The sequence below is a fragment of the Ignavibacteriota bacterium genome (assembly GCA_013285405.1).
Lineage (GTDB): Bacteria > Bacteroidota > Ignavibacteria > Ignavibacteriales > Ignavibacteriaceae > IGN2.
The window spans coordinates 2962400-3077742 of record CP053446.1; the positions used below are offsets into that span (position 1 = coordinate 2962400).

A 115343-nucleotide genomic window follows, 5' to 3' on the forward strand; every position below is an offset into this window, starting at 1 on the left:
GATTTACTTTTTGTGAGGGCTGCACAGTGAATTGTTATTTTGAACCTTCTTTTGCTATCCCGACTAATCTTTATTCGATTTCAAGTTTAACCTCAAAGTTTAAATACAGCTACAATAAACTTATCAAACAAAAAATAAAAAAGTTGTCAAAGTCCGGCTCGGATAGAAAAATTATCTCTAAATCAGAAAGTAATTAATGCGATTTTTACTTGCTACGTTTCTGCTGCTTCTTGTAAAAATTAATTCTTTTGCACAAACTGCAACAGAATGGTTTCCTGCCGATTTAAACATTCAGCCTTTTACTGCACATTTTCTCGAACCGAAGACCGGTTTCCAATATCTTTTTAATCTTGAAAAAGTAAGAATTGATATCGGGACATCACACGATATTATTCGTTTGATAAAAGAAGGCGAGTCATTTTCTGTTGGTGCTGATTTTTTCACTTACACTCGTGCACGCTCAGAAAATAATTTTAAATTCCCTGTTGAAACAGTTGATTATCTTTTTGGAGTAAATGGAAGTTATAAAAAAAAGATTGATGAAAATGAGTGGGGACTCAGGTTACGTTTCAGTCACATCAGCGCTCATCTTGTGGACGGATATTATGATCTCGAAAATGAACTCTGGAGGAATGGGAGAGAACCATTTGTTTACAGCAGAGAATTTTTTGAACTGATTGGTTATTACAAAATTTCTGATATCCGGATTTATGCAGGTGGCACATACAATATTCATATTGTTCCTGATGAAATAAAAAAAGAAATTTTTCAATTCGGGTTTGATTACTATCCTGATATTCTTTCAACTTCAGCATTTACTCCATTTGTCGCCTATGATTTTAAGTTAACCGGAATAGATGAATATTCAGGAAACAATATTATTTCCACTGGATTAAAATTTGGTAAACCCGAGTCAAGAGGATTCAGTATCTTAGCATCCTATTTCTCCGGCAAAAGTGTTCACGGAGAATTTTATGATATCAATGAAAATTATACAACAATTGGAATCAATCTGGATATTTAAATATGGCTGAACCTTTCGGAGAGAATTATTATTCTACATTCTCAACACCTCCGGTTAAGAAATTGAAAGAACGGATTCCACTGCACGTTGGTTTATTTATTATCACATTCATTACCACTACAGTTGCGGGTGTTCAATGGATAAGCGCTTCCGGTGGTCCTTGTGAATTGAAAGAGCTGTTGAGTGGACTACCATATTCAATTTCAATTCTATTGATAATAACATTTCACGAATTTGGGCATTACTTTGCTGCGATGTATCACAAAGTAAAAGCGACGCTTCCATTTTATATTCCTTTTCCTCCAATTCCTTATTTGATAAACTTTGGGACGATGGGTGCAGTGATCAGGACAAAGACGCGCATCCATTCAAAGAAAGCTATGTTTGATATTGGCATTGCAGGACCATTCGCAGGTTTCATTGTTACAATTGTTATTCTCATTTACGGATTCCTGAATATTCCCGGAATAGATTATTTGCTGCACATTCATCCTGATTATTTTGAACCAACATACGGAAAGGAAGGCTTTGCATTAGTATTTGGCGATTCAATTCTTTTCTCTTCTCTGAAAGAAATATTTGTTAAGCCTGGTCAATTCTTTCCACCAATGAGCGAGATTTATCGCTACCCCTACTTATGTGCTGGTTGGTTCGGACTGTTCATTACTTCGATGAATATGATACCTGTTGGGCAGCTTGATGGCGGACATATATCCTTTGCAATGTTTGGAGATAAAAATCATTATAAAATTTCTGTCGCTGCTTCTCTTTTGATGTTTGCATTTGGAGCAGTTGGTTTTGCTGATGCATTTTTGGAATTAAATTTAGGAATTGGCTGGTCGGGTTGGGTTTTCTGGTCATTGATTCTGTACTTCATCATAAAGCTAAAACACCCACCGGTACCGGATGTTACGAAACTCGATTTGGGCAGAATGTTTCTTGGGTATCTTTCATTTTTTATTTTCCTGATTTCTTTTTCTCCGATGCCTATTATGCTTACATTACCTCAATAAATTTCAAAATATCTTAATTTTTACCTTGTGATAGTACTTGCTTCAAAATATTATTCTGCTATGAGGAAAATATATTTCTTACTTATTCCACTTCTCATGTGGGGATGTGAAAAAACCTATGATGGTCTGATCGATTCGAAAACAGATAATTATCAAGTGAGTTCTATTGCAGGAATAAAAGATACTGTTGACTTAAAAAATCCCCCTGATTCATTACTCAACCTTAGGTTGTTATTCACGCAATCAAGTCAGGTATTCAAAGCTTACTTTGATATTTATTCATCGGATAATTCGCGCCTGAATACAGAGCCAGTTGAAATGGACGAAATCCTGGAAAACGTTTTTGAAAATCAGTTTATCCTCAAACGTGAATATCCAATTGGAAATTATACTATCAGATTTTCTGCTGAAGGTTTCGATGGTAAATTAAAGCAGGTTGCACTTACTACATTTTATTTTTTGAATGGGCAGGATAATCTTCCGCCTGTAATTTCAAATTCAGTTATTGAACCTGATACTGTTATAGTTAATGATACGACAGTGATATTTACATCTATTGAAGCAATGGACCCAAATGGTAAGAGTGATTTGCTCGAAGTATATTTTAAGGTTTACAAACCTGATGGATCCACAAATAATTTTAAGTGGTTATTACTTGATGATGGAAGTTGTTGTCCGCTTCCACCGTTCAATCAGGTCAGTGGTGATGTTACGGCAAATGATGGTATTTATTCAAGAAAAATTGAAGTTAACCAGGGGAATGATAAAGGAACATACAGATTTGAATTTCAGGCAAGAGACAGATCAGGCGAAATTAGTAATATTATAAATCATTTCGTACTGATTCAATGATTAAAAATATTTTATTACTGATCGTTTTAATTTTTTCATCAAGGATTTACGCACAGTTTAATCCGGAATCTTTCGAAGTCTCCGGTGATGAAAATTTTGTTCCGAAGATAACTTCATCAAATCCTGTCAGCAACAGCATACTTGATATTGTAACCATTGGCGATACAGTCTGGCTTGGTACAAGCAGAGGTGTTAGTGTTTCATTCGATAGAGGAACTAACTGGACAAACTTTTACGGAACTTCGCCTTTTGGAGATGATAATATTTCTGCATTGGCTTATAATAAATATGATGGATCTATCTGGGCTGCAACCGCAACATCTGTTCCCGGTCCTGGTGGTGGAACTGTTCCTAAAGGAACCGGATTAAAATATACAACGGACAATGGTTTGTCATGGACGCCAGTTTCTCAGCCTGTAGATCATCCTGATTCATCTATAGTAATTTTTGGAGTAAATGTTTTAAATGTTCTTCCGATAACAGTTGCCGAACAAAATTTAACTTATGATATTGCATTCACTCCGGATGCTGTTTGGATTACATCTTTTGCTGGCGGTACAAGAAGAAGTACAGATAAGGGAAAAAACTGGCAGAGAATTATTCTGCCTACGGATAGTTTAAATTCAGTATCACCATCAGATTCTCTTTCTGAAAGAGATAAATGTATTTCACCTACTCCGGGAAATTTTTGCAATACTGGCTGGCTGAATTACAGAGCTTTTTCGGTTGTAGCTGCTGATGATTCAACTGTTTACGTCGGAACTGCAAACGGAATTAATAAAACAACAAATGCGTACGCAATAAATCCTTCATGGACAAAATTTAATCATCAAAATCAAGAAGAGTCAATCAGCGGAAATTTTATTACTGCACTCGGATTCAATTCTTACAATCATACAATCTGGGCTTCATCCTGGAAAGCTAACGATATCAATGAATTTTACGCTGTAAGTTTCTCAACTAATGGTGGGAATACATGGAAGACTTCTCTAAATGAAGAACGAGGTCATAATTTTGGATTCAAGAATGCAGATGTTATCGCATTAACGGATAACGGAGCTTTCAGATCTTCAAATTTTGCAGACACATGGATTTTACCAAATAACATTGTTGATTCAGAGTCAGGTGTTTCATTAAAAACAAATATTTTTTACAGTGCTGCATCTGAAGATAATGATGTTTGGCTCGGTTCTGCTGATGGTTTAGTACGTATCAATGAATCAAGTGCATGGAATGGCAATTGGAAAATTTATTTTGCTTCTCAGCCGCTAAAATCGAATAGTGAGACCTATGCTTATCCGAATCCATTCTCACCTGGGCAGGAACAGTTAAAAATAAAATACAGTACCGGAGGAACTGAAGCTAATGTTACTATAAGGATATTCGATTTTGGAATGAACTATATAAGAACCATCATACAAAACGCACCGAGGAACAGAGATCTTGAAGGCGCTCCTGAATTTTGGGATGGACTTGATGATAATGGTAACTATTTACCGAATGGTGTTTACTTTTATCGTATTGATATTAATGATAATGATCCTCTATTTGGAAAAATTATTTATATGCGATGATGAAGAATTATTTTTTCATATTAGTTGTTTTATTTTCTTCATTGATTATTGCTCAACCGAAATTCAGTGAATTAGCAGTTAGTCCCGGGGCTTTCAGCAGGATAGGATTTGCAGCACGAGGAATCGGAATGGGTAATGCAATGTCTTCTATTACTGAAGGCGAACTTGTTTCATATTACAATCCTGCAGTAACTCCATACCAGGAAAATAATTCTTTCCAGGCTGGTTACTCATTTCTTACTCTCGACAGAGCTTTAAACTTTTTCAACTTTACGAAAAGATTTGATTTTTATTCATCAAAGGATACAAACACGGTTAACCGTAAACCAAGAACTACTGCAGGGTTAAGCGTTGGAATTATAAATTCCGGTGTGCATAATATTGATGGAAGGGATAACAACGGTTTACCAACAGGTGAACTTTCAACTTCCGAAAATCAATTTTTTATCGGATTGGCTGCAAGAATTTCTGAAAAAATATCTATCGGGCTTACAACTAAATTTTTCTATTATAGTCTTTATGAAAACATAAGTTCAACCAGTGTAGGTTTTGACATTGGTGCATTATACCGGATTAATGAAAATTTTAATATCTCATTAGTAGTTGCAGATTTAATGAGTAAATATCAGTGGGATACTGCACCAATTTATGAACAGGAAGGAATAAAAACAGAAGATAACTTCCCTAATCTTAGAAAAATTGGGGCAAGTTATAGAAATAAGGAACTTGGTTTATTGGGTTCGATCGAATTTGAAAACAGTTCAGTGAAATCGAATATTTTCAGAGCCGGAGTTGAGTATAATATCTATGATCAATTTTATATTCGCGGCGGAATTGATCAGTTCAATGTAAGCAATACTGATTGGCCGGTTAAACCGTCACTTGGCTTTTCATTCTTTCAGCCGTTCAGTAATTTTGTAGTAGGTGTTGATTATGCTTTTCAGATTGAACAATATTCAAGTGCTGACAGGCATATCGTAAGTGTTAATTTTAATTTTTAGTCCAAATGTCATTCTGAGAAGTCCGGCATTCGCCGGATGACGAAAGAATCTCAAAGCAAATATTTAATACAAGATTGCTTCGTCCCGAATATACCGGGACTCGCAATGACAAATACAAAATGAAAAAAATAGTTACAATAATATTAGCGGTTACAACAATTTCTTTTGCACAATCAGCAGGCAGCAGCGGACTTTCATTTCTGAAATTTGGATTTGGTGCAAGAAATATTGCTATGGGCGATGTCGGTGCTGTTGCTTCCAATGATCTCTCTGCATTGTTTTATAATCCTTCACGGTTGGTTTCTTTTGAGCATAATGAAGCAATGTTTATGCATAACGAATGGATACAGGATGTGAGAAGCGAAGTAGGTGGAATTAAATGGAATATGTTCAGCCTTCCCTGGGCAGTTGGTTTTAATGTGACTACAGTAGATGATATTGAAGTAAGAGAAAGACCCGGCGAGCCATTGTCAAAGTTCAATGCAAATTATTTTTTCGGAAGCCTTTCCTCGGGATTTAATGTTGTTGACAAACTGGATTTCGGACTCACCTTTAAATATCTTTATGAAAGTTTGTTAAGTGATGAATCCACAGGCTACGGTTTTGATTTCGGTTTAAACTACACAACGCCGGTTGACGGACTGACTGCATCAACCGTAATAAGAAATATCGGATCAATGAGCGAACTGCGTGTTGAAAAAACAAAACTTCCAGCAGAATTTCGATTAGGCGGTGCTTATAATTTCAATCATGAAAATTCAAAAACCGATTTTGTTTTAGCTGCAGAATTCCAAAAATATCTTGATACTGACGATATACATATTATCAGTGGAACCGAAATAATGTATAACAAAACATTTGCATTTCGTCTTGGTTATCAATCAGGTTATGAATCAAGAGGATTCACCGGTGGGCTGGGAATTTCATGGGGAAGCCTCAGGCTGGACTATGCATATATGCCATTCTCACTCGGATTGGGAAACGCAAATCTCTTTTCTATTCAATTCAAATTTTAGTTTTTATTTTCGAGTACTTCAAGTATAGTTACTGTGTGCTGGATAGTAATATCCAGGTACCTGTTTTCCGTAAGATAAATCTGCAAAGCAAATTTGCTCCCTTTTGGAGTGAAAGATTCTATTGGCAAAATTTTAGCATCGTCCAGGTCTTTCTCATATTGTTTGCAGATATTCCATAATGTTTTGAATACCTGACCGGAATTTGTTTTATTGGTAGTTCCCCAGTCTTTAATAATTGTTACAGCAATTTCATTTTTAAATTTGATTATTCCGACAGGCGAGTCATTCTTATCTGATATATAAAAAGTTCCATCTTCCTCTTCAACGACATTAAAACCTGACTTTAAATTCTCCCATACTTCCATCATATTCATTCCAAGTGTAACATCATATCCTTGCAAATTCATCGTGCTATCCTGGGCAAAAGCATTAATAGCAAAGAGTAATAATAAGAAAAAGGTTTTCATGACAACTCCAAATTGAAAATTTTATTTACTGAAATTTAGTGAAGTGCAATAATCCAGCCAAAGATTTCGTAACGGAATAATTAAGAAAATTTATTTCAGAAGTATCATCTTCTTTGTCTCCGTGTAATTTCCGGCTTTAATCTGGTAAAAATAAATTCCGGATGATGGAAGATGCTTGATTGAAGATGTGTTGAATTCAACTTCATAAGTGCCGGGCTGTTTTTCTTCATTAACGAGAGTTGCAATTTCATTACCCAACACATCATAAACTTTTAATGTAACAAAACGGTTGTCATTCCAGACTTGATCCGGAATCTCGAATTTTATTTTCGTAGAAGGATTAAATGGGTTTGGGTAGTTTTGAGACAAAGAGAAAGTCGCTGGTAAATTATCGATTTCGTTTCCCACTCCAACCGGATAATCAATTAATGTGTGTATTGCTAATGATGAATTGTTTATTGAGTTATTCAAAATAATAATCGTGTCTATCCAAGTTTCTGAAATATTAAATTCTTTTGGAACCCATAAAGGATAAGTGAATATAAGTTTAGCTGAATCATTGGGTTCAATTTCAAATGGATTATAATAATTGCCTCTGCTGGTTACAGAAGTGTGGATTGTTGTATCATTAAGAATTACATCTAACAAAAACCCGGAAGCATTTGTTGAATAAATCGTGTCCACATTTAGTGTCGCACTTCCAGTATTGTAAATTATTAAACTATCTTCAGATGTAAATGAAGTCGTATCAAATGTTAGGTGAAGAGAATCTTTAGAAACCTGAATTTCGGAGGCAGGATTATTTTTAAATTTTAAAAGCCAAACATCGTTATCCCCAGCACCGAATGATTTTGTTTCACCAGTTACAATATATCCAGCATCATTAATTAAACTTATTGAATTAGCTTGATCATTTAGAGGACCACCAACTATTTTTTCCCAGATAAGATTACCATTCTCGTCACATTTTATGAGCGTAATATTCGGTCTATATATCGTAAATATGAATCCATTATCATCGGTTGGCTCTATAGATGTAAGTATCGCAGGATATTGTGAAATTGAAAGTATATTCTCCCAGATAATATTGCCAAATTGATCAGTTTTTAAAATTATAGGTCGTTCTAGAATGCCATCATGTGTTACAACTGATCCCCCCAATATTAAATTATTGTCAGGTAGTTTTTTAATTATTAAACCCCAGGCAGCTAGAAATGTTCCATAATATCGAGCAGAGATTAAGCTGCCATTTGATGATATCCTACTGAAAAAAAATTCGAAAACTAAAGTTTGGAAAAATAAATATGCATGTGTTCCGCAAATGACATATCCTCCATCATTAGTTTGCTGAACTGATCGACCAACAAAACCATCTGAACCTATTGTTCTTCCCCAAATAAAATTACCATTTACATCAGTTTTAACAAGCCAGGCTTTATGGATTTGTCCAAGAGAATCACCTGCGAGTATATAAGTACCATCTGTTAGTTGATGACCTTCAGAAACTCGTTCATCAACAGTACTGCCATACGTCTTAAACCATTCAGTATTCCCAATAGAGTCCGATTTCCACAACAGGAAATCAGCATCACCATTTCCAAATGAATTTGTTGTCCCAAATACTGCATAACCATTATCATTAGTTTGAACGACGTTTACAGCTTTGTCATACCCAGTTCCACCAAATGTTTTCGTCCAGAGTGTGTCACCGTTTTCATCGGTTTTGATTAAGTAAATATCCTGTCCACCAGCGCCAAAAGAACTTGTTGTTGCTGCAATGATGAATCCACCATCATTAGTTTGTTTGACTGAGACACCAACATCGGAAAGAGGTCCACCAAAAGTTTTTGTCCAGATTGTATCCGGAACCTGTGAATAAATTCTTGATGTGAAGATAAGAAGCAGAATACAGAAAAAATATTTTATCGTTTTCATGTCCGCCAATCCCTGATTTGTTATACCAAACGTAATAAATTATTTTTTAAGATTCAATTAGATAGCCACCATCCGGCAATTTTTAATATCTTTGCTCATAATTTTTTCCGGAATAAGACATTTGAGCGATTTCAATTACATAGATCATTACAAAAAAGATGCAGTGGAGTTTGATTATTTTGCGCAACGCAAAGGTGCAACTTCACACGATGAAAGACGCGTCAGGGAGTTTATCATCTCTAAAATATCGAAAAATGTAAATTCAATTCTTGATGTCGGCTGCGGAAATGGCTGGGTCGCAAAGGAATTTCTTCCCAAAGGTAAAAAAGTGTATTCACTTGATATTTCAATAACAAATCCCATCAAAGTAAAAAATCTCTATCCTGATGAGAAACATTTTGGAATAACAGCAGATTCATTTCATCTCCCTTTCAACAATAATTCATTCGATTGCGTTATTGCTTCAGAAATTATTGAGCACGTTATTGAACCGTCGGAATTTATTAAAGAGTTGTTTCGTGTTGTAAAGAAGGGTGGCAGTATAATTATAACAACGCCCTACAAAGAAAAAATAATTTATTATCTCTGCATACATTGCAATCAGAAAACACCTGCCAATGGACATATTAATTCTTTCGATGAAAAAAAGCTTCAAAGTTTATATTCAGAAAATGATCTTGAAAGTTTCAAGTTCGAAACATTCGGGAACAAACTCCTGATTTATTTGCGGACTTATGTATTGATTCAACTTTTCCCGTTCTGGCTGTGGAAAATTAAGGATAGGTTTGCAAATTGGATTTACAAGAAACCGGTTCATATTATCTGTATATATAAAAAGAGAGTTTAACCCTGAACTTGCCGCCTGCCGGCAAGGCAGGTTTCAATATCTGCGATGAGATTCTGAAAAAATTAAACAGTCATTGCGATGGCGATTAGCCGAAGCAATCTACTAACATTGGACTAAATACGAGATCATTTCGTTACACTCGTGATGACATCATTAGTTTACTTTCGGTCTCGATAAAAGTTGTTCAATTAATTGTCTTCAGTAGTGTTGTAACTTCTTTCTCCCAGTTTAATTCCTGCGATGCAATTTGACAGTTTTGTTTTTTTCTCTCGTAAAGCCCACTATCTTCGGTTAGTTTTTTTAAAGTAGAAATAATTTCAGAATCATCATCAAATTCAACTGAATAGCCAACATCATATTTCTCTACAATTTCTTTCATCTGTGGAAGATTACTGACAACTACCGGAACTTCAGCCATGATGTATTCAAAAAGTTTATTTGGCAGAGCATGATAATAGCTGATGCTGAGATTTTCAATAAGTGAAACTCCGATATCAGCCGAAGCAGTAATTTTTGGGAGTTCATCCTGAGTTAATTTCCCAAGGAAGAAAACTTTATCAGCAACTTTCATCTCTTCGGAAAGTTTGCGGTAGTGTTGTTCAAATTCACCACCACCAGCAATTACGAAAACGTTATCAGGTAGTTGGTTTAAAACAGAAAAAATTTTTTCCACTCCTCGTCCTTTTACAAGAACTCCCTGGTAAAGAATTATTTTTTTCAATTTATCAATCTGAAGATGTGAACGAAGGTCGAGCTTTAGCTCAGGTTTGTAATATCTTGGCAGGTTTCTCAATAAAACTAAATTCTTAATCTTATATTCTTTTTTAAGAAATTCAGCATCCATCGGACCAGTTACCAGAACATTATCAACTTTCTTAATAAAGAATTTTTCTATCCACTTCCAGAAAGTTTGCTTTGATCTTTTCTCCTTTAATCCAGCTAAATACCCAAAAAGTTCACGCGAATCATAATATATAGTTGCTCGTTTTATCTTTCCAAAAATTACAGTCAGTGGCAGAGTGTAAATATCTTCAGCAAAAATAATTGATGCTTTAGTTGTGATAAGTTTAATCAATAGGTACCAGGTGAACTTCAGATAAAAAGAAATTGAAAGATATCCTTTTTTCAATTTATAGATTGAAATATTGCCGGTTTCATTTATAAATCCGTTCGTCAGCCAGTCGAAACCAATAAAATTAACATTAAAATTATTTGCAGTGAGAGTATCGAAAAGATTTTTACAACGTGTATCATAGTGGATGTTACCGAGAAAAGTAATCAGAACTTTTTTCTTTGATCTCATGTTTTTGGCTCACCATGTTTATATTTTTTTTCGGAAAGTATTACGCATAACAGTTTTTGCATCAAACTTTTCCTTAAAGTCGATAAGGTTCATACTTGGTGTCATCGGATTTGCAGCCTTTGTGTCCTGTGATACTCCAATGTCAACATACTTATATCCTTTTTCTGTTGACCATTTAACGACTTCATACATCACACGATGAATAGGTTTCAGATGTTCGTATTCATAACGCAGCATATTATAAAAACAAAGTGTTACAATACTATTTGCAATAAATAATGACGAACCAGCAATTGGTTTATCTTTATAGTAAACCATAAATAACACAAGATTTTCAGGAAGCAGTTGAGTAAGTCTAATCAAGTCCTCGAGTGAATGAGTTGGTTTGACATCATGTCTTGCTTTATTCTCAACAAGTATTGGATGAAATTCATCATAGTGATCATTGATCTCAACTCTGATATCAGGATCATTTAAAGTTTTTCTGATGTTCCTTCTGACCGTCTGCTGAAAACGTGAAATTATATCTTCATTCGGATCAAGCTTAATTGCACTTGATATATAATGAAGATCGTAATTAAATCCCTGCCAGAGCATTGCGAAGTCAAGATTTTCGTTAGGACGTTTTTCATAAACCCGTGGAGCGGATGTCAAAAGAAATTCTTTTATTCCAGTTCTTTTTCCATATTCAAGCAATGTTGAAACTATTTCCATTGCTTCAGCAAATTTCACATCCTTTGTTACGATCGATCCGTAGCTTGCACCAATTGGCGACTCATATAAATCATTAATTCTTGAACCCGGAAGTACGGCAAATATATTTCCATGATCTAAAAATAACAGATGATTAAAAGTGAATTTGCCTGGTTTGTGATAATCAAAAAATTTTTGCATATGAAACATAGTGCCGTTATTGGATTCCAGCACGAACTGATCCCATTTGTCTTTCCACTTTTCTGAATAATCGATTATTTCCATAACTGATGATTAATTGTTTTAAGCATTTTAAAATTAAATAAATAATTTCTTTAAGGAAAGCTGTTTCAAATCTTAATGATTGAAATACTAAATTGTGATAGACTACAATCTTCAACTTACAGGACTAAACGCTATAAATAAGAATTTTAAACATCAGGATTTGTCAGGTTGTAATAAGAAACTTAATTCATTTTTGTATATGTTAATATTTGAGATAAAGATATTTAATATTATTTACACTCAATCTTGATAATCAGTGCAGATAAGTTGAATGAAATTAAAAGTTGAATTCAGTTTACTTTTTAATTTTTTAATCCGACAAAATTTTTAGAAACTTCAATTGACGATAAGAATTAAACACTATTTATTTCTTTTTATATTAATCTTTGTTATCTCCCTTTTTTTCAAGTTAAAAATTGTTTATGAACTTCCGCTCGGAACTATCTCAAACGAATATGGACTTTCTGGTTTTGATGATGAACCAGCTCATCTTAATTATGTAAAATACCTATTAGATAATAATAAGCTGCCAAAATTTGAAACTAAAGTAATTGATCCGAATGCCTTTGTAACAAATGAATTTGAATATCATCAACCCCCACTCTACTATTCAATTATTTACTCTCTCTCGAAACTTTTTTTTGTGACTGATTTAAATGAAATACTAATCTTAGGCAGAATATTCAATGTTTTTCTCAGCTTGGTGGGACTAATTGTTCTATTTACTATTTTCAAAGTATTAGAATTATCAGATGTTGAAATACTGACTGCACTATCAATTTATCTATTACTTGGAAGTTCAGTTTATCAGTTTACCGTATTTGGAAATGATGCATTATCATGGGTTTTACTTTGGTTTCTCCTCTTACTTATCCTAAAAGGAATTATTAAAAACTGGATTATGATAGTCATTGTACTTACTCTTTCTCATTATACTAAGTTAAGTATCCTGCCTTTTTATCTTTTACTATTTTTATCTCTTTTTCTGGAAATTAAAAAGTACGGTTTATCCAGAACCATGACTACAAAAGTCATTGCTGTTATGGTTTTACCTCTAATATTTTCTCTGCCATGGTATATACGAAATTATAATGAATATGGCAGTTTTTTCTTAATTAATTTTTTTAATGGTGAGTGGCATTTCGTAAAAACATTCGAAGAATCATTTGTCAAGTTAATGAAAATGCCGTATTCATTTTTGTTCAGGATGCACTTTTTACCACCTAAATACGTATTATCCTGGTTAAATATTATTCCATATTTGTGGCTGGGTGCAAGCATTGTTTTATGGATTTTGCGAGTACGGAATATTTTTAAATTCGGTTATAAGATCCAGATTTTAAATTTCCTTTTAATCTTAATAGTCGGAGCTTATTTGTATTATGCTATTCCAACCGGATACACTGAAGGAAGGTTTCTTTATCCAGCATTACCTGCAATTATTTACTATATGACCGAGGTACTTTTTGAAAAAAAAATAAAGGATATCCTTTTTGAAGGATGGCAAATTGCTTTTGTCCTTCTGGTATTTTTGCCATCTTATGTTGTTGGATTTTATTTCTAATGATATAAGAATCATATTATTTTTTTTGATTCTCAAAATCATAGTTAAACACACGACTTTTTCTTTCACTCGATTCCCACGAGAAGTTGACTTCAGGATATGAGTTATTTACTAATCCCATTTAACCTGATTACGGAAAATTTACTAAGCTTTCATTCAAGTAATAATTATTTTATAAGTTTTATCTTTCATTAAGTACAACTTAATCATTTAGTTTGAATTTCACATGTAAACAATAGGCTGCAAACGGAAGCAGAAGAATAAACATTGGATATTTATATCGTGGTGTACCAACTGTAACCATGATCATTAAGCTGGCAAAAAAAGAAAAGAGTAAAATTAAACTTATATCATCTGTTAAAAGTTTCTGTTTAAAAAGTTTATAAGTTTCCAAGACGATCAAAAACAATAAAAAGTAATAGAACAGATGTGATACAAGCAAAATAAAAAAGTAAGAAAATTTTTCGAAGGTTGAGCTATGCGGTAAGGCTTTATTAAAATCTCCTTCAGTTAAAAGAATTCTGATAACATGCAAAAAATTTGTATCACCAAATCCTAATAGATTTGAAAGCGAAACATCATCCCAACTATATGCGTAAAAAAGTTTCATTGGTGCTAATAAAATCCATTTAAATGGATGCTCAGTAATCCAACTAATCGCTTTCTCCTGATAAAATTTGCCTTTTTGCAAATAAGTCATCGTATCAGGATGTTCGAGATAACCCGCTTTACTATATTCAAGAACTGTAGAGTTGAAAGCACCTGTCGCATCATCATTTGCACCGAGTAATAAATTTATCGGACCTGTTGTAGATGAATATTCAAACTTTCCGAAGTGGGAATTAATGAATGTTCCGAATAAAAAAATAAAAACAAATGTGCCTAAATAAATATATGAATATGTTAATTCAGGTTTTTTAGTTTTTATAATCTTATATATATGAAGCAAAACAAATGTCGCTAATAAAGCCCAGCCGAGTGGTCTCACTGCTATAGAAGCACCAAGAAATATCCCGGATAAAACCATTGATACGGAATTCTTATGAAGATAAAAATAAATTGAAGCCGAAATAAGTAATAAGAAGAAAAGTTCAGAATAATTTTGAAGAATTAAAGCCATTGTGTTGAAATAGAATAAGAATAAAAGCACAGTCAGCCGGGCTACAGATTTTGAAAATAGATGCAGAGAAATTTTATAAAGCAAGTAAATTTGTAAAAGTATAATCAAAAGATTTAAAATACTTATCGAGATTGTTGAATTATAAATCTTCAGAAGAATGATTAGAATATTTATATAAAGCGGGGCAACTATATAATCTTCATAATAATGCACTTGAGCTGGATAAAATTCATCTAATCTAATACAGTCCTGGGCAAGTTTGTAATAATATTGTGCATCATTACCGTAATTTAAATTGAGGCTAAAAATTAGTATTAGTTGAAGAACAACGTAAATGAAAAGAATAAAATTTATTTTTGAGGTAAGAAAATCAATAAGCTTTTTCATAACTGAAATCAAATATAAGAAAAACTGATTTTTATTTATCGATGGAAAAACGAATCCTGATAGCTCCAAACAGTTTTAAAGAATGTGCCGATTCAGTAACAATTGCTGAACTGATCAGGGAAAATCTGAGTCAGTTAACCTATTATGATTTGATAGTAAAACCGATATCTGATGGAGGAGATGGCTTTTTAAATGTTTGCAAGCAAAACTTTGGTGGGGAAATAAGATTTTATTCTATTTCCACTGCCTATGACGAAAATAAATTTAGCTGTCCAGTTCTGTATTGTCAGAGCCGAAACGAAATTTATATTGAATCTGCTGAAATACTCGGATTAAAGGTGGTACCAATACAGTTAAGAAATCCATTAGAACTATCGTCAAAAGGTTTAGGTGAATTACTGCTTAGAATTAATGAAGAAGTTTCTAATGAAGCTATTAAGATAGATAGAGTTTATGTTGGAATTGGTGGAACGGCAACTATTGATATGGGAATTGGAATGATGTCTAAGTTAGGTCTAAAACTACTCGACCAGGGAACAAATGAATTAAATGTGCTCCCTAAAAATTATTTCAAAGTTGCTGATATAATATTTGTACCAATTCAATTTTCATTTGAGATAATTCCAGTGATAGATGTTAACAACCCGTTACTTGGTGAGTATAATGGAATTGAGACTTATGGTCTCCAAAAAGGTGCGAACGAAAACTCAATCATCTTATTAATGAATTATTTTAATCATCTTATAAACTTATTAGAAAATAAGAAGTTATCTATTTCTTCTCAAAGTTTATCTGGCGCTGGTGGTGGAATCCCTGCAAGTTTGCAAATTTTCTATAACACTCCACTTTACTCCTCACAAGATTTTATACTTCAGGATATTGGTTTGAAGAGCTTGACTGATGAAGTTGATTATCTGATAACCGGAGAAGGTTCATTTAATCATCAATCAAACTCTGGTAAGGGAGCAGGAATTTTAATTGATTTATTCAAATCGTCTGTGAAAAAAATATTTCTGGTTTGCGGATATATTGATTCTTCTGTCAAATCAAAACTTCCAGATAATGTCATTCCAATTGAGCTAAACAAATATTTCAATTCCGAAACTGAATCAATAATGAAGTATAAAGATGGAATCAGAAGAGCTTGCGATGAAATAATTAATCAGGTTGACTTTTGATATTTTATCACATTCTAAAAATTCGCTAAATTGTAATTGAAATCAATCATTCTTCTAAAAATTTCTTATATAAATGAAGCAATATCTTGAGTTAGTAAAAACAGTCATGGAAAATGGCGTAAGAAAACAAACACGAACAGGTGTTGATACGATCTCTTACTTTGGTGCTTTTTACAAAGTTGATTTGAAAGACGGATTTCCGCTTTTAACTACAAAAAAAATGCAATGGAAATCTTTATTACACGAAGTGTTGTGGTATTTGTCCGGTGAAAATCATATTAGAAATCTCAGACAACACACAAAAATCTGGGACGCATGGGCTGATGAGAATGGAGTTCTTGAAACTGCTTATGGTTATTACTGGCGACATTTTCCAAGCGCACAAAAAAACAAAAATGGTGAATGGGTCGTTCGTGAAGTTGATCAAATTCAATATGTAATTGATGAGATTAGAAGAAATCCCAACAGCAGAAGACTTGTAATTTCTGCATGGGAGCCGGGCAATGCAACGACAAGTAAACTTCCTCCTTGCCACTATACTTTTGTTTTCAATGTGAACGATGGAAAGCTGAATTGTCATCTGACTCAAAGATCAGGTGACATTGCTCTTGGTATTCCATTTAACTTAGCTGCCTACTCATTGCTGACCCAAGTAATTGCTCAACAAGTTGAGTTGGTACCTGGTCAGTTTGCGCATACAATTGTCGATGCTCATATTTATATCGGAGAGAAAGGAACAGAAAGTGAAAGATTTGATCATCTTGAAGGATTAAAAGAACAGTTAAAACGAGAGCCTTTACCTTTACCCAAACTGAAAATTGTAAATAAACCAATTGATCAACTTAAGTTTGAGGATTTTGAATTGTTGCATTATCAGTATCACGATAAAATCAGTTTCGAGGTTGCTGTTTGAAGTTAATAATCATTGCAGCGATTGCAAAGAATAATGTTATCGGAAAATTGAGTGGAGAGATGCCATGGCATATTAAAGAAGAGTTTCAGCATTTTAAACAAACAACCCTGGGATCAGCTATAATTATGGGAAGAAAAACATTTGAGACTCTTGGAAAACCACTTAAAGGAAGAGAAAATATTATTGTGACAAATAATAAGAATTACATTGTTGGTTTTGAAGAAGTGAAGATTTTTCATTCATTGGAACATTCGATAAACTATTGTAAGATAAAAAACTATGAAAGAGCTTTTATAATCGGAGGGGGAAATATCTATCAGCAGGCAATGTTTCTTGCAGATGAAATGATTTTATCGTTTATGAAATTTGAAGCGGACGGCGAAATAACTTTTCCTGAAATTAATAAAAGTGATTGGACAATTAATTCAACTGAAGACAGAGAACAGTTTGAGATAAGAAGATATGTGAGAAAGAATGGCTAAAAGAATTAAAATATTACCCGAAAATATTGCGAGTAAAATTGCTGCCGGGGAGGTTGTCCAACGACCTGAATCCGTTGTTAAAGAATTAATGGAAAACGCAATAGACGCTGATGCAAAATCTATTGAAGTAAGTATTAAGCGTGCCGGAAAGAATTTTATCCAGGTTTGTGATGATGGAATTGGAATGGCAGAAGAAGACATTATTCTATCCGTTCACAAACATGCAACCAGCAAGATAGCAGCATTTGAAGATCTTGAAGCAATAAAAACACTTGGATTTCGCGGCGAAGCATTGAGTTCAATTGCTGCGGTAAGTCAACTTGAAATAAGAAGCGAAACAAGAGAAGACGAAATAGGTACGATATTACGAAATGATGAGTCAGGAAATGTAAAAGTTGATAAAGGCTCATTTCCGAAGGGAACTTGTGTCACTGTAAAAAATTTATTCTTCAATGTTCCTGCCAGACGAAAATTTCTAAAAACAGATACGACTGAATTCAAACACATTGTTGATTCATTTAACAGGATTGCATTAAGTCATTCTCAAATTTCATTTAAATTTTTAAACGGCGTTGATGTTGTATTTGACTATCCTGCTGAAACACTTGCAGAGAGAGTTGGTCATGTGTTCGGTGAAAATATGACTGATGCTTTGATACCTTTGGAAGAAAAGACGGATTTAATCAGTGTTCACGGTTATGTCGGGAAACCAAGCTTATTAAGAAAATCAAAAGGTGAACAGTATCTTTTTCTTAACTCCAGATTTATTACCAATAAAAATATAAATCATGCTGTCTTCACAGCTTATGAAAATATTCTTGAAAAAGGAGATTATCCTTTCTTCCTGCTTTTTATTGAGATTGATCCTGAACGAATTGATGTGAATATTCATCCAGCAAAACTTGAAGCAAAGTTCGATGACGAAAAAGACATTTATAATTTTATTCTTTCAGTGGTAAGAAAGAACATTGGATCGTTTGATTTGGTACCCTCGATGGTATTTAACGAAAATGAATTTTCAGAAGAGAAATTGATAGTCAATAAATTTCAGCCAGTCCTCCCGGGAGATTTTTCTGACAGACCAAAACGAGAAAGATATCAACAGGAAACTAAAAGATACTCAGAAGAAGAAATTGATTTACTTTTTGGCTCCATTACTGACGATGTTTTAATAAGAACCGAAAATAAATCTGAACAGAAAATTCCTTTCCAAAGTGAAAAGAAGGAAATACCTCACGATAAAGCTGATCAAACCAAGAATGAAAATTCAGTTGAATCTCCTTTTATTATTCAGCTTCACAACAAGTATATTTTATCTCAAATAAAATCGGGATTAATGATAATTGACCAGCACGTAGCACACGAAAGAATTCTCTATGAAAAAGTGTTGAACAGGCTTGATACAGATATACCGTTTTCTCAGCAATTACTTTTTCCCAAAAAAGTTAAAACCGATCCGGCAAGACTTGCGTTGTTAAAAGAACTTGAACCCTATTTAAGCCGGCTTGGTTTTCAAATAAAGTTTCAGGCGAAAGAAACCATAAAGATTGAAGGCGTTCCTGATGACGTAAAAAAAGGTTCAGAGGAACAAGTTCTCTTTGATTTACTTGAAGAATACTCTTTAAATGAACGAGAGAAACATCTTGAACAAAAAGATAATTTTGCAAAATCATTTTCCTGTAAAGCGGCTATTAAAGCCGGCGATAAACTTGATGAACGTGCAATGCGATTATTGATTGATCAACTTTTTGCTACATCAATGCCTTACGTTTGCCCGCACGGAAGACCAATTGTTATCAAAATATCATTAAATGAATTTGACAGAAGATTCGGCAGAACTTAAATTTAAGTTTAATAAACAGGTAATTTTAATATCAATTCGAAAGAAAATTTATGCTTGACAAAAAATACCTTGAGAAGAGAACAGAGTATGATGAAAAATTAAGATCAATGAAAACTACAGGAATGAAGTTTACTTCAGTCAGCGGCGAAAAAATAGATCCGCTTTATGGTCCTGACGATGTTGAGAATATAAATTATCTGACTGATATTGGTTTTCCTGGTGAGTATCCTTACACGAGAGGAATCCATCCTAATGGATACAGAGGGAAAATATGGACGATGCGGCAATTTGCTGGTTTCGGAACTCCCGAAGACACAAACGAAAGATATCATTATTTGTTGAAGAGAGGACAAACCGGACTTTCAGTTGCCTACGATCTTCCGACACTTATGGGCTGGGATGCTGATTCACCATTAAGTGAAGGTGAAGTTGGTATTTGTGGTGTCGCAGTTTCATCAATAAAGGATATGGAAATTTTATTTGATAAAATTCCACTCGATAAAGTTTCTACATCAATGACTATCAACTCACCGGCAGCGATGATATTTGCAATGTATCTTGCAGTTGCACGCGATAGAAATATTACCTTTAATGATTTACGCGGAACTCTTCAAAACGATATTTTAAAAGAATATATAGCACAAAAAGAATATATCTATCCACCAAGACCTTCGATGAGAATAATAACAGATATGATTGAATACTGTACGAATGAAGTTCCGCAATGGAATCCGGTTTCTGTAAGTGGATATCACATTCGGGAAGCAGGTTCAACAGCAGTTCAGGAATTAGCTTATACTTTGGCGGATGGTTTTGCTTATATCGAGGCATGCATTGAAAGAGGACTTGATGTTGATGCATTTGCACCAAGAATTTCTTATTTCTTTAACTCCCATCTTGATTTCTTTGAAGAGATAGCTAAGTTCCGTGCTGCACGAAGAATATTTGCAAAGAGAATGAAAGAAAAATACAAAGCAAAAAATCCGCGTTCATGGTGGATGAGATTTCACACACAAACTGCAGGATGCACGTTGACCGCACAACAGCCGGAAAATAATATTGTCAGAACAGCTTTCCAGGCATTAGCTGGTGTACTCGGTGGAACTCAATCTCTTCACACTAACTCAATGGATGAAACTCTTGCGCTGCCAAGTGAAAAAGCTGTGCGAATCGCACTCAGAACACAGCAAATAATCGCTTATGAAACCGGAGTGATTAATACAGTCGATCCGCTTGGAGGAAGTTATTATGTTGAAGCATTAACAGATAAAATGGAAGCAGAAACAAATAAAATATTTGATCAGATAGATGCTATCGGTGGTGTTATTCCTGCAATTGAAGCAGGGTATTTCCAGAAGGAAATAGCTGATGCTGCATACAGATATCAGCAGGAAGTTGAAAGAAAAGAAAAATTTATCGTCGGTGTAAACGAATTTGTAGAAGAGAATGAAAAAATTGAAATTCCGATTTTAACTATTTCTCCCGAAGTTGAAATTGCACAAAAGAAAAGGCTTGCTGATCTGAAGCAAAGCAGAAATCAGAACGATGTTGATAATAGTCTTACAGAAATACTTGCAGCCGCTGAGAATGGAAATAATTTAATGCCGGTTTTTGTAAAAGCTGCACATAATAAAGTTACACTTGGTGAAATGGTCGGAGAGCTTAGAAAAGTTTTTGGAACTTATGATGAAGTAGTTGTATTCTGATGAAACTATTTAAGTTTCTTCGGCTTATCCGTGTTCATCATTGGATCAAGAATGTTTTTGTTTTTGTTCCGTTGCTGTTTTCGCTCCATCTCTTTAATAAAGTTTATTTCATAAAATCATTATATGCATTTATAGTATTTTGTCTCGCATCGAGTGCAATTTACGTTATCAATGATCTTGTTGATATTGATTCTGACCGGGTACATCCTGTAAAAAAGAACAGACCTTTACCCTCAGGAGCAATTTCTGTTTCAACGGCTGTCATTACTGCTTCAGCATTAGTAGTGATCGTATTCTGGACGATGATGTATTTTAATACCGAGTTCATTTTGCTGGTGGTAGCATTTATAGTTCTAAATGTTCTGTATTCATTCTGGTTAAAGAATATTGTTTTGCTTGATATATTTTCTATTGCTGCAGGTTTTTCAATGAGAGTACTTGCCGGCGCTTTTGTAATTCAGGTTCCAATATCAAGCTGGCTTATACTTACAACAATGTTTATATCCTTGTTTCTTGGTGTAATGAAGAGAAGATCAGAGCTTGTTCTAATCACTGAAGCCAGCAAGCAAATTCCGGATAACGCAGAGCAAAAAAGCAGAAAAGTTTTAACACAATACTCTCTTAACTTTGCAGATCAACTCGCCACAGTTGCTGCAACGGGTGTTATAGTTTGTTATGCATTATACACTGTGGCACCAAGAACTGTCTCTGCATTTCAGACTGAAAGACTAATTTATACAACTCCGTTTGTAGTATTCGGGATTTTCAGATTTATGTATCTTGAATACATTAACAGAAAAGGAGAAAACACTACCAGAACTCTGGCTTCTGATATACCGATGATATTGAATGTATTGGCTTATGCTGTCTTTACAATTTTCATTATTTATAAATTGATCTAAGTATTTTTTATCAAAATCTGAAAAAGATTTTTATCAACTGATTTTATGGATAATCAAATAATATATCTTATCATCTTAGTTGCGCTGAGTGCATTCTTTTCGGGGACTGAACTAGCCTTTGTTGTTGCAAATAAATTAAAAATTGAAGTAAGAGCACGAAAAAATAACATTGCAGCGTTAAGTGCAAAATACTTTATCAATCATCCGCAGAATTTCTTCTCTACGATACTTATCGGAAATAATATTGTTAATATCAGTTATGCATCACTTGCAACTGTTTATTTAACATCTTTATTCGGCTGGTCAGAATTAAAAATTCTGATCGTAACCACAATCATCATTCTATTTCTTGGTGAAATTTTTCCAAAATATTTTGGAAGAGAACTTGCTGACCGTTTAGTCCTTTTAACTGCTCTTCCATTACGTCTTGCTTCGTATGTTCTGTTTCCGTTTGTTAAAATCACTTCCGCCATTTCAAACAGAGTTGTACAAACGTCAAGTCTTAAAACAGATAATATCTATCATCTTTTTGATAAAGAGGATATAAAAGGATTAGTGAAAGAAAGTGAAATAGCAGGTATAGTTGATAAAAGAGACAGCATGCTTATCAATAAAGTAATTGAGCTTGGTGATCAGAGAGTGTATGAAGCTATGACTCCAAGAACAGAAATAATTGGTATTGAAATTACAAGAGACATTAAAGAAGTGCTTAAAGTTTTTGTTGAATCAGATTTTTCCAAACTGCCGGTTTATGAAGATAGTCTCGATAACATCAAAGGTGTGTTGCTTGCAAAAGATCTTTTCAAATCTCCAGCTACAATAAAAGACATTCTTCGTGATGTCAGCTTTATTCCTGAAACCAAAAAAAGTTTTGAAGTGCTGAATGATTTTCTGGAAAAAAGAAATTCAGTTGCAATTGTAATTGATGAGTATGGCGGAACAGCAGGTATCGTGACAATTGAAGATATTCTCGAAGAATTATTTGGCGAGATTGAGGATGAATTTGATATTCAGGAGGATATATGCCGGAGGATCGCAAAAGATACTTACATCATCAGCGGTAAAGTTGAAGTAGATCATATCAATGAAAAATATAATCTGAATATTGAGGAAGGGGATTACGAAACACTTTCAGGGTTTATTACATCAAAGTGCGGTAAAATTCCTGCTGAAGGTGAAGTCATCACAATCGATAATTTCAGAATCCAGATAATTCGTGCAACTGCTCAGAAAGTTGATCTTGTAAAATTATCACTTCTCACTCCTTCAATTTGAGTGGTCAAAAGCAAATTATTCTTTTTGACGGAGTCTGTAATTTTTGCAGTTTCTGGGTTAACTTCGTAATTAAAAGAGATGCAAAAGATATTTTCAGGTTTGCTTCACTTCAATCCGATATTTCAAAAAATCTGATGCGAAAATTTAATTTTGACAGCACTTCGCTGGATACATTTGTTTTAATTGCTGATGATAAATTATATACAAAATCCACAGCAGCACTTCGGGTATGTAAAGAACTTAAAAGTCCGCTTAGAATAATTTATCCTCTGATAACATTTCCGAAATTTATTCGGGATTTTATTTACGATCTGATAGCAAAACATCGTTACAAAATTTTTGGAAAAAGGGAAGTATGTTATCTTCCATCAAGCAATATCAACAAATTTCTTAAATAAAAAACAATTCTTACTTCTGACAGGAAACGAAATTTCAACTGTTCAAGAACCGGATGAAGCGGAAGAAAAGATCAAAATTCAGTAAATTAACGACCACAAAAATTAATTAACTTCGTATTATGGCTTAGTCAGCCAACGAATATTTCAAAACAAAAAAAAGTTTTAACAATGGCAATTCAAGCTAATAATATTAGAAAAGGAATGGTAATTTTATTTGAGGGTTCTCCTTGTAAAGTGATGGAGTTTCATCATCATACACCCGGTAATTTGAGAGCAATGGTGCAAACACGTTTAAGAGATCTTATCAGCGGAAATTCATTCGAACATCGTTTTCGTTCAATCGATTCGCTTGAAATTGTAATTCTCGAACAACATAAAGTGGAATATCTTTATTCGGATGACTCCCATCATCATTTTATGAATACTGAAAATTATGAACAAATTGCTTTAAACAAAGATGATGTCGGTGATGCTGATAGATGGTTTGTACCTGGCTTAAAGATAGAAGTGGAACTTTATAATGGCTCACCGATTGGTGTAGAACTTCCTTCTTCAATGGTATTGGAAGTAGTTGAAACAGAACCTCAACTTAAAGGTGCCACTGCATCAAATCTAAATAAACCAGCTAAATTGGAGAATGGCGTAACAATTCAAGTTCCACCTTTTATAGCAATTGGTGAGCGCATTCGTGTCAATCCAAATGAATCAAGATATATTGAACGGGCGAAGTAAAGTGAGTTGAAGGTTAAGTTCGATAGGACAATTTCATATTGAATTTTCTGAGAATCAATTAGTATCAAATATCAAAAGTCAAAAATCAAGTTTAAGTTTTATGAAACCGGAAAATTTTGGTTAATAAGTGCAGCTATCAAACTGCTCCAACCTGTTTGATGTGAAGCGCCCATTCCCATTGCCGAATCTCCGTGATAATATTCATAAAATAAAACAAGATCTTTATTTTCAGGCTGCTGATAAAACCAATTTGCATTTCCGTGAATGCGTCGTGATTTATCCGCGTTGATTTGAAATGAAGCAAGAAATCTTTTAGAAAGTTCGCGGGATATTTCCTCAAGCTCAAGAATATTTCCAGAACCTGTTGGGAATGGCAATTGAATCTTATTCCTATAGAAGCCGTGCAATTGTTGTAATGTTTTAATAATTAAAAAATCCAAAGGCATCCATACAGGACCTCGCCAGTTGCTGTTTCCACCAAACATAGAATCGTTGCTGTCACCGGGCTGATAGGAAATTGAGTAAGTTTTATGATCAAGTTGTAACTCGAAAGGATGATCCTTATGATATTTTGATAACGCCCTGATACCACCAACCGATAGAAATTCATTTTCATCCAGCACAACCGATAATAACTTCGTCAATCTTTCTTTTGGTACCAGTGAAATCAACAAATGACCTTCATCGCTCATTTCTTCAAAATGCAAAAATTTATTTCGCTTGAGGCGGTACTTCCTGATATAGTCCATTCTTTTTTTGAAATCCGGAAGTTTTTGTAATGCATCGCGCGTAATAATACCGACATTAAATAATACACTCAGTCCTACTATTGACCGAACCTTCATTGAAATACTGTATCCATCCTGCATGTGAAGATGATCATAAAAGAAATTTTCATCAGCATCCCATAAAGTTTCGTTCAAAGAAGAAGCGATCAATACGAAATGTTCATAAAATTTAGTGACCAAATCCTCATAGCTACTGTCCGATTGAGCAATCTCTAATGCTATTTCCATCATATTCAATGCATACATTCCCATCCAGGCAGTTGCATCAACTTGTTCTAAAAAAACTCCCGGAGGCAAACTATCCCTGTCAATCACTCCAATATTGTCTAATCCTAAAAACCCTCCAGTGAAAATATTATTCTCATTTTCATCTTCACGATTTGCCCACCAGGTAAAGTTGATCAACAATTTTTGAAAAATCCTTTTCAGAAAATAAATGTCAGCTCGATTGTGAAATGTTTTTTCAATTTTATATACCTGCATTGCAGCCCAGGCTTGTAATGGTGGATTTACATCACTGAAATTCCATTCATAAGCTGGTATTTGTCCGAAAGGATTCATAAACCATTCCCGGCACAATAATATCAATTGATTTTTTGCAAACACCGGATCAATCATTGCCATCGGGATACAATGAAAACAAAGATCCCAGGAAGCAAACCAAGGATATTCCCATTTATCCGGCATTGAAATTACATCTGCAATTTTCAAATGTTTCCATTTTGCATTTCTGCCATACTTTCTCTCTGGTGGCGGTGGAATTTCTGCCGGGTCTCCTTCCAGCCAGCGTTCAATATCATATTGATAAAACTGTTTAGACCATAACAATCCTGCGAATGCCTGACGCTGAATTTTTCTTATATCAGCAGGACAATCTTCTGAAAGAAAATTATTATAAAACTCATCAGCTTCTTGTTTTCTTTTTTCAAAAACATTATCGAAATTATTATCAAATGGATTTTGTATTTCACCTTTACTTAGACGGAGTGTAACTCTTCGAAATCCTTTCGCAGGTATGGAGAAATGATAGATAGGAGAAAATTTTGTACCCTTGCTATTCGTTTTTAATAGTTCATACAACTGACTGTTATGTCCGGCAATTGCATCGTGAAAAGCATCTTTAACAAATGGAGATGAATTCCGAATGTTAAATATTTTTTCAGCGTTAGTTTCATTCTCTGTCATCACAGTTTCGGATGTGCCAGCATAATAAAAAAAATAATCACCAAGTTGTTTGTGGGCTGCTTTAACAACTCCGTTATTTTTTTGTGAACTGATTATTTTCAATACTGGTTTTTGCTGTAAGTTGCTAAATATCCATTGGTTTCGAAACCAAAGGGTCGGCAGTAAAGTAATCTCTGCTTCTGTTTCTGCACGATTGGTGATAATAATTTCTATGCAAATATCTTCCGAATTATTTTTTGCATATCTGATGTTTACATCAAAGTATTTATTTTCTTTAAAGATTCCTGTATCCAGAATTTCAAATTCTGGCTCTGTTTTACTTCGGTGACGGTTTACTTCAATCAGTTCTTCATACGGAAAAATTTCCTGCGGGTATTTGTACAAATACTCCATGTAAAAATGTGTAGGTGTATTATCCAGATAGTAATATAACTCTTTAACATCTTCTCCATGATTTCCTTCGCTGTTGGATAATCCGAATAAACGTTCTTTTAAGATCGGGTCTTTTCCATTCCAGAGTGCAATAGCAAAACATAAATTCTGATGCAAGTCGCTGATGCCAGCAATACCATCTTCACCCCAGCGATAAACGCGGCTTCTTGACTGCTCGTGAGTGAAATATTTCCAGGCATTACCCTCCGGGCTGTAATCTTCTCTTACCGTTCCCCATTGACGTTCACTTAAATATGGTCCCCATTTTTCAATCGGTACTTCCTTTTTTGCATTAACGTTTAACCTCTCCTGCTCAGCAGATATTTTTTTTGTGTTACTCATTTTTTCCAAAAATAATTTTGGTTTCAGCCATTGGTAGCAAATCCTTCAAACAAAGTCATTCCGCCGTCAATGAATATGCTGGTGCCTGTGATATAATCGCTGTCATCACTGGCTAAAAAGACAGCGAGTTTTCCAATATCTTCCGGCACGCCAATACGGTTATATGGAATTAATTCCATCAGATTATTGTAAGCGTTCTGAGTTTCCCAGACTACTTTATTGATTGGAGTTTTTATTGCACCCGGACAAATACTATTAACACGGATCTTTTCCCGACCGTATTCCTGTGCTATTGTTTGCATCAGCATTTTTATTCCTCCTTTGCTTGACGCATAATTTGCATGACCAGCCCATGGAATAATTTCATGAACGCTGCTCATGCAAATAATTTTTCCACAGGCAACTGAACGTTCTGGTACAATTCCTCTTCTTAAAAATTCTTTAATTGCTTCGCGTGCACATAAAAACTGACCGGTTAAATTAACACCGATTACAAACTGCCATTGATCCAAGGTCATTTCATGAAACTTAGCATCGCGTTGAAGACCGGCGTTGTTTACGAGTATGTCAACCGTTCCAAATTGTTGAACAGTCTGCTGAAACATTTTAATCACCTGGTCTTCTTTGCTTACATCTGCCTGAATGGCTACAGCTTTTGAACCGAATGATTTAATTTTTTCTACAACTTCGTTAGCTGAGCCGGGATTTACCACATAATTTATAACTACATTGGCTCCCGCTTCACCAAGTGCAATAGCTACTCCTTCGCCAATACCAGAATTAGCACCGGTTACTATAGCCGTTTGTGAATCTAATTTTTTCTTTTGCATAAAATTTATTTTGAAATATTATTTTTTCGATTTAAGTGTATTATTTTATAACTCAATATGATAACCGCGAATACCAGAGTAATCGCGTTTGCAATGATGATTGGCAAATTATCACTTAAGATTCCAAATAAAAGCCATAAAAGTGTGCCCGCAGAAAAAAGCAGATACATGAAAAATGAAATACTTCGTGTATCTTTTGTCCGGATAGTTTTAATCGCCTGCGGTACAAACGAACTTGTAGTTAGCACAGCAGCGGCAAATCCCATAATTGTAATGAATGACATAATTCTTTTAGAGTGATAATAATTTGATATAAATATTTTAGACAAAACTTATGCAAAATTTGAAAAAGAAAATACAGACACATTTTGAACTATATGGATAAAAAGCGAATAAGGAGACGATTGAAAATATTTGGCATAATGAAATCAAATCGGTACGTAAAATGCAAAATCACTTTATATTTTAATCGTCAACTAATATTCAATTAGGCAAAACACAAAATCCGAATCGTTGTAATTTGCTTCTCCGGTAACTGCAGGATTCTTTTGGCGAAGCCATCCCTTTGGGAGAGGATATTAAAACCAACACAGGCGAAGTTGCAGCATTTAGGCTGTGGTGTTTGAATCCACGCACGCACGAGGCGTGCGACTTACTTGTAATCTCTTCGATGCTGACAAAAGTCAGGTTTCAATCCACGCACGCGTGAAGCGTGCGACTCCAATCTTAGTAGTATAATTATTAGAGACAACTCGTTTCAATCCACGCACGCGTGAAGCGTGCGACCCGGCTATAATTATCATTAATACCAAGTTCATCGTTTCAATCCACGCACGCGTGAAGCGTGCGACGTTTTCAAGGGATGAAGTTGCCGAGATATTATTAGTTTCAATCCACGCACGCGTGAAGCGTGCGACAATAGCCCAATATCCTGTTGTATCAGCACTAATAGTTTCAATCCACGCACGCGTGAAGCGTGCGACCTAATTGTGCTTTTAACACCGGCGACGTAAGCTGTTTCAATCCACGCACGCGTGAAGCGTGCGACCGTTAAAACCTCTTTCGCCTTCCCGATTATTGTGGTTTCAATCCACGCACGCGTGAAGCGTGCGACTGGGAGGCACTGCAATAATGTATATTGATAACATAGTTTCAATCCACGCACGCGTGAAGCGTGCGACCTTTTATGATATATTTTCAGGTGGTGCATGGGTGGTTTCAATCCACGCACGCGTGAAGCGTGCGACTTATAACAACTTAATTTATCACGGCGGACATCTTGTTTCAATCCACGCACGCGTGAAGCGTGCGACCCCCGAAGGACGGATCACTATCAAAACGCAAGGTTGTTTCAATCCACGCACGCGTGAAGCGTGCGACGGGAAAACAACATCATCACCGTTAGTATCGAGCTGTTTCAATCCACGCACGCGTGAAGCGTGCGACTTTAATTTTATGCGCTCCGGGATGTCAACATACTGTTTCAATCCACGCACGCGTGAAGCGTGCGACTGTTATCATAATTGATCCCTTCTGTTTTCTCTTCAGTTTCAATCCACGCACGCGTGAAGCGTGCGACGTCCACATCATTTAACATCGCACAAACACAGGAGGTTTCAATCCACGCACGCGTGAAGCGTGCGACTATTGACCCAAGAACTCTTGATGAGGAAACAATTGTTTCAATCCACGCACGCGTGAAGCGTGCGACGTGACAGTTTTTAACAAATAATTTATTGGAGCAAGTTTCAATCCACGCACGCGTGAAGCGTGCGACCTTACACACGGGAGTTTTCAGAATTAACCACAGAGTTTCAATCCACGCACGCGTGAAGCGTGCGACTGCAAAACGAAATTACCAAGCGTGGTTTACGTAAGTTTCAATCCACGCACGCGTGAAGCGTGCGACAAGCTATTCTTGCACTATCAGCATTTAATATCTTGTTTCAATCCACGCACGCGTGAAGCGTGCGACTGTCTGTTCAAACGGGTGGGGCTGGTGCAGATGTGTTTCAATCCACGCACGCGTGAAGCGTGCGACGTTGTAAGATTATTGATAATTATTCCTTCGGGATTGTTTCAATCCACGCACGCGTGAAGCGTGCGACGTATGTAAATCAGAGTTCATTCCGTTTAACCCGGAGAGTTTCAATCCACGCACGCGTGAAGCGTGCGACTGTCCCATCATTTATAACAAATATGACAGAAGATGTTTCAATCCACGCACGCGTGAAGCGTGCGACATATGTTCGGACTTCTTCCAGAGTCAATTGAATTGTTTCAATCCACGCACGCGTGAAGCGTGCGACACAAATACATTAATAATATACCGATTGAAGGAAGTTTCAATCCACGCACGCGTGAAGCGTGCGACGTGGGACGATGGAACACCTAACTCTTTTATTTTAGTTTCAATCCACGCACGCGTGAAGCGTGCGACGTATGTATGGCGCTATTGATGTAGGGACTTCTGGTTTCAATCCACGCACGCGTGAAGCGTGCGACCCTTAAATCGCAAGCATTAAAGAATTGCATGACCGTTTCAATCCACGCACGCGTGAAGCGTGCGACATTGTTTAATACTCGGTGGCGGATCAGTCAAAGGTTTCAATCCACGCACGCGTGAAGCGTGCGACTACCAGGGGATATGTTTCTCCATACCGTTTGAGTGTTTCAATCCACGCACGCGTGAAGCGTGCGACATTTTACTAATGAAATTTATAAGGACATTGCTGAGTTTCAATCCACGCACGCGTGAAGCGTGCGACCTTAAAAATAGTTGAATATATCATCCCGAAGAAGTTTCAATCCACGCACGCGTGAAGCGTGCGACTTTCTGGCCTGACGTGGATTCTATTCCTCTTTATGTTTCAATCCACGCACGCGTGAAGCGTGCGACCAGATGGATTTATATCAAAGGACTTGAAATTAGGTTTCAATCCACGCACGCGTGAAGCGTGCGACCCGATGATGATGGTGTTGATGATAACATTATTATGTTTCAATCCACGCACGCGTGAAGCGTGCGACTAAATACGGAGTTTACAATGCTTACCGAACAATGGTTTCAATCCACGCACGCGTGAAGCGTGCGACCAAGATTTTGGGGAAGCCATAGAGACGACACAGACGTTTCAATCCACGCACGCGTGAAGCGTGCGACTGTTATTATTTTAAATGTTTAGTATAAAATGTTTTAACGACATATTTCCGCTTAGTAGCCTGAAAATTTTAATAATTGTTATCATTATCCGATATTATTATTAAACAATCAAATTTTCAAAGAGCTAACCTCCTTGGTGTTTTATGTATGCTTCAGTTAGCAGTCATAAAATTAGCGCATCTTCAATATTAAGACTTTTGCTTTTGCCAAAACTTTCAATTCGTCTTTGATAATTTGAACCGAGGTAATAAAACTTCAGGTTATCTTCCTCAGGTTTGTAAATAGATAACAACTCATTTTTAAGTATCTCCCATTGTGCGGGGTCTATAATACATTCAAAAACAGAATTCTGTGCTCGTATCCCAAAATCAAGGCAGGTTTTTGCAACCTTATTTAATCGTTTCTTCCCGCTCTTTGTTGCTGTGGATACATCATAGCTAACTACTACCATCATAATTTAATTAAAAATTAAAAATGAAAAATTAAAAATTTAGAACAATTGATATTCATAAAATTATTTCAGATAAAATGGTGGATAATCTTCAATGTCTCCGCGAATATATCTTGCAAGCAATTGTGCCTGAATATGCGGCAACAATCCTATCGTCATCTTTTCTCCAAGAAACGGATGAGTTATCTCTTCCTGCTTTCTTTTTTGGTATGCTGATAGTAATTCTTTTCTTGCATTGTCAGACATTCTTACTTCACCAGATTCTCTTATTTCAAAATCTTTTATTGATACTTGTTTCAGATTAATCAAATTCAGCATTACTCTGTCACCCAAATATGCCCTGAACTCTTCCATAATGTCTAAAGCCAGAGAGGGTCTTCCTGATCTAAGCTGATGCAAAAATCCAACCTGCGGATCAAGACCTACTGTTTCAAGTGCGGAGCGTACATCGTTTGCAAGTATTGCATATAAAAAAGATAAAAGTGCATTTGCCGGATCGAGTGGCGGACGTTTTGATCTTTGCGTGAATAAAAAATCTTCTCGCTGAGAAGTTATCAAAGAAGACAGAACACCGAAATATGTATTTGCACATTCACCTTCATAACCACGCAGTTCTTTTAATGTTTCTGCCTGCTTAATATTATTCAATCTTCGTCCGAGTGTTTCGGCTGCATCAACAACAGCATCAGGACAATTTTCCGGATGGTTGCGCTGATGACGAAGAAGGATGTATCTGTAATTAGACACTTTTGCAGCGATAATCGGTTTTGCAATTTTCAGTGATTCAAATTCATTATCTGAAATTGCGTACTGAGTTTTTCTTAATAAAACATTTCCTTTCTGTGCTCCATAAACTCTTGCAAGAAATTTACCGGTTTCTGTTAAGTAGCTTATGCCTACATTATTCTCTGCACAGAATGCCATTACTTGCGGAGTAAGTGGTTTGAAGCCGAAGCAAACAATATTTTCGATTGTATGTATCGGAGCCTGAAAAGCTTTCTTTGAAACTCCTTCATCATCAGTTACTTCTACAATAAATGTTTCTCGCTCTTTTCGAACAAAAGCTTTATCTGAAGTTATATAAAGTGTGTTTAGATGTTTTTTCATTTTTAGATTTAATAAAGATAACATCTTTTAATAAAGAAGTCATCTTTTCTTATTATGAATACAAATCTTTAATATAATTTTGCAATTTTCTTTTGTTCATTGCTTTCGGTTGACAGATAGATTGCAGTGAACAGTTTCTGCATTTTGAATTGTACTCAATCCTCGGAATTATTTTTTTATCTACAATCTCTCTAACTGCCTGAATAACTTGTAATGTTTGACTGCGAAGTTCCTCATCAATTGTTACCAAATTTCTTCTACGGATTTTGCCATAAAAGAAAGCTGCACTGGATATTTGTGTGTCTTGCATTTCTTCCAGGCAAAGCACCTGTGCACATAGTTGAACTTTATCGCTTATATCTTCTTTAGGTTCGCCCGCTTTGAATTCAACCGGAAAAATTTCTTTTCCTTTTGAAGTATGTTTGAATTCGACAACATCGCATCTTCCGACCAACCCGTATTTGAAAGAATGAATTCTAAGACCACGAACAGTTTTAATGTCACCTCTTGTTTCATAAGTATCGGTGTCAACTTTTTCGTGCAGAATTTCTCCGCGCACAGTAAACAGATTATCCTGCCAAACGTCATCCACGTGGATTAGACCGCATTGGCGCGGGCAGAAAATATAATGCTGCAAAGCACTGATCATTATAAAGTCATCTTCAGTGAACATAGATTATTTTCTACCTTTGTCAATCTTACGTTTTTGTTTTTCAGTTAAAGCTTTATAATTCTCCTTTGTTACAACCTTTCTTCCCGATTTTTTCTCAAGGTCCTTTCTTGCTTTTCCTGCAACACTTCCACCTTCTCTGGCTGCATTTTTATTAGGAACAAATCCATGAGCATTTTTAGTTCTCGCAATTTCAGTAGTAGAAGCTTCTCCAAGCATTGTAAAGATTAATTCCAAATCTGTCATATGGTCACGAAGATTTTCCTGTGCTTTAGTTAACCCTTTATGTTTTTTATAATCAGAAGGTGTGAATCCAAAAGTTGCTTTACTAATTTCAGCAGTAAGTATGGCGTATTCTAATCCTTCTTTGACACCACGCTTTTTCCATTCGTTAGTTAATTCATCTCTAACGAAAATCCCTCGAACACGTTTTTCAATCCATTCGTCTGAATAACCTTTAGCCTTGTATATCTCACGCATTCTGTGTTGAGCAAGTTCCGGATTTTCTATTTCTTCCAGGCGTTCATAGCCTACTTTTGCCAACCATATTTTAAATGGTTCTGCTTTGGGTGAAGGGACGGATTGAATCAATCTCAGTAATTGATTTACGTCGGCAACATCAGTAAGGCGCATTTTATCATCGGAGGCTCTCATTTTCAAAGCGTTACAATTTGTAACGGTTTCATTTCCTTCGGCTTTAAGTCTCTTTTTTAAAACACGCCAATATACTTGCGGATTTGGACTATCAGTTAAAACTGCAATCACATCAACAATTGCAAAATACCACTTCTGTTCGGATTCGCTCCATTCAGAACGGATTTTTTTACTTTCAAAGAGTTTTATGTTGGGCATAATGTTACTCGTTTTGTTTATAACTCAACAATCTTAAATGTTTCGGGAAACGTTTTACCATCGAGATAAATTTCGTAATCTGAAAATTCTTTTGTGGAACACATATTTGATTATTTTTAATTCTAAAATACCTGGTAACCTTCATGATCTCTTTCAAGTAAAGGGAGTAAACCTTTCATGTAACCAAGAAAAGCTGGATCATAATCATATTGCCAAGCATACAGACCTGAATTTTCATAACCCTTAACGAAACCAATTGAAAGCATGTTGATTTTGTTTAACCATAATTGAACACTTTTCCTGTTTATTTCTTTTGGGCTAACTTTTATGTGGTTTTCAAGTCTTTTAACTAATTCCTTGTCAACAACAACTAACCTTGTATCTGAAGCAATAACTTTATAAAGATTTGCAACTTCGGGATAGTCCATTTCATCTTCCATTTTTATTAAGCGTTGATGTTTTTCATTTGTATCAGACATTAATTCTCTGCGTAAAGCATCCGTTATTAAATCAGCGGGCGAATCAGCTGCCACTCTGTTTTCTTCAAATAACTTTTCAAGAATCTGACTTGGTAATGTAAAAGCAGGATGGCGGTTATAAAGCGGAGATTGAATTTTGAAATCAATTAATGTTGCAATATAATCTTCATTGTTTCTTCTAACTCTACCACCGGTTTGAATTAGGTTTGCTATACCTGCTCGCTCACGAAATGCAGAGCGAAAAGAAAAATCAACACCTGCTTCCACGCAACTTGTTGATACCAATGTCCATTCTTGTACTCCAAAATGAAGACGTTGTTTTATTAATTCCAAAATCAATTCTCTGTGAACAGGTGCAAGTGCAGTTGAAAGATGTAAAACATCATGTCCAGATTTACGCATAGATTCAGCAAGAACTGCTGCAGACTGAACTGTATTCATTATAACAAGTCGTGGACCCGTTTTACTTTGTATCAAATCAATCAATCCTTTTTCGTCAAGCAAGGTATTATGGCGTAAAGGTGTTATCCGTTTTGTTTCTTGTTTAAGTGCTTCATTTCTTATTTCTTTTGGGATTAATTCCGGTAATTTTACAGTCAGATCCATCATATCTTTTAATTCCCAAAATCTTGGCAAAGAGCCTGAAGCAAAAACAAAATGACAACTCCATTTATCTGAAAATTCCTTTAACCATTTCCAAGTTTGTGGCCAAAGAAAATTCGGTATTGATGCATGAGTTTCGTCAATAAAAACACCACTTCCGGGTAGTTCATGGAGTTTACGAAGTTTAGATGGGTGATTGCTTGCTATTGTTTCAAAAAACTGAACAGCAGTTGTAACAATGATTGGAGCTTTCCATAATGTAGAAAATTGTCTTGTTTGTAATGTTTCAAAATCTGCCTGATGATGATGTTCTGCAACTACTTCATCTGCTTTTTCCCCAGGTAAAATGAGTGACTTCCTATAAATATCAACAGATTGTTTAATGATATTTGTGTATGGTAACACAACTATTATATGCCTTAAATTTTTTGTAATAGCTGTTTTTAATAAATGAGCCATGATTGCTGTTGTTTTTCCGGTTCCAACCGGACTATCGCAGGCATAAAAAGATGGAGTTGTGTCTGCCTCTTTGCAGGCATCATATATTTTTCTTCGTAATAAATTTCTTTCACTCTTTTCAGTGTCTTTTCCTAAGCCATTTATATAAATATCAAGAGCTTTTAACCTTTCTTTCCATTTTGCTTCAACCTTGGTAGAGGGATATTCTTGCCCATAATTATTTGCGGTATCACCATGATCTGCATCTACTAAACATGAAAGGGCAATACGCCGTGTCAATCCATTCCAATCAGAAGCTCTATCAATATGTTTATTAATATTCTCACAACCAGATTGAATGTGTTTTGAGAGATAATCTTTCAAATATTGTTCAGTTCGAGTTTCTAAATTTGGATCGCGAAGGAATAATTCTGCTTTTGATCGTTCTTGAGGTATAGATTGTAATCCTATGTGGTGGGCATAGACTATTAATGCTGATTCTACTAAATCATTATTAACTAAGTTTTTTGTGCCAGCATCTACATGATTAATGGGTAAACCTTTTCCACCACCTATAAAGAGTACTTTTTGGTTATCATCATCAAGCTTACCCAAATCGTGAAAAAGGGCAGCCGCACGTACAGCTTCAAATAAATACTCATAGTTACCTTTATAATAAGAAGCCAGATTTTTTATATTTTTCTCTGCTCTTCTTAATACTTCTGAAATATGTTTGTAGTAAGATTGAGCAGGTACAGGCGGATTCTTTCCTTTACTATGTGCTAGCCACTCGGTCATTTATATTTCTTTCATCAAATCTCTAATTGATTTCACTTTTTTCTTTAATTCATCAGGTACGTCCTTTTCAGTTGGTATTTTGTATTCTGCACGTGATGTTGATGGCTTCTCGGGTTCCTTTAGTTTAATTGGAGTTAATGCTGAGATGAGATCAAAATCAGAACAGGAACCGAGAGGAGAATTGTGTTCAATATACCATGCGTGCAGGATTTCAACTTGTGAACGAATATATGAAGCTGTATTTGTATAAGCATAAGGTATTACTTTTGTTAAAAGTTCAATATCCTGCATAGTACAACCAGTCTTGTAAGCTACTGCGGGATTTACAAAGAAGGGCATACAATACAAACCATGCTGTGCTATTCTATAGCTCAATGGAGCCATTCCTCTATCTTTGCCTTCTTCAACACCAGATTTATTCGTAGTAGTTAATCTTTCTATATTGATTGGAGCAATAGAAACCCCAAGACCAAATTGAACCACGCCAGTCTTAATACTTGTCGAGGAACCTTCTTCGAGAAATGTATTTCCAAATACACGTCCATCCCAAAATTTCTGTTTAAATTTTTCTTGATTATTTTTTAGTAACTCAATAATTTTTGTTCTATCCCGATCCCTTTTTTCTAGAATATCAAACCCATCATTGATTTTAAGTTTTTGAGCAATACTTTTCCATACCTCTCCATCTTTATCTTCTATTAAGTCGCGAAGTTTGCGTTTGAACGAAACAGGCGATATTTCACCTCTCTGATCATTCCTTTGGCGCGGATCGCTTTCTTTATCAGGATCTCCATTAGGATTAGAATTAATAACTTCAATGACCAACAAGCCTGTGGCACGATTAAAAATTTCTTTGTTTGTTTTATTTGACATAATGAACTCCATTAGATTTGTTAAAAAATATTTTAATTATTCTCATTATTTTATTTAAAAGTACTGTCAGAAACAGATTCTGCTTTACTTTCTGATCTTGATAAATATCCTAAAAGTATTTGCGCTCTTTCTGCACTGGAAGTCGATGAAGGTAAGTCTTTATTACTAAGCAAATCAGTAACCTTTCCAAGTTCACCTACGGCCCATCTTGCTAACTTCACTTTCTCTCCAGATTCTTTTCTTGTCCATGCTTGATAAACACCTAACCTTTTTGAAAGCATATCAAGTGCAGAGACGGGATTATCTAATGCAATCTGAAGATGTGAATTACCCAACAGTTGTGGGGGGATACTTCCTCCACGCACATTGTTACAATATTCAAAGTGAAGAGTATCTATCAATGATAAAAATCTACCAATATAGAAAAATGTGTCTTTCATATAGTTCTCCTTTTTAATTCCAAGTTTGAATAAATAAATAGATAAAATTGATATTGCTTTTAAAACAGTAAATCTTGCATCAAGATAAAAAACTGTAATCTCATTTTTATGGTCAGAATTGCCTAATCCTATAAGGAGAGATTGTGTTCTTTGAAGGGTAAGGTTAAGTAAGTTTTCAATTAAATACGTTTGCCTATTCTGTGTATCAAAGAAAATATCGTATATATCTCCTAAAGAAATTCCTGAGACAGAAGATGTATCTTGTCCAAATCTAATCCACTGTTTTTGAGTAATTTGAACAAGATCAGCAGGGAAAGGGCACCAAGGTGAAAGAAAAATTACCTTCGATTCATTGTTATTAAGAAATTGAGAAATTAATTCAGATTTACTCTGTTGTTTTGCAGTTTTTCTTTCAATTTCTTTTCTGAAAAATGGTAAAGAAAAATTGGGGTAATTTCTAGCAGCTTCACGCCATAGTTCATCAGCTTGTACTAATTGAGAAATTGTATAAATACGCTGCAAAGAAACCTGTGTGCGCCCTAAGTCTGCTTTTCGTAAAGCAATAATCCTTAAAAGATCATTAGCTTTAACAATTTCCTTTCCTTTTAACGCATCAACTACAACCTTTGCTGTTGCTTCATAATTGCTCTCACTAAAGTCATGCTGACTCACTCCACCTAATAAATAAGCTTTGTTAACATTGATATCTGGTTTGTTCTCAAGATATGCTATAAGTAAATCTCTCTTATCCATTAATCCTGGAACAAGACACCAAGTTTTCTCTTTTCTTGATTCCTCAGTAATCCAATTTAAAGAATCCTGAATTGTATTAGCTTCTTTTCTTCCAATTGGTATTATATCTGTGCTGATCTTTTTGTATCGGGTTTGACAAGGAGTTTGATCGTTTACTGAGAAAAGATAAGTCTCCCCTATTGGTAATTTTGGATTGGGAAATTTGTCATTTTCTAGAATTTGTTCTATGCCTGATAACGCGCTTATCCCAATAGTTACATTAGTTGTCTGTGCAGTTGAATCATCTTGCATTTTAAATAAGCATTCGCTGACAAAATTTTCAAACTTTTGGTTGGCAACACGAATGGAAAAATTTTCCCAGTCACTTACATCGAGCATTAAAGGTATCTCTGCAACATATTCTTGTTTTTTATTTTCCCATTTATTACCTATTAAAATATTCTCAATTAAGGAATAAGGAATATCGTTCTCTTTTTGCTTTAATTTAATTGACAAATCATAAATGAAATCATCTACTTTTGAAATCAAGAATCTTTTCATTAATTCTGCGAGTGCTTGATATTCTTTGTTATTTGTTTCAATAAAAGGTAGAAGATTTGTAACTCTCTCTTGTAGTCTATTCCACCAATTATTTTCTGAATCGGTAATATTTAATTCTCTATTCTCTCCAATTAATAATCTTCTTTTTTGATATTCATCTTTATTTAGATTATTTAATTTTTTTCTAATTTGATCATCTTTCCCTACTTTCCAAATTGGTTTTTGCAATTTCAGCATAGGAAAGCGATTATGATTTCCTTGACTTGTAGTCCATAATCTTGCGATATCATCTCTATTCCGAAATTCTATTCTGTCAACTTTACCTTCTTTATTTAATCCAACAATTAATCCATCTTTTCTCCCTGGCTCTTTAATATCTGGATGTCTTTTAGTAAGATTGATACCACATCTTTCCAGACTTTTATAAAGAACATATCCTTCATTCAACATATTCGAGTACCCCTTTCTTAATCCATACATCTTGTTTATATGATGGATCATATTTATTTGGCCCGCTGAAAACAGAAAAGAGCATTGAGGGAATTATTTGTTCGATAGATTCTTCAACTTTAGTTTCTTCACGGAATAACCCAACATAAGTTGGTGTAAATTCTTTCCATCCCAAACAAGGAACGTGATACCATTTTCCATTCCTCAGTCTTTTTATAAATTTATCTTGGAGTAAATGCAAATGATTTGTTGTAATTACATCATTGTTATTCGGCAGGTCTAGTTCTTCAACAATTCCATAAATTCGATAACAAACATTTGTAAGAATTGTAGCAAATAATTGAAAGTTATCAGTTCCACTTTTTCTTAAAGGTCCGTGATAATTATTTGTATAGCGGTGATAGTGAATTGGAGCGCATATTTCAACTTTCGTTGGTTTTATATATGCACTCTTAACTCGTGCAATTGATTCAAACATACCTTTTGCTGCTGAATATGTTGGAGCGGGATAGGAAATTGGCGTTGCCCCTGTATCCGGTCTTGTAAACATTGCTGCTGGTCCAGCAATTTCAAATTTAACTTCATAAGGTTTTGTTTTTTTTGACATAGTGTTTCCCTTTTAATTATATAAAATTAGTTTTAAATAATATCATAAGAATAAATTTTCTTCAAGATCATAACCAGATTTTCTGCATAACTATTTTTGCCAATCAGGATGAAACTTGCCAAGGTCATGAAGAAAACCAGCTAATTCTGCCCAATCCTTATTACCAAATTCTTCTGCAAATTTTCCAGTAAGTTTTGCAACGGCATCAAGATGAACTTTTAATAGGTGTGGTTCTTTCCAGTTCCCATCTTCCTTCAGTTTTACGTGTGCAATAAATCCTTTCTTCATAACCCGCCTTAAAAATTAATAAACTTTGTGAGTTTAAAAAGATGACTTTCAAAGAATGTTATTTTGATTTTTGAAGTAATAGAAAATTGATCCAATTCTGAAATTTATTTCAATAATTTCCTTTGTGGAAGCACTTTTAACTGTCCCGGCTAATGTCTGAATTGTAGATTTAAATGTAAAAATTATTCTTCATAATCTCTTTAAAATATTTATAACAGCATTTCATTGTCTATTTTTTTCTTTTCTTCTTTTTTTTCTTTAGTTGGTCTTTTTTCTCTTCAAACTCAGCAAAGAATTCTTTAATATTTACGTAAATCTTAGCAACAACATCTGAAGCTGTTTTTTTATCAAGCTCTTCTTCTGCAATGATCATTGCATTTGCAAGAAAATCATCTTTCTTGTTTTTGTTTTTTTCAAAGTAGGCAAGGTGTATTTCAAAAACCAGATCGTACGCCCAATTAAGTAAATCTTCTTCAATTTCTGTCGGTTCTTCTCCTTCAGTAATTTTATTAAATCTTTCCAGAAGATAACCATAAGCTTCAAGTGCTGGTCCGGCAAGCAATAAATATATTATTGCTCCTTCGGGCAGGAAATAAAATATATCATCAAAAGATGAAATCAATTCTTTTGTGAATATATCTAACTCAGGAATGTTATTATTAGGTAGATCTGTGATATTTAATTCTTCAAAATCAATCTCAATTGAATTGAACCAACTAACTTTTGCAGCTTGATTAAGATTATTGAGACGTAGGTGATCGGAAGCAATTTTTTCGTTATATATATTTAGAATTTCCTCAATAACAAATTCTGCTTCTTTATCATCACTGAATGCAGACTTGTTTTTTCTGCTTAAATATTTACTAATTTGAATATCCGCAAAGAGATGATAATCACTTTTTATTTCTTCAATTGATTTTTTCATTCGTAATCCCCGATCATATATTATTTGAGAACGGATATTTTCCGCACAACGAAGGATTGTCGTTTTATATTTCTAACAATGCTTTAAAACTAATAAAATTATCAACGAATATCGAGAATGGATAAATTCTTCTTTTGCTGGCTGTTTCCTTTAGTCTAAATTTGTGTAAATAAATTAAAAAATATTTCATCCCATCAGTTTGCTAAAATTTTCAGTAATAAATAAAGATAAAGCCTCCAAAGCCCGTGCAGGTTTTTTTGAAACGGATCACGGAGTAGTTGAAACTCCTGCGTTTATGCCTGTCGGCACTCAGGGAACTGTAAAAGCTGTTAATCAGGATTATCTCGAAAAAGATATTAATGCACAAATAATACTTTCAAATACTTATCATCTCTATCTACGACCGGGAACTGAGGTTCTCGAAAAAGCTGGCGGACTTCATAAATTTATGAACTGGCAAAAACCAATTTTAACTGACAGCGGCGGCTACCAGGTTTACAGTCTTTCAAGTCTGAGAAAGTTAAAAGAAGATGGAGTGGAATTCAGATCTCATCTCGACGGCTCAACTCATTTCTTTTCACCAGAAAAAGTAATTAAGATCCAACGAAGTATTGGCTCTGACATTATGATGGTTCTTGATGAATGTACTCCTTATCCTTGCGATTATGAGTATGCAAAAAAATCAACCGAACTCACAAGCAAATGGGCAATTTTAAACAAGGAAGCTTTTGAAAATACAAAACCGTTGTACGATCACAATCAATTTCTTTTTGGAATAATTCAGGGAAGTGTTTACGAAGATCTTAGAGAAAGCTCAGCAAAAGATTTACTGCAAAATAATTTTGATGGTTATGCGATCGGCGGATTAGCAGTAGGTGAACCGACAGAGATGATGTATGATATAACAAATTTTACGACCGATTTTATGCCGGAAGATAAACCGAGATATCTGATGGGAGTCGGTCGTCCCGAAAATATACTTGAATCAATTGATCGTGGAATCGATATGTTCGATTGTGTTATGCCAACCAGAAATGCAAGACATGGAGTTCTCTTCACAAATTCAGGTGTATTAACACTGACAAACGCAAAATTTAAAGATGATTTTGAAAAAGTTGATGAAAATTGTAACTGCTATACTTGTCAAAATTATTCAAGAGCATACTTAAGGCATCTGTTTAATTCCGGAGAATTATTAGCTTTGCAACTGGCAAGTATTCATAATCTGCATTTCTATATTTCAATGATGAGTGAAGCAAGAAAACGGATACTTGAAGGATCATTTAAAGAATGGAAAAATAAAACAATGAAAAAAATATCAATCAAAAATAATCTCCGTGAAAACGGGATGGAGGAATAGTGAATCAATTATTAATTGCAATGGCTCCACAAGGAGGAGAAGGCGGCGGTGGATTAGTTAGTACGCTGATCATGTTCGGCGCAATCTTTTTAATTTTTTATTTTATGATTATCAGACCGCAGCAGAAACGAGCTAAGGAAAGAGATAAACTTCTTTCAAATCTTGAGAAAGGTGATAAGGTAGTTACTAATGGCGGAATCCATGGTATAATCTCAGGCTTAGAGGAGAAGACTGCTCTTTTACAAATCAGTGAGAATACAAAAATTAAAATTGAACGATCAGCAATAACAACAGTCCTTCCCAAATAATCTTGATATTATATAGCCCTAAATAATCATTCAGTAAAAAAATGATAACCATTGCCCCGGAAAGTTAGCCGGGGTTTTTTATGATATAAATATGCTCTTGCAAAATTTTTTTTCTTTAATGCAATCAATCTATTTTTACATTAAGAAAATTATTTTCTAAAATTGAATTCGGATTTAAGTATGAAAGCTTTATACAATTTATGCTTTTTGATCTTATTATTTACAATCTGCTTAAACGCTCAGAAGAAAGTTTATATAGCATATATTGAAGGAGATATTGACCTTGGTCTTGCGCCTTATGTAAGCAGAGTAGTTGCTGAAGCAGAAAAAGATAATGCCGAAGCAATAATTTTTAAGATCAATACTTTTGGCGGAAGAGTTGATGCTGCGACTCAGATTAAAGATGCAATTATCAACACTGACTTGCTTACAATTGCCTTCATTAATAACCGGGCAATTTCTGCTGGAGCTTTGATTGCACTCTCCTGCAAAAAAATTGTTATGGTTCCCGGAAGCTTAATCGGTGCTGCAACTGTTGTTGATCAACAGGGTGAGAAAGTAGGTGAGAAGTATCAATCTTATATGCGTTCTGAAATGCGATCAACTGCTGAGAAAAACGGAAGACGTGTTGATATAGCTGAAGGAATGGTTGATGAACGGGTAGTTGTGCCAGGAATTGATGATTCGACAAAACTAATTACACTTACTTCAACTGAAGCACTAAAATATGGTTTTGCCGATACACTGTTAAAAGATTATGATGAAATTTTTGCATATTTCAAATTAGGAAATGCAGAAAAAGTATTTCAGAAATCCAACTGGGCAGAAGATGTCGTCCGTTTTCTGAATAATGGAATAGTTTCATCAATCCTTATAATGATTGGAATATTCGGGTTAATGGCTGAAATAAAATCACCTGGCTGGGGGCTTCCCGGAACGGCAGCTTTAATCGCTCTTGCACTATTCTTCGGTTCATCATACATACTTCAGCTTGCTTCCGTAATTGAAATCCTGATGTTCGTTGCTGGACTTGTTTTGCTTCTGCTTGAGATTTTTGTAATCCCCGGTTTTGGAGTTGCAGGTATTAGTGGAATCATCCTGATAATAGCATCACTTTTTTTATCAATGCTTGGTGCAGATCCGTTTCTTGATTTTAATGCTGTCTCAATGGCAATCATCAAATTGACGATAGGATTAGCGGCTGCGCTGGTTCTTATTTTTCTGCTTGCAAGATTTTTACCCAAATCCAATTTCTTTAAGAAATTTATTTTATCTGAAGAAGAAAAAGCAACTGAAGGCTATACTTCACGTGCGAATTTATCTGAACTTCTTGGCGCTGAAGGAATTGCTGTAACAACACTCCGCCCTGCAGGAACCGCCGAGATTAACGGAAAACGTGTTGATGTTGTTACCGATTCTGAATACATCGAACATGGTAAACCAATTGTTGTGAGCGCAGTTGAAGGTATGCGGGTTGTTGTTAAAGAGAAAAAAATAGATTGATTTATTGAGGCTGTCACATAACCAATTATTTCTGTCCCCCTGAGTTTGTCGAAGAGCTCACTCTGACATTTTTTGACTTTTAAGACAGCCTCCTTAGTATAATTTGAGAAACATAATAAGATCAGTTTCTAAAATAAATTCTGGTTTGCATCTAATCTACTCATTCAAAACTCTGCGTTTCAAGAAAGAACGTAACTTCCTGGTGAATTAATCTTACACTTTGTGTGGAAAAATTTTTTGTTTCACCGGGCTCAAGTCTGTCAATACTTGCCTCAACAGGTTGAGCATTCAGTTTGTATTTCAGTAAAATGTTGGAAACTGGTTTATCACTTACATTTTTAACAGTACCCTGAATAGTACCAAATCTTGACGGCGATAATGCTGGTGCATCAATATCCATTGAATGTTCGGTTGATATGGATTTATTAGCGTGAATTTCAAGTACAGTTTTTTCTTCAATGAAATATTTATAAGCGAAAAAACCACCCGCCACTAACAATATGAATATGAATAATTTTTTCAATTCTGTTCTCCTGTGATGTTTGACAAAATTGTATCAAATACTCAACCATGTTTGGGAATGGAAAAGAATTAAAAAATGGAATATTTTTATGGTAAAAGGGGAGGAAGATCGCAAAATATTCCTCCCGAACATTCATAAAGGAGAAAAGAAGACCGTGATAAAAGTAAGAAAAACTATTGTAGAGAATTAAAATTAATCAGAGCAATTCCAAAACATTTACGCTTGAAGTTTGTTCCTTTGCACTTGCTTTCTTAGTTCCTTGTGGAGACGGCATTTCCATCTGATATGCATTTTTCATTTCTGACTGCGACCTGCTTTTTTGAATCATTCCTCTATCAAGATTGAAATAAATTTTTCCGGATGCAGTGGAAACTGGTTTATCAAATTTATAATTCACACCCTGCTCAGTAAAACTTGATTGACCTGTAACATCAGTTTTTATTGAACCGGTGACAACTGCAATTTTATCATCACCAAGCATTTCAAGGTTATCTATTTTATATAGATTTTCATAGTCAACTTTAAAAACCGTCACCTGTAATGATTCGCGTTTGTAAGACCACGTTGAATCTTTTGCCATTTCTTCATCCGGTACTTCACGGAATACCTGAGCAAGAATCGGTTTGATTGAACTGTTTGTTAGCTCCTGCGAAGCCATGACTTTTTCTTGTGCACTGAGTGAATCAGCCAACTTGCGAAGAGTTAAGAAGCGGTTAATAATTTTATCAATCATATATATGTCAATTATTTCACCTTGTTTTCCTACTCTGATATTAAACGGATTATTTATGTAAGATTCGTATTCTGCAAATCGTATTCTGTCAGTGGAGTCAAGTTCATTACCGGATTGGTAAGTAATATCTTTTCCTTTTGCATTGGCTTTAAAATTAATTGAGCTGAAAGTACATTGTAATTCAGCAACACTATCTTTGTCAATACCCAAAGTCTTAAAATTAATTATGAAGATTATTGTTTGATTCATTTTTTCAGTCATTGTGCTGTCGGTAACTACACTTTGAGATCTTTCGGATATGGTAGTTAATCGGTACTTAAAAGTTTCGCCCGGATTGAACTTATATCGCATATAAAATGATTGCGGTTCAGTTTGGTCCAATGCAGTAGTTTTTAGTGATGTACTATCAAAAGAAAAAGTAATGTTTTGCTCTTCCTGATTTTCCTTTTGCTTATTCTCTTTTTGGCAAGAAATAAAAAGGATGAGTGAAAGTGATGTTAACACAAAAATATTTTTCATTTATCTCCTTGATGAAATTCGCACGGCATTGATTTAATTTGAAGAGAATATGACACAAACAAACACTGGTTTCATTCCGAATAATTATTCAACAGCTCATCTTTTGAGAAGAAGTGAGCGATTTCTTTTTCTGCATTTTCATCTGAATCCGAACCATGAACAGCATTAAGCTGAATGTCAACTGCATATAATTTCCTGATAGTACCTTCAGCAGCTTTTTTAGGATCTGTTGCTCCGATAAGTTTTCTGTATTCCTCAACTGCATTTTCCCGTTCGAGTGCAATCGGAACGCAGCAACCGGAAGTCATATAAGCAACGAGGTCATTAAAGAAAGGTCTTTCCTTATGAACGGAATAAAATCCTTCGGCGGAAGATTTTGTAAGACGCAACATTTTCATTGCATTGATTTTAAAACCTGCTTTTATGATCATAGATAGAATTTCGCCGGTGTAACCCTTTTGAACTGCGTCAGGTTTAATTATAGCTAAAGTTTTAGTTCCCAAATTGTTTTCTCCAAAATAAATTTTTTGTTGAAAATAAAATTCAAGCCCGAAGTGGGCTTGATATATTTTAAAATATTTTTATTGTTATTTATTTCTTTTTCTTCTTTATCGAAGTTTTTTTAGTACCGGCTTTTTTCTTTGTTAAAACTTTTTTAACGGAGGTTTTCTTCTTTTTGGAAATTGCTTTTAACATTGTAGTTCCAATTTCTGCCGGATTATCAACTACATGGATTCCTGCATTCTTCATTGCAGCCATTTTTTCTGCGGCTGTTCCTTTTCCACCCGAAATAATTGCACCGGCATGTCCCATTCGTCTTCCGGGAGGTGCAGTTCTGCCAGCTATAAATCCGACGACAGGTTTCTTCACATTTTTTTTGATAAACTCTGCTGCTTCCTCTTCTGCACTTCCGCCGATTTCACCAATCATTACAATGCCTTTTGTCTCTTTGTCTTCATTGAAGAGTTTGATAATATCAATGAACTTTGAACCGATAACAGGATCTCCACCAATTCCAACGGCTGTGGATTGACCAAGACCGACATCAACAATTTGTTTTACAGCTTCATAAGTCAAAGTTCCACTTCTTGATACAATACCGATATTTCCTTTTTTATGAATGAAGCCTGGCATAATACCAACCTTTGCTTCACCGGGTGAAATAACTCCGGGACAATTTGGACCAACTAATACAACTCCTTTTTCTTTTATTGAATTGTAAACTTTAATCATATCGGCAGCAGGAATTCCTTCAGTAATGCAGATGATAATCTTTATTCCTGAATTAGCTGCTTCAAGAATTGCATCAGCCGCAAAGGCTGGCGGAACGAATATTACAGAAGTGTTTGCGTTTGTATTTTTAACGGCGTCAGCAACTGTGTTGAATACGGGTACATCAAGATGTTTTGATCCACCTTTACCGGGCGTTACACCTGCAACTACTTTGGTTCCGTAATCTATCATTTGTTGTGAATGATATGAACCTTCACCTCCGGTTATTCCCTGCACTAAAAGTCTAGTATGTTTATTTACAAGAATGCTCATAAAATTTTTCCCTGAAATGGATTAGCAATTAAAAATTGACTGACAAATTTAAGAAAATGGAAAGACCTCTCCTAAATGATAAGTAATGGAGTGGGGGATTAATAAAATGTGAATTTGTCCGCCGCTAAAGATTCGTCACAAAAAAGTGAGCAGCGACTAACCTGTCTGCTGTCAGGTAGGTTCACGAATTTAAAACTAATTTTTTTTCTCGTCTATCTTTTTAGAATCAGTATCTGCAGATTTAATTTCGGTTTCAACATCTTTAAGTCCCTTTTTGAACTCACTCATACCTTTACCAATACCGCGGGCAAGTTCAGGTATCTTTTTAGCTCCAAAAAGTAAAAGTACAACTAACACGATTAGAATTATTTCGCCAGCGCCTAAATTACCAAACATGTTTTACCTCTTAATTATAAATATTATTTACTAACGAATTGAAAATAAGACTTCCATCTGTTTTTCCCAAGACCGGATCGCTGCTCCTTTCAGGGTGAGGCATCATTCCAAATACGTTCCCTTTCTTATTCATTATTCCTGCGATATTACTTATCGAGCCATTAGGATTTGCCTGAGAATTCACTGAGCCATCAATTGTGGAGTATCTGAATACAATTTGATGGTTGTCTTCAAGTTCACCCAATGTTTTTTCATCGGTAAAATAATTCCCTTCACCATGAGCAATCGGAATTTTCAATAAAGATTTATTGGTTATTCCTTTTGTTAATACTGTATTTGAATTTTCGATTTTTAAATAAATATCTTTACAAACAAAGTTCAATGACTCATTTCTTATCATAACACCCGGAAGTAATCCGGCTTCAAGTAATATCTGAAATCCATTACATATTCCGAATACATAACCACCATTATTCGCAAACCTTATTACTTCAGTCATAATGGGTGAGAAACGGGCAACCGCGCCTGTTCGTAAATAATCTCCATAAGCAAATCCACCTGGCAGAATAATTATGTTACAACCTTCCAATGAAGTTTGTTTGTGCCATAAGAAAACTACATCTACATCTATAATTTTTCTTAAAACATAATATGTATCGTGGTCACAGTTAGACCCGGGAAATACCACTACTCCGAATTTCGGATTACTCATTTAACTTTTGCCTCCGAAGGAGTACATTTGGACAAAGTAAACTCATAGTCTTCCATTATCGGGTTCGCAAGAAGTTTTTTACAATATTCATTTACTTCCTGTTCAGCAGTTTTAAGATCAGACGTATCAACATTAAACTCAACATATTTATCAATACGTGTATTTTTAATGTTGGTAAGTCCGAGATGCTTTGCTCCGATTTCAATTGCTTTTCCCTGTGGATCCAGTATTGTTTTTCTTCTTTTGATGAGAACTTTTGCTTTGAACATATTTAAATAATTTTAATTTTGTGAAGGTGATGTAATCAATTTGAAAATGTGCCGAAAAATACCAATCACAATCATGAAAACAAAAGTGAGAAATAATCCTTTTATATATAAAAATGTTACAAGCGATATTGCAATTAATAGAAATATAAAATGAAACGGTTTTTCTTTAATACTTTTTATGGAGAATTTAGGTACAACTTCATAACGTATATTGCTAATCATTAAATAAGATAGAATCAGGATCATTGGTGTAATGAAGTCTGACATTGGTGAGACAAATCCATCATGATAAAATGCGAGAATGAATGATGCAATTGTCAGAGCAGCAGAGGGAATTGGTAAACCCAGGAAAAATGATTTTGAAAAACCTACCAGTTGAATATTAAATCTTGCAAGTCTGAATCCACCGGCAATCAGAGGAAGTGCACTGATAAGAATTCCCCAGGTATTCATCGAATAAAAAAATGTTTTATAGAGAAGAAAGGAAGGAGCTGCACCAAAACTAACAACATCCGATAATGAATCGAGTTCAACTCCAAGCTCGCTTGAAGAGTTGGTCAGTCTTGCAACCAAACCATCAAGTGCATCGAATACAGCAGCAACAAAGATAAGCCATGCAGAATATTCATAATTTCCTTCCGAAGCGTTGATGATTGAAAGAAAACCACAAAACATATTCATCGCAGTAAATAGATTTGGGATAACAGAAGGAGTAAGTCGTGGTCGGTTCATTTAGTTTTTATTTCAAAAAGTATAGTTTCACCGGCATATACATTCTCATTTAAATTGACAGCAGGAATATATTTTGATGGAACAAAAATATCTACTCTGCTTCCGAACTTTATCATACCAAATCTTTCACCGGTTTTTACTTCGTCACCTATCTTTAGTTCGTTGACAATTCTTCTTGCAAGGAAGCCTGCTACTTGTGTAAAAAGAATTTTACCTTCACTATTTACAATTCCGGTTTCCATCCTCTCATTATTCTCAGACGCTTTATCGTCGAAAGCGGCTACAAACTTTCCTTCATAATATTTTAAATGTTCAACTTTGCCATCGATTGGAATTCTGTTTACATGAACATTTAACGGAGACATAAAAATGGATACCTGATTGCAATTTTCTCCAACAAAATGATTAAAAATATTCTGTTTAATAACAATAATTTTACCATCTGCCGGAGCTACGACAATATTTATTGCTGAAGGGGTTTTTCTTTCCGGATCTCTGAAAAAATTCAGAGTTAAAAACAAAATTGCGGCAGCAATTAATATTATTACAATCTTTAATGGATTATTCTGCACGAAAAAACTTAGCGAAATAAGAAGAAAAGCAATTACACCAACTATTCCGATTGTTGTGTAGCCATATTTTGTGAACATCTATTCTCCGCTCGTCAATTTTATTAGGCAGTCAGCGTATTTCTTCATTTGTGCAGGTGTTTTGATTTTAAATGGATCAGGAACTATTTCATTTTTACTTGTATCAATAATTTTAATGCTCTCGGGAGAAAATTCACCGACTAAAAAAATCTTCCCATCAAATTTACCAAATATGCAGGTCAGTTCAAGAAGTGTAACGCTTCTGCGATCAAAAAAGGATTTTACGATTGCATTTATTTTTGAACAAAGTCTTATGATGAATTTTATATCATCGTATGAAGAAAGGTTGAATGATACAATGTGGCTTTCAGTTATGAGTGAATCTTTATCATCACTATAATGGAATTCAAATATTGGCAGTTCAAGTTGTGATTGCGGTTTAATAGAGAATATTTTTGATGTCCGTAAATCAGCATTATTTAATATTCTTACTTTGAACGGAATCTCAGTAAAATTAATAAAATACAATTGATTTTTACTATTTCGTTTCTGGTAAGCACTCGGAATATTATAACCCTTTAAATAATCGAGAAAGAATGCATTAAGAGATGCCGTCTTTTCACCAAACGCTTTTAATTTTATTTTAACATTTTTTTGTGTCAGAAAATAATCACTATAATCAATAGATTTAAAATCTGCTGCTGACTCTGATATGTTATCTTTAATTTTTTGCTTCAATATGAATTCACTGAATTTTTATTTCTACTCTACAAATATTAAAATTAAGTTAGGAATTTTACGTATATAAAGTCAATCAAATATCGTATATTTGATTAAATTTTAACAAAAAAACATTTATATGACCAATATCGGAGGAAGTTAATGAAGGGCGGAATGCAAGCGATGCTGAAACAGGTGCAAAAAATGCAGGAAGAAATGCAGAAAGTACAGAGTGAACTTGGAAATCTTACTGTATCGGAAGAGGCAGGTGGTGGGATGATTAAAGCAACTGCAAACGGTAACCGTGAAATAATATCTATTGAAATCGATCCGCAGGTAATTAATAAAGATGAAAAGGAAATACTTGAAGATTTAGTTGTAGCTGCTGTTAATAAAGCAATTTCTTCGGCAGCTAAATTAGCTGAGGAAGAAATGGCAAAAGTTACTAAAGGAATGTTGCCACCTGGAATGAATATCCCGGGATTATAAAGTGCAAATTGCTGAGCCATTATTAGTTGCAATTGAAGAATTGAGTAAACTTCCGGGAATTGGTAAAAAAACTGCACAAAGGCTCGCGATCCATCTTTTGAAATGCGAAGATCAACAGGTGGAAAGACTTATTACCGCAATTCAAAATTTAAAACTGAAACTCAGATTTTGTTCAAGATGTTTTAATCTTTCCGAAGAAGAACTTTGCAGTATTTGCACTTCTGAAAAAAGAGATAAATCTGTTATTTGTGTAGTCGAAGAAGCGAGTGATGTTATGGCAGTTGAAAAAACTCATGAGTATAAAGGTTTGTATCATGTTCTGGGTGGCGTTCTCTCACCATTATCCGGAATTACACCTGAATCACTTCATATAAAAGAACTGCTTAAAAGATTTGAAGAAGAAGAAATTAAAGAAGTAATTCTGGCATTAAATCCTGATACTGAGGGCGAGACTACATCACTGTATTTAGCAAAAATTCTTAAACCAATCGGGATAAAAGTTACCAGAATAGCCAGAGGTTTACCGATTGGTGGTGATCTTGAATTTGCTGATGATGCAACTATTGGTCGCGCAATTTTAAATAGAAGTTCTTTATGAACTCGTTTGAATTATTCAGAGAATGCGAAATTTCAATCTTCAATCAAAGATTTGATTTTAAATTCATCCAATTGAAGAGTAATTATTCTGGCAACATTTATAAAACTGAAACATCACCTGGTTTGATTATTTTTGAAAAGAAATGAAGACAGTATGTAAAATATTTATCAGCATTTTTTTGATTACAGTTTCCGGCTGCGAACTGTTCCAGGTACGGGAACCCGAAGATCCTGATGAAACAAAGTCAAGTTTCAGGGTACCTGTTGAGCCAGCAGATGTTATTCAAAATCTGATTAATTCATTCAAAGATAAAAATTCAAATGATTATAAAAAGAATTTATCAAGTGGTTTACCATTGGTTAATAGAGATTTTTTCTTTGTCCCTTCCGGTAACGTATCATCGATTTTTCCGATTGACTGGCATGTCGATGATGAATTTCAGTATTTCAATAATTTGGTGACAAAGTCTCCTGAGAGTGTTCCAATAACTTTATCATTCACTGGAGAAATCTATGATGTGCGAGCTGATAGTGCGCTTTATACGGCGCAATATTCCATCAGTGTTCCTGTATTGAATTCAGATCCTAAAATTTACCAGGGGAGTTTGAAGTTCACTATGACAAGAGATATAAATTCTGCTTGGATTATTTATTTCTGGGAGGATATTGCAAATCAGGGATTTAAAAGCTGGAGTGATTTGAAGATTGAGTTTTATTTGTAATTACAAAATATTATGTGCGAATGTTATTTTCATTCTGATGGTCTTCGGTTGCACTAATCCCTTCGCACCAAAACTTGATACTGATTTGGATAGCGGAGTTCCTCCGATATCAGACCAAACTACTATTGAAGGTGTATTCCAAAATTTTCAATATTCATATACATTTAAAGATACACTCATTTATGGCAATCTGATTACTTCAAATTTTACTTTTACTTATCGAGATTATGAAAATGGTTATGATGTAAATTGGGGAAGGGATGAAGAAATGCGTACTACTTATGGATTGTTTCAAAATTCAGAAAGACTTGATCTGATCTGGAACAATATTGTTCTCAGTACGATTGATTCACTTGATGCAAATATCGTCCGAAGTTTTAATCTTAACATAACATTCAATCCGACGGATGTTGTAAGGATAGATGGTCGGGTGAATGTCTCTTTAAAAAAAGATCCTGAAACACAAAAATGGCGTATGGACCGCTGGATAGATGAATCTAATTTCTAAAAACTATTAGAAAATAAATTATGTTGTTATTTTATTTTGGAGAGGCTCTTCGTTCAGTAAAATCTGCAAAATCTTCTTTCATTCTGACTACTTTCAGCCTGACAATAAGTGTTTTGCTCATTCTTTTCAGTTATTTCACTCTGCAGATATCAGATTATTATTCTTCAATTCTAAAATCAAGTATCAAAATTAATTTGTTCCTTAAAGAACCTACCTCATCTTCAAGTCAGGAAAACACGCTTGCAGAACTGAATGAGCAAGTTTTTATCGATACAGTTGAATTTATTAGTAAAGACCAGGCTGCAGAACAATTCATCAAAGAGACAGGTGAAGACTTTAAAAAAGTTCTTGATTATAATCCATTGCCAGCTTCATTCATTGTAAGAATAAAAGATTCATATGCAAACAGTGATTCATTAAACTTTATAATTAAATATCTATCAGGAATTCAATCGGTTGATGAAGTAATTTTCAGAGAAGGATTTATTTATAAAATGCTTGGATATATTGAATCAGTAAAATTTTATTTATTCCTGCTTACAATTTTGTTTTCTTTGATTGCTATATATCTTGTCTATGCCACAATAAAATTAATTATTAATGCAAGGCTAATAGATTTTGAAACTATGAAGCTGGTTGGAGCAAAATTATCTACAATTAAAATTCCTGTTCTACTCAATGGAATAATAGCCGGTTTAATTTCCGGTATTCTGACTTATTTCATTTTTATATTTTTTAAAGGACAAGTTACGTTTATTCAATCATTGGGAATATTAATCACGCAGAAAATTGTCATTTACTATTCCATCATATTTTTAACCGGACCATTGTTAGTGCTGATTGTTTCAATGATAACCCTCCGGAAAATTTCATTGAAAATTTGATGATGCAATTTTATTTCATAATTTAACAAATGTTTTTTGATGGTTATTTTTATTATCCATAATTCTTCACTCATCTTGAATTTCTAATGAAATTTATTTTTGTTATTATTTTTTGTTTGATGAGCATATCCAATTTAAAAATGTTTGCTCAACGACTTCCGGATTATCCTGAAAGGGTTGTACAGGATAGTTTGAATCAAATCTTTTCAGCACCTGCAAATAAAATTGCAACTGAAGGGATTATTAATCCTGAAGAATATCAGGTTGGACCCGGTGATAAGATTTTTATATCGATCAGCGGAGTAACTGAAATTGCAAATACACTCATAATTGATCAGGAAGGTTGGCTTTACATTCCAAGAGTTGGAGGAGTTGATCTGAGAAACGCAACTCTGAAAACTGCAAAAGAAAAAATTGTAGAAGCCATTCTCAGGTATTATAAAAATGTAGATATTTTTATTTCCCTGGCTGATTTCCGGATGATAAAAATTTCTCTTGTTGGGAATATTAAAAAGCCATCTGTTTTCGTATTACCTGCTAATTCAAGACTGATGGATCTTGTAACTAATTCAGGTCAATTAAATCAGGACTCTGATATCAGAAATATTAAGGTAATTCCAAAGGAAGGTGAAACTAAAACTTTTGATCTGTTAAGCTTTTTGAGATATGGTGATTTTGCAAATAATCCGATTTTAATTGAAGGCGATGTTGTTCTCATTCAAAAAGTCGATCAGGTTATTAGGATAAGTGGTCAGGTTCAGTTCCCCGCACTATATGAATACAGACCAAACGAAACGGTGTCAGACTTAATTAATCTTTCAGGCGGCTTTTTATTTGATGCACGAAAAGATACTATTGAACTTGTAAGATTTCTCGAAGACGGTAAAACTCAGATTAGCAACTATTATTCTTATGATGAATTAACTAGTACTGAAGTTTTTTTACAGAATAAAGATCACGTTATCATAAGAAAGCTTCCGGAATTTCTGATAGATCATTATGTTGTCATTAATGGTTACGTTCAATATCCTGGTTGGTATAAAATCAACAAAAACAAAACAACACTAAAGCAAATAATAGAGGAAGCTGGTGGGTTTTTACAAGATGCATCTTTATTGGAAGCCTCTGTGATAAGAAAGATGGAAGTTGAAGAAACCGATCAGGAATATGAAAGACTAAAACTAATGCGAATTGAAGATATGACTGAAGATGAATATGATTATTTCAAAGCAAAATCGAGGCAGCATTCTGGCAAAGTCGTTGTAGATTTTATAAAGCTTTTCAGAGAGAATGATATACTTGAAAATATTCTTCTGCATAAAAATGATGTTATAAATATTCCTGAAAAGAAAAATTATATTATTATGTTAGGTCAATTAGTTAACCCCGGGAAAATAGTTTTTGATTCTTCACTCACAATTCAGGATTATATTTCATTAGCCGGAGGTTTTGGCTGGCGTGCTTTGGAAGGTGATGTCCGGATTATCAAAGCAAGCACAGGTGAATGGTTAGATGCTGATGATGTTGAAAAACTTGAAGCCGGTGATACCATTTGGGTTCCTGAAGATCCGCCGGGTCCGAAATTCTGGGATGTTTTTACAGATGCTTTAACTATTGTAGCACAGTTAGCTGCGATAGTAGCTGCATCTGCTGCAGTAATCGTTGCCACGAGGTGATTTCAATGACTTTACACGACATCATTCACGTTTTATTGATTAATTGGAAAGCAATTGTAAAATATACAATCGGCTCTGCTGTTGTAATTTTTCTATATCTGTTTATTATCTCGCCGGTAACTTATAATGCACCCGTTACAATTCTCCCACCACCCGAATCTGATCAAATGTCAGGAATAGGTTCATTACTTTCAGGGAGCGGCGTCGGAGATTTTTTAACAGGAAAATTTTCTCCGGGTAATTCGCAGCTATTTTTACAAATTTTGAAAAGTCGAACTGCTGCTGAATATGTCATTAGAAAAAATAATCTGCTCGAGTTTTATGGCGAAGATTCTGAATATGATGCCGTAAAAAAAATTAATTCAGATTTGCAATTGGATTTGTCTAAAGAGGGGATAATTACATTAGCTGTAAATCTTTCCACAGGTTTCTTACCAAAAATATTTTCGGATATTGATTCAATTAAAAATCTATCTGCTCAGGTATCAAATTCGTTTGTTGAAGCATTAGACAGTATCAACCGCGAAAAAGTATCATACCGGGCTAAACGGGCGAGGGAATATATTGAAGCTCAACTTTTGCAAACCAAAGCAGAACTTGATTCGGCAGAATTTAAACTGATGGAATTCCAAAAGGCAAACAAAACTATTTCTCTTCCAGAACAGCTTGAATCCGCTATTGAAAGCGCAGCAAAACTAAAAGCAGAAATTGTTAATACTGAAATTGAAATTGCTTTACTTGAACCAAATTCAAGACCTGACAATAAGAATTTATTAGCACTAAAGAAAAAGTTAACTCAGCTTCAAAACGAGTATGAAAAATTTGATATTGATTCTGATGATTTCCTTATTGCATTTAGTGATGTTCCTGAATTAGGAATGCAGTTATCAAAACTTTTGCGCAATGTTAAAATCAAAAATGAAGTTTACATTCTTCTGCAGCAGCAATTTTACAAAGAGAAAATTCAGGAAAACAGAGATGTTCCGACTATTGATGTACTGGATGAAGCCATTCCTCCGAAAAAGCAGGTGTCACCAAGACTGATTTATAATACTGTGGTCGGTTCTATTTTTGCTTTACTTGTACTATCTTTGATTTTCATCATCAAAGAAAAGAAGATTGTAATCTTCAAAAATCGAATGGATAATTAATTATGAAAACAGCAGTTGTTACTGGTGGCGCTGGATTTCTGGGTTCACATTTATGCGATAAATTACTTAGTGAAGGTTTAAAAGTCATTTGCGTAGATAATCTTATTACAGGTAATACAGATAATATTGCTCATCTGGCAGGGAATGAAAATTTTTCATTTATAAAGCATGATGTTACTAATTATATTTTTATTCCCGGTAATGTAGATTATATACTGCATTTTGCGTCTCCTGCAAGTCCTGTTGACTATTTACAATTACCAATACAGACTTTGAAAGTTGGATCCTTAGGTACTCATAAAGCATTAGGATTAGCAAAAGAAAAACGTGCAAGATTCTTACTTGCTTCTACTTCAGAAGTTTATGGAGATCCTGAAATCAATCCACAAACAGAAGAGTATTGGGGGAACGTAAATCCGATCGGACCAAGAGGTGTTTATGATGAAGCTAAAAGATTTTCTGAAGCTCTTGTTATGGCTTATCATCGCTATCATAATGTTGACACAAGAATAGTTAGGATTTTTAACACTTTCGGACCAAGAATGAGAGTTAATGATGGAAGAGCTATTCCTAATTTTATTATGCAGGCTTTAACAGGAAAACCAATTACTGTTTATGGAGATGGATCCCAGACAAGAAGTTTCTGTTATATCACTGACCAGGTTGATGGATTATTCAAATTACTAATGTCCGGTGAAAATGAACCTGTGAATATTGGAAATCCCGAAGAAATTCCTTTGATAGATATTGCGAAAGAAATAATTGAGCTGACTAAAAGTAACAGCAAAATTATTTTCGAAGATTTACCGGTGAATGATCCAAAAGTCAGGCAGCCTGATATTACCAAAGCAAAAACAATACTTGGCTGGGAACCAAAAATCAACAGGCGAATGGGATTAGAAAAAACCATTGAGTACTTCAAAAAGTTTGTTTAATTGTTCCGACTTTATTTTCATTTCATAAAATCATTTGAATAGTTACTGTCATCGAATATGAGTAAGAAATTTACTTCGACTATTGCTGGTGCATCAATATTTATTTCTTTGCTCGGATTAATTAGCAGAGGTCTTGGTTTTATCCGGGAAATAATTTTCGCTAATAACTTTGGGTTGGAAAAAGAATTTGACCTTTATCTCGTTGGTGCTGTTTTACCAATAACTATTAATACCATCTTGCTCTATATTGGCCAGAATTATTTTATTCCCGAGTTTCAAAAGATTAATTCTTCAAATCAACAACACGCACAAAATTATTTCAAACAGTCAATTCTATTATTTTCAGCGGCAGGATTAATACTCGCACTTTTACTCTTTTTTACCAGTGGAATGATTGTTGATTTCTATATGCAGTCTGCGGATTCAGCAAGCAGGGAAACAGCATTACTTGTATTCAAAATCTTTTTAGTCACAATTCCATTCTCAGCAGCTATTTCTGTTTTATCAGCTTTACTGCAAAGTTTATATGAGTTTAAATATCCTGCAATTTCAATTCTGTTTCTTAATATCGCAATTATTATCCTGCTTCTCTTTTTATCTGACAGGTTTGGTGTTTATGTAATACCAATTGGTTATGTTGTTGGTACATTTCTGCAATTCATCTATCTACTTATCAAATCACGTAGATATTTGAATTTTGATTCTTTAATTAATTCTGATGGAAATAATTTCTACAAATCAATCTTAAACTCATCAATAGTAATTATTATACTTATTGAATCAATGAGTCAGTTATATGCAATATTTGATAGATATTTTTATGGACAGATATCATCAGGAGGTATCGCCTCACTCAATTATGGATTAATAATATGGTTTCTCCCAGTTTCAATTATTTCAATATCTCTGGCAACTGCAGTTTTCCCTGTGATAACTAAAGCAATCAATAATAGAGCTCATCAGGAAATTGAAAAAATTTACAACGAAAGTATTTCTATGAATACCTTTTTGTTAGTGCCTATTGCATTTATACTTTTCTTTTTTGGTGATATCATTATCAAAATATTTTTTGAGCGCGGAAAATTTGTTGAAAATAGTACGTTAATAACTTTCGGTGTATTAAAATTTTATTCATTAAGTCTAGTATTCTATTCTGTATATGCTGTATTTAATAAAATATTTTATAGCATAAATCAAGCAAAACTCCTTCTCCTGATCACCGTATCTGGTGTGATATTAAAATTTGTTCTCAACTTTTTGTTTGTTGGATTTCAGCAGGAAGGGTTAGCTTTGAGTACAAGTATCAGTTTTATATTTTTCTTTGTAGTTAGTTATGTTCTACTAAACAAAAAATTGAAAATAGAAAACCAGTCACTTTTTATTAAAGATTTCTTATTTCACTTGTTAAACAGTTTTATTTCTTTTGGAGTTATAGAAATTATTTCGAATGTTTTAAATAGAAATGAATTGTCAGCAGAATTAAGTAAGGTCTTGATTTTTGTTATGATTTACATTACGAATACTCTGATAATTAAGCATAATGCGGTTATTATTACGAAAAGAGTTTATAGTCGATTAAATCCATTGAGTTATTTAAAGTATAATTAAAAATAATTTTGTTCGAAAAATTTTTATTGTTTGCGAGTTAATCTTTGAATGGTAAGGTAAAAATATTTGATAATAGATTACGCGAGATTCAGTCATTGTTAGTATTATCAATTGCATTGAGTATTCCTGCGATTCTACTTAGTGATTATTTATTTTTATCATTGCCTGTTTTATTTCTGTTGATACTGGCAGTAATCTTTGAAAAAAGATTCCTTATTATAATAATTATTGTATCTTTATTTACTCTGGTTGGTGATGTTGGGCGAACATTGCGACAGATTGTCTATCTTGTTGATTTCAGCCTGCTAGGATATTTCTTCCTGAGTAAGTATGGTTTAAATTTTAAATCTTATCCAAAGATTCCAAAATCACTTAAATATTTTTTGATACTGTATTATTCTACAATGATTATTTCAGCGGTTATGTCCGATTATCCATTTGCAGGAATCGGGTTAATGGCTCGGCAAATGGCATTATTTATTATTGCTTATGTATTTTATTCTCTTATTAATTCTATTAATGATATTAAACAATACTTCAATTCAATTTATGTTGTTGGATTTATTCTGGTTACTTTTTCATTGCTTGCTTTTTCACAAGGTGAGGCGAGTCTTCTGGAAATATTTTCACCAGATAGACCAAGAGTATCTGCAATTATGTCCAACTTAGAAGCATCAACAAACTTTTATGTGGTTTCTTTTCCATTCATTATTAGCACTCTCTTATTAACGAAAATAAATTCTGTAAAAAAACTGAATTATTTTATATTGATATATCTTAGCATCGGACTAATTCTTGCTATGTCACGTTCCGCACTAATTGGGATAATATTTAGTACTGCTATAATTTTTTTCATTAATAAAAAGAAGAGATTTTATCAATTACTTATTGGATTATCGGCTATTGTACTTTCTTTTTTCCTAATTCAACCTTTAAATGATTTGCTCACAACCTTTCTAAGAATAGAATCCGGTGTGAGTGCAAGAGATTATATCTGGAAAATGTCTGTTGATATGATTAATGACAACTTTCTTTTTGGAGTTGGACCCGGTGCATATAAATACGAAATGCTGAATTATTTTCCTTATATGCTTGATAATTGGTGGGGCAAGTTATTGATTTATTTTTATGAAGTAACTGATGGAGCAAATTTATCCCATAATTTTTTCTTAACTTTTTTTACGGAGATGGGAGTTCTCGGTTTTATTACTGCAGTCTCACTGCCGTTTATTTATTTACGAATAGGTATCAAAACTCTCATAAAATATAAAAAGCAATCTGCTGAAAAATTTTACTTAGTTGTAGCCTTGTTTGCAGCTGGCTGTAGTATTATACTTCGAAATTTTTTTAATGGTATTGGTCTTCTTTATGTAGGTGGAATTCAGACCGATCTTCCTTTTTGGCTGATTTTTGGTAGTCTGATTTATTTTTATCAATCACAGATTGAAATGAATTCGTAAACTTTGGAAAGTTAGACTACCTGATAATTTTATGAAGTTTAATAGCAAAAACATTTCTATAAATGCGGTGTTAAACCAAAACTCTTTATTTAGATTTGTCTTCCACTCGATCTTATCAGTACTTTTTTATAGTGTCAGAATGATTGTCAAATTAATTCCGTACAAGAGTCAAAATATTCTGATTATCTCACTTCATAGATTGGGGGATACAATATTTACGATACCTGCAATTAATGAGGTATATAAAAAATTTGGAGACAGAGTTATAATAATTTGCTACCCTGAATCAGTTCCTTTATATAAACTTATTTATAAAGATATTCGAATGATTCAGTTAAATCATAATGATTTTTTATTTGGAAAAAGATATGCAAAATCTGAACTTAGAAGGAAATTAAATTCTTTCCGACCATCAATCATCATTGACATAACAGGTTCGATGATTTCTGCCTCATTAATATTTAATAGTAGGACAAATAATATTATAGGTATCAATGGTGATCAATTTAAATGTATCTATGATCACTTTGTCAAGTTCAGATATTCACCACAATTGAAGGATATCTATTTAGATGCGATTACACCTTTGATTGAAAATGTTGAGCGGAACAGTTTAACCAAGAATAATATTTCAATAAATATGGAAGGAAAAATTTTAATAAATCCTTTTGCAGGTTGGAAAGAGAAAGAATGGAATAAAAAAAAAATTATTGAATTAGCAAGACTACTAAATAAGGATTTTAATGTCGGAATTATAGTTCAGAAAGGACAAATTGATACAGATTTAATTTACGAAATAGATCATCAGAATATTGATCTGATTCAAACTAAATCAGTTGATGAGTTAATTGAATCAATTAAGAATGCTTCATTGTTTATAGGCAATGACTCGGGCCCGGTAAATATAGCATGTTTTTTTGGCAAACCATCATTGACGCTGTTTGGAGCTACAAATCCTGATTATGTAAAAACTAATTTTGAATATAATGTTTTTTTGCAAAAGGAGCTTGGATGCTCAGCTAGGAATAATGAAAAATTTTGTTTAATTGGTGGAATGATTTATCAATGTTCTGGAATTCAGTGTATGAATTTACTTTCGGTGGAAGATGTTTATAATGCTTTGCTTCCATTGCTGAACTTATATTGTAAGAAAAAGATATAAGAGTTTTTAATAAATAGATTAGCTGGCTGTTGAGCTTTCTAAGATTGAAAACCTATGCGGGTCGCAAACATTGCTCAGTATAAAAATGTTCATACTCTTTTATGCCTTCATTAAAATTAAAGTTTGTTGAAGTCATTCGTTTTGCATTTTCACTGAAGAGAGTAAGAAGTGATGGATTTTCAAGTAAACTTAAAACTGCTGTGGCTAAACCTTTATAATCTCCCTCTTCAACAAGATAACCTGTTTCACCAGGAATTATTAAATCCTTAATACCAACAACATTGGTTCCTACGGCAGGAATTCCCATAATCATTGCTTCAAGTAATGCGTATGGCAATCCTTCATAACGTGATGAAAGGACGAACAAATCAAAAATTCTATAGTAATCTTTGGAGTTCTTTTGAAAACCAGCAAGTTCAATTTTATTCTGAAGATTAAGTTTATGAATCTCCTCCAGACAGTCAGTAATAAGCGGACCATCACCAACAAATACTAATTTAGTGTTTGGAATAGTTTCGTTAATTATTTTAAAACTTTTAATTAATGTAATTGGATCTTTCTGATAATATAACCTGCCAACTGTTCCAATTATTATGTCAGAATTTTTTGTTTTTAATTTTTCAGAAACCTTGTTCTCATAAACATGATCACTATAATCACCGGGGTCAATTGAATTGTAAAGCGTAATTACTTTTTTGCTCGGTACAATTTTATGCTCTAAAGCTAAATCTCTTTCCGAACCTGAAACTGCTATTAATTTATTTGTAATATAACCGAGATACTTTTCAAGTTTCAGATAAAGCAATCTGCGTGCTCTTATTCTGGTATCACAAAACATAAAACCATGCGGGGAGTAAATAACATTTGGATGACGGCTTAAAAATGCAGCTAACCTTCCGACAAAACCGGCTTTGGTACTATGACAATGAACAATGTTGTATTTGTTCTCTTTAATGATTCTTCTGATTTTTAAAATATTGGAAAGATCTGTAATCGATCCGCTCCTACTAATTGGTAAACCGTAAGTTCTATTAAAAATTCCTTTACTCTCCTGGACGAAATTCTTATTTCTTTTTGTTGAAAAGATTATGTCGATTTGAAATTCAGATCGGTCTATTTTTTTGGCTATATCGATGACATGTTTTTGAGTCCCGCCGGAGGTCGCTTCAAGAATATATAGAATCTTTATCATTTCGAAGATTCTGCTCCTAAAAGATTTGAATAAAAATTATCCAGCTTCATAACATGTTCTTTGATATCGAATGATTTAGATCTTTCTAATCCAGCTTCTACCAATGTATCTGCCATTTGAGGATTCTCAATTATTTTAAAAACTGCATCAGCGATAGCTTCCGGATCTTCTCGGCGAATCAGAATTCCACTCACTCCATTAATAACAACTTCCCTAATGCCATCCACATTTGTAGCTATCACGGGAATACCTGCTGACATGGCTTCAAGCAGTACAATCCCAAATCCTTCATACAAAGAAGGAAGAATGAAAATATTCATTCTACTATAAAATGGAATTACATCTGCAAATTTACCAAAAAATTTAACTGAATTGCTAATCCCTAATTTTCCGGTAAGTTCCTTTAATTCTTGCAGAAGGGATCCGTCTCCAACTATTTCTAATTGGACGGTAGGAAACTTAGTTAAAATGATTTTCATTGCCAACAATAAGTAGTTGATTCCTTTTTGGGGTTCTAACCTGCAAATCGTTCCGATTACTATTGGTTTTCCAATCAAAATCTTATTAGAAGCTGCTATTTTGAAAAATTTTTCATAGTCAATAGCATTATGAAGCACAAATATCTTTTTTGATGAAATCAGTTCAAACTTACATAAGCTGCTTTTGACTGAGTTTGAAATTGCGATTACTTGTTTACTTAAGAATATGCTTATCATTTCAAGAAGTATGAAAACATTGTGTTTCTTTGGATTTACGTTATTATGTTTATGCGTAATTAAAATTCCATAATTAGAAATTAAATGGGCGAAAGCTGTATAAAATCTTGCCTGGAATAAATGTGAGTGAATAATATCCGGTTTGGTTTGTCTTATTAATTTTGCCAAATGAAAAACTACGGACGGACTAAATCTCGATTTGATCTTAAGAACCATAACCTTACAATATTCTTCTATCTCTTTTTTTAGATCATCGGGTTTTTCCCAGAGAGCAACGACATTGAATTCATATTTTTTATGATCGAGGAGTTTCAGGTAAGATACGAGTAACCTTTCAGCCCCACCAATCCCAAGGCTTGTAATTACATAAAGAATTTTAATTTTTTTTGTCAAAATTTATGATTATGCATTAAGTAATGTTTATAAACAAAGTTAAGTATATTAAGTAAGAATAAGTCCAGTTCATTACTTAGTTAGAAAAAATATTAAAAATTCTCTTGAGCATTCATTTTAATTCAAACACGAATCAACTTGACGCAGTTAATGAACATATCTGATGACATATATAAACTTAGTTAACTTCTATCCGAAATATAAATATTTAGTTATTCTTACTTCCAGCAAACATATTTAAAAATGTTTGTTGTTATTGAGGTGTTGCAAATTAATTATTTAGATGATTTGCTTTATAGCTTTCTTTTTCTCAAATATTAATTATTTGGTTAAGTTGTGATGGAAATATTTTTTTACTTAAAACAATTAGCAATTTATCTAGGTTTTGAAAGTAGTTTTTAACATCATTCGTGTAAATCAATTATATTCAATTGTTCTTAAGTCGATAACTGGTTTCAGTATTTAAAACCCATTTCGCAGATGATTGTAAATAAAAAATCTATTTATGTAGCCAGCGTTATTACAGATTTTATTCTTATAAATCTTTCATTTCTGTTAGCCTTACAAATTTCGCATACATCAGAACTAAATTTTGAACAGAAACAGCCCTATTTACTTTTAGTAATTCTGAATTTTGTCTGGTTCTTTTATACAAACTCAAGTGAGTTTTATGAAGAATTCTTAATCAGACCATTCCCAATCCAGATATATAATATTTTTAAGTTATCAATAGTCATTTCAATATTTAACGTGCTTTTTCTTTTCGTCATTAAACAAGAACTTTATACAAGAAATTTCATAGTAATAAACGGACTTATTGTTTTTATTGCCATCACCATCAGGAGCATTATTTTCAAAAGTGCATTGCGTACACTCAGAAGTAAAGGTAAATCAATAAGAAATTTGTTGATTATTGGTGCGAACAAAATCGGACAAAGATTTAAAGACGTTATTACTAAAAACCCCGAATATGGTCATCGATTTGTTGGATTTATTAATGATGCTGCTGGTGCTGATGTGTTGGGAGATTTCTCTGAGCTTGATAAAATTATTAAGGAAAAAAATGTGGAAGATGTGGTCATCGCTCTTCATACTGGTTCAGGTATTGATCTTGACGAGATGGTAAGTATATGCAATAAGAATGCTGTGAAAATCCATGTTATTCCTGACTTCTTTAAATTCTTATCAGGAAGGTTTCAAATTAGTTCAGTCAGTAATCTGCCAGTGATTACTATTCGGGATGAACCCCTGAACGAATTTATACAAAGGTTTATAAAAAGATTTTTTGATATGATTTTTTCATTTCTTGTTACGTGCTTCGTGCTTTCATGGTTCCTGCCAATAATGTCATTGCTAATCCGATTAGATTCATCCGGTCCAGCACTTTTTATTCAGGAAAGATTCGGAATGAAACGTAAACCATTTAAATGTATGAAGTTCAGGACATTAACTTACCAGAAGAAAAGCTCAGTTGAGTTTGAACCAATTGTCAAAAAAGATCCAAGAGTTACGAGAATAGGAAAGATGCTGAGAAAAACCAATCTTGATGAACTACCACAATTTATTAATGTGCTGAAAGGTGATATGTCTGTAGTAGGACCACGACCATTGACAAAAGGTGTTGACGAAGTTTATCAAAAAATCTATAAAGATGTGAAGATGAGATACAATGTTCGGCCAGGTCTTACCGGCTGGTCGCAAATAAATGGTTTACGAGGTGAAGTAGCAGGTGAGGAAGAAAATAAACAACATATTTTAGAAAAAATGAAATTTGACTTATGGTATATCGAGAACTGGTCGCTGAAATTTGATATTCAAATAATCCTCATTACAATTTGGCACATGATTCGTGGAGATACAAAGGGATTTTAGCAGTGTGATGTTATTCTTTAAAATGAATTCCACAATAACAATTCAATAGATTACTTCTTTATTTTTTATAATAATGAATTTGTAATGCTTCGTCTAATAATTATTAAATCTTATAAAAAGTTATTATATGAATATTCTTATAATTGCAATTTTCTGATCTCCAATTAAATTTATTGTATGAACATATTAAACATACTTAACTATTCTCCTGAATTTGGCGGTGGTATCGCGAAACTTCTTCTGGCACTTGGAAAAGAATCTAAGTTAAATGGACATAAATTATTCATAGGTTTTCCTGAAAGACGTGAATGGCAAAATGAATTATCATTGCATTCGGAGATTATTATTATTCCAGAAATTAAAAGTGCGTCAGTGTTTAAATTTTCAAAAATTATTCATAACATTTGTAAAACTCATTCAATAGATATATTACATCTGCATTTCAAATTTGCCTTAGCTTTCTCATTAGCCTGTTCGTTTAAAAAATGTACCATTCCTGTAATATTTCATTGGCACAACATTCCAAAAGTGCTGAATGAATTTCTGACTCCTCAAAGAAAATTTCAAAACAAACTAAAACGAATTTCATTGCGCATTGTGGCTAGTTTTACAGATAGTAGAATTATTAATTATCATATTTCTATTAGCAGAGAAATAACAGAGCTTTTAACAAAAAATAAATGGACTGATCCAGAAAAAATTATTTTTTTACCGAATGGGATTACTAAAAATAATCTCCAAAGCAATCGATCAAAATTAGGTTTAAAGAAAGTGCCTGTTATTGGAACAGTTGCAAATTTCAGACCTCAGAAAGATTATGAAACATTATTAAATGCATTTAGCATTTTAGATAAGTCAGGAGTGAAGAGCGAATTATGGATCATTGGTGATGGACCAAATAGAAATAGCGTGGAAAATTTAGCAAACGAATTAGGTATTTCATCGAGTATACGCTTTTTAGGAATAGTACAAAATCCGGCCGAAGTTTATAACAATTTCGATATATTTGTTTTATCAACTCACTTTGAAGGACATCCGCTGGTTTTGTTGGAGGCTATGAGTCATGGACTACCAATTATAGCTACAGCCGTTTCAAGTATTATGGAAGTTATTACACATCAAGAAAATGGCTTATTAGTAAAGCATCAGGACGCAAAGGATCTTGCCTCAGCTTTTCAAATTCTTCTTGATGATGAATCACTAAATTCTAAATTACGTCAAGCTTCGTCGGAAACTTTTCAATTACAAATATCAATTGATGATTGGGCTAATAAACTAATTGCAATCTATGAGCAATTACAGAAATGAAAACTTAATATTTCTATTGGTTATTTCAGTTTTACCAATCCTGCTCCAATTCATACGTACCCAAAATGATCATCAACTGACAAATTGTTTTCTGAGTTAAGCTATGTCCATCTTCAAGATTAATTTTAGAATGCAGACATATTATGTCTTTTTTTTGCACTTGCCTTGATATAATCAAAGAACTATGTTTCATTTGAATTTTCAACCTTAGAGGAACCAATGAAACAATTACTCCCCATGTTCTTTGTTAGTTTGCTCTTACTTTTGATAGGTAATAATACCAATGCACAAGCGCATAAAGTGATTGAGTCTGCTAACGACTATATCATAGTTGAATTTAATTTTGGCAGTTCATATTCTGTTATTGATACGGTTGTTGAAGGAAGAATATTTCAAAAAATAAAAGGAGTTGATCATTCAATAAGAAAACCAGGTGATCCCTGGGTCCCCGCTTATAATGTTCTCATTGGAATTCCATTTGAAAGTAACCCATCAATAAAAATTCTTCAGACAAAACAATCAACACAAAAAAATAAATTCATCATTCCTTATCCCGAAGAAGATCCTGCCTTCGTCAAACAGGATTTTGATAAAATCAATGTAGAGGTATATTCGAAAAATGAGTTGTTCCCGGTATCAGCAGCATTGCTTGAAGAAACTTATGTTGTTCGTTTTGCAAATGTTTTACCTCTCTCAATTTCACCTTATCAGTTCAATCCTGTTACAAGAGATTTAATTTACAATTCACAAATTCTGGTTCGCATTGATTTCAACCCTCAGAACAAGGGAAATTTTGTCTCTCTGAATGATGTGATGACAGATGAATTCTTGATGTCATCTACAATTAATTATCACGAAGCGAAAACTTTTGGCAGCAAATTTATTTCAAGTGATTCTCCGCTGGCGGGAGATGGGTACTGGTATAATCCGAATAAAAATTATTTTAAAATTTATCTCAAAAAAAAGGATGTTTACAGAGTCACTTATGAAGAACTTGTAGCGTCGGGCGTTCAGTTAGGTTCTAATACTTCTGTTGATAAACTCGAGCTATTTAATGATGGCGTATCAGTTCCAATTGAAGTATTCGATAACAATTCAGATCAACTTTTTAATGCAGGTGACTATATGCAGTTCGTTGGTTTTCCTGTTACACCTACTGAGTATTGTAAAATGAATATTTATAATCTTTCCAATACTTACTGGTTTTCATATCAAAGTGATTCAACTGGATTAAATTATAATCATACACCTGCCTGGTCAGACTTTACTCGTCAATACTTTAACAATTTAACTACTTTGCATGCTGAAAAAGATTCAATATATGAAAATTTAGGTCATGCTCTGGATGATAAAAGAGATTTCTGGTTTTGGGATAAAGCTACATCAAGAAATCAGCAAGTATCATACAGGTTTGTCCATTATTTTGAATCTTTTCCGCAATGGAACACAGATTCTGCATATATCAGAGTCAGGGTTGCGATGCAAGGAATGAGCTTAACTTCATTTTGTCAAAATGATCATACAGCTTATATCATAATCAATAATAAGGAAATTGGTAGTATTTCCTGGGATGGACAATCGGATGTTATTTTCGATAAAAAATTTTATGCTTCACCTGATAGCATTCCGATTTATCCGGGCAATGAACTAAATGTTGAAGTAAGAGGCGATCAATGTACAATAGTTGATGATGAAATAAGAATTAATTGGTTGGAGTTTGAATATTGGAGAGGCAATTCAGCTTTTAGTAAGTACTATAATTTTATCAATCATGATGCATACGGAATTAATGCTTACGGAATATTCAATTGGCCCTCGGATAGTGATATGCGCATTTATATTCCTTCAAAAAATAAAATGATGTACTTACCTGATCCTGCAAGTTATCAGCAATTTGTAGATACAATGAGGGCGTCAACAGAATATTTTCTTGCAGCGAGTGATTACTACTCAAACGTTGACTCAATCATAGCTGATGCATCATCCGATTTAAGAAATCCTGCCAATGCGGCTGATTATATTATTATTACCCATAATAAGTTTTCAGGAATTGCAGATCAGCTTGCAGCATTAAGATCAGCAAATTTTCCGGATGAAAGTATTCCGAATCCAAGAATTAAAGTTGTTAATGTTCAGCAGATTTATGATGAGTTCTCATTTGGATTCTTAGATCCGAAAGCATTACAAGAATTCATAAAATATGCTTTTGAAAATTGGCAGTCACCAGCGCCATCGTACATAGTTTTGCTTGGTGATATGAGTCATGATTACAGGGCGCTATTGGCAAGCAGCCGACCGAGTTTCATTCCTTCGATGCCGTATTTTACACCAACTTATGGGCTGGCAGCAAGCGATAATTTAATTGTTGCTGTTTCAGGTATTGATGCAGCACCAGATTTAGCTATAGGACGTTTATCAATTGAAACAGTGGGCGAAGGAGAAATACTTCTGCAAAAGTTAACAGACTATCCTGATGATCCAACCAAACCTTGGAAAGAAAATGTCCTTCTTCTGGCTTCAGGTTTAAGTCTTCAAGATGAAATTCAGTTTGGTTTTAATGATGCGAGTTTGTTTCTTGGGAATAATTATGTAATACCTCAAGGTTTCAATGCGACTTATGTTTTCCGATATCCCAGCAAACCCGAACATGAACCTTATCAGGGTGAAGGACCAGAAATCAGGGAACAGATTAATAAAGGTGCTGTACTCGTCAATTATTATGGACACGGTGGTGGGTATCAGTGGGATCTTGTTTTTACAAACGATGATATTTACTTACTTGAAAACGAAGGAAGATTACCGTTTATTCTTAGCGTCACTTGCTACACTGCACATTTTGATGATCAGGATGTATTTGGTGAACAATTCAACAAAGTACCTGGTAAAGGAAGCATTGGATTTTATGGAAGTTCAGGTTTAACATATTGGGGTGTTGGAACAGCAATTAACCGTGAGCTCTTCGGAGAAATATTTACATCAAGAAACTATATCTCTGGCAAAGCGATTATGAATTCCAAAAATCGTGTACCTCCCGGTGGTCTGTACGGAACTCAATTAAACTTATTGACATACCTTGGCGATCCTGTTCTTAAAATTGCTTTACCGAGATATCCGGATTTTGAAATAAAATCAACTGATATTTCTTTAATTCCGGAAAATCCGGTAATTGGTGATAGCATCCAGGTAAAAGTGAATGTTATGAATTGGGGAAGTATATTTCCAAATGATTCGGTAGTTGTTGAACTTTATGCTTCTCTACCGGATACAGCTTATCAAATCGGCAGTACAAAAAGAGCAAGCTTCGGTGCTAAAGATTCTGTTTATTTTCCTTGGGTGCCTGACAAAGGCGGACAATATACTTTAACTGCCAAGGTGAACGAATCGGAAATTATTTTGGAGGATGATCATTCGGACAATATTGGAGTAGCCTACTTTCTAATATTTAACATTGATGAACCAAGTATTTTAACTCCGATTGATGGACTAGTTTCGACTTCAAATCAGATTGAATTTAATTTTGCTGATATTGGATATTATTTGCCGAAACAACTTAAATACTTCGTTGAAATAGATACTTCAAGAACTTTTCCAAATCCTCTGTTTTCATCCGGCGAGTTAACACCCAATAAATCCCATGTGAAATGGATTTCACCAAATATTCCTGCGGGTGTTTACTTCTGGCGAGCCAGAATATTTGAAGGACAGGATTTTGGTAATTGGAGTCCGGCAAAGAGTTTTACAATAACAAGCGAACCTAAAAACGGATACTATGCTCACGGTAATATTTTAAAAACTTTTTCAAAGTATAATATTAATTACTCTGAAGAAAAAAAATCATTAGTGCTGAACACTTCACCACTGCCAGCAAGACCAAAAGAGAAAACACTTTTGGATGAATTTGAACCTAATCCACAAATTCCTGATACGCTTCAGCTTTCTACAATGACAACCGATGGAACATACCTGTATTTTGCTAATATGGCATTTTATGCAAGTCAACTAACTGACGGCAAATCCATGATCTATCGTGTTGGTACCGGGAATAACGGTACAAATAAGGGTCAGTTTTATGGATCATTTTCAAATTTCAGAGATTCTGTGCTACATAATATTGTATATCACAGCGATGGAAATTTATACGTAGCGATTGGTGAACCGTACAAAATAGTTAGAATTAATGTTTCAACAGAAATAATTGATACCGTAGATATACCGCCAGGACTTATCAGGGATGATTCAAGAATTGAACACGGACCTCAATATCTAAGTTCGGATGGTCAGTATGTTTACAATCTTGCATACGCAGATTCTCAATTGACAGCAAAGTATACAATTCGGACATTTGATCCTGCCAATAACTGGTCATTAGCTAAACCCGATTTAAAATTATTTGGAATAAGTTATTTCCCTGGTTTTACTGGATTTTTCGTTCACGGGGATAGAATTTATACTTGTGATTTTTACAATAACTATATGCGCAGGCACAGATTATCCGATGGAATTTTCGAAGAGGAATGGCTAATTATGGAACCACATCCTCAGAATTTTAGAAAATTTTTTGCATGGTGTAATGATTGGCAGCATGATAATATATACGCTTCAGTATTTAGGTCACAGGATACTACAATTACTCCAAAATTTGGGAAGTTTGCCGGATATTATGTTGATGCGAATGGTAATGTTACAACTCAAACTGTTGGTCCGGTTGCGTGGTGGAATAATCTAAAATATGATTTTTATAATCCCAGTTTGACTGGAGTATATTCAACTTATCTTTTAGGACAGAATTCGAATACAAAAAATTGGGATACTCTTCAGGTAAACTTACCAGATTCAATCTCACTTGCAGGAATAAATCCTGATTCATATCCGTATCTGCGTTTGAAATTTGATATGACAGATTCGACTTTTAATACTACGGAACCAATGGAACTTAGAAGTGTTCATTTAGATTACCAGCAGCTTTCTGATGCATACGTTGAAAGAGAAGATATAAATTTTCAACAGGATTCTTTGCTGCAGGGATATCCGATAACCTTCGATTATTTTGGAAGGAATTTCGGTGAACTTCCGGCTGATTCGTTAAAGTTAAGTTCTTATCTCAATGGTCTGGATAGTTTGCTCTACGCGCCGGTTGTAAATATTCCGGGCGATAGTTCGTCAGCAAAAGTTCAATACACTATCGATACAAAAAAACTTTTGTTTGAAAATAAAATAAGTATTCTCGCTGATCAAAAGAAAAGAGAATATTTTTATTTCAACAATTTGATTGATAAGGATTTTTATGTAGTAAGAGATTCTGTACGCCCAATTTTTGATGTTAGGTTTGATGGTCAGGAAATTATTGATAATGATATTGTTTCCTCCACACCTGAAGTTGTAATCAGATTAGAAGATAACAGTCCTCTTCCCCTTGATACAACTTTCTTTACTATCGTACACAATAATAAACCATTAAGGTTTTATCAACCTGAAATGAGCTACGAATACGGTGGAGTTGGAACTCCGTTTGTGATAACCTGGAAACCAACTCTTACTGATGGCAGACAAACCTTAGAAGTTCTCGCTAAAGATGCATCAGGTAACTTCTTTGATTCCACTTCTTATAGAATAATATTCTATGTTTACAATGAAAACGATATAACAGATGTTTACAATTATCCAAATCCGTTTGCCGGTTCGACTCATTTTACATTTATACTCAAAGGAAAAGATAAACCCGATGAACTAAACTTTAAGATTTATACGATTGCAGGCAGATTGATAAGAGATATTAAACTTACTCCGAGTGATTTGATAACGAACTTTAATAAGATTCCCTGGGATGGCAAAGATGAAGATGGCGATGAAATTGGCAATGGTGTTTACCTATACAAAGTAATTGCGAAGTTTCCTGATAAAACTAAAACTATAACTCAGAAACTTGCAAAAGTCAGGTAACTTGGCGGCAATTAAATATTCTTGATTTTTCTTATGAACCCAGACTTTCATTTTAATTAATTTCGTTATTAAACTTGAGGTATAAAATTATTCAAATTAGAAATTTCTTACTGGAGGCTTAAAATAGCATGTGTGGAATAGTTGGATACATTGGGGATAAGAATTGTGTACCGATTTTAATACAAGGACTTAAAAGACTTGAGTATCGTGGTTATGACTCAGCCGGTATTGGAGTTATCCACCAAAATGAACCAATCATTATTAAAAATAAAGGCAAAGTTTCTTTACTTGAGGAAAAAGTTAGTGAACTTTTTCTTGATTCAAATATAGGAATTGGTCATACACGCTGGGCAACTCACGGAATTCCGAATGAACAGAATGCTCATCCGCATACAAATCAGGATAAAACCCTCTTCGTCATACATAATGGAATTATTGAAAACTTTCAGACTCTCAAAAATCGTCTGATAGTATCAGGATTTAAATTCGAGAGTGATACTGATACTGAAGTTTTAGCACATCTCATTGACAGCTTTCTTAAAAAAGGATTCAGTCTGAGTAAATCAGTACAGATGACATTGAATGAAGTTAGTGGTACTTATGGTCTTGCTGTAATTTATTCAAAAGAGCCAGATAAAATTATTGCCGCCAGAAAAGGATCACCACTTGTAATAGGTATTGGAAAAGGTGAAAACTTTATCGCTTCGGATGTATCAGCAATTTTAGCTTATACAAAAAATGTCATATACCTTGATGATGGTGAATTTGCTGAAATTTATCGTGATAAATATTTGGTCAAAAATATTTCCGATAAAAAAATTGAAAAAGAAATTCACGAAATCAATATGAGTATTGATGAGATAGATAAAGGCGGTTATCCTCACTTTATGTTAAAAGAAATTATGGAACAGCCTGAGTCAACTCAAAATTCTATGCGAGGCAGGTTATTACTTGATGAAGGTGAAGCAAAATTAGGGGGTTTAACTGATGTGATTGACCGATTAGTAAACTCTAAGAGAATTATGATCTCAGCTTGCGGGACTTCCTGGCATGCAGCGCTTGTTGGTGAATATATGATAGAACAATACGCAAGAATTCCGGTGGAAGTTGAGTATGCATCCGAATTCAGATACAGAAATCCAATACTATCTGCTGACGATTCAATCCTATTCATCTCACAAAGCGGTGAAACTGCTGATACACTTGCTGCATTACGAGAAGCAAAAAGCAAAGGAGCGCTGGCACTTGGGATTTGTAACGTTGTTGGAAGTACGATTGCTCGTGAAAGTATGAGCGGAGTTTATATACACGCAGGACCAGAGATTGGTGTTGCGTCCACAAAAGCATTTACAGCTCAGCTTGTAGTCCTGGCACTGATTACGCTTTTAATCAGTAAGAGAAAAGGATTGCCATCTTCTGAAGGTAAAAAAATTACAAAAGCATTATCCGAAATTCCGAAACAGATAGAACAAATTCTGCTTTTAAATGATGAGATAGAAAAAATTGCTGATGAATTTAAAGATGCTCATAATTTTTTATATTTAGGAAGAGGATATAATTTTCCGGTTGCACTCGAAGGTGCATTAAAATTGAAAGAAATATCTTACATTCATGCGGAAGGATATCCAGCAGCCGAAATGAAACACGGTCCAATTGCATTGATCGATGAAGATATGCCTGTTGTATTTATTGCGCCAAAAGATTCCACCTACGAAAAAATATTAAGTAATATTCAGGAAGTTCGGGCAAGAGGAGGAAGAATTATTGCTGTTGCCGATAATGGTGACGGAGAAATTGACAAACTTGTTGATTATACTATTAAGATTCCCCGTACAATCGAAATGTTGACACCGATATTAACATCAATTCCTTTACAGCTTCTGGCATATCACATTGCTGTTAAAAAGGGACTTGATGTTGATCAGCCAAGAAATCTTGCCAAGAGTGTTACAGTAGAATAAATCTTTTGAGAAAACTAACTTTATTCTTATTTTTGCTCGCTAATTTTTGGGCAGATAGCTCAGTCGGTAGAGCAATGGACTGAAAATCCATGTGTCGGCGGTTCAATTCCGTCTCTGCCCACAGCAACTGAGGCTGATACCGACAGCCTCTTTTTTATTTTTTACCTCTTTACTTTGTCTATTTTTCACCGGAGTATATAAATGAATGATTGCTGTCCTGTGTGCAAATCAACTCAGAGAAGTGTTATTGGTTCACCCAAAACAAATTCGATTTCAGCAAAATTTGTAAATGAAGATTATAAAGTTGTTCAATGCTCAAATTGTCAGCTTTATTATATAACTCCTCCAATATCTTTTGACAATAAACAATGGGCTGAGCTTTATAATTCAGAGTATTTTTCAGATCAATCAAATCTATTAATCAAAAGAAGGAAAAAAGAACTTTCAGAAAGATTTGACGTAACACAAAAACTGTTAAAGAACAATGGGATAAAAATAAAATATCTGGATGTCGGAGCTGGTGAAGGAAAGGGATTACTTGAAGCGAACAGGAGAGGCTGGGAACCGACTGGAATTGATATTGTTGACAATCGTTTACAGGAAGCAAAAAATCCTGGAATAAAATTTATAAAATCCAACTTACTGGATTCAAATCTGCAGGAAAATTATTTTGATTTTATTTATGTTGATTCAGTCGTTGAACATGTTTTAAATCCTGTTGATTATCTTACAAAAATTAAATCCCTATTGAGACCGGGAGGATTAATTTACGTTGGTGTCCCGAATGAAGATTGTCTCTTCAACAGTGTCAGAAAATTAATTTTCAAACTGACTGGTAAGAGGAACGAATCTGAAAAAATCAAACCGTTTGATATTCCATATCACGTAATCGGATTTAATGATCATTCACTGAAATATTTTTTTGACAAAACTGGATTAGTCGTTTTAAAGAAGAGAAATTTTGGTCGTAAGTTTGATTTTTTATCATATCCGGTTGCAAGCAAATCTTTCTGGATAAGTCTGTTCTTTCTGTTTCCTGTTGAATATCCGGGTCAATTACTAAACAAGGATATTTACTTTGAAGCTTATCTAACAAAGAAAGATCATTAAACTTGTAATTTGTTCAACAGTGAATTCAAATAATAATGTCAGTAAATTGTTATGCCCAATTTTAGAACGACATAAACAGACTATAATAGACAATGAAATTTAAGAACTATAAATCAGCCATTCACAACTTTGCGGATTCATTCCAGAGTGTTGACTATTCCAAAAGTGGAAAGTTGGCTATTAATGTTCTCATTCATCTGAACAACCTTAAATTGAAACCGACAGCAACGTTTGACTTTATTAATAAGACAATTCAGCCAGAAGAAGCGATTACAAAAGAGAGTAAAAAGTTATTAAACGATTATCTTGACTGGTTGCCTGAACATTTTAAAAATCATAATTGCGACCTTGACAAACTTGAAAAATTAACGGTTGTAATTTCAGCAGATTTTGAAAGAGCGTTCTATCCTCAAGGAATGAATAAAGCGAAGCAAATAGGTTTGCAGACAAAAACTATTTGGAAGGCAGACAACAGAGATGAAGCAATTATTGAAATTTGTTTGAACGAAATAGTTGATGACTATTATCTAAAAACTGGAATACCTGAAATATAGTTTGCAAATGAAAGATTATAAATTGACAGGTTGGCAAGACTTTTGGAAAATATTTGACGAGTTGATTGCCCTATTACAATTAGACAAAAAAGTAATGATAATTGATGAGTTTAAGGACGCACAGAAAAATGTTAACGGTTTGACAGACGGTTGGTATGAATTCAAGTTTGCTTTTGAAAAATCATTAAAATCAAACAGACAACATTTGACATCAGAACAAAACGAAATTGCGGACTTTTTAATAACGACATTAAACAAATCATTGAAGAACAGATGAAAAAAAACTGGGCATAACACGCAATATAAAAAATTGGGATTTAATAGGTTATTCAAGGGTTGTGGCTCGCAACAAATGCAGTGTAGCTTGATAGATAATCGCTCCGTAATCCCCAACTTTTCATATTGCCACCGTTCTATGAAAGATAAATTTAAATGAATAACGTCATACTAATAGCCGTAATGATTGCAATTATTCCACTGCTAAATGCGTCGAATGATATGTCAAATGCAAAACAAAGTGCTAAAATTAAATCAACTGAAAAAAATATAATTGGTCCTGAATACTTTCCGATTAACACATCACTGAAACTTGTATATAATTCAAGTATGGGCGAAGCATATTCAACAGTTAAGAAGAACGGTAAAAACTTTACTTTGGATTTGTGGAATGATGACTTTTATTTTAATCAAACAGTTCAGGTTACAAATGATACAATTTATTTAACGAAACTTGATCAGAATGTAGATGTTTTTCTTTTCATTTCCTCAAGTTCTTCGGTTACTTACAACAAGCCTTATCTTCGGTTTCCATTTCCACTAAAGAAAAATGACACCTGGAATTGGGAAGGTGTCGAATATATAGATGAAGCAAATCCTGATACAATAAACGTATCAGGAAGGGTTATTGGAAATGAAACAATTGTGGTAGAAGCTGGTAAGTTTGAGTGTGTTAAATTTCAGATTGATATTCATAAGAAAAAAAGAGGGACGCATACAAAGTTCTATGAATGGCGGACTCCAAAAATCGGTTTGGTTAAACTGGAAGCATTCATTGATTCCAAAGGATTTATTGGAACAATTATGAATTTGCTTGGTTATGATGAAATGATGTTCGAGCTAAAAGAAATTATTTAATAAAGCATACTACAGGATTTATTTCAAATTAAAAGAATAACTTTATGAAACCAGAAGTAATACTACAAACCAATTTCCCAAAACTAAAATTATTTGCAAGAGGTAAAGTCAGAGATATTTATGAAACAGGTGATTTTTTATTATTGGTTTCAACTGACAGGTTATCTGCATTTGATGTGATTATGAGTCAGGGAATTCCGTATAAAGGAATGGTTCTTACAAAAATATCTGAGTTCTGGTTCAACATTACAAAGGATATAATTCCAAATCATTTTATAACTGCTGATGTAAATAAATATCCTGAGGAATGCAAAGAATATTCCGATGTGCTGAATAACAGATCAATGCTGATTAAAAAAGCTAAAGTAGTTCCGATTGAATGTATCGTTCGCGGATATATAACAGGTTCTGGTTGGAAAGATTATAAAAAGACCGGTGAGATTTCCGGAATAAAACTTCCTCCGGGTTTACAGGAATCGGAAAAATTTCCTGAGCCTATTTTCACTCCCTCAACAAAAGCTGAAATTGGTCAACACGATGAAAATATTTCAGCAGCACAGGCAATGCAAATTGTCGATGAAGAAACTTTCAGTTCTGTTAAAAACGCAACAATCAACATTTATAAAAAAGCATCAGAGTATGCTCTCACAAAAGGTATAATCATTGCTGACACAAAATTTGAGTTTGGTAAAGTGAACGGTCAGGTAATTTTAGTTGACGAAGTATTAACACCTGATTCCTCAAGATTCTGGCCGTTTGATAAATATGAGAAGGGCAGAGGTCAGGAAAGTTATGATAAACAATTTATAAGAGATTATCTTCTATCCATAAATTTCAATATGAAGCCACCACCGCCGCCATTGCCCGATGATATTATTGCAAAAACAAGCAATAAGTATCTTGAGATATACAAAAAACTTACCGGTGAAAGTTTAGTTTAGTTTTATTTCTAATAATTTTTTTATTAGAATTACAAGCAAATATTATAATTGATAGTTTTTCAATCAGGATTTCTCACAGTCAGAATTTAAATGACACTCCCAAATCAACTCACAGTTTTAAGAGTAATACTTTCACCGGTATTTTTGTTTTTTTTCCTCTCTGATGTAATCTGGATGAAGCAAGTATCTGTGGCAATTTATATTGTTGCTGCGTTAACTGACTGGTATGACGGCTGGCTTGCCAGAAAATTCAATTACATTACAAGCTGGGGAAAATTCTGGGATCCTCTTGCTGATAAAATTTTAACTTCTATTGCGTTTGTTGGTTTTGCTCTTGTTGATTTAATCCCGTGGTGGATGGTTGGAATAATTGTCGGACGAGATGTGATTGTTACTTTGCTGAGGGTTTTTGCTGATATGAAAAACTACCAGTTTACTACAAGCTATTATGCTAAATGGAAGACAATGCTTCAGATGATTTTTCTATATTATTTATTGATTCTGTATGTAGCTCAATTTACTCCTGAAATTAATTCACATTATGAAAAATTAATTGAGGCGATGTTGAATGAACAATTAGTATTCTACATAGCGTTAGTAATAACTGTTATTACATTTCACTCAGGTGTTCTGTATATCAAAAAAAACTGGGACATCATATTCAAGCTGATGAAATTTGAAAATTAATTTTTTTGAAAAATTTATTGGTTCAGGATTCTATACCGGATACTTTCCGATAGCTTCCGGCACGGTTGGAAGTGCTGCGGCAATTCTGATTTATCTTATTCCCGGATTTGAAAATTTTTATATAATCATTCCTGCAGCAATACTTATGGCTGTATATGGAATTTATATCGGGACGAAATTTGAAAAAAAATATGGGAAAGACCCTGCACAATGCACAATTGATGAAGTTGTTGGAACCTGGATTTCGCTTATCGCACTTCCAAAAACATTTTGGGTGATTTTAGTTTCATTCCTGCTTTGGAGAATCCTTGATATCATTAAACCACCTCCTGCAAGAAATTTAGAACGACTTAATGGCGGACTTGGCATTATGATCGATGATGTTGTGTCAGGAATTTACACCTTATTGATTATGCATCTTGTCGTATATTTGCTCGTCATATTTTAACAATTTATCTGATTGAAATGAAAGCTTATATAATTACGATTGGCGATGAAATACTTCTCGGAAGTACTCTCAATACCAATGCAGCGTTCATTGGCACACAGTTGTTTGATATCAACATTCCTGTTGTTAAAACCTCAGTAATCGGCGACGATAATTTATCAATTCTGAATGAAATAAAATCAGCTTCTGAGGTTGCTGATTTGATTTTAATAACAGGTGGTTTGGGTCCGACACACGATGATGTTACAAGAAAATCAATTGTGGATTTTTTTAAAACAGAACTTGTTGACAACAATGAAGTGCTGGAAGATATTAAAGCACTCTTTGATAAAAGAAAAAGAAAGTTATCTCCGGCTAATATTGATCAGGCGAAAATTCCAATCATTGCAGATGCTATTAGAAATAGTCACGGAACAGCACCGGGAGAATGGATTGAGCAGGATGGAAAAATATATGTTGTGATGCCAGGTGTACCATACGAAATGGAATCAATGATGCAATCTTATGTAATTCCAAAACTACACGAAAAAATTGGTCAGGATCAGAGCATAATTTTAAGGAAAATGATTCTTACTACGGGAATTCCTGAATCAACTTTATACGAACGTTTCGGTAATCTTGATGAATTATTGAACGGCGGTAAATTGGCTTTTCTTCCGAATCAATACGGGGTCAAGCTGCGGATTTCTGTTGAAGGTACTGATGAAAAAGAATTGCAAAATAAAATGATGGAAATTGAACAACGAATAAGAAGTAAAGCAGGCAGGTTTATTTATGGAGTTGGTGACGAACAGCTTGAAGCTGTTGTTGGCAGACTTTTAATTGAGAGAGAATTCAAAATTGCTACTGCTGAATCATGTACTGGCGGGCTCGTTGGTAATATGCTGACAAATGTTAGTGGAAGCAGTAAATATTTTGAACGTGGAGTTATCTGTTACAGCAACGCTGCAAAAGTAGAAATCTTAAAAGTAAACGAAGACACACTTGCTGAACACGGTGCCGTAAGTATGGAAGTTGCAATGCAGATGGCTGAAGGCATTAAATCAACCAGTGGTGCAGATATCGGATTAGCAACAACTGGAATCATGGGTCCAACCGGTGCTTCTACTAATAAACCAGTTGGTCTTGTGTTTATTGGATACTGTGATGATAAAGTTTGTACGGCAAAAAAATTTCAATTTGGAGAAGAGAGACTACTGAATAAAGAACGAACAGCTCAGGCTGCACTTGATTTTGTAAGACGAAAACTTCTCGGAATTTCTTCGGATGATTAGACTATTCATTGCGTTACTAATTCCTGATGAAGTCAAATCTATTGTTTCTGATCATTGCAATCGTATTGTTAATTATTCATTGGATTATAAATGGGAAGAAAAAGATAAAATTCATCTTACATTAAAATTCATTGGTGAGGTAAAAGAAGAACTTCTTCCGCAAATTACGGATGAGGTTCAATTTGTAGAAAATTATGCATCCTTCAATTGCAGCATTTCTAAGTTTGGTTTTTTCTATAGATTTAATGAGCCTAAAATTCTCTGGTGTAATCTTGATACTGATGATTCAATAATTTCTTTAGTGGATAAATTGAATGTAACACTAAAGAAGTTTAATATTGAACCTGAAACCAGGAAATTCAAAGGACACCTGACATTAATGCGAATCAAAAGAAAAGTCAGTGCAGATTTCATTAAAAGCTTTAACGAATATAAATTTAGTCCTGTAAAATTCATATCGGATGAAATTGCTTTGGTGCAAAGTGTACTTAAACCCGGCGGATCAGAATACAAAATTTTAAAAATTTACGAACTTAAATAACGGAGGAAATTATGGCAGCAGATAAAGAACAAAAATTGAAAATTATTGAAGATGCGATATCATCAATAGAAAAGACTTATGGTAAAGGCTCAATTATGAAATTGGGTGATGGAATAGTTCAGGAAATTGAAGCAATTCCAACCGGTGCGCTTTCACTTGATTATGCACTCGGTATTGGCGGAATTCCACGTGGAAGAATAACCGAAATCTATGGCCCGGAATCGAGCGGAAAAACTACACTCTGTCTGCACGTTATTGCTGAAGCACAGAAGATGGGCGGGCTTGCTGCTTTTATTGATGCTGAACATGCACTCGATGTTAACTACGCAAAGAAGCTTGGTGTTGATACTGCAAATCTTCTAATCTCACAGCCTGACTTTGGTGAACAAGCTCTTGAAATTGCTGATACTCTTGTCAGAAGTAATGCTCTCGATGTAATTGTAATAGATTCTGTAGCCGCACTTGTTCCTCGCTCTGAAATCGAAGGTGAAATGGGTGATGCAACAATGGCTGTTCAGGCAAGATTGATGTCGCAGGCTTTAAGAAAACTTACAGCAGCTATTGCAAAATCTAAAACTTCAGTAATATTTGTAAACCAATTAAGAAGTAAAATTGGAGTTATGTTTGGCAATCCTGAAACTACAACAGGTGGAAATGCTTTAAAGTTTTATGCTTCGGTAAGAATTGATATCAGAAGAATAAATGCAATCAAAGAAGGTGAAGATGTAATTGGTAACAGAACGAAAGTGAAAATTGTAAAAAGCAAAGTTGCACCTCCATTCAAGCAGGTTGAATTTGATATTCTTTACAATGAGGGAATAAGTAAAACCGGTGACTTAATCGATCTTGGAGTTGATCAGGGATTAGTTAAAAAAAGCGGTGCATGGTTTAGTTATGCCGAAGAAAGATTTCAGGGACGAGAAGGTTTCAGACAAAAGTTACTTGAAATGGCTGATTTAAGAAACAGTCTTGAAAAAGAACTACGCATTAAACTTGGAATGATTAAGAACAGTGGTGATGAAAAGAAAAAAGAAGTAGATGACGCACAGAAAACGAAAGATAAGAAAACTAAATAATGCTGCTTATTGATTGTCATTCCTGCTATAGCAGAAACTCATAAAAAATGATTATCAATCATATCCTCAAAAAAGGAAAGCAAGATGTAACAATTCAATTTGACGATGAAAAATTTTTAATACTTGCGCTCGAAGTATTTTTAAAAAGCGGTTTGAAGAAAGGTGATGAAATTTCTGAAAATCGCTTTTCTTTTTTAATAGAACAGAATAAACTTTTCCACATTAAGCAAAGAGCATTTCGACTGCTGGGAAGAAGAATGCACTCAGCTTCCGAATTGCGGCGAAAACTCTGGAACAAAGATCACGAACAGAAACTGATAGATGAAGTAATAAAGGATTTAAAGAAAAATGGTTATTTAAATGATGATGAATTTATTCGTGAATTCGTGGCTGAAAAAATTAAGACGAAAAGCTGGAGCAATAAAAAAGTAAAAACTGAACTACTCAAGCGTGGAATTGAATCAAAGCTCATTGATGAAATGATGAAAGGGCACGCAAGTAATTCTGAACTTGAAAACGCAATGAAACTCGCTAGAAAAAAATACGATCAGTTGATTAAGAAAAATTTGGAAACAAAAGACCTGCGGAATAAACTTTCTGCTTTTCTCTTCTCAAAAGGGTTTGAGTATGATTTGATAAAGGAAGTGTGTAATAGCTTGATCAATAATGAAGACGATGAATTTTAAAGCTCATATCTCCGGAATGTATTCCTTCCCAGCCTTCTTATAATCGTTGCAAGCTCAGCAATTTCAACTTTCTTTGCTGCGTCATAAACTGAAAACCATTTTCTCTTTCGGAGATTTTTTTCGGGATAATCTTTAAAAACTCTCGTAACTTTCATCGAATAGATTTTTGTTAAAAGTTCGCTTCCGTTTTTCTTTACTTTATAGCTCCCAAGAATTTTTGTTGTGTTGCTTCCTTTTACACCGGCTTCCTCGAATGCTTCTTTCTTTGCAGATTGGAATGGTGACATATTGTATTCAATAAATCCTTTGGGCACTATCCAGTTCTTTCTTCTTATTGAAGTAACAAGCAAAACTTCTGTCTTTCCGTCTTTCTTTCGGTAGGGAATTACTCCTGACTGATCAAAGTGAATTCTTTTTTGCGCTGTGATTTTTCTTTTCATTATGTTGGTAGAGAATTAAATATGAATTCTTAAATTTGTTCGTGCAAAGATAATTTGCTTGTCAGATATCAACAAACATTCATACAAAAAATGTTGCTGCAAAAAAATTACTCACTGAAGAAGCTTAATACATTCGGAGTAGATGTCAATACAAAACTATTCGCTGAAATATTTTCAGAAGATAAATTGATTGATTTACTTGCTGAACCTGAAATCAGAAGTGAGAAAAAAATAATACTGGGCAGCGGAAGTAATATACTTTTCACAAAAGATTTTGATGGATTGGTAATTAAACTCTCTTCAATAAATATAAATATCATTGAAGAAGATATGGACTCTGTTATAGTTGAAGCTGATGCCGGTGTTATCTGGAATGAATTTGTAAAATATTGTGTAGAAAAAAATTTTGGTGGCATTGAAAATCTCACGCTAATTCCAGGTACAATTGGTGCGGCACCAATACAGAATATCGGTGCCTACGGTCAGGAACTTGCTGATAATTTCGATTCTTTAAGTGGTGTATTCATAAATTCAGGAAAGAAAAAAACTTTCACAAAAATTGATTGCAGGTTTTCCTATCGTTCAAGTATTTTCAAAGAAGAATTAAAAAATATTTTTGTTATCACATCTGTCAGGATGAAACTTTCAAAGAATTCAAAGCTAAACACAAACTATAAAGCATTGAGCGATTACTTATTTAAACAGAAAATTCAGAATCCATCAATTAAAGATATCAGCAATGCAGTTGCAGAAATCAGAAGAACCAAACTTCCTGATCCTGAAAAGATTGGAAATGCCGGAAGCTTCTTTAAAAATCCAGTGATGAATATTGAGGTGTTTGAAAAGATTAAATCTGAGTACCCTGATATAGCAGGTTTTTCATCTGAGACAGGAAAAATAAAAATCTCCGCAGGCTGGTTAATTGAAAAATGTGGTTGGAAAGGTAAACGCATTGGCGATGTTGGAACATCACCAGATCATGCTTTAGTAATTTGTAATTTCAGGAAAGCAACCGGTTCAGAAGTTCTGGAATTCGCAATGAGAATTCAGGAGGAAGTTTTAAATAAATTTGGAATTATTTTACAGGAGGAAGTAAATATCCTTTAATTAAGATTGAATTAATAAGTGCGATTATTTAACTTCGGTAAAAGTTATTCTAAATATTTACACAGGATGAAAGAATGAAAGAACAGAAAAATGAAAATCTTTCTGCTTACGAAAAAGCAGCTCAGGAAGGAATTGACCCTCGCTGTATTCCACAATGGCTTGATGGTCCAGTTCCTGAACACAATGAAATAAAATATCCTGACTATCCTTCCACTGATCAGGAAACCTGGAAATTTTTGTATGAAAGACAAATGAAGTTTCTTCCGGACAGAGCCTGCAATGAATATTTGGAAGGAACAGAACAGCTAAGTCTTTCACCCAGTAAAATTCCATACCTCAAAGAATTAAGTAATATTTTTCATAAAACTACCGGCTGGAAAGTTGCAAGGGTTCCAGGATTAATCCAATCGCAGAATTTTTTCGAATTGCTCAGAAGAAAAGTTTTTCCATCAACAGATTACATTCGTAGTAAAGAAGAACTGGATTATACTCCAGCGCCGGATTTATTCCATGATATATTTGGTCATATGCCATTACTCACAAATAAAAGTTATGCATCTTTTTATCAAAAATTTGGTGAAGCTGCTGTTAATGCAAAAGATGAGAATAGTGTTAAACTTGAAACTTTACACTGGTTTACGGTTGAATTTGGTTTGATAAATAATCCTGAAGGAAGAAGAATTTATGGTGCTGGCATACTTTCATCGCACAAAGAAGTGCAGCATTCTCTCTCTGACAAGGTGGAAGTAAAACCATTTGATCCTGAGAAAATCGTTTTACAGCAGTATGATGTCTGGCATTTGCAGCCAATACTTTTTGCTATTGATTCTTTTGAACAACTTGAAGAAGGATTTGATAGTTGGTGTAAGAAAAATGGTTTGTTAAATTGAATGATATTACCAGAGATTATTTTTCTTATCAATGATTTGTAATGCTGGTTTTGCTAATCCGCTAATTAACTCAAATTATAATTCGTGAATTCGTGGCTTCTTCAAAATTGCTATCCACAAAATTCATTCATAAATTGTTAAAGAACTATTCAATTAATATATTTTCAATAATTGTTTAAAAAAAATATGGCACTAAAAGTTGGTGACAAAGCACCTGCATTTAAATTGAAAAATCAGGATGAAGAAACGATTTCACTTTCCGGGTTAAAAGGTAAACCAGTCGTTCTGTATTTTTATCCGAAAGATGACACTCCTGGTTGTACAAAAGAAGCTTGTAATTTCAGGGATGAATTTCCGAAATTTGGAAAACTCAAAGCAGAAATAATCGGAATCAGCACTGACTCAGTTAAATCTCATAAAAAATTTGCAGAAAAGTACGGGCTTCCTTTTATTTTACTTGCTGATGAAAAGAAACAAGTGGTTCAGGAATACGGAGTCTGGAAAGAAAAAAATATGTACGGCAGAAAATACCTGGGAATTGAAAGAACAACTTTCATTATTAATTCGGACGGAAGGATCGCCAATATATTCCCGAAAGTGAAAGTTGATGAACACAATAAAGAAGTAATGGAAGCATTGAAAGAGTTATAATGGGAAAAAAAGTTTATCTCACAAGACGCGAAACTTTTGCTGCAGCTCATCGGTTGTTCAAGCCCGGACTGTCAGATGAAGAAAATTTCAAACTCTTTGGTAAATGCAGCAATCCAAATTGGCACGGACACAATTATATATTGGAAGTTACCGTTTTGGGTGAGGTCAATCCTGAAACCGGTTTTGTTCTGGATATCAAAGCACTGAAAGAAATAGTTCACAAGTTTGTTATTGCAAAAGTTGATCATAAAAATCTGAATATAGATACTGATTTTATGAAGGGCTTGATTCCTACGTCTGAAAATATTTCAATCGCTATCTGGAATCAGTTGGCTGATAAAATTTCCGGTGGAAAACTTTTCTCCGTTAAGCTTTACGAAACAGAAAATAATTACTTTGAATACAAAGGAGAATGAATTGTGAATAATTCAAAAGTTAAAATGTTAATTGGTGACTTATTAGAAAACATTGGCGAAAATCCGAAACGCGAAGGATTGCTTGACACTCCGCGGCGTGTGGCTGATGCTTATGAATTCCTTACTTCAGGTTACAATAAAAATATTGAAGAAGTAATGAACGATGCTCTTTTCAATGAAAAGTATGATGCAATGGTGTTAGTGAAAAATATTGATTTCTATAGTTTGTGTGAACATCATATGCTTCCTTTTTATGGGAAAGTTCATGTTGCTTATATCCCGGATGGAAAAATAATCGGACTGAGTAAGATCCCACGCATTGTTGAAGTTTTTGCCAGAAGACTTCAGGTGCAGGAAAGAATGACACAGCAGATTGCTGACACTATTGAAAAATATTTGCAGCCAAGAGGTGTCGCTGTTGTTTCTGAAGCATTTCATATGTGTATGATGATGCGAGGAGTTGAAAAACAAAATTCATCAGCAACTGCAAGTGCTGTATATGGTGATTTTAAAGAAGATCCACGAACAAGATCCGAATTCTTAAATTTAATCGGTCACAAAAATTTATAATCATGCTTAAGAAAGATGGGATCTGGATAACAGGTGCAAGTTCAGGAATCGGAAAGGCTGTTGCGCTGGAATTTGCAAAAATCGGGTGTAATGTTTTTATTTCTGCAAGAAGAGTACACGAATTAGAGCGATTGAAAGATGAAGCAGGGAAATCCGGTGAAAATATTTTTTCATTTCCGTGTAATGTTGCTTCATCTGCTAATGTAGAACAGACATTTAAAAAAATTGCAAATGAATCTGAAATAAATTGTCTGATAAATAACGCCGGAGTAACTTCATTTAAACATGCTGCTGATAATTCAGTAAATGAAATAAACGATATTATCAATACAAATCTGCTCGGTTCTATTTACTCAATTAAATCTGTACTTCCGACCTTCATTAAAAATGATTCAGGAACTATTATTAATATACTTTCTGTCGTAGTGAAAAAGAACTTCACGAGAAGTTCTGTGTATGCGGCTTCAAAAATGGGTTTACTTGGTTACAGCAATTCTCTGAGAGAAGAAGTTCGCAAACACAATATCAGGATAATTAATGTGATTCCCGGCGCAACCGAAACTTCCATGTGGTCACAGGAAATCAGAAAAGAAAAAAGTAATCTTATGATGAATCCGGAAAGTATAGCGAGGATAATCGTTTCAGCATATCTTCAGAAAGATAATCTGGTAACTGAAGAAATTGTGTTAAGACCAATTACAGGAGATTTAGCATAAAAAAAGCCGGTAATTAAACCGGCACTGATCGGGGAGAGACGACACACTCGTTATTTGTCATCAAAATTTTTCATCATTCTATTAACTCTTTTTTCTCTATGCTCACCAAATTCTCCGGATATTTTATTCCATTCCTTCTTTTGGTTTTCATCAAGTTGTTCATAGACATCCATCTGATGATTGGCAAATGAAATTGCAATTTTATTTCGTGCTGTAATAACATCATTTATTTTGTTTAAAAAATCTTCACGTGAATAATTGCCTTTGTTTTTAAGTTCTGCCAGAGCAAGTTCTTTCTTATCAAGATTTGCTTTTAAATCGATCATCTCTTTTTTATGCGCAAGTTTTAGTTCATCGATTTTAGTTTGCTGATCATCAGTTAAGTTAAGCTGTTTATGAATCTGATCACGGAACTGCTGTTTTTTTTGCAGCATTTCCTGAGCAAAAATATTCTGCGAAGAAATTATTATACATACAACGATAACTGCAATAATTCTAAATTTCATTTTTAATCTCCATATTTATTAATGATTGAAATTGTTACCATTTTGACAAAGAAATTCGTCTAAAAGTTTAAATAGGATATTTTAAACTCAATTGAATATTTTATTGTCTAAAGATTTAGAAATTGTTTTTAAGGGATGAATTCACAAAAAGATGACCAGGAGCTCATTCGGGATTTCTTATCTGGAGATGAGAAGTCATTTAATCTGCTTGCAAAGAGATACCAGGAAAGAATTTACTGGCATGCTCGCAGAATGCTCGGTGATCATGACGATGCTAATGAAATCGTTCAGCAGGTTTTGATGGTGATGTACAAAAAGCTGAATATGTTTAATTTCAATTCGGCGGTGTACACTTGGATTTACAGAATAACCGCAACACGCAGTTTAAATTTGCTGAAGAAAAGAAATCTGAAAAAAATACTTCTGTTTAGTACTGATGATTCATTTGAAAATCATGGTTATACGGATATAATTGAAAACATTGAGACAAGAGAAACATTTTCGAAAATGGAAAAACACTTATTGAAATTACCTGTCAGACAAAGAGAAGTATTTGTATTAAGAAATTTTGACGACTTAACTTATGAGGAAATTTCAGGAATAACAGGAAGATCAGTTGGTGCATTAAAAGCAAATTATTTTCACGCTTTCCGCAAAATGAAGGAACTGATGGAAAAAAATGGATAGAGATAAACTAATATTACAATTTATTGAGAATGAACTCACTCCTGAACAGCTTCGCCTTTTTCAGGAAGAATTATCAAAATCTTCTGAATTACAGAGTGAAGTCAAAAAATATTTACATCTGAAGAAGACGACAGATAATTTGAAAAATGTCAGATTGAATCAAAAGTATTTAGATTCAATAATCCCGGATTTCAGAAATAGTTTTGAAAACCAAAATAGAGTACTGACAAAAAGAAATTTAGGATATGTCTTTGGTGTGCTTGTTGTCGCAATTCTCACAATGCTGATTTTTAATATTTATTTAAACTCAGATTATCAATCAAACGATCTTGAAAAGTTTGCTCAATCATTGAACGAGGAACAAAAAATTGAAGTTCTTGAAAATCTGAGTGATGATCATACTGAATCGGACATAGTTTCTGAATACATTTCAGACGATAATGTCTCGTATTTACTTGCTTCTGAAATTAAAATAGACGATAAAATGGCAGAAGATTACGATTTCAACTATAGCGAATTAATTTCAGGATTAAATATGAATGAAGTAAATAAAATTTATAACGAATTATTAAATCAGGATTTTTAAAATGAGGTTCAAAATGAAAAACATCGGTTCAGTCATTTTATTTGTATTATTTTTTTCAATGATTATACTTCCGCAAAAAGGGAAATGGAAGGATGATGAGGCAAAAGAAAAACTTGAACAGCTTGAAAAAATTAAACTGATTGAATCTCTTCAAATGGATGAAGAGACCACGTTAAGATTTTTTTCAAGAAAATCAGAACATAAAAAGCAGCAGGAGGAATTACATAAACAATTACACGAAAGCATTGACTATCTCGAAACAATATTTAAAAGCGGTCGTGCTGTAACTAATGATGAATTAAAAACTAATATTGCTGAGATAAATAATCTCCAATTGCAAATTGAAAAAAATCGAATAGATTTTATAAATTCTTTGAACGATATATTAAGCTATGAACAAATTGCTAAACTCATCATTTTTGAGAAGCAATTTAGAAATGAAGTAAGACGATTGATAATGAAAGAAAGGCGAGCCCCAATTGATCAGGAATAAAATAATGGATAAGATTGAAAAGGTGATGAAATTTTTTCAATAGATTCTGGTTGATTTTCAAAACTTACACGTATATTTTTACCACTCAATTTTGCGGAAGTGGTGGAATTTGGTAGACACACTATCTTGAGGGGGTAGCGCCTTAATTGGCGTGCGGGTTCAAGTCCCGCCTTCCGCACTCAAATCAATTTCAATAACTAAATAGGAAATTACAGATGAAATTAAGAGTGATTCTCCAGATCAGCTCAATAATGTTTTTGGTTTTTGTTTCATCACTTTATTCGCAGGAAATGAGCGCTGATGCAAAGAAACTTCTTCTTGCTGGTGACAGCCTGACAAAAGCCGAAAACTATGCTGATGCTATTAAATCTTACGATCAGGCTTTAGCTATTTCAAAGGACTATAGAATTTATTTTCAAAAAAGTCTTGCTCAGAAAAAAGCTCAGGACCTTGATGGCGCATTAATCTCATTAGAAGAGTGTCTGAAGTTGAAAAATGATTTCGATGCAGCTTATAATGCGTTGGGTATAGTTCAATTTTCCAGAGGAAATTTCCAGGAAGCAAAAAATAATTTTGAAAAATTCCTGACGCTGTCAACTAAGGAAGAAACAAATAAAAGCGTTAAGAAAAATTTATCTATAACTTATTTCAAACTTAGTGGTGAGGAAATTACAAAAGGTGATACTCTGAAAGCTATCGATGATCTTAATAAGTCAATTGAATATGATAATTATGACGCAAGTTATTTTACACTTGCTAAATTATATGCCGCGCGAGGTGAATGGGATAAATCTATTGCTGCCGCTGAAAATGCTTTGAAGTATAAATCAAAAATAACTGAAGGCGGACCATATTTTTATATGGGGAAATCATACAAAGGAAAAGGAGATACTCAAAAGGCAAAGGAAATGTTTGAAAAAGCCAAAACTGATCCGGCATTTCAGAAAAATGCTGAGCATGAACTAGGATTGTTGAAATAAAATTTGTTTTTCTATACCCTCTTTCAAAGAGGGTTTTTTTTATTGTAAATCCTTCTCATAAGAGTTTGAATTGACAGATTTTAAAAAATTAAAAACTGAAAATATCTTACCGACATTAGCTGCCTCAGCCGCGCTTCGAAAAGTCAACGATTTGTTAGCGTTGATCAATCTGGCTGAATCTCGTAATATCAATTTTATGAAAATATATGAAACACTTCTACAAAATTATCTTTTCACTGGTTATCCTTCTGCTCTTGTTTCGCTGAAAATTCTAAAATCGGTTTATCCTGACAAGCAAATCAGAAAAATGAGTGATATGAATCTTTATCACTTTAAAAGAATTGGAGTTGCAAATTGCAAAAAAGTTTATGGTCAGAAGTACAACAAGCTAATTAGTAATATTAAAAGTTTTTCGCCGGATATTTCCGAATGGCTTGTGCTCGAAGGTTACGGAAAAGTCATGGGAAGAAAAGGTCTCTCTTTTAAAGAACGCGAATTATGTATTGTAGCTGTTCTTGCTGTTTTAAGATTTGAAGATCAACTATATTCGCACATTAACGGTGCGTTCCGAGCGAAAGTAACAATTATTAAAATTAATGATGTTATAAAAAACTTAGACTTATTAGGGAAAAAAAATCTGTCAGCTTTTGGTTTGCGTGTGTTGAAAAGATTTAAAGCTGAAAAGGGAATGTGAACTAATCGCATTCCCTTTTCAAAATTTTATAAGAAATTAAAAATCACAAATGCATCGAGGGTAATTGCACTTAAAGTCTCCTCACCATCTTCTTTACCCATCAGATTAAACATTTTATAACTCAGATATAAATCAAGATTGATCATTGGAATTATTGTGATTTCGGAACCGAAACCTACACCGGCACCAAATCTGTTGAATCCGTCCGTTGTAAATTCTTGTTCAAAGAATGAGGCTTTCGCATCACCGAATTTGCTAAACGAAAGATCAAGTGCGAGATATGGATCGAATCCGAGTGGGGCAGGAATAAAATTAAATTGAACACCAGCACCAGCTTCAAGAATTGATTGACTGAATTCTACCTCTCCTTCATCCGCAGATATCTTTGTTAATACCGGTGGTTCATTACCGGTTCCGGATAAAGTATGATAAAGAATAAAAGCTCTTGGCGTAAACGGTATCAATGGTAAATCCACTTTACCTACAATACCAAAGTTCCATTCAGTGGAGTAGCCAAGCCCACCTTCTGATACTTCTTTTGTTGAGTTTTCAGGTGCAAGGATCTGCGTTAAGCCGCCCCCAGCACCAATTTTTACTAATTGAGCATTAGTAAAGTTTGGATATGCAGTCAGAATCAGTATAACAACAATTATAAAGTAGTTCTCTTTCATATTGTCTCCTTATTTTATTTGAGATTCATATTTGATGATTCGAAATTAAAAATAATATTGCTTAAAATCCATGACTATCTTATTATATTCAGTGAGAAACCGAAAAATTCTAAACAATATCTTTAAGTGAATTCCTGTATTTCATTATTTCTCTTGACTTTAAGTTTCATAAAACTAATATTTAGCTTTAAAATATGTGAAATTTTAGAATTATTAGTGATTTCAAGGTGAAACCTTAAAAATTGAGTTTCGTCTGAATTTATAATATGATGCAAAGTTCAAAAAAAATGCACAAAATTTTCATTTCAATAATAACTTTATTGCTTGGACTTCCCTTATTTGCTCAGAATTTAACTGAGAAATTTAATGATGCAATGAACGCATATAATAATCAGTTATACTCGGAAGCTTACAAAATATTTGATGAAGTTATAAAAGATTATGATGTAGAGGATGAACTTTATTCTGTCGCAAGATTTTATGCTGCAAACTCATTGTTGAAAATGGGTAAAAAGGACGAATCGACATCTGGTTTTGAGTACATTGTAAACAGCATAGTTTGGTCCAAATTCAGAGAAGAATCTCTATTCAAACTTGGTTTGATCTATTACGACCTGAATCGTTTTGCACTTTCAAGAAAAAATCATCTTATGCTTATCTATCAATATCCGAACAGCGAATATCTTGGCTCATCAATGTATTGGATTGGAGAATCTTATTCAGCCGAAGGTAAACTGGATGATGCAATTGAATTTTTAACTCAGGCAATAGAAGATAAATCAGCCAATCGTTATCGTGATCATTCAATTTATGCGTTGGCAAGTATTTATGAAAAGAAACATGATTATCAGAATGCTGTGAAATATTATGATCAGCTTTTAACTTATCACTCAAATAGTTCTTTAGCTTTAGAAGCACAAGTCCGGATTGGTGTATGTTATTTTTATCTGAAAGATTATTATAACTCGATACTTGAACTAAACAATCCGGATATACAGAAACTACCTACGGAGAATTTGTCTGAAGCATTATACCTTTTAGCAAATTCACATTACAGAGTAGAAGAATATAGTGATGCTGCGAATACATATTCTGAAGTGATTAAACGATTTCCAAACTCAGATATCTATCGAAATTCACAATACGGATTAGCCTGGTCTTTGTTCCAGCAATCAAAATACGGTGAAGCTTATCAGGTTTTTAATACACTTTCAGAAGGTTATGATTCGATTGCAATCAAATCATTTATTTGGAAGGGAGAATCAAAAAGGTATGCAGGACAAACTAATGAAGCGCTTGCAATCTTCCAGAATTTTCTTGTTAAATATCCGGATGATCCATCCACAACATTGGTGGAGAATCTGATTGGATTGATTTACTTTGACCAAAACAAATTTGAACAATCAACACAATATCTGACTAATGCAACTTCGTCAGAAGATCCATTGACCAGAGCAAAAGCATTTACAATGATAGGCGAGATTGAATTACAAAATAAGAATTATATAAAAGCACGCGGAAATTTTGATCCGGCTGTAAGGATTTCTTCGGAGGAAAGTGAAGTTCATCTTCGGGCACTACTTGGTCTTGGTGTTTCTCTCTTTCATCTTGGAGATTATAATGAAGCAGTTGAAAATTTTCGTCAGGCAGAAACTATCGATCCTGCTTTTGAACAGGATAAAATTAATTTCTATATGGCTGAAAGTTATTATTCATTAGGAAAATACCAGGAAGCGCTTTCCCGATATAATAATATAAAAAGTACTGAGATCGAATATGTCAGACAGGTAACTTACTCCAAGGGTTATTGTCAATTTAATCTTGGTAACTATTCTAATGCTGCATATCTGTTTTCTGAGTTTATTCAGAATTATCCGGATGATTTCAGAATGACTGATGCAAAGCTGCGTTTAGCCGATAGTTATTTTGGTTCAAAGAATTTTGCTGCAGCCAGTAAAATTTTCAAAGAAGTTTTCAAATCTGGTAAGTTCTCTTCCGATGATCCTTATACATATTTTCAGTATGCACAGGCACTTTATAAATCTGGTGAGTCGAATGCGGCGATAGATGAATTTCGAAATCTTCAAAAAAAATTTCCTGATTCAAAATATGGTGAAAGCTCACTCTTCACTATTGGATTTATAAGATTCCAGGAAGGAGAGTTTGAAGAAGCCATAAATGATTACAGAATGGTAATGCAGATTTATAAAAAATCTTCATTAACACCAGCAGTCTATTACTCAATTGGTGATGCTTATTTTAATCTTGGAGAATATGACTCAGCTATCGTCAATTACAGAAATGTTTTAGCAAAATATCCTTCATCAGAATATGCGTATGATGCAATAAATGGAATGCAATACAGTTATGTAGCAGCCGGTAGATCGAATGAAGCTATCAATTTGATAGATAGATATGTTAGTCAAAATCCTAATCTGAAATTCAGTGACCAAATATACTTTAAGAAGGGAGAAATTTATTACAGTCAGCGTGATTATGAAAATGCCAAATTGAGTTACCAGGAATTTTTAGTGAAGTACCCAAAAAGTTCTTTCGTACCGGAAGCTTACTACTGGTTAGGAAAAAGTTCGCAAAACCTGAAACAGGATGATGAAGCTATTTTTTATTTCAGCAAAGTATTTGACAATTACCCGGGTTCAGAATCCGCAGCGGTTTCGGTTATCGAATTAGGGAAAATGTATGAAGCAAAAGGTAATTATCAGGCGGGAATTGATGTGCTGGAAAGAGCATCATCTAAATTGAAAGATTCACCTAGATTACCAGAAGTTCTTTTCCTCAAAGGTTCAGCATATATAAAAGTGGATGATGTTCAGAAAGCTTATGCAACTTTTGAAGAATTGGCGATGTATCACCCGGAAACAGTATTTGCTGATCGTGGAAAGATTGAAATGGGTCTGATTGATTTGGCGATTTCCAGATTTAATGAAGCTGATAAAAATTTTTTGGATGTTGCCGGACGAAGAACTGATGATCTTGGCGCAAAAGCACAATATCAATACGGAGTATCACTCTTTGAACAAGGTAAATATTCAGAAGCTGTTTCAGCGTTGGTTAGAGTTAGAACTGTTTTCTCACAGTACGAACCATGGATTTCCCGATCATACTTATTGATGGGCGATTGTTATGTGAAGATGAATGATAAAAGACAGGCTGAAGAAATGTATCGTGTCGTTGTAACCAAGCACAAAGGAAATGAACTTGGTGAAGAAGCAAGACAAAAAATAAATAAACTTAAATGATGAAATATTTATTAGTCATATTATTAATTTCTTGTTCAGTAATATTACCTCAAGGCGAAAATCCAAATGTGGAGTTGCCTGATTTCGTGATTCTTGGTAAGGATGTAATCTCAGTAAGAAAAGTTGATAAACTAAAACCTGATTATATCTCAACAGTTTCGGATGATTTTCTCAAACCAGCATATAAACCTGACTTTCTGGAAGTTGCAGAGATTTCAAACCCTGTTGAGTCTGAATTATCACGACTTGATTCGGCAAATTTCAGAAAAGGTTTTCTTGAATTTAAAGCAGGATTAAACCAGCTTCCTGCAGGAAGATTAAATTATGTATTTCCTTACACAGGGGGAATGATCTACGGATTTGTGTCCGGGTATAATCAGCGGGCTTATCAGGAAAATAGCGATAAACAAAATCTTCATGGAGGACTTGATTTCAGTTACAGCTTACCGACCGATATTAACGTTCTTCCGGGAACCAGGTTTAAATTAAGCGGTGATCATTCAAAAAATATTTTCAAATTTTTTGGTTCAAATGATCCTGAACGCAAACGAAATTTAAATATTGGAAACACTTCTCTAAGTATTCAAAATCTGTATATGAAAGAATTTAATTTTGATCTCAGAAGCGGTGGAGAATTTACTTATGCAGATGATGAAAAATTTAATGAGTCAATTTTTTATGTAGATTTATTCACAAGGTTAAGATTTGCTAAATTTAGTATTAATCTGTCAGGATTGTATCAGCATCAGAACTTGAGCACTGACTCTCTTTCCGATGCTAACACTGATGGATATTATTTCAGACCAACAGCATCACTAGAAATTTTCAAAAAGGTAATGTTGGAAGCTGGCATTACTTTTTCGGCATCCAAAGGTGATAACCTTAATGGTCTCTTTGCTTCCGGGAGTGCAGAGGTTGCAAAAAATCTGATACTGTTTGCTGAATATTCACCTATTGGTGAATACTTAACTGCCGGAAAATTTTTGCGTAATAATTATTATTATGACCAGCAGGATTTGAACCGAGTGTTTTTTAAAAAGAAGAATAAAATTAGAGCAACAATCAAGTATGAATATGATAGATATTATCAGATAGATGGCGGAATTGAATTTTATGATGCAGATAATCTTCCGTATTATAACAATATAAATAACTCAGGTTACTTTGAAGTAATTACAACAGATGCTACGAGCTGGGATATTTTTCTTAATATGCTTTATCATCTTGGACCTTTTGGATATTTCTATGGATCCGCAAATTATTTGAACGTTCAGGATTCTGATTCCAGAAAAATCCCTTACAATCCGAATTTCAAAGCATCACTAATTTATGGATATGTTTTTTCTACAGAGTGGAAAGCAGAAACAAAGCTTGATTACTTCTCTGAAAGGTATGCGGATATAGAAAATACCGATAGTAGAAAACTACCGGGTAATTTTGACTTGAGCTTAAAAGTTGACTATTCATTTCAGGAGAATTTTGGTGTATTTTTTGAATTAAATAATATTTTTAATACTAAAAGAACTCTATGGGAAGGATATCAGGAAGCGCCCATTGATGCACTTTTAGGAATTAATTATTACTTTGACTAATTCAATAAAAATGGTGGAACAATTTTTCAAATTATTAGTGAGAAATTTTGAACCAAAAAAATACACGTGATAGGTAAATAAAATGATAAGCAAAGATGACCTTGTAAAAGTAGTTGCTCAAAAGTGTGGTGTTTCGGTTGAATCCTCATCATTCTTTTTTGAAGTGTTTGTAAACAGGTTGAGCAATAAACTCAAACCCGGAGACTTACTTCATTTTTACGATCTTGGTTTCTTCCATAAAAGAAATTGCCGTATTCAACTTGAGAAATCTCCTGACTCACCAATTCCGAAATCATACTTGATCCAACTGGTTATATTTTCAGATGAGGCAAAAATTAAAAGTGATCTTAGCTCCATTCACTTTCTGAAAATTGCAAATCTGAAAACATTATGGGTTGATGACAAAGATTTTCAGAAAAGCCTTGCCGCAGGTGATTTTGCCCCGCATACAGAGAGAAATCAATTAATAAAATCCTTTGCAACAAAAGCAGAGGTGATTATTGCCGGATTAAGAAAAGATTTTGACAACGAATTAGTTGAAGAACTCATAATTCCGCTTACATTCGATTTGAATTTTTTAATTAAAACCGGACAGAAAAATAAATCAACATCTAAGTCATCTGCTTCAAAAATTGCTGAAACAAAAAGTGATCCTAAACCTGTCGAGTCAAAGGAATCAATTGTTCCTAAAAAGGATTTTGAAGAGACAAAAACAGTTATTCAAAAAGATGCAAATGAAAATCCGGAAAAAGCTCTTCCATGGAATTATGGAGCAAAATTTTTAGACAAAGAAAAACAGCTTCAACCCGGCTCCAAAAATATTGAGGGTATTGAATCTGAGAAAAAAGGAATTCAGGTAAACAAAAATAATAGTCACGATAAAGTAAATGAATTTGAACCCGTCAGTTCGCATCTTTCTACAACTAAATCTGATGAAGAAGAAATTGACACAGTGAAATATATCGTCAGTACTATTTCAGAATCAGTTGAAGATAAAGAAGATAAAAAGTTTACGGAAGTCAAATCAAAAACAGATTCATTTCGTTATCAGGCTGATAATTATAGAGATAAAAAAGGAGGGAACGATAAGTTTCCGTTCAGGAAAACAAAAAATAACCGTGATTCAATCTATCGTGAAAGAAAAAGTTTTCTGCCGATAGTTTCGATTATGGCATTAGTTGTAATTGGAGCAATCGTAATTTATTTATATGTTATAAAAGAAAAACCAGGAAGAATAGAACACACTAATATCGTACAGGATATTCAACCTCCTCCAACTGGCAATGTCATCGAACGCGATTACGAGTACGCTGTAACTTATCCTTATCCGAAGTCAGATGAAAAAGTTGATATTTCCGGTTATGATCAGAATCTTTTTTCTGAATCTAAAAATGAATCAGTCATAAACGAAAAGAATAAGTCTGAAAGTATAACTGAAACGACGACCGAGTTAAAAACAGAAAATAAATCTGATAAAAATAAAGAAGCGGAGAACAAAACAACCACAGAAATTAAAACACCACCACCAGTGGAGCAGAAAGAGAATACTGTTGCTGAACCAAAAGTGGAAAAGTCAAATAGAATATTCCTGTATAAAAACTTTTATGTTGTTTATGTTGCATCATATAATTCTGAAGAAGATGTGAATCGTGCAGCAGACAGATATTTCGAATTAGGATATAATGCAATCGTAGAGACAGTAGAGAGAGGAAGAAATCCTGAATACAAGTTAATAGTAGGTGATTTTACGTCGGAAGAATTTGCTAAACAATTTCAACAAAAATATATTAAGTAATAAAAATAAATATTTGGAGAGAAATGAATTTAATTGAAATCTTTCTAAAGGGCGGAATGGTTATGTGGGCAATATTGTTCTGCTCTGTTGTAGCATTAGCAGTAGCTATCGATAGATTTTTAATCCTTCGTAAAGCTAAAATCAATGTACCTGCCTTCCTCGTCAGAATAAGAGGATTTATTAAAAGTAAAGATATGAGTGGAGCTGCATCATACTGCCTGAGAGAGAAATCTCCAATTGGTAATATGGTGAGAAAAGGTTTGAAAAAATTTGGTATGGGTCACGAACGAGTTAAAGAAGCGATTGAAAATGCAGGCAGACAGGAAGTAAGCAAACTCGAAAAAGGATTATCAGTTCTTGCAACTGTAGCGGGAGTAGCTCCTTTGCTTGGATTTCTTGGTACTGTTACCGGTATGATTCAGGCATTTATGAGGATTGAGGATCTTGCAGGTGCTGCTAATCCCGGAGATCTCGCCGGAGGCATTTGGGAAGCTTTATTAACTACAGCATTTGGTTTAATCGTTGGAATTCCTGCGTACGTTGCGTATAACTATTTCCTGAGTGCAGTCAGCAAATTTGTGTCAGATATGGAAACTGTCGCAAACGATGTAGTGGATACTATGCAGGATTCAACCAGAGCGGTAAATGAATTTGATGATGAAATTGAAGTTGAGATGTAGGTAGAATTATGAAGTTTAAATTATCAAATCAACCATTAAGCGTGTTCTCGTATGCCTCACTCACGGATATGGTATTGTTGTTACTGATTTTTTTCTTGCTGTCATCACAATTCGTAATCCAAACCGGTGTAAAGGTGAAATTACCTGGTTCAAAAACAAACGAGCTTTCGGATGCAACTAAATTAGTTGTAACAATAACTTCTGCAGGTGTTGTGTATGCGGGAGCTGATCAAACAACAATTGAGTTATTGTCAGGTAAACTACTTGAATTGAAAGGTGCAGCGGAGGAAGGGAGTCTTATAATCAGGGCTGATAAGACTGTACAGATTGACCTGGTAATAAAAGTTATTGATGCCGCAAAATCTGTTGGAATTGGAAAATTTACAATCGAAACTGAGAAAGAAAATATTTAAGGAGGTCTGCTATGTCTTCCAAAAAACGTTCTGGGATATCTTATGCTATTTCATTTGTGCTTCATGGAATAGGTTTTCTGCTTCTTCTTTTTATTAATTTATCTTTTGATTATACACCTTCTGATTATGTAGAATTAACATTTGGTATAGAAGGTCAATCTGGTTCATCTGGTGCACAAGGAAATAATATTAGTATTATTAAAGAAGTGCCTAAACCAAATGAGAAGGAGCAATCGAAAGAAAAAAATCCTGAAGTAAAAGAGGTGGATCTGCCTGTTGCAATAAATACAGAAAATGAAAGCGAAATAAAACCTGCGAATAATGATAAGGAAATTGCAGAAGAGAAAACAGAAAAGAATACTGAAACCCTGACTTCAAACTCAAATTTGGGTGAGGAAGGAAATAATAGTAATGCACAGGGTGATTTTGGATTTGATATTGATTGGGGTGGAAAAGGTACAAGAAAAATTTATAGTTTTATCCTGCCTCAATATCCTGAAGGAGTTAAAAAAGAAGTTAACATAAAATTACAGTTTACAATTTTGCCTGATGGTACTGTGGGAACTATCATCCCCAAAATGAAAGCAGATACAAGATTGGAGAACGCAGCTATCAATTCACTAAGGCAGTGGAGATTCGAAGCGCTTAGTTCTCATCAAAAACAGGTTGAACAAACAGCAGTTATTATTTTTCCTTACCGGCTGCAGTAGGTTTTTTGTAATAGAATTTATAAAAGATGTACTCTGCGATTGTTAACAGAGTCAGAGAAAAAGTATCTCTGTCATAATAAATTCCTAATCCTTCCGGTTCCATAATAAATTTTGCGATCATTCCGGTTATCGACCACCCTACAGCAAAGAGAATTAAAATTAGACTGACATTCAGTAGAGCACTTGAGGTTCCATCATTCTGCCATTTCCATGTAAAAATCAGAAGTAAGAAAAGAAAATGTGCGGAATAAATTACGGCTGAAATCATTTTAAAATATTTGGTTTCGTTTATTTATTATTGCAGTTCCAACAATACCACCAATAATACCGGATATCGGATACGTAATAAAATTTGTGATAGTAATGAGAAAAGTATAATAAAAAGAAAATCCTTTAGTATGTATATCTTCAGTAATTTTATGGAGTATTTTTAGTGATTCATCGGCAGCCGTACCCAAATTCAGATCCTTTACAAGTTTTTCTGCTTGCGGCAATGTGGATATAATTTCACTTGACTTGGTAATGTAAGTGATAATTACGTCAAAGCTACTTGCGAAAAAAGCAGCTACAATTGCAGTCAGAACTCCGATTAAAATTCCGGTACCTGTATTAATTTTTAATAAATCTGGCTGAGATTTTTTGTAAATGAAAATAGCAAATCCTGAAGCGAAGGGAACCAGCAAACAACAAGCAACACCTTGCATCGACTGAATGGCAGTTGGTATTGCTGCACCAAAACCACAAATTAATGCTGATAAAAACTTTTTATTCATTTTTCAAAACTTTTTTGATGAATAAATAATCTTCTAATTCTGAAATGATAAGTAGTAGAAGAAAGCTTCCGAAAATTAATCCTGTTAGAGATGCAACAATTTTTGAATATTGATATAATCCCATCAGAACAGAAATAATATCAAGAAGCATCGGCAGAGACATAAATATGAATATCTTTTTATCTATATGAATTGGTTTCCGGAATAAATTAATCAGACAAGTTATAAATGCCCCAAAATAAATTCCTGCACATCTTGCACATACAAGTAAATGTTCATTACCAATCGTGATACATCTTGCTGAATCCTGATGACACATTGTCGAGTAAGTTCTTGCAAATAGAAATTGAAGGAAAGAGTTATCAATATCAAGCAACACTGGTGTTAAAAATCCATAAATCCATATTCCCAATAATGAAAGAATAGAAATACATAAAAAAATAAAATTCATTTTGGAAACCTGATAAGTCTGCGGAGATTTATTAAATAGCTGAAGATTCAAGTCAGAGACTCACATTCGTGAAAAAATTACTATCTCTTTATTTGTCAGAACGTAGAGCTTATTATTAAAAATCAATGCGGAGACTAAATCTAATTTGTCATCAATTCCTGAAAGAATTATTTCGTTAAGCCTAATATCCGGTGATCTCAGGTTTGCAGTAAAAATTTTTTCATTAGTTGTTACAGTTAGCCAATCAAATATTATCCTGATACTTTCAAACTCTTCCGCACTCGAAGTTCTGCCAACCCCGTTACCATACTGATCGAAAATAACAATTTCACTTCCATCAATTACAAAAATATTATTTTGCATCGAGACTGCCAGTTGAATCGGTTTCTCGAGAGCGAAATTTCCATAATCATAACCGCCAAAATTTTGAAGAAAATTTCCGAAGATATCAAACTTAACTATTCTTGAATTTTCAGAATCAAGAATAAATATATCTCCCAGATTTGACATTACTGCACTTAGCGGGTATCCAAAACGTTCCTGTTCATTTTCACTTTCACGAGTATAAATTTGAAAGTTAAAATTTAAGTTCTTATCAAATCTTTGAATGCGGTTATTGTTTTTATCCGCCACATAAACTTTCAAAGCATCAGCAAAAATATCAGCAGGATTATCGAAAGCACTTTCCCTCCATCCATATCCTCCAATTTTTTTGAGTATGTTTCCAACAGTATCCAATGCGGTAATTTCATCTGTTGCTATATCAGATACGTAAATAAATCCTGCGGAATTAATATAGAATGAAGACGCGTTAACGAATTTCCCGATGCTTCTTTCAAATTGATATTGTTGAGGAAAAGAAACCGCAACGGATAACAGAATTAGTAATGTAATATGTAATTTCATTTAAAATAAAATAGATTTTTATGTGATAATATTAGTGAATAATAGAGTTAAAAAAAATTTATTTACACCTGATTGATTAAACTAAACCTGGTGGAAAAAAGTATTTGTCTTTGAAATTGCTGTGGCATTACGTTGTAAATGGAACCACACATATCTATATTTACAAATCAAATTTTGTCCCGTGGTGTAACTGGTTAACACGTCTGACTCTGGATCAGAAGAGTCTAGGTTCGAGTCCTAGCGGGACAGCTTAGTAATGAATAATGTATAATTAACAATTTACAATTAAAATTTAATTGGTTTCGTATTTTTTAATTGTAAATTTTTCATTTTTAATTGTTAATTAGATCGGCGCGTTCGTCTAGTGGCTTAGGACGCCGCCCTCTCAAGGCGGAGATCGCGGGTTCGAATCCCGCACGCGCTACTTCTTTCTATCCTTTATAACATCTGACAAAATTCCATTAGTTTTTACTTTGAAAAAAATAGATGTGTATTTTGCCCAATTACTTTTTAAGGAAATAGTAATAATTATGAAACGATTTGAAAAACACATTTTTATTTGTGAGAATAAAAGACCTGAAGGTCATCCTAAAGGATGTTGTGCCGACAAGAACAGTCTGGCGGTCAGGGATTTATTTAAAAAGCGTTTGAAAGAACTGGGGCTCAGTACTGAAATCCGAGCCAATGCAGCCGGTTGTCTGGATGCCTGCGAGCATGGAGTTACTGTTGTTGTTTATCCAGAACAAATTTGGTATGGTAAAGTTTTAGTTGATGATGTGGAAACTATTATTCAGGAACATATATTAAAAAACAATCCGGTGGAGCGATTAAAAATAAAAGATGCGAAGTTTAACAAAACATAAGTTAAAAGTTGATTCGCAGCAGTCTTCCGAAATTCTTAAAAGATTAAAGAAAGAATACCCTCTTGTAAAAATTGCCCTGGAGTTTGAAACTCCATTTCAACTTTTAATTTCTACAATCCTTTCTGCGCAATGTACCGATGCAAGAGTAAATCTTGTTACAAAAACACTTTTCAAAACATATAGAAAACCAGAAGACTATCTATTAGTCTCAAACGAAGAACTTGGGAAAGATATTTTTTCAACAGGTTTTTATCATCAAAAAGCTAAAAGCATAAAAAATTGTTGTAAAATGTTAATTGAAATTTTTGATAGCAAAGTTCCGGCTGATTTCGAATCACTTTGTTCACTTCCCGGAGTTGGAAGAAAAACTGCATCTGTTGTTGCCGGAAATGCATTTGGAATTCCAGCTATTGCTGTTGACACCCATGTTAAAAGATTATCCAATCTGATGGGTTTTGTTGATTCTGACAATCCGGAAAAGATTGAGGAAAGATTAAAAGAAATTTTTCCGTCTCGGGAATGGATAAGTTTAGGACATTATTTGATGAGTCATGGAAGAAAAATTTGTATTGCAAGAAGACCAAAATGTACTGAGTGCATAATTGGCGATCTCTGTCCCAGTTATGATCCTGAAAACAAAAAATTATGAAGGAATTTTTATGACTGATATTGAAAGAGACAGAAATATTTGTTTTCAAATTCTTAATGAGTTCACAAAAAGTGAAAGTTTAATCAAGCATGCACTCGCAGTTGAAACGTGTGTCCGTGCTTATGCTCAAAAATTAAATCAGGATGTTGACTACTGGGGGAATGTAGCTTTGCTGCACGATTTTGATTATGAAATGTATCCAACGGAGGATGGACATCCTTTCAAAGGAAACGAAATATTGAAAGAGAGAGGATTTTCAGATCAATTCAGGATTGCAATCATGTCTCATGCAGATTATACAGGAGTAAAGAGAACTTCTCAACTCGAAAAAGTATTATTTGCCTGTGATGAGCTCGCAGGTTTTATTACAGCGGTAACTTATGTGCGTCCATCGAGAACAATTGATGAGGTTGAAGTCAAGTCAGTGTTGAAAAAAATGAAAGACAAGGCATTTGCCCGAACGGTTAATAGGGATGATATTATCAAAGGTGCTCAGGAACTTGAAATTTCTTTAGAAGACCATATTCAGTTTTGTATTAATTCTATGAAAAATAAAAAAGAAATACTTGGTTTATGAGAGCAGGAGAAATTGCACCTAATTTTATTTTAAAAGATGAGAGAGGAAATGATTTCGAATTATATGCTCATCTTGATAAAAAAATATTACTGGCATTTTACCCAAAAGATGATACTCCGGTTTGCTCAACTCAATTAGGAGATTACAATAAAAACTTAGATGATTTTTTGAAAATCGGAATAAACATAATTGGTATCAACATAGACTCAGTTGAATCACATTTATTGTTCTCTGAAAAACTGAAACTTAAATTTCCTCTGCTGGCTGATGTCGATAAAAAAATTAGCAAGTTATATGGTGCATTGAATCTTTTTAATATGAATAAAAGGATGATTGTTTTAATCGATAATAACAAAAATATTGTTTGGGTTGAATCAACATTTCCATTTGCTTACCTTAATTCAGAGGAAATACTGAAAAAAGTAAAGCTATTTTACAGTAAAGAAATGACTTGACTGGTAATCCATTAGTTAACTAAATTTCGTTCAAATCAAAGGAGTTTTATCAGGGTTTTGCTACATTATTGATATTCTTAAGGAATGTCAGATTAAATAAATAATATCTTAAAAAGTATTCACAGAGTAATTTTCGATTACTTAACAATGATAAGCAAAATCTTCATAACTCTTTTGTTGTTCACTTCTGTATTATTTCCGCAGCAGGACATCAGAATTATTTCTTCAAATCAAAGTTCGATCATCATTGAATACACTCCACACTTTTTAGATACATCGCTTACCAGAATTAACAATGTGGAATTCAGGAATACAAATTTAGCTTTCGGATATTATGATGAATCTGCGAATCCTGGAACTCCCGCAATACCAGAGAGAAGATTAATAATTGGTGTACCATCTGAATTTGGTAATTCAATTCAGGTTCTCAATTCAGTTTACAAAATTATAAGTGGAAAAATTTTACCAGCAGCTACTTATGAAAAAGATAACTTTCTTGATGTAGTCAAATACGAAGTTTCACCTGAATACTATAATTATTCTGATTTCCCTGAAATTGCTTCGTTCGGAGATTTTGGAATTGCACGGGGACTGCAAGTTCAGACCATAAGATTTCTACCTGTTAAATTTGATGTTAACAGTAGTTCAATCCGGTTATATTCAAAAATAGTAATTCAAATTAATTATGGAAATGGTCAGACAAACGGTAAGAAGACTGAAGATGAAATCCTGAAATATTCTGTTATCAATTACGATGCTGCAAAATATTGGATCAAACAAAATAAAAATTTGTCAAAGGTAAATAACAGTGTTCTTTCAACAGGTCAATGGGTAAAGTTTGAAGCACCAACTGAAGGAATTTACAGAATTGACAAATCAAGATTGCAATCATTTGGTTTTAATGTTTCAACAATTGATCCGCGTACTATTAAAATCTATAATAACGGTGGAAAAGTACTCTCCGAAAAAGTAACCACACCTCGCACTATTGATTTAATCGAAAATGCAATAGTTGTAGTTGGAGAGAATGATGGAAATTTTGATGACAGTGACTATATTTTATTTTATGGAAGAGGAACAAAGTTCAGAGATTATGATTCCGTTAGCAGCACAATTGTAAGGTATAATCATCAGTTCTCTGATAAAAATTATTTTTGGATAACTGCAGGTGGAGTGAATGGAAAACGGATTCAGAATAAAACAAGTCTTAACACTTCACAGGATGTAATCCAAACTTCCACTGTAGCTTTTGCGGATTATGAAGTTGATAAAATAAATTTAGCCAAATCCGGCAGACAATTTATGGGCGATGATTTTTCGCAATCAATTTCAACCAGAACTTATATGAATAAATTGGATTACAGGCTTGCTTCAAATCCAATTAACTATACATTCAGATTTATAAATGCAACAACTTCGGCATTTAATCTTACTTTGGAAGAAAACTCAAACAATATTTTTTCCGGAAATTTACCGGGTTATACAACAGGATATACTGTTGGAATTGCACATGTCAGAAGTGCAACTTTTAACGGGCAACTTCCTGATAATCGAAGTGTTCTTCGGTTTACGTTAAATTCTTCCTCTGTTACGTCAATTGGTTACCTGGACTATTTTGAAATCACGTATGAGAAAGAACTGAAGCCGGTCAGTAATAATCTGATATTTTTTTCGAAAGATTCAACTGCTGTTGTTGAATATTATTTAAGTGGGTTTCCATCCTCTAATATTAAGTTATTTGATGTGACAGATTTTAGTAACGTTGCTGAAGTTAGCCCAAAACCTGGCTTTCCAAGCGGTGGAGATTTCAGATTTCAAGTAGCTGAAAATGCTGACGCGATCAGAAAATATATAGCAGTTGGTAATGATAACTATTTGGACCCGGTTAATCCTTCTTCTGAGGCGAATTCAAATTTAATTGGGATTACTGATGGTGCGAAATTCATTATTATCTCTCACAAAAATTTTCTGGATGCTGCGAATAGGCTTAAAACGTATCGTGAGAATGAATCCAAAATTCCAATTTCTACTATCGTGGTTGATATTGAACAAATCTACAACGAATTCTCAGGCGGGTTGCAGGATGTTTCGGCTGTCAGAGATTTTATAAAATATGCTTATGAAAACTGGCAAATCAAACCAGAATATTTTTTATTAATGGGAAAAGGCACATATGATTATAAAAATGTTGAAGGGTTTGGCGATAACTATGTAGTGCCCTGGGAGACTGAGGAATCATTACAGATGATTTATGGTAAAGACTCATACTGTACTGACGATTTCTTTGCAAGGATTGACGGAGAAGATACAAAACCCGATATTGCATTTGGTCGGTTAACCGTCAGAAACGTGAATGAAGCAAACACCTACATAGATAAAATCATTCACTACGAAACGAATACTGAACGTGGAGTATGGCGTAATCTGATTACTTTAGTTGCTGATGATGGATATACATCTACCGCATATGAAGGATATGAACATACACGTCCATCAGAAACACTTGCAAATATTTATATACCACCGTCTTTCGATTTAAAGAAGATTTACGTCGCAGATTACCCTGTTGTAATCACAGGCAATGGAAGAAGAAAACCGCTGGCTAATGCTGACATATTAAAAATTATGAATCAGGGAACTTTGTTGATTAATTATATTGGTCATGGAAATCCTGATGTTTGGGCGCACGAATACATTCTTGAAAGATCAGTAATAATTCCTCAGCTTACAAATGATAAATATTTTTTCCTTTGCGCTGCTACTTGTGACTTTGGTTATTATGATATTCCAAATTTTCAAAGTGGTGCTGAAGAAATACTATTTCTTAAAAATGCAGGATCAATTGCTACATTTAATTCTACAAGGTTAGTTTTTTCAGGACAGAACCATGATTTGAATTACGAGCTGATGAAAAATTTGCTTAATCTTCAAAGAGACACTATGAATCTTAGTGTTCCTCTCGGTATTTCTGTATTTAAAACTAAACAAATTTATAATACTGTCAATTCTCAGAAATTTCACTTGCTCGGAGATCCAACGCTAAGATTAAATGTTCCTCAATATTCAGGTAATATTGATTCAATTAATGGGCAGCCGTTAATTTCTGATGTACAGATCAGAGCACTTAGTAATACAAAAATTGCAGGAACAATCCTTAAACCGGATGGATCCAAATGGACTGAGTATAATGGTGAAGGACTTCTGACAGTATTTGATTCCGAAAGAACCAAATATCTTGAAGAAATTAACTATTCAATGCTGGTACAAGGCGGCGTTATTTTTCGTGGAAGAGTATCCGTTACTAATGGTACTTTTGAAACAGAGTTTGTGGTACCGAAAGATATTTCATACGAAAATAAGAAAGGTAAAATTATTTTTTATTTCTTTGACCCTGAATCAGATGGTTTAGCATTTACAAATAAAATTATTGTCGGCGGAACTGATTCAACAACGGTTAACGATGGTGATGGTCCTGAAATCGAAATATTCTTTGATAACGCAAATTATGTAAGTTCTTACCTTGTTGATTCCGATCCAAACCTGATTGTTAAGCTTTCTGATGAGACTGGCTTAAATACTACTGGCACGGGAGTTGGGCACAAACTGGAAGGCATTTTGAACGAAGACGAAGGAAATCCGATTGATTTTACGGATTACTTCATTGGCGAACTTGATGCCGGTGGTAAACAAGGTGAAATAAATTATCAATTTAATAAAATGTCTGACGGTGATTATACGATTGAAGTAAAAGCATGGGACGTGTTTAATAATTTTTCAAATGAAGAAGGCTTTTTTACAGTTGTTTCTTCAAATGATTTGGTTATTCGCGATGTGTATAATTATCCAAATCCATTTTCTTCAAATACGACTTTTACTTTTCAGCATAATCTTACCCAGCCGGTTGATGTGAAGATAAATGTTTACACAATTGCTGGCAGATTGATAAAACAAGTTGAAGAAAAAAATATAGATCAAAAATTTGTTAAAGTTGATTGGGATGGCAGGGATGATGATGGAGACCAGCTTGGTAATGGAACATATTTATATAAGCTGATTGTAAAAACTGTTGACGGAGAGTTCACCCAGAGTGTCCTTGGTAAGCTGGCGGTTATCAAATAAGTGTGCAATATTTAAGTATTTTTAATCGAAATAATTTTTATATATTTCAAACCTTAAGAGGAACGATAATGTTAAATACAGACGAACAAATAATTTCTTGGAGGAAAAACAAAATGAAGGTATTAGTGCCTTTCCTGATGATTGGGCTTGCTATGCTGGCTGTTCCGCAAAAAAGTTTTGCACAGGGTGAAGCTGCCGTTCCATTTTTACTTTTATCACCTGATTCAAGATTTGGTGCGCTTGGTGAATCAGGAACAGGTTTAGCCGATAACTCAGCCGCAATATTTTGGAACCCGGCAGGCGTTGCATTTCTGTCTGGTACAGAAGTATCAATTACGCACAGTAACTGGCTGCCTCAGTTTAATCTGGATTTGTTTTATGATTACCTGACTTTCAGAACCTATCTGGAAGAATTGAGTGGTAATGTAACTGCAAGTGTTACTTATATGAATTTTGGTGAATTCGTCAGAACTCTTGAAGGTGGACCTGAACCAGTTGGAACTTTCAGTGCATACGACGCAGCACTTACACTTGGATACGCTACCAAGCTTGGAAGTGATTGGGGTATTGGTTTTAATTTCAGAATAATCCACAGCAGGCTTTCTGATCAGCCGACCGGTGAGGAAGAAGGCAGCGGTGTTGCAACATCTGTTAGTTTCGACGTTGCTGGAATGTGGCGTCCGGAGTATTTGAATATTTTCGGATGGGAACTTGAAAACCGATTGAGTATTGGTGCTAACCTGAGCAATCTTGGTCCAAAGATAACATACATTGATGCTAAACAATCTGATCCAATTCCAACTAACTTCAGATTGGGATTCGCATTCCAATTGTTAAGAGATGAATTTAATTCCTTAGTCTATACTCTTGATTTCAGCAAATTACTTGTCAGCAGAGATTCAACATCATCAGAGGAATTTTACACTGGAATAATTACTTCCTGGGGTGATAATACGATGAGTGAAGAGATAAAAGACGTTGTTACATCAATGGGATTAGAATATTGGTATGGAACGCCGGGTGATTTTCTATTTGCATTAAGAAGCGGTTTCTTCTATGAAGACCCTGCACATGGAAACAGAAAGTTTATGACATTTGGCGCGGGTTTAAGATATGATATTTATGGATTTGATTTCAGCTACATAAGTTCAATTGAAGAAAACCATCCACTGGATGGAACATTAAGATTTACGATTTTAATTGGCTGGGGAGCAGCTCCGGAACCACAGAGAGGATTTCCAAGGGGCATCTAAAATTTTCTTATGAAATATTTACTTCTCTCTCTTCTCGTAATATTTGAATTGGGCAGGTTATCTGCCCAATCTTTTGTTGGAAAGATCAATCCTTTTCCCGCAGCAAGTCAGAATATTGTTACAGCAGATGATACATTAAAGATTCTTGCCATTATGGTTAGTTTCCAGCAAGATGCTGATGGAACAACTTCTGGTAATGGAAAGTTCGGCAGTATATACTCACAGAATTATGGTAGCGATATTCTCGATCCACTTCCACACGATAAAAAATATTTTGAATCGCATCTCCTTTTTGCAAAAAATTATTTTGAAAAAGTTTCTAAAGGAAAACTGAACATACAATACGAAGTCCTGACAGATACTTTTTCTGTTACTGATCGAATGCGGAATTATTCACCAGCTCCCGGTTCCGATGATTTTACAAACATCGCAAATTTTGCAGTTGAGGCGTGGACGAAAGCTGATCAAATCTATCCCGGATTTAATTTTAGTGAATACGATGTGTTTCTGATTTTTCACGCAGGTGTTGGAAGAGATATTTCGCTTCCCGGAAGTATTGGAAATGAAAGAGATCTTCCATCTTTGTATTTGAGCGAAAATGCTTTTAAAGAAATTTATGGAAATGAATTTGAAGGTATTCCGGTTTCAAACGGTAATTTCAATATTAAAAACAGCATGATTATTCCTGAAACTGAAAGCAGGGAACTTCAAACAATCAGCGGGACATTTCTTTTTGAAATTACAATTAATGGTTTGATTTGTGCAAGCATTGGAAGTCATTTCGGTTTACCGGATTTATTTGATACTGAAACCGGTTTAAGCGCAATAGGTAGATTTGGGTTGATGGATGGACAAAGCATTTTTGCTTTTCTTGGAACATATCCTCCCGAACCATCTCCTTGGGAAAAAATAAGAATGGGCTGGATTGAACCGGTAACTATGGAAATTCAAAATGCTGATGTTAGTCTCGTTACAAATCTTGCTTCTTCAATTAGTGATACAGTCATTCTTAAAGTTCCTCTAAACTCTTCTGAATATTATTTAATTGAAAATCGTATTCGTGACGCAAACGACAACGGATCAATAATTAGTTATGTGATCGGTGATGTATTCCGCAACAAATCTTTTCCTAATGACACAACAGGTTACCGCAGCTTTGATGTTGATTCACTCTCAGGAGTTATAATTGATGTTGATGAGTTTGACTGGGCGGTTCCCGGAAACGGAATTGTCATCTGGCATATTGATGAGAATGTGATTAACGAAAAAATTGCTGAGAATAAAGTCAACACAGATAAAAACAGACGTGGAGTTGATGTTGAAGAGGCTGATGGTGTTCAGGATATCGGTGAGAGATTTTATACAATTTTCGGAGATGAAGTTATCGGTGAAGGAACAGAAGATGACTTCTGGTTTGAAGATAATCCTTCTGAATTATTTCAAAACCGTTTTGCAAAAGATACCAGACCAAACACTTTAACAAACACCGGTGCAAACAGTTTAATTACAATTAAAGATTTTTCTGAAATTGATAATCGGATGAGTTTCAGAATTGAGTTTGGCGATTCTGTCGTGAAGCCTTTATTTACACTTGATTTAATGACTGATGGGGAAGCAAATGGATTATCAGTTTTGACTGATGATTTTGGGTTAACTAATTACTATGCTTTAGTTAATTCTGATCTGAAAGTAATTGATGAGAGTTTAACTACAAGCGAAGTAAGTGCGTTCTCTGAATTTAAAATGTCCGGTAACGTCAAAAACAATATTCAACGTTCTTATGGTGTGAATAAAAATTTGTTAAATATTCGAACTTCAATTTCAGGTACGTTTGAATTGCTGGTTAAGGATATTCAGGAATTAATAACCTCACCTTCATTAGTTTTTATTGATGGACAAGGAGTTGGACGTTTAACAATTGGTACGGGCAATGGTAAAATATTGTTTTATGATGAAGCTGCTGGCAATCCTAATTTGATCGATTCATTTAAAATTGACACAACGAATATCATTAAGCAAATTTCAGCATCTGGTGATTATTTCGCTTTTATCACCGAATCAAAATTAGTAAGTAGCCCACCATCATCTCTTACTCTGTTTTATGATAATCAAGGATATACCTATTCATTTACATCAGAATTACCATTTAGAATTGCGACGACAAAAAACCAATCAGGAATCAATTCATCCATAGTTCTGGTAACAGGTAATAAATTTTATACAATTGAGTCCGGAGCCGCTGTTGCGGAATTTTCCATCCCGGGTTCTGATACAATCCATTCATTTGCACTTACTGATCTAAAGCAGGACGGCACAAACTATATCGCTCTTAATAATGTAAATAATATTGAAGTTTATAATTTAACTGGTGCAATTGCAGATAACTTTCCTTTCACTGATCCCGAAGGAATTGGCTTTGTTGGAACTCCGCTTACAGCAGATTTTGAAGGTGACAGCAAATCAGAAATTATTTCTGTAACTAAAGATGGAAGAATATTTGCAATAGATGGTGGAACAGGTAAGGTTGTTCCGGGATTTCCTATATCGTGTGGTGGCAGTGTTTCAGTAACTCCTGTTTTATATAATGCAAATGGTAAAACTAATCTTTTAGTTTTAAATGATCAGAATGTTCTTTCAGCATGGTCAATCAGTTCTGTTGAAGGCAAGCTTTACTGGTCAGAAGAATATGGCAATCCACAAAATACATCATTCGTGGATGCAGCGGAGAACACTAACAGGATAAATGAATTCTTTCCATCAAGCAGAGCATATAATTATCCAAATCCGGTTTATGAAGGAACAACAAACATCCGTTACTATGTTTCTGAAGATTCAAAGATTAACATAAAGATTTTCGATCTTGCAGGAGACTTTGTCGCAGAACTGAATGATGATGCTCAAGGTGGAATGGATAACGAAACTGTTTGGAATGTTGGAGATATTCAAAGCGGAGTTTACCTCGCAAGAATTGAAGCAGCGTG

General features: G+C 34.1%; 108 protein-coding genes, 4 tRNA genes and 1 CRISPR repeat array (2 of these 113 running past the window's edge). Of the genes, 75 read left to right on the top strand and 37 right to left on the bottom strand.

Going from position 1 to position 115343, the window contains the following annotated elements:
- The 7 genes from HND39_12990 to HND39_13020 all read left to right on the top strand — a co-directional run.
- Positions 1-197 carry the end of a radical SAM protein gene (locus HND39_12990; protein ID QKJ97124.1) on the top strand. The gene continues 823 nt to the left of window position 1, outside the view, so 197 of the gene's 1020 nt are visible here — the last part of the coding sequence; its start codon lies off the left edge, out of view; it ends in the stop codon at positions 195-197.
- On the top strand, positions 197-1024 hold the full coding sequence (locus tag HND39_12995; protein QKJ97125.1) for a DUF1207 domain-containing protein: 828 nt from the start codon (positions 197-199) through the stop codon (positions 1022-1024). The genes HND39_12990 and HND39_12995 overlap by 1 nt, the downstream gene beginning before the upstream one ends.
- Before the next feature lie 2 nt (positions 1025-1026).
- Positions 1027-2037, top strand: coding sequence for a site-2 protease family protein (locus tag HND39_13000; protein QKJ97126.1), 1011 nt, complete (start codon positions 1027-1029; stop codon positions 2035-2037).
- 60 nt (positions 2038-2097) lie between these two features.
- Positions 2098-2889, top strand: coding sequence for a hypothetical protein (locus HND39_13005; protein ID QKJ97127.1), 792 nt, complete (start codon positions 2098-2100; stop codon positions 2887-2889).
- Positions 2886-4463: a hypothetical protein gene (locus tag HND39_13010; GenBank protein QKJ97128.1), complete on the top strand. Its 1578-nt coding sequence runs from the start codon at positions 2886-2888 to the stop codon at positions 4461-4463. The genes HND39_13005 and HND39_13010 overlap by 4 nt, the downstream gene beginning before the upstream one ends.
- The gene (locus HND39_13015) at positions 4460-5464 is read left to right on the top strand and encodes a hypothetical protein (GenBank protein QKJ97129.1); all 1005 of its coding nucleotides are present in this window, start codon (positions 4460-4462) and stop codon (positions 5462-5464) included. Before HND39_13010 ends, HND39_13015 begins: the two co-directional genes overlap by 4 nt.
- A gap of 119 nt (positions 5465-5583) precedes the next feature.
- Positions 5584-6480: a PorV/PorQ family protein gene (locus tag HND39_13020; GenBank protein ID QKJ97130.1), complete on the top strand. Its 897-nt coding sequence runs from the start codon at positions 5584-5586 to the stop codon at positions 6478-6480.
- Here the strand turns inward: HND39_13020 and HND39_13025 are convergent.
- Both HND39_13025 and HND39_13030 read right to left on the bottom strand, forming a co-directional pair.
- On the bottom strand, positions 6477-6947 hold the full coding sequence (locus HND39_13025; GenBank protein ID QKJ97131.1) for a hypothetical protein: 471 nt from the start codon (positions 6945-6947) through the stop codon (positions 6477-6479). The two genes, HND39_13020 and HND39_13025, sit on opposite strands and share 4 nt — an antisense overlap.
- A 90-nt stretch (positions 6948-7037) precedes the next feature.
- Positions 7038-8882: a T9SS type A sorting domain-containing protein gene (locus HND39_13030; GenBank protein ID QKJ97132.1), complete on the bottom strand. Its 1845-nt coding sequence runs from the start codon at positions 8880-8882 to the stop codon at positions 7038-7040.
- 121 nt (positions 8883-9003) lie between these two features.
- On the opposite strand from HND39_13030, the gene HND39_13035 reads away from it, so the two are divergent.
- A complete protein-coding gene (locus HND39_13035; GenBank protein QKJ97133.1) occupies positions 9004-9729 on the top strand; it encodes a class I SAM-dependent methyltransferase in 726 nt (241 codons plus the stop codon).
- A gap of 184 nt (positions 9730-9913) precedes the next feature.
- Here HND39_13035 and HND39_13040 read toward each other — a convergent pair whose 3' ends face one another.
- On the bottom strand, positions 9914-11032 hold the full coding sequence (locus tag HND39_13040) for a glycosyltransferase (protein QKJ97134.1): 1119 nt from the start codon (positions 11030-11032) through the stop codon (positions 9914-9916).
- Positions 11033-11050: 18 nt separating this feature from the next.
- A complete protein-coding gene (locus HND39_13045; GenBank protein ID QKJ97135.1) occupies positions 11051-12010 on the bottom strand; it encodes a GNAT family N-acetyltransferase in 960 nt (319 codons plus the stop codon).
- A gap of 340 nt (positions 12011-12350) precedes the next feature.
- Here HND39_13045 and HND39_13050 point away from each other — a divergent pair, with 340 nt between their 5' ends.
- On the top strand, positions 12351-13574 hold the full coding sequence (locus HND39_13050) for a hypothetical protein (GenBank protein ID QKJ97136.1): 1224 nt from the start codon (positions 12351-12353) through the stop codon (positions 13572-13574).
- Positions 13575-13776: 202 nt separating this feature from the next.
- On the opposite strand, the gene HND39_13055 is transcribed toward HND39_13050, so the two are convergent.
- Complete coding sequence (locus tag HND39_13055) at positions 13777-15081, bottom strand: hypothetical protein (protein QKJ97137.1); 1305 nt, start codon at positions 15079-15081, stop codon at positions 13777-13779.
- A gap of 41 nt (positions 15082-15122) precedes the next feature.
- Between HND39_13055 and HND39_13060 the strand changes: the two genes are divergently transcribed.
- From HND39_13060 to efp, 9 genes are all read left to right on the top strand, one after another.
- Positions 15123-16259 carry a glycerate kinase gene (locus HND39_13060; protein QKJ97138.1) on the top strand — a complete coding sequence of 379 codons (1137 nt, stop codon included), beginning with the start codon at positions 15123-15125 and terminating at the stop codon, positions 16257-16259.
- A gap of 73 nt (positions 16260-16332) precedes the next feature.
- A complete protein-coding gene (gene thyA, locus HND39_13065; GenBank protein ID QKJ97139.1) occupies positions 16333-17172 on the top strand; it encodes a thymidylate synthase in 840 nt (279 codons plus the stop codon).
- Positions 17169-17654: a dihydrofolate reductase gene (locus tag HND39_13070; GenBank protein ID QKJ97140.1), complete on the top strand. Its 486-nt coding sequence runs from the start codon at positions 17169-17171 to the stop codon at positions 17652-17654. Before thyA ends, HND39_13070 begins: the two co-directional genes overlap by 4 nt.
- The gene (gene mutL / locus HND39_13075; GenBank protein QKJ97141.1) at positions 17647-19497 is read left to right on the top strand and encodes a DNA mismatch repair endonuclease MutL; all 1851 of its coding nucleotides are present in this window, start codon (positions 17647-17649) and stop codon (positions 19495-19497) included. Before HND39_13070 ends, mutL begins: the two co-directional genes overlap by 8 nt.
- 50 nt (positions 19498-19547) lie before the next feature.
- Positions 19548-21203 (top strand): methylmalonyl-CoA mutase family protein, encoded by a 1656-nt coding sequence (locus HND39_13080; protein ID QKJ97142.1) that lies wholly within the window; start codon positions 19548-19550, stop codon positions 21201-21203.
- Entirely contained in the window at positions 21203-22105 is a 903-nt protein-coding gene (locus tag HND39_13085) for a decaprenyl-phosphate phosphoribosyltransferase (protein QKJ97143.1), read from the top strand. Before HND39_13080 ends, HND39_13085 begins: the two co-directional genes overlap by 1 nt.
- A 45-nt stretch (positions 22106-22150) precedes the next feature.
- The gene (locus HND39_13090; GenBank protein QKJ97144.1) at positions 22151-23380 is read left to right on the top strand and encodes an HlyC/CorC family transporter; all 1230 of its coding nucleotides are present in this window, start codon (positions 22151-22153) and stop codon (positions 23378-23380) included.
- Positions 23377-23778: a DUF393 domain-containing protein gene (locus HND39_13095; protein ID QKJ97145.1), complete on the top strand. Its 402-nt coding sequence runs from the start codon at positions 23377-23379 to the stop codon at positions 23776-23778. The genes HND39_13090 and HND39_13095 overlap by 4 nt, the downstream gene beginning before the upstream one ends.
- Before the next feature lie 168 nt (positions 23779-23946).
- Positions 23947-24510: an elongation factor P gene (gene efp / locus HND39_13100; protein QKJ97146.1), complete on the top strand. Its 564-nt coding sequence runs from the start codon at positions 23947-23949 to the stop codon at positions 24508-24510.
- A 98-nt stretch (positions 24511-24608) separates the two neighbouring features.
- Here efp and HND39_13105 read toward each other — a convergent pair whose 3' ends face one another.
- The 13 genes from HND39_13105 to HND39_13165 form a co-directional block, all read right to left on the bottom strand.
- Positions 24609-27257: a glucosidase gene (locus HND39_13105; GenBank protein QKJ97147.1), complete on the bottom strand. Its 2649-nt coding sequence runs from the start codon at positions 27255-27257 to the stop codon at positions 24609-24611.
- A 23-nt stretch (positions 27258-27280) separates the two neighbouring features.
- Positions 27281-28087: an SDR family oxidoreductase gene (locus HND39_13110; protein QKJ97148.1), complete on the bottom strand. Its 807-nt coding sequence runs from the start codon at positions 28085-28087 to the stop codon at positions 27281-27283.
- Positions 28088-28092: 5 nt separating this feature from the next.
- On the bottom strand, positions 28093-28371 hold the full coding sequence (locus HND39_13115) for a SemiSWEET transporter (GenBank protein ID QKJ97149.1): 279 nt from the start codon (positions 28369-28371) through the stop codon (positions 28093-28095).
- 336 nt (positions 28372-28707) lie between these two features.
- Positions 28708-31250: a CRISPR direct-repeat array (repeat unit 32 nt; unit sequence GTTTCAATCCACGCACGCGTGAAGCGTGCGAC).
- A gap of 163 nt (positions 31251-31413) precedes the next feature.
- Entirely contained in the window at positions 31414-31704 is a 291-nt protein-coding gene (gene cas2, locus HND39_13120) for a CRISPR-associated endonuclease Cas2 (GenBank protein QKJ97150.1), read from the bottom strand.
- 60 nt (positions 31705-31764) lie between these two features.
- Positions 31765-32808, bottom strand: coding sequence for a type I-C CRISPR-associated endonuclease Cas1 (cas1c, locus tag HND39_13125; GenBank protein QKJ97151.1), 1044 nt, complete (start codon positions 32806-32808; stop codon positions 31765-31767).
- A 52-nt stretch (positions 32809-32860) separates the two neighbouring features.
- Positions 32861-33481 carry a CRISPR-associated protein Cas4 gene (gene cas4, locus HND39_13130; protein QKJ97152.1) on the bottom strand — a complete coding sequence of 207 codons (621 nt, stop codon included), beginning with the start codon at positions 33479-33481 and terminating at the stop codon, positions 32861-32863.
- 3 nt (positions 33482-33484) lie between these two features.
- Positions 33485-34333 carry a phage antirepressor protein gene (locus tag HND39_13135; GenBank protein ID QKJ98001.1) on the bottom strand — a complete coding sequence of 283 codons (849 nt, stop codon included), beginning with the start codon at positions 34331-34333 and terminating at the stop codon, positions 33485-33487.
- A gap of 119 nt (positions 34334-34452) precedes the next feature.
- A complete protein-coding gene (locus tag HND39_13140; GenBank protein QKJ97153.1) occupies positions 34453-36648 on the bottom strand; it encodes a DEAD/DEAH box helicase family protein in 2196 nt (731 codons plus the stop codon).
- Complete coding sequence (locus tag HND39_13145; protein QKJ97154.1) at positions 36649-37521, bottom strand: type I CRISPR-associated protein Cas7; 873 nt, start codon at positions 37519-37521, stop codon at positions 36649-36651.
- A 50-nt stretch (positions 37522-37571) separates the two neighbouring features.
- Complete coding sequence (locus HND39_13150; protein QKJ97155.1) at positions 37572-39704, bottom strand: hypothetical protein; 2133 nt, start codon at positions 39702-39704, stop codon at positions 37572-37574.
- Positions 39694-40311, bottom strand: coding sequence for a CRISPR-associated protein Cas5 (gene cas5 / locus HND39_13155; GenBank protein ID QKJ97156.1), 618 nt, complete (start codon positions 40309-40311; stop codon positions 39694-39696). The genes HND39_13150 and cas5 overlap by 11 nt, the downstream gene beginning before the upstream one ends.
- 90 nt (positions 40312-40401) lie before the next feature.
- The gene (locus tag HND39_13160) at positions 40402-40599 is read right to left on the bottom strand and encodes an HD domain-containing protein (protein QKJ97157.1); all 198 of its coding nucleotides are present in this window, start codon (positions 40597-40599) and stop codon (positions 40402-40404) included.
- Between the two features lie 229 nt (positions 40600-40828).
- Complete coding sequence (locus HND39_13165; protein ID QKJ97158.1) at positions 40829-41524, bottom strand: hypothetical protein; 696 nt, start codon at positions 41522-41524, stop codon at positions 40829-40831.
- Positions 41525-41717: 193 nt separating this feature from the next.
- Between HND39_13165 and tgt the strand changes: the two genes are divergently transcribed.
- The 3 genes from tgt to HND39_13180 all read left to right on the top strand — a co-directional run bounded on the left by tgt (position 41718) and on the right by HND39_13180 (position 44695).
- Positions 41718-42884: a tRNA guanosine(34) transglycosylase Tgt gene (gene tgt / locus HND39_13170; protein ID QKJ98002.1), complete on the top strand. Its 1167-nt coding sequence runs from the start codon at positions 41718-41720 to the stop codon at positions 42882-42884.
- Between the two features lie 20 nt (positions 42885-42904).
- Positions 42905-43192: a preprotein translocase subunit YajC gene (gene yajC, locus HND39_13175; GenBank protein QKJ98003.1), complete on the top strand. Its 288-nt coding sequence runs from the start codon at positions 42905-42907 to the stop codon at positions 43190-43192.
- A gap of 180 nt (positions 43193-43372) precedes the next feature.
- Entirely contained in the window at positions 43373-44695 is a 1323-nt protein-coding gene (locus tag HND39_13180) for a nodulation protein NfeD (protein QKJ97159.1), read from the top strand.
- 160 nt (positions 44696-44855) lie between these two features.
- Here the strand turns inward: HND39_13180 and HND39_13185 are convergent, their stop codons facing one another.
- From HND39_13185 to HND39_13230, 10 genes are all read right to left on the bottom strand, one after another.
- The gene (locus HND39_13185; protein ID QKJ97160.1) at positions 44856-45218 is read right to left on the bottom strand and encodes a hypothetical protein; all 363 of its coding nucleotides are present in this window, start codon (positions 45216-45218) and stop codon (positions 44856-44858) included.
- 196 nt (positions 45219-45414) lie between these two features.
- The gene (locus HND39_13190) at positions 45415-46470 is read right to left on the bottom strand and encodes a hypothetical protein (protein QKJ97161.1); all 1056 of its coding nucleotides are present in this window, start codon (positions 46468-46470) and stop codon (positions 45415-45417) included.
- A 71-nt stretch (positions 46471-46541) separates the two neighbouring features.
- Positions 46542-46973: a nucleoside-diphosphate kinase gene (ndk, locus tag HND39_13195; GenBank protein ID QKJ97162.1), complete on the bottom strand. Its 432-nt coding sequence runs from the start codon at positions 46971-46973 to the stop codon at positions 46542-46544.
- Between the two features lie 88 nt (positions 46974-47061).
- A complete protein-coding gene (sucD, locus tag HND39_13200) occupies positions 47062-48015 on the bottom strand; it encodes a succinate--CoA ligase subunit alpha (GenBank protein ID QKJ97163.1) in 954 nt (317 codons plus the stop codon).
- A 195-nt stretch (positions 48016-48210) separates the two neighbouring features.
- Positions 48211-48411, bottom strand: coding sequence for a twin-arginine translocase TatA/TatE family subunit (locus tag HND39_13205; GenBank protein ID QKJ97164.1), 201 nt, complete (start codon positions 48409-48411; stop codon positions 48211-48213).
- A 10-nt stretch (positions 48412-48421) separates the two neighbouring features.
- Positions 48422-49123 carry a phosphoribosylformylglycinamidine synthase subunit PurQ gene (gene purQ / locus HND39_13210; protein ID QKJ97165.1) on the bottom strand — a complete coding sequence of 234 codons (702 nt, stop codon included), beginning with the start codon at positions 49121-49123 and terminating at the stop codon, positions 48422-48424.
- Positions 49120-49392 carry a phosphoribosylformylglycinamidine synthase subunit PurS gene (gene purS / locus HND39_13215; protein QKJ97166.1) on the bottom strand — a complete coding sequence of 91 codons (273 nt, stop codon included), beginning with the start codon at positions 49390-49392 and terminating at the stop codon, positions 49120-49122. Before purS ends, purQ begins: the two co-directional genes overlap by 4 nt.
- Positions 49393-49404: 12 nt before the next feature.
- Complete coding sequence (gene pssA / locus HND39_13220; GenBank protein QKJ97167.1) at positions 49405-50124, bottom strand: CDP-diacylglycerol--serine O-phosphatidyltransferase; 720 nt, start codon at positions 50122-50124, stop codon at positions 49405-49407.
- Positions 50121-50774 (bottom strand): phosphatidylserine decarboxylase family protein, encoded by a 654-nt coding sequence (locus tag HND39_13225; protein ID QKJ97168.1) that lies wholly within the window; start codon positions 50772-50774, stop codon positions 50121-50123. Before HND39_13225 ends, pssA begins: the two co-directional genes overlap by 4 nt.
- Positions 50775-51452 carry a hypothetical protein gene (locus HND39_13230; protein QKJ97169.1) on the bottom strand — a complete coding sequence of 226 codons (678 nt, stop codon included), beginning with the start codon at positions 51450-51452 and terminating at the stop codon, positions 50775-50777.
- A gap of 144 nt (positions 51453-51596) precedes the next feature.
- Here HND39_13230 and HND39_13235 point away from each other — a divergent pair, with 144 nt between their 5' ends.
- The 11 genes from HND39_13235 to HND39_13285 all read left to right on the top strand — a co-directional run bounded on the left by HND39_13235 (position 51597) and on the right by HND39_13285 (position 62626).
- On the top strand, positions 51597-51923 hold the full coding sequence (locus HND39_13235; GenBank protein QKJ97170.1) for a YbaB/EbfC family nucleoid-associated protein: 327 nt from the start codon (positions 51597-51599) through the stop codon (positions 51921-51923).
- A gap of 1 nt (position 51924) precedes the next feature.
- Positions 51925-52521 (top strand): recombination protein RecR, encoded by a 597-nt coding sequence (gene recR / locus HND39_13240; protein ID QKJ97171.1) that lies wholly within the window; start codon positions 51925-51927, stop codon positions 52519-52521.
- A 142-nt stretch (positions 52522-52663) separates the two neighbouring features.
- Positions 52664-53242: a hypothetical protein gene (locus HND39_13245; GenBank protein ID QKJ97172.1), complete on the top strand. Its 579-nt coding sequence runs from the start codon at positions 52664-52666 to the stop codon at positions 53240-53242.
- A gap of 37 nt (positions 53243-53279) precedes the next feature.
- The gene (locus HND39_13250; protein QKJ98004.1) at positions 53280-53750 is read left to right on the top strand and encodes a hypothetical protein; all 471 of its coding nucleotides are present in this window, start codon (positions 53280-53282) and stop codon (positions 53748-53750) included.
- A gap of 20 nt (positions 53751-53770) precedes the next feature.
- Positions 53771-54634 carry a hypothetical protein gene (locus HND39_13255; GenBank protein ID QKJ97173.1) on the top strand — a complete coding sequence of 288 codons (864 nt, stop codon included), beginning with the start codon at positions 53771-53773 and terminating at the stop codon, positions 54632-54634.
- Positions 54635-54753: 119 nt separating this feature from the next.
- Positions 54754-56310, top strand: coding sequence for a hypothetical protein (locus HND39_13260; GenBank protein ID QKJ97174.1), 1557 nt, complete (start codon positions 54754-54756; stop codon positions 56308-56310).
- A gap of 5 nt (positions 56311-56315) precedes the next feature.
- Entirely contained in the window at positions 56316-57461 is a 1146-nt protein-coding gene (locus tag HND39_13265) for a hypothetical protein (protein QKJ97175.1), read from the top strand.
- A gap of 2 nt (positions 57462-57463) precedes the next feature.
- Positions 57464-58396: an SDR family oxidoreductase gene (locus HND39_13270; GenBank protein QKJ97176.1), complete on the top strand. Its 933-nt coding sequence runs from the start codon at positions 57464-57466 to the stop codon at positions 58394-58396.
- 57 nt (positions 58397-58453) lie between these two features.
- On the top strand, positions 58454-60004 hold the full coding sequence (locus HND39_13275) for a hypothetical protein (protein ID QKJ97177.1): 1551 nt from the start codon (positions 58454-58456) through the stop codon (positions 60002-60004).
- Positions 60005-60048: 44 nt separating this feature from the next.
- On the top strand, positions 60049-61464 hold the full coding sequence (locus HND39_13280) for an O-antigen ligase family protein (protein ID QKJ97178.1): 1416 nt from the start codon (positions 60049-60051) through the stop codon (positions 61462-61464).
- A 139-nt stretch (positions 61465-61603) separates the two neighbouring features.
- Positions 61604-62626, top strand: coding sequence for a glycosyltransferase family 9 protein (locus HND39_13285; protein ID QKJ97179.1), 1023 nt, complete (start codon positions 61604-61606; stop codon positions 62624-62626).
- Between the two features lie 52 nt (positions 62627-62678).
- On the opposite strand, the gene HND39_13290 is transcribed toward HND39_13285, so the two are convergent.
- Positions 62679-63818 (bottom strand): glycosyltransferase family 4 protein, encoded by a 1140-nt coding sequence (locus HND39_13290; GenBank protein QKJ97180.1) that lies wholly within the window; start codon positions 63816-63818, stop codon positions 62679-62681.
- Positions 63815-64927, bottom strand: a complete 1113-nt coding sequence (locus tag HND39_13295) for a glycosyltransferase family 4 protein (protein QKJ97181.1) — start codon at positions 64925-64927, stop codon at positions 63815-63817. The genes HND39_13290 and HND39_13295 overlap by 4 nt, the downstream gene beginning before the upstream one ends.
- Before the next feature lie 480 nt (positions 64928-65407).
- On the opposite strand from HND39_13295, the gene HND39_13300 reads away from it, so the two are divergent.
- From HND39_13300 to HND39_13375, 16 genes are all read left to right on the top strand, one after another.
- The gene (locus tag HND39_13300) at positions 65408-66799 is read left to right on the top strand and encodes an exopolysaccharide biosynthesis polyprenyl glycosylphosphotransferase (protein QKJ97182.1); all 1392 of its coding nucleotides are present in this window, start codon (positions 65408-65410) and stop codon (positions 66797-66799) included.
- Positions 66800-66976: 177 nt separating this feature from the next.
- On the top strand, positions 66977-68107 hold the full coding sequence (locus tag HND39_13305; GenBank protein QKJ97183.1) for a glycosyltransferase family 4 protein: 1131 nt from the start codon (positions 66977-66979) through the stop codon (positions 68105-68107).
- 219 nt (positions 68108-68326) lie between these two features.
- Positions 68327-74047: a T9SS type A sorting domain-containing protein gene (locus tag HND39_13310; protein QKJ97184.1), complete on the top strand. Its 5721-nt coding sequence runs from the start codon at positions 68327-68329 to the stop codon at positions 74045-74047.
- A gap of 128 nt (positions 74048-74175) precedes the next feature.
- Positions 74176-76008, top strand: a complete 1833-nt coding sequence (gene glmS / locus HND39_13315) for a glutamine--fructose-6-phosphate transaminase (isomerizing) (GenBank protein QKJ97185.1) — start codon at positions 74176-74178, stop codon at positions 76006-76008.
- A gap of 48 nt (positions 76009-76056) precedes the next feature.
- A tRNA-Phe gene (locus HND39_13320) sits at positions 76057-76129 on the top strand.
- A gap of 80 nt (positions 76130-76209) precedes the next feature.
- Positions 76210-77118, top strand: coding sequence for a class I SAM-dependent methyltransferase (locus HND39_13325; GenBank protein QKJ97186.1), 909 nt, complete (start codon positions 76210-76212; stop codon positions 77116-77118).
- A 92-nt stretch (positions 77119-77210) separates the two neighbouring features.
- Positions 77211-77672: a hypothetical protein gene (locus tag HND39_13330; GenBank protein ID QKJ97187.1), complete on the top strand. Its 462-nt coding sequence runs from the start codon at positions 77211-77213 to the stop codon at positions 77670-77672.
- A gap of 7 nt (positions 77673-77679) precedes the next feature.
- Entirely contained in the window at positions 77680-77949 is a 270-nt protein-coding gene (locus HND39_13335; GenBank protein ID QKJ97188.1) for a hypothetical protein, read from the top strand.
- A gap of 155 nt (positions 77950-78104) precedes the next feature.
- Positions 78105-78806: a hypothetical protein gene (locus HND39_13340; GenBank protein ID QKJ97189.1), complete on the top strand. Its 702-nt coding sequence runs from the start codon at positions 78105-78107 to the stop codon at positions 78804-78806.
- A 44-nt stretch (positions 78807-78850) separates the two neighbouring features.
- On the top strand, positions 78851-79747 hold the full coding sequence (locus HND39_13345; GenBank protein ID QKJ97190.1) for a phosphoribosylaminoimidazolesuccinocarboxamide synthase: 897 nt from the start codon (positions 78851-78853) through the stop codon (positions 79745-79747).
- 90 nt (positions 79748-79837) lie between these two features.
- Positions 79838-80434 (top strand): CDP-diacylglycerol--glycerol-3-phosphate 3-phosphatidyltransferase, encoded by a 597-nt coding sequence (pgsA, locus tag HND39_13350; GenBank protein QKJ97191.1) that lies wholly within the window; start codon positions 79838-79840, stop codon positions 80432-80434.
- Entirely contained in the window at positions 80424-80882 is a 459-nt protein-coding gene (locus tag HND39_13355) for a phosphatidylglycerophosphatase A (GenBank protein QKJ97192.1), read from the top strand. The genes pgsA and HND39_13355 overlap by 11 nt, the downstream gene beginning before the upstream one ends.
- A 17-nt stretch (positions 80883-80899) precedes the next feature.
- A complete protein-coding gene (locus HND39_13360) occupies positions 80900-82156 on the top strand; it encodes a competence/damage-inducible protein A (protein QKJ97193.1) in 1257 nt (418 codons plus the stop codon).
- A complete protein-coding gene (gene thpR, locus HND39_13365; protein QKJ97194.1) occupies positions 82149-82697 on the top strand; it encodes an RNA 2',3'-cyclic phosphodiesterase in 549 nt (182 codons plus the stop codon). Before HND39_13360 ends, thpR begins: the two co-directional genes overlap by 8 nt.
- 11 nt (positions 82698-82708) lie before the next feature.
- Complete coding sequence (recA, locus tag HND39_13370; GenBank protein QKJ97195.1) at positions 82709-83773, top strand: recombinase RecA; 1065 nt, start codon at positions 82709-82711, stop codon at positions 83771-83773.
- Positions 83774-83820: 47 nt separating this feature from the next.
- Positions 83821-84459 (top strand): regulatory protein RecX, encoded by a 639-nt coding sequence (locus HND39_13375; protein ID QKJ97196.1) that lies wholly within the window; start codon positions 83821-83823, stop codon positions 84457-84459.
- Here the strand turns inward: HND39_13375 and HND39_13380 are convergent.
- Positions 84456-84899, bottom strand: a complete 444-nt coding sequence (locus HND39_13380; GenBank protein ID QKJ97197.1) for an NUDIX hydrolase — start codon at positions 84897-84899, stop codon at positions 84456-84458. The two genes, HND39_13375 and HND39_13380, sit on opposite strands and share 4 nt — an antisense overlap.
- A 90-nt stretch (positions 84900-84989) precedes the next feature.
- On the opposite strand from HND39_13380, the gene murB reads away from it, so the two are divergent.
- The 6 genes from murB to HND39_13410 all read left to right on the top strand — a co-directional run bounded on the left by murB (position 84990) and on the right by HND39_13410 (position 89249).
- A complete protein-coding gene (gene murB / locus HND39_13385; GenBank protein QKJ97198.1) occupies positions 84990-86006 on the top strand; it encodes a UDP-N-acetylmuramate dehydrogenase in 1017 nt (338 codons plus the stop codon).
- A gap of 74 nt (positions 86007-86080) precedes the next feature.
- Positions 86081-86896, top strand: a complete 816-nt coding sequence (locus HND39_13390; protein ID QKJ97199.1) for a phenylalanine 4-monooxygenase — start codon at positions 86081-86083, stop codon at positions 86894-86896.
- A gap of 186 nt (positions 86897-87082) precedes the next feature.
- Positions 87083-87547, top strand: a complete 465-nt coding sequence (gene bcp, locus HND39_13395) for a thioredoxin-dependent thiol peroxidase (protein QKJ97200.1) — start codon at positions 87083-87085, stop codon at positions 87545-87547.
- Entirely contained in the window at positions 87547-87963 is a 417-nt protein-coding gene (locus tag HND39_13400; GenBank protein ID QKJ97201.1) for a 6-carboxytetrahydropterin synthase, read from the top strand. The genes bcp and HND39_13400 overlap by 1 nt, the downstream gene beginning before the upstream one ends.
- A 3-nt stretch (positions 87964-87966) precedes the next feature.
- Positions 87967-88533: a GTP cyclohydrolase I FolE gene (gene folE, locus HND39_13405; GenBank protein ID QKJ97202.1), complete on the top strand. Its 567-nt coding sequence runs from the start codon at positions 87967-87969 to the stop codon at positions 88531-88533.
- 2 nt (positions 88534-88535) lie between these two features.
- A complete protein-coding gene (locus HND39_13410; protein QKJ97203.1) occupies positions 88536-89249 on the top strand; it encodes an SDR family oxidoreductase in 714 nt (237 codons plus the stop codon).
- 50 nt (positions 89250-89299) lie between these two features.
- Here the strand turns inward: HND39_13410 and HND39_13415 are convergent, their stop codons facing one another.
- The gene (locus tag HND39_13415; GenBank protein QKJ97204.1) at positions 89300-89755 is read right to left on the bottom strand and encodes a hypothetical protein; all 456 of its coding nucleotides are present in this window, start codon (positions 89753-89755) and stop codon (positions 89300-89302) included.
- Positions 89756-89890: 135 nt separating this feature from the next.
- Here HND39_13415 and HND39_13420 point away from each other — a divergent pair, with 135 nt between their 5' ends.
- From HND39_13420 to HND39_13445, 6 genes are all read left to right on the top strand, one after another.
- A complete protein-coding gene (locus HND39_13420; GenBank protein ID QKJ97205.1) occupies positions 89891-90442 on the top strand; it encodes an RNA polymerase sigma factor in 552 nt (183 codons plus the stop codon).
- Positions 90435-91028 (top strand): hypothetical protein, encoded by a 594-nt coding sequence (locus HND39_13425; protein ID QKJ97206.1) that lies wholly within the window; start codon positions 90435-90437, stop codon positions 91026-91028. Before HND39_13420 ends, HND39_13425 begins: the two co-directional genes overlap by 8 nt.
- Before the next feature lie 13 nt (positions 91029-91041).
- Positions 91042-91521 carry a hypothetical protein gene (locus tag HND39_13430; protein QKJ97207.1) on the top strand — a complete coding sequence of 160 codons (480 nt, stop codon included), beginning with the start codon at positions 91042-91044 and terminating at the stop codon, positions 91519-91521.
- Between the two features lie 93 nt (positions 91522-91614).
- Positions 91615-91699, top strand: a tRNA-Leu gene (locus tag HND39_13435).
- 37 nt (positions 91700-91736) lie between these two features.
- The gene (locus HND39_13440) at positions 91737-92501 is read left to right on the top strand and encodes a tetratricopeptide repeat protein (protein ID QKJ97208.1); all 765 of its coding nucleotides are present in this window, start codon (positions 91737-91739) and stop codon (positions 92499-92501) included.
- Positions 92502-92571: 70 nt separating this feature from the next.
- A complete protein-coding gene (locus tag HND39_13445) occupies positions 92572-93195 on the top strand; it encodes a hypothetical protein (protein ID QKJ97209.1) in 624 nt (207 codons plus the stop codon).
- Between the two features lie 26 nt (positions 93196-93221).
- Here the strand turns inward: HND39_13445 and HND39_13450 are convergent, their stop codons facing one another.
- A complete protein-coding gene (locus HND39_13450) occupies positions 93222-93866 on the bottom strand; it encodes an outer membrane beta-barrel protein (protein QKJ97210.1) in 645 nt (214 codons plus the stop codon).
- Between the two features lie 287 nt (positions 93867-94153).
- Here HND39_13450 and HND39_13455 point away from each other — a divergent pair, with 287 nt between their 5' ends.
- The 6 genes from HND39_13455 to HND39_13480 all read left to right on the top strand — a co-directional run bounded on the left by HND39_13455 (position 94154) and on the right by HND39_13480 (position 102316).
- Positions 94154-97126: a tetratricopeptide repeat protein gene (locus HND39_13455; GenBank protein QKJ97211.1), complete on the top strand. Its 2973-nt coding sequence runs from the start codon at positions 94154-94156 to the stop codon at positions 97124-97126.
- Complete coding sequence (locus HND39_13460; protein QKJ97212.1) at positions 97123-98718, top strand: TonB-dependent receptor; 1596 nt, start codon at positions 97123-97125, stop codon at positions 98716-98718. Before HND39_13455 ends, HND39_13460 begins: the two co-directional genes overlap by 4 nt.
- A gap of 82 nt (positions 98719-98800) precedes the next feature.
- Positions 98801-100513 carry an SPOR domain-containing protein gene (locus tag HND39_13465; GenBank protein ID QKJ97213.1) on the top strand — a complete coding sequence of 571 codons (1713 nt, stop codon included), beginning with the start codon at positions 98801-98803 and terminating at the stop codon, positions 100511-100513.
- A gap of 23 nt (positions 100514-100536) precedes the next feature.
- Entirely contained in the window at positions 100537-101193 is a 657-nt protein-coding gene (locus HND39_13470) for a MotA/TolQ/ExbB proton channel family protein (GenBank protein QKJ97214.1), read from the top strand.
- A gap of 8 nt (positions 101194-101201) precedes the next feature.
- Positions 101202-101606 carry a biopolymer transporter ExbD gene (locus HND39_13475; GenBank protein ID QKJ97215.1) on the top strand — a complete coding sequence of 135 codons (405 nt, stop codon included), beginning with the start codon at positions 101202-101204 and terminating at the stop codon, positions 101604-101606.
- Positions 101607-101617: 11 nt separating this feature from the next.
- On the top strand, positions 101618-102316 hold the full coding sequence (locus HND39_13480; GenBank protein QKJ97216.1) for a hypothetical protein: 699 nt from the start codon (positions 101618-101620) through the stop codon (positions 102314-102316).
- Here the strand turns inward: HND39_13480 and HND39_13485 are convergent.
- Genes HND39_13485 through HND39_13500 form a run of 4 tightly spaced genes read right to left on the bottom strand, consistent with a single transcriptional unit; the run spans position 102291 to position 104446 of the window.
- Positions 102291-102584, bottom strand: coding sequence for a hypothetical protein (locus HND39_13485; protein ID QKJ97217.1), 294 nt, complete (start codon positions 102582-102584; stop codon positions 102291-102293). The two genes, HND39_13480 and HND39_13485, sit on opposite strands and share 26 nt — an antisense overlap.
- A 1-nt stretch (position 102585) precedes the next feature.
- Positions 102586-103089, bottom strand: a complete 504-nt coding sequence (locus HND39_13490) for a hypothetical protein (protein ID QKJ97218.1) — start codon at positions 103087-103089, stop codon at positions 102586-102588.
- Positions 103082-103540, bottom strand: a complete 459-nt coding sequence (locus tag HND39_13495) for a DUF2085 domain-containing protein (protein QKJ97219.1) — start codon at positions 103538-103540, stop codon at positions 103082-103084. The genes HND39_13490 and HND39_13495 overlap by 8 nt, the downstream gene beginning before the upstream one ends.
- A gap of 60 nt (positions 103541-103600) precedes the next feature.
- Positions 103601-104446 (bottom strand): hypothetical protein, encoded by an 846-nt coding sequence (locus HND39_13500; GenBank protein ID QKJ97220.1) that lies wholly within the window; start codon positions 104444-104446, stop codon positions 103601-103603.
- Between the two features lie 175 nt (positions 104447-104621).
- On the opposite strand from HND39_13500, the gene HND39_13505 reads away from it, so the two are divergent.
- From HND39_13505 to HND39_13545, 9 genes are all read left to right on the top strand, one after another.
- A tRNA-Gln gene (locus tag HND39_13505) sits at positions 104622-104695 on the top strand.
- Positions 104696-104796: 101 nt separating this feature from the next.
- Positions 104797-104870 (top strand) — tRNA-Glu (locus HND39_13510).
- Between the two features lie 103 nt (positions 104871-104973).
- Positions 104974-105309, top strand: a complete 336-nt coding sequence (locus HND39_13515) for a (2Fe-2S) ferredoxin domain-containing protein (GenBank protein QKJ98005.1) — start codon at positions 104974-104976, stop codon at positions 105307-105309.
- Positions 105287-105958, top strand: a complete 672-nt coding sequence (gene nth, locus HND39_13520; protein ID QKJ97221.1) for an endonuclease III — start codon at positions 105287-105289, stop codon at positions 105956-105958. Before HND39_13515 ends, nth begins: the two co-directional genes overlap by 23 nt.
- Positions 105959-105968: 10 nt before the next feature.
- The gene (locus HND39_13525) at positions 105969-106535 is read left to right on the top strand and encodes an HDIG domain-containing protein (protein ID QKJ97222.1); all 567 of its coding nucleotides are present in this window, start codon (positions 105969-105971) and stop codon (positions 106533-106535) included.
- Positions 106532-106990 (top strand): peroxiredoxin, encoded by a 459-nt coding sequence (locus HND39_13530; protein ID QKJ97223.1) that lies wholly within the window; start codon positions 106532-106534, stop codon positions 106988-106990. Before HND39_13525 ends, HND39_13530 begins: the two co-directional genes overlap by 4 nt.
- A gap of 147 nt (positions 106991-107137) precedes the next feature.
- The gene (gene porU, locus HND39_13535) at positions 107138-111109 is read left to right on the top strand and encodes a type IX secretion system sortase PorU (GenBank protein QKJ97224.1); all 3972 of its coding nucleotides are present in this window, start codon (positions 107138-107140) and stop codon (positions 111107-111109) included.
- 113 nt (positions 111110-111222) lie between these two features.
- Positions 111223-112362, top strand: a complete 1140-nt coding sequence (porV, locus tag HND39_13540) for a type IX secretion system outer membrane channel protein PorV (protein QKJ97225.1) — start codon at positions 111223-111225, stop codon at positions 112360-112362.
- A 9-nt stretch (positions 112363-112371) separates the two neighbouring features.
- Positions 112372-115343, top strand: partial view of a T9SS type A sorting domain-containing protein gene (locus HND39_13545; GenBank protein ID QKJ97226.1) — the 5' portion only. It continues 52 nt past the right edge of the window; 2972 of the gene's 3024 nt are visible here — the first part of the coding sequence; the start codon lies at positions 112372-112374; its stop codon lies off the right edge, out of view.

Excerpts from the sequence above, each read along its gene's own strand:
- HND39_13455 (QKJ97211.1), top strand. The coding sequence starts at position 94,154 with ATGCACAAAATTTTCATTTCAATAATAACTTTATTGCTTGGACTTCCC.
- HND39_13470 (QKJ97214.1), top strand. The coding sequence starts at position 100,537 with ATGAATTTAATTGAAATCTTTCTAAAGGGCGGAATGGTTATGTGGGCA.
- HND39_13080 (QKJ97142.1), top strand. The coding sequence starts at position 19,548 with ATGCTTGACAAAAAATACCTTGAGAAGAGAACAGAGTATGATGAAAAA.
- HND39_13465 (QKJ97213.1), top strand. The coding sequence starts at position 98,801 with ATGATAAGCAAAGATGACCTTGTAAAAGTAGTTGCTCAAAAGTGTGGT.
- recA (QKJ97195.1), top strand. The coding sequence starts at position 82,709 with ATGGCAGCAGATAAAGAACAAAAATTGAAAATTATTGAAGATGCGATA.
- HND39_13000 (QKJ97126.1), top strand. The coding sequence starts at position 1,027 with ATGGCTGAACCTTTCGGAGAGAATTATTATTCTACATTCTCAACACCT.
- HND39_13225 (QKJ97168.1), bottom strand. The coding sequence starts at position 50,774 with ATGTTCACAAAATATGGCTACACAACAATCGGAATAGTTGGTGTAATT.
- HND39_13015 (QKJ97129.1), top strand. The coding sequence starts at position 4,460 with ATGATGAAGAATTATTTTTTCATATTAGTTGTTTTATTTTCTTCATTG.
- thyA (QKJ97139.1), top strand. The coding sequence starts at position 16,333 with ATGAAGCAATATCTTGAGTTAGTAAAAACAGTCATGGAAAATGGCGTA.
- HND39_13305 (QKJ97183.1), top strand. The coding sequence starts at position 66,977 with ATGAACATATTAAACATACTTAACTATTCTCCTGAATTTGGCGGTGGT.
- HND39_13500 (QKJ97220.1), bottom strand. The coding sequence starts at position 104,446 with ATGAAATTACATATTACATTACTAATTCTGTTATCCGTTGCGGTTTCT.
- HND39_13380 (QKJ97197.1), bottom strand. The coding sequence starts at position 84,899 with ATGAAAAGAAAAATCACAGCGCAAAAAAGAATTCACTTTGATCAGTCA.
- HND39_13490 (QKJ97218.1), bottom strand. The coding sequence starts at position 103,089 with ATGAATAAAAAGTTTTTATCAGCATTAATTTGTGGTTTTGGTGCAGCA.
- HND39_13390 (QKJ97199.1), top strand. The coding sequence starts at position 86,081 with ATGAAAGAACAGAAAAATGAAAATCTTTCTGCTTACGAAAAAGCAGCT.
- HND39_13110 (QKJ97148.1), bottom strand. The coding sequence starts at position 28,087 with ATGCAAAAGAAAAAATTAGATTCACAAACGGCTATAGTAACCGGTGCT.
- HND39_13055 (QKJ97137.1), bottom strand. The coding sequence starts at position 15,081 with ATGAAAAAGCTTATTGATTTTCTTACCTCAAAAATAAATTTTATTCTT.
- HND39_13310 (QKJ97184.1), top strand. The coding sequence starts at position 68,327 with ATGAAACAATTACTCCCCATGTTCTTTGTTAGTTTGCTCTTACTTTTG.
- HND39_13060 (QKJ97138.1), top strand. The coding sequence starts at position 15,123 with ATGGAAAAACGAATCCTGATAGCTCCAAACAGTTTTAAAGAATGTGCC.
- HND39_13255 (QKJ97173.1), top strand. The coding sequence starts at position 53,771 with ATGTTGTTATTTTATTTTGGAGAGGCTCTTCGTTCAGTAAAATCTGCA.
- HND39_13425 (QKJ97206.1), top strand. The coding sequence starts at position 90,435 with ATGGATAGAGATAAACTAATATTACAATTTATTGAGAATGAACTCACT.
- HND39_13530 (QKJ97223.1), top strand. The coding sequence starts at position 106,532 with ATGAGAGCAGGAGAAATTGCACCTAATTTTATTTTAAAAGATGAGAGA.
- HND39_13485 (QKJ97217.1), bottom strand. The coding sequence starts at position 102,584 with ATGATTTCAGCCGTAATTTATTCCGCACATTTTCTTTTCTTACTTCTG.
- HND39_12995 (QKJ97125.1), top strand. The coding sequence starts at position 197 with ATGCGATTTTTACTTGCTACGTTTCTGCTGCTTCTTGTAAAAATTAAT.
- cas5 (QKJ97156.1), bottom strand. The coding sequence starts at position 40,311 with ATGTCAAAAAAAACAAAACCTTATGAAGTTAAATTTGAAATTGCTGGA.
- HND39_13450 (QKJ97210.1), bottom strand. The coding sequence starts at position 93,866 with ATGAAAGAGAACTACTTTATAATTGTTGTTATACTGATTCTGACTGCA.
- HND39_13105 (QKJ97147.1), bottom strand. The coding sequence starts at position 27,257 with ATGAGTAACACAAAAAAAATATCTGCTGAGCAGGAGAGGTTAAACGTT.
- HND39_13330 (QKJ97187.1), top strand. The coding sequence starts at position 77,211 with ATGAAATTTAAGAACTATAAATCAGCCATTCACAACTTTGCGGATTCA.
- HND39_13235 (QKJ97170.1), top strand. The coding sequence starts at position 51,597 with ATGAAGGGCGGAATGCAAGCGATGCTGAAACAGGTGCAAAAAATGCAG.
- HND39_13525 (QKJ97222.1), top strand. The coding sequence starts at position 105,969 with ATGACTGATATTGAAAGAGACAGAAATATTTGTTTTCAAATTCTTAAT.
- HND39_13025 (QKJ97131.1), bottom strand. The coding sequence starts at position 6,947 with ATGAAAACCTTTTTCTTATTATTACTCTTTGCTATTAATGCTTTTGCC.
- HND39_13245 (QKJ97172.1), top strand. The coding sequence starts at position 52,664 with ATGAAGACAGTATGTAAAATATTTATCAGCATTTTTTTGATTACAGTT.
- HND39_13340 (QKJ97189.1), top strand. The coding sequence starts at position 78,105 with ATGAATAACGTCATACTAATAGCCGTAATGATTGCAATTATTCCACTG.
- porU (QKJ97224.1), top strand. The coding sequence starts at position 107,138 with ATGATAAGCAAAATCTTCATAACTCTTTTGTTGTTCACTTCTGTATTA.
- HND39_13020 (QKJ97130.1), top strand. The coding sequence starts at position 5,584 with ATGAAAAAAATAGTTACAATAATATTAGCGGTTACAACAATTTCTTTT.
- HND39_13275 (QKJ97177.1), top strand. The coding sequence starts at position 58,454 with ATGAGTAAGAAATTTACTTCGACTATTGCTGGTGCATCAATATTTATT.
- bcp (QKJ97200.1), top strand. The coding sequence starts at position 87,083 with ATGGCACTAAAAGTTGGTGACAAAGCACCTGCATTTAAATTGAAAAAT.
- HND39_13260 (QKJ97174.1), top strand. The coding sequence starts at position 54,754 with ATGAGCATATCCAATTTAAAAATGTTTGCTCAACGACTTCCGGATTAT.
- HND39_13045 (QKJ97135.1), bottom strand. The coding sequence starts at position 12,010 with ATGGAAATAATCGATTATTCAGAAAAGTGGAAAGACAAATGGGATCAG.
- HND39_13265 (QKJ97175.1), top strand. The coding sequence starts at position 56,316 with ATGACTTTACACGACATCATTCACGTTTTATTGATTAATTGGAAAGCA.
- HND39_13010 (QKJ97128.1), top strand. The coding sequence starts at position 2,886 with ATGATTAAAAATATTTTATTACTGATCGTTTTAATTTTTTCATCAAGG.
- HND39_13250 (QKJ98004.1), top strand. The coding sequence starts at position 53,280 with ATGGTCTTCGGTTGCACTAATCCCTTCGCACCAAAACTTGATACTGAT.
- yajC (QKJ98003.1), top strand. The coding sequence starts at position 42,905 with ATGGCTCCACAAGGAGGAGAAGGCGGCGGTGGATTAGTTAGTACGCTG.
- HND39_13290 (QKJ97180.1), bottom strand. The coding sequence starts at position 63,818 with ATGATAAAGATTCTATATATTCTTGAAGCGACCTCCGGCGGGACTCAA.
- HND39_13430 (QKJ97207.1), top strand. The coding sequence starts at position 91,042 with ATGAAAAACATCGGTTCAGTCATTTTATTTGTATTATTTTTTTCAATG.
- HND39_13040 (QKJ97134.1), bottom strand. The coding sequence starts at position 11,032 with ATGAGATCAAAGAAAAAAGTTCTGATTACTTTTCTCGGTAACATCCAC.
- HND39_13460 (QKJ97212.1), top strand. The coding sequence starts at position 97,123 with ATGATGAAATATTTATTAGTCATATTATTAATTTCTTGTTCAGTAATA.
- HND39_13325 (QKJ97186.1), top strand. The coding sequence starts at position 76,210 with ATGAATGATTGCTGTCCTGTGTGCAAATCAACTCAGAGAAGTGTTATT.
- cas1c (QKJ97151.1), bottom strand. The coding sequence starts at position 32,808 with ATGAAAAAACATCTAAACACACTTTATATAACTTCAGATAAAGCTTTT.
- purQ (QKJ97165.1), bottom strand. The coding sequence starts at position 49,123 with ATGAGTAATCCGAAATTCGGAGTAGTGGTATTTCCCGGGTCTAACTGT.
- nth (QKJ97221.1), top strand. The coding sequence starts at position 105,287 with ATGCGAAGTTTAACAAAACATAAGTTAAAAGTTGATTCGCAGCAGTCT.
- thpR (QKJ97194.1), top strand. The coding sequence starts at position 82,149 with ATGATTAGACTATTCATTGCGTTACTAATTCCTGATGAAGTCAAATCT.
- HND39_13160 (QKJ97157.1), bottom strand. The coding sequence starts at position 40,599 with ATGAAGAAAGGATTTATTGCACACGTAAAACTGAAGGAAGATGGGAAC.
- HND39_13090 (QKJ97144.1), top strand. The coding sequence starts at position 22,151 with ATGGATAATCAAATAATATATCTTATCATCTTAGTTGCGCTGAGTGCA.
- cas4 (QKJ97152.1), bottom strand. The coding sequence starts at position 33,481 with ATGTTCACTGAAGATGACTTTATAATGATCAGTGCTTTGCAGCATTAT.
- efp (QKJ97146.1), top strand. The coding sequence starts at position 23,947 with ATGGCAATTCAAGCTAATAATATTAGAAAAGGAATGGTAATTTTATTT.
- HND39_13375 (QKJ97196.1), top strand. The coding sequence starts at position 83,821 with ATGATTATCAATCATATCCTCAAAAAAGGAAAGCAAGATGTAACAATT.
- HND39_13005 (QKJ97127.1), top strand. The coding sequence starts at position 2,098 with ATGAGGAAAATATATTTCTTACTTATTCCACTTCTCATGTGGGGATGT.
- HND39_13360 (QKJ97193.1), top strand. The coding sequence starts at position 80,900 with ATGAAAGCTTATATAATTACGATTGGCGATGAAATACTTCTCGGAAGT.
- pgsA (QKJ97191.1), top strand. The coding sequence starts at position 79,838 with ATGACACTCCCAAATCAACTCACAGTTTTAAGAGTAATACTTTCACCG.
- HND39_13030 (QKJ97132.1), bottom strand. The coding sequence starts at position 8,882 with ATGAAAACGATAAAATATTTTTTCTGTATTCTGCTTCTTATCTTCACA.
- HND39_13140 (QKJ97153.1), bottom strand. The coding sequence starts at position 36,648 with ATGACCGAGTGGCTAGCACATAGTAAAGGAAAGAATCCGCCTGTACCT.
- HND39_13335 (QKJ97188.1), top strand. The coding sequence starts at position 77,680 with ATGAAAGATTATAAATTGACAGGTTGGCAAGACTTTTGGAAAATATTT.
- HND39_13115 (QKJ97149.1), bottom strand. The coding sequence starts at position 28,371 with ATGTCATTCATTACAATTATGGGATTTGCCGCTGCTGTGCTAACTACA.
- HND39_13410 (QKJ97203.1), top strand. The coding sequence starts at position 88,536 with ATGCTTAAGAAAGATGGGATCTGGATAACAGGTGCAAGTTCAGGAATC.
- HND39_13205 (QKJ97164.1), bottom strand. The coding sequence starts at position 48,411 with ATGTTTGGTAATTTAGGCGCTGGCGAAATAATTCTAATCGTGTTAGTT.
- HND39_13400 (QKJ97201.1), top strand. The coding sequence starts at position 87,547 with ATGGGAAAAAAAGTTTATCTCACAAGACGCGAAACTTTTGCTGCAGCT.
- HND39_13420 (QKJ97205.1), top strand. The coding sequence starts at position 89,891 with ATGAATTCACAAAAAGATGACCAGGAGCTCATTCGGGATTTCTTATCT.
- HND39_13150 (QKJ97155.1), bottom strand. The coding sequence starts at position 39,704 with ATGTTGAATGAAGGATATGTTCTTTATAAAAGTCTGGAAAGATGTGGT.
- HND39_13300 (QKJ97182.1), top strand. The coding sequence starts at position 65,408 with ATGATTGTAAATAAAAAATCTATTTATGTAGCCAGCGTTATTACAGAT.
- pssA (QKJ97167.1), bottom strand. The coding sequence starts at position 50,124 with ATGAACCGACCACGACTTACTCCTTCTGTTATCCCAAATCTATTTACT.
- HND39_13270 (QKJ97176.1), top strand. The coding sequence starts at position 57,464 with ATGAAAACAGCAGTTGTTACTGGTGGCGCTGGATTTCTGGGTTCACAT.
- HND39_13495 (QKJ97219.1), bottom strand. The coding sequence starts at position 103,540 with ATGAATTTTATTTTTTTATGTATTTCTATTCTTTCATTATTGGGAATA.
- HND39_13440 (QKJ97208.1), top strand. The coding sequence starts at position 91,737 with ATGAAATTAAGAGTGATTCTCCAGATCAGCTCAATAATGTTTTTGGTT.
- HND39_13285 (QKJ97179.1), top strand. The coding sequence starts at position 61,604 with ATGATTGTCAAATTAATTCCGTACAAGAGTCAAAATATTCTGATTATC.
- HND39_13190 (QKJ97161.1), bottom strand. The coding sequence starts at position 46,470 with ATGAAAAATATTTTTGTGTTAACATCACTTTCACTCATCCTTTTTATT.
- sucD (QKJ97163.1), bottom strand. The coding sequence starts at position 48,015 with ATGAGCATTCTTGTAAATAAACATACTAGACTTTTAGTGCAGGGAATA.
- cas2 (QKJ97150.1), bottom strand. The coding sequence starts at position 31,704 with ATGATGGTAGTAGTTAGCTATGATGTATCCACAGCAACAAAGAGCGGG.
- mutL (QKJ97141.1), top strand. The coding sequence starts at position 17,647 with ATGGCTAAAAGAATTAAAATATTACCCGAAAATATTGCGAGTAAAATT.
- HND39_13415 (QKJ97204.1), bottom strand. The coding sequence starts at position 89,755 with ATGAAATTTAGAATTATTGCAGTTATCGTTGTATGTATAATAATTTCT.
- HND39_13085 (QKJ97143.1), top strand. The coding sequence starts at position 21,203 with ATGAAACTATTTAAGTTTCTTCGGCTTATCCGTGTTCATCATTGGATC.
- HND39_13345 (QKJ97190.1), top strand. The coding sequence starts at position 78,851 with ATGAAACCAGAAGTAATACTACAAACCAATTTCCCAAAACTAAAATTA.
- HND39_13480 (QKJ97216.1), top strand. The coding sequence starts at position 101,618 with ATGTCTTCCAAAAAACGTTCTGGGATATCTTATGCTATTTCATTTGTG.
- glmS (QKJ97185.1), top strand. The coding sequence starts at position 74,176 with ATGTGTGGAATAGTTGGATACATTGGGGATAAGAATTGTGTACCGATT.
- HND39_13180 (QKJ97159.1), top strand. The coding sequence starts at position 43,373 with ATGAAAGCTTTATACAATTTATGCTTTTTGATCTTATTATTTACAATC.
- HND39_13165 (QKJ97158.1), bottom strand. The coding sequence starts at position 41,524 with ATGAAAAAATCAATTGAAGAAATAAAAAGTGATTATCATCTCTTTGCG.
- purS (QKJ97166.1), bottom strand. The coding sequence starts at position 49,392 with ATGTTCAAAGCAAAAGTTCTCATCAAAAGAAGAAAAACAATACTGGAT.
- murB (QKJ97198.1), top strand. The coding sequence starts at position 84,990 with ATGTTGCTGCAAAAAAATTACTCACTGAAGAAGCTTAATACATTCGGA.
- HND39_13475 (QKJ97215.1), top strand. The coding sequence starts at position 101,202 with ATGAAGTTTAAATTATCAAATCAACCATTAAGCGTGTTCTCGTATGCC.
- porV (QKJ97225.1), top strand. The coding sequence starts at position 111,223 with ATGAAGGTATTAGTGCCTTTCCTGATGATTGGGCTTGCTATGCTGGCT.
- HND39_13145 (QKJ97154.1), bottom strand. The coding sequence starts at position 37,521 with ATGTCAAATAAAACAAACAAAGAAATTTTTAATCGTGCCACAGGCTTG.